At 63.6% G+C, this 113,485-nt stretch carries 107 protein-coding genes and 1 tRNA gene (1 of these 108 running past the window's edge); 36 read left to right on the top strand and 72 right to left on the bottom strand.

The features are described from left to right. Positions 1 to 109: 109 nt before the first annotated feature. Together ACSBOX_RS05660 and ACSBOX_RS05655 are read right to left on the bottom strand one after the other, a co-directional pair. Positions 110 to 1,024: an N-acetylglucosamine kinase gene (locus ACSBOX_RS05660; protein ID WP_442545163.1), complete on the bottom strand. Its 915-nt coding sequence runs from the start codon at positions 1,022 to 1,024 to the stop codon at positions 110 to 112. A gap of 33 nt (positions 1,025 to 1,057) precedes the next feature. Next, a complete protein-coding gene (locus ACSBOX_RS05655; protein ID WP_442545162.1) occupies positions 1,058 to 2,050 on the bottom strand; it encodes a LysR substrate-binding domain-containing protein in 993 nt (330 codons plus the stop codon). A gap of 109 nt (positions 2,051 to 2,159) precedes the next feature. On the opposite strand from ACSBOX_RS05655, the gene ACSBOX_RS05650 reads away from it, so the two are divergent. After that, on the top strand, positions 2,160 to 3,416 hold the full coding sequence (locus ACSBOX_RS05650; RefSeq protein ID WP_442545161.1) for an MFS transporter: 1,257 nt from the start codon (positions 2,160 to 2,162) through the stop codon (positions 3,414 to 3,416). Positions 3,417 to 3,462: 46 nt separating this feature from the next. Here ACSBOX_RS05650 and ACSBOX_RS05645 read toward each other — a convergent pair whose 3' ends face one another. Beyond that, on the bottom strand, positions 3,463 to 4,434 hold the full coding sequence (locus ACSBOX_RS05645) for an MIP/aquaporin family protein (protein WP_442545160.1): 972 nt from the start codon (positions 4,432 to 4,434) through the stop codon (positions 3,463 to 3,465). 135 nt (positions 4,435 to 4,569) lie between these two features. After that, a complete protein-coding gene (locus ACSBOX_RS05640; protein WP_442545159.1) occupies positions 4,570 to 5,733 on the bottom strand; it encodes a trans-sulfuration enzyme family protein in 1,164 nt (387 codons plus the stop codon). A 131-nt stretch (positions 5,734 to 5,864) separates the two neighbouring features. Here ACSBOX_RS05640 and ACSBOX_RS05635 point away from each other — a divergent pair, with 131 nt between their 5' ends. Next, positions 5,865 to 6,368 carry an Lrp/AsnC family transcriptional regulator gene (locus ACSBOX_RS05635; protein WP_078108298.1) on the top strand — a complete coding sequence of 168 codons (504 nt, stop codon included), beginning with the start codon at positions 5,865 to 5,867 and terminating at the stop codon, positions 6,366 to 6,368. Positions 6,369 to 6,397: 29 nt separating this feature from the next. Here ACSBOX_RS05635 and ACSBOX_RS05630 read toward each other — a convergent pair whose 3' ends face one another. The 3 genes from ACSBOX_RS05630 to ACSBOX_RS05620 all read right to left on the bottom strand — a co-directional run bounded on the left by ACSBOX_RS05630 (position 6,398) and on the right by ACSBOX_RS05620 (position 8,617). Beyond that, positions 6,398 to 6,625, bottom strand: coding sequence for a 2-nitropropane dioxygenase (locus ACSBOX_RS05630; RefSeq protein ID WP_442545158.1), 228 nt, complete (start codon positions 6,623 to 6,625; stop codon positions 6,398 to 6,400). After that, positions 6,622 to 7,287, bottom strand: coding sequence for an ArsR/SmtB family transcription factor (locus ACSBOX_RS05625; protein WP_442545157.1), 666 nt, complete (start codon positions 7,285 to 7,287; stop codon positions 6,622 to 6,624). The genes ACSBOX_RS05630 and ACSBOX_RS05625 overlap by 4 nt, the downstream gene beginning before the upstream one ends. A 91-nt stretch (positions 7,288 to 7,378) precedes the next feature. Then, positions 7,379 to 8,617 (bottom strand): MFS transporter, encoded by a 1,239-nt coding sequence (locus ACSBOX_RS05620; protein ID WP_442545156.1) that lies wholly within the window; start codon positions 8,615 to 8,617, stop codon positions 7,379 to 7,381. Positions 8,618 to 8,786: 169 nt separating this feature from the next. Here ACSBOX_RS05620 and ACSBOX_RS05615 point away from each other — a divergent pair, with 169 nt between their 5' ends. Genes ACSBOX_RS05615 through zapE form a run of 4 tightly spaced genes read left to right on the top strand, consistent with a single transcriptional unit; the run spans position 8,787 to position 11,466 of the window. Beyond that, complete coding sequence (locus tag ACSBOX_RS05615) at positions 8,787 to 9,347, top strand: Lrp/AsnC family transcriptional regulator (RefSeq protein WP_442545155.1); 561 nt, start codon at positions 8,787 to 8,789, stop codon at positions 9,345 to 9,347. Between the two features lie 9 nt (positions 9,348 to 9,356). Next, positions 9,357 to 9,782: a DUF1761 domain-containing protein gene (locus ACSBOX_RS05610; protein ID WP_442545154.1), complete on the top strand. Its 426-nt coding sequence runs from the start codon at positions 9,357 to 9,359 to the stop codon at positions 9,780 to 9,782. Positions 9,783 to 9,799: 17 nt separating this feature from the next. Continuing rightward, positions 9,800 to 10,795: a magnesium/cobalt transporter CorA gene (gene corA / locus ACSBOX_RS05605; protein ID WP_442545153.1), complete on the top strand. Its 996-nt coding sequence runs from the start codon at positions 9,800 to 9,802 to the stop codon at positions 10,793 to 10,795. After that, positions 10,795 to 11,466, top strand: coding sequence for an AFG1/ZapE family ATPase (gene zapE, locus ACSBOX_RS05600; protein ID WP_442545152.1), 672 nt, complete (start codon positions 10,795 to 10,797; stop codon positions 11,464 to 11,466). Before corA ends, zapE begins: the two co-directional genes overlap by 1 nt. 90 nt (positions 11,467 to 11,556) lie before the next feature. Here zapE and ACSBOX_RS05595 read toward each other — a convergent pair whose 3' ends face one another. Then, positions 11,557 to 11,703 (bottom strand): lmo0937 family membrane protein, encoded by a 147-nt coding sequence (locus tag ACSBOX_RS05595; protein ID WP_139359721.1) that lies wholly within the window; start codon positions 11,701 to 11,703, stop codon positions 11,557 to 11,559. A 308-nt stretch (positions 11,704 to 12,011) separates the two neighbouring features. Here ACSBOX_RS05595 and ACSBOX_RS05590 point away from each other — a divergent pair, with 308 nt between their 5' ends. Both ACSBOX_RS05590 and ACSBOX_RS05585 read left to right on the top strand, forming a co-directional pair. After that, positions 12,012 to 12,734, top strand: coding sequence for a TetR/AcrR family transcriptional regulator C-terminal domain-containing protein (locus ACSBOX_RS05590; protein ID WP_442545151.1), 723 nt, complete (start codon positions 12,012 to 12,014; stop codon positions 12,732 to 12,734). Beyond that, positions 12,731 to 13,546: an NAD-dependent epimerase/dehydratase family protein gene (locus tag ACSBOX_RS05585; protein WP_442545150.1), complete on the top strand. Its 816-nt coding sequence runs from the start codon at positions 12,731 to 12,733 to the stop codon at positions 13,544 to 13,546. Before ACSBOX_RS05590 ends, ACSBOX_RS05585 begins: the two co-directional genes overlap by 4 nt. A 27-nt stretch (positions 13,547 to 13,573) precedes the next feature. On the opposite strand, the gene ACSBOX_RS05580 is transcribed toward ACSBOX_RS05585, so the two are convergent. From ACSBOX_RS05580 to ACSBOX_RS05555, 6 genes are all read right to left on the bottom strand, one after another. After that, entirely contained in the window at positions 13,574 to 13,864 is a 291-nt protein-coding gene (locus tag ACSBOX_RS05580) for an antibiotic biosynthesis monooxygenase family protein (RefSeq protein WP_442545149.1), read from the bottom strand. A 64-nt stretch (positions 13,865 to 13,928) separates the two neighbouring features. Beyond that, entirely contained in the window at positions 13,929 to 14,324 is a 396-nt protein-coding gene (locus ACSBOX_RS05575) for a DUF7793 family protein (RefSeq protein ID WP_442545148.1), read from the bottom strand. Positions 14,325 to 14,735: 411 nt separating this feature from the next. Continuing rightward, a complete protein-coding gene (locus tag ACSBOX_RS05570) occupies positions 14,736 to 15,299 on the bottom strand; it encodes a GNAT family N-acetyltransferase (protein ID WP_442545147.1) in 564 nt (187 codons plus the stop codon). A gap of 80 nt (positions 15,300 to 15,379) precedes the next feature. Then, positions 15,380 to 15,748 carry a fluoride efflux transporter CrcB gene (gene crcB / locus ACSBOX_RS05565; RefSeq protein WP_078108229.1) on the bottom strand — a complete coding sequence of 123 codons (369 nt, stop codon included), beginning with the start codon at positions 15,746 to 15,748 and terminating at the stop codon, positions 15,380 to 15,382. After that, a complete protein-coding gene (locus ACSBOX_RS05560; protein WP_442545146.1) occupies positions 15,745 to 16,242 on the bottom strand; it encodes a fluoride efflux transporter FluC in 498 nt (165 codons plus the stop codon). Before ACSBOX_RS05560 ends, crcB begins: the two co-directional genes overlap by 4 nt. Next, entirely contained in the window at positions 16,239 to 16,775 is a 537-nt protein-coding gene (locus ACSBOX_RS05555; protein WP_442545145.1) for a universal stress protein, read from the bottom strand. Before ACSBOX_RS05555 ends, ACSBOX_RS05560 begins: the two co-directional genes overlap by 4 nt. 106 nt (positions 16,776 to 16,881) lie before the next feature. Here ACSBOX_RS05555 and ACSBOX_RS05550 point away from each other — a divergent pair, with 106 nt between their 5' ends. Next, positions 16,882 to 17,616 carry an SOS response-associated peptidase gene (locus ACSBOX_RS05550; protein ID WP_442545144.1) on the top strand — a complete coding sequence of 245 codons (735 nt, stop codon included), beginning with the start codon at positions 16,882 to 16,884 and terminating at the stop codon, positions 17,614 to 17,616. A gap of 17 nt (positions 17,617 to 17,633) precedes the next feature. On the opposite strand, the gene ACSBOX_RS05545 is transcribed toward ACSBOX_RS05550, so the two are convergent. From ACSBOX_RS05545 to uidB, 4 genes are all read right to left on the bottom strand, one after another. Then, positions 17,634 to 17,903 (bottom strand): hypothetical protein, encoded by a 270-nt coding sequence (locus ACSBOX_RS05545; protein ID WP_148667388.1) that lies wholly within the window; start codon positions 17,901 to 17,903, stop codon positions 17,634 to 17,636. A 126-nt stretch (positions 17,904 to 18,029) separates the two neighbouring features. Further along, entirely contained in the window at positions 18,030 to 20,378 is a 2,349-nt protein-coding gene (locus tag ACSBOX_RS05540) for a gluconokinase, GntK/IdnK-type (protein ID WP_442545143.1), read from the bottom strand. Beyond that, a complete protein-coding gene (gene manD / locus ACSBOX_RS05535) occupies positions 20,368 to 21,597 on the bottom strand; it encodes a D-mannonate dehydratase ManD (RefSeq protein WP_059387443.1) in 1,230 nt (409 codons plus the stop codon). Before manD ends, ACSBOX_RS05540 begins: the two co-directional genes overlap by 11 nt. A 118-nt stretch (positions 21,598 to 21,715) precedes the next feature. Beyond that, entirely contained in the window at positions 21,716 to 23,161 is a 1,446-nt protein-coding gene (uidB, locus tag ACSBOX_RS05530; RefSeq protein ID WP_442545142.1) for a glucuronide transporter, read from the bottom strand. Positions 23,162 to 23,549: 388 nt separating this feature from the next. Between uidB and ACSBOX_RS05525 the strand changes: the two genes are divergently transcribed. Then, a complete protein-coding gene (locus tag ACSBOX_RS05525) occupies positions 23,550 to 24,743 on the top strand; it encodes an IS30 family transposase (protein WP_442545141.1) in 1,194 nt (397 codons plus the stop codon). Positions 24,744 to 24,999: 256 nt separating this feature from the next. On the opposite strand, the gene ACSBOX_RS05520 is transcribed toward ACSBOX_RS05525, so the two are convergent. From ACSBOX_RS05520 to ACSBOX_RS05485, 8 genes are all read right to left on the bottom strand, one after another. Further along, complete coding sequence (locus ACSBOX_RS05520; RefSeq protein WP_442545966.1) at positions 25,000 to 26,322, bottom strand: mannitol dehydrogenase family protein; 1,323 nt, start codon at positions 26,320 to 26,322, stop codon at positions 25,000 to 25,002. 86 nt (positions 26,323 to 26,408) lie between these two features. Then, the gene (gene uxaC / locus ACSBOX_RS05515) at positions 26,409 to 27,815 is read right to left on the bottom strand and encodes a glucuronate isomerase (protein ID WP_442545140.1); all 1,407 of its coding nucleotides are present in this window, start codon (positions 27,813 to 27,815) and stop codon (positions 26,409 to 26,411) included. 89 nt (positions 27,816 to 27,904) lie between these two features. After that, on the bottom strand, positions 27,905 to 28,951 hold the full coding sequence (locus tag ACSBOX_RS05510) for a LacI family DNA-binding transcriptional regulator (protein WP_442545139.1): 1,047 nt from the start codon (positions 28,949 to 28,951) through the stop codon (positions 27,905 to 27,907). A 96-nt stretch (positions 28,952 to 29,047) separates the two neighbouring features. Then, positions 29,048 to 30,214 (bottom strand): Gfo/Idh/MocA family protein, encoded by a 1,167-nt coding sequence (locus tag ACSBOX_RS05505; RefSeq protein WP_442545138.1) that lies wholly within the window; start codon positions 30,212 to 30,214, stop codon positions 29,048 to 29,050. A gap of 24 nt (positions 30,215 to 30,238) precedes the next feature. After that, the gene (locus ACSBOX_RS05500; RefSeq protein WP_442545137.1) at positions 30,239 to 31,126 is read right to left on the bottom strand and encodes a sugar phosphate isomerase/epimerase family protein; all 888 of its coding nucleotides are present in this window, start codon (positions 31,124 to 31,126) and stop codon (positions 30,239 to 30,241) included. Positions 31,127 to 31,137: 11 nt separating this feature from the next. Next, positions 31,138 to 32,145, bottom strand: coding sequence for a Gfo/Idh/MocA family protein (locus tag ACSBOX_RS05495; RefSeq protein ID WP_442545136.1), 1,008 nt, complete (start codon positions 32,143 to 32,145; stop codon positions 31,138 to 31,140). Between the two features lie 42 nt (positions 32,146 to 32,187). Then, positions 32,188 to 33,033: a sugar phosphate isomerase/epimerase family protein gene (locus ACSBOX_RS05490; RefSeq protein ID WP_442545135.1), complete on the bottom strand. Its 846-nt coding sequence runs from the start codon at positions 33,031 to 33,033 to the stop codon at positions 32,188 to 32,190. Positions 33,034 to 33,178: 145 nt separating this feature from the next. Continuing rightward, positions 33,179 to 34,642, bottom strand: a complete 1,464-nt coding sequence (locus tag ACSBOX_RS05485; RefSeq protein ID WP_442545134.1) for an MFS transporter — start codon at positions 34,640 to 34,642, stop codon at positions 33,179 to 33,181. A gap of 66 nt (positions 34,643 to 34,708) precedes the next feature. Here ACSBOX_RS05485 and ACSBOX_RS05480 point away from each other — a divergent pair, with 66 nt between their 5' ends. Both ACSBOX_RS05480 and ACSBOX_RS05475 read left to right on the top strand, forming a co-directional pair. Next, positions 34,709 to 35,341, top strand: a complete 633-nt coding sequence (locus ACSBOX_RS05480) for a gluconokinase (RefSeq protein WP_442545133.1) — start codon at positions 34,709 to 34,711, stop codon at positions 35,339 to 35,341. Beyond that, positions 35,338 to 36,849: a GntT/GntP/DsdX family permease gene (locus ACSBOX_RS05475; protein ID WP_442545132.1), complete on the top strand. Its 1,512-nt coding sequence runs from the start codon at positions 35,338 to 35,340 to the stop codon at positions 36,847 to 36,849. Before ACSBOX_RS05480 ends, ACSBOX_RS05475 begins: the two co-directional genes overlap by 4 nt. Positions 36,850 to 36,934: 85 nt before the next feature. Here ACSBOX_RS05475 and ACSBOX_RS05470 read toward each other — a convergent pair whose 3' ends face one another. From ACSBOX_RS05470 to ACSBOX_RS05440, 7 genes are all read right to left on the bottom strand, one after another. Further along, entirely contained in the window at positions 36,935 to 37,579 is a 645-nt protein-coding gene (locus tag ACSBOX_RS05470) for an NADPH-dependent F420 reductase (RefSeq protein WP_442543539.1), read from the bottom strand. Positions 37,580 to 37,656: 77 nt separating this feature from the next. Continuing rightward, positions 37,657 to 38,154 (bottom strand): FMN-binding protein, encoded by a 498-nt coding sequence (locus tag ACSBOX_RS05465; protein ID WP_442545131.1) that lies wholly within the window; start codon positions 38,152 to 38,154, stop codon positions 37,657 to 37,659. Then, a complete protein-coding gene (locus ACSBOX_RS05460) occupies positions 38,151 to 39,566 on the bottom strand; it encodes a ferredoxin reductase family protein (RefSeq protein ID WP_442545130.1) in 1,416 nt (471 codons plus the stop codon). The genes ACSBOX_RS05465 and ACSBOX_RS05460 overlap by 4 nt, the downstream gene beginning before the upstream one ends. Positions 39,567 to 39,624: 58 nt before the next feature. Then, the gene (locus tag ACSBOX_RS05455) at positions 39,625 to 40,962 is read right to left on the bottom strand and encodes a sensor histidine kinase (protein ID WP_442545129.1); all 1,338 of its coding nucleotides are present in this window, start codon (positions 40,960 to 40,962) and stop codon (positions 39,625 to 39,627) included. Beyond that, positions 40,959 to 41,630 carry a response regulator transcription factor gene (locus ACSBOX_RS05450; RefSeq protein WP_442545128.1) on the bottom strand — a complete coding sequence of 224 codons (672 nt, stop codon included), beginning with the start codon at positions 41,628 to 41,630 and terminating at the stop codon, positions 40,959 to 40,961. Before ACSBOX_RS05450 ends, ACSBOX_RS05455 begins: the two co-directional genes overlap by 4 nt. 60 nt (positions 41,631 to 41,690) lie before the next feature. Next, positions 41,691 to 42,884, bottom strand: coding sequence for an App1 family protein (locus tag ACSBOX_RS05445; RefSeq protein ID WP_442545127.1), 1,194 nt, complete (start codon positions 42,882 to 42,884; stop codon positions 41,691 to 41,693). A 4-nt stretch (positions 42,885 to 42,888) separates the two neighbouring features. Beyond that, positions 42,889 to 43,827, bottom strand: a complete 939-nt coding sequence (locus ACSBOX_RS05440; protein ID WP_442545126.1) for a phosphotransferase — start codon at positions 43,825 to 43,827, stop codon at positions 42,889 to 42,891. Between the two features lie 186 nt (positions 43,828 to 44,013). Here ACSBOX_RS05440 and ACSBOX_RS05435 point away from each other — a divergent pair, with 186 nt between their 5' ends. Then, on the top strand, positions 44,014 to 44,454 hold the full coding sequence (locus tag ACSBOX_RS05435) for a VOC family protein (RefSeq protein ID WP_442545125.1): 441 nt from the start codon (positions 44,014 to 44,016) through the stop codon (positions 44,452 to 44,454). A 142-nt stretch (positions 44,455 to 44,596) separates the two neighbouring features. Here the strand turns inward: ACSBOX_RS05435 and ACSBOX_RS05430 are convergent. From ACSBOX_RS05430 to ACSBOX_RS05420, 3 genes are all read right to left on the bottom strand, one after another. Then, positions 44,597 to 44,669: transfer RNA gene (locus tag ACSBOX_RS05430), tRNA-Ala, on the bottom strand. Positions 44,670 to 44,700: 31 nt separating this feature from the next. Then, positions 44,701 to 45,501, bottom strand: coding sequence for an SDR family oxidoreductase (locus ACSBOX_RS05425; RefSeq protein ID WP_442545124.1), 801 nt, complete (start codon positions 45,499 to 45,501; stop codon positions 44,701 to 44,703). Between the two features lie 6 nt (positions 45,502 to 45,507). Continuing rightward, positions 45,508 to 46,233, bottom strand: a complete 726-nt coding sequence (locus ACSBOX_RS05420) for a hypothetical protein (RefSeq protein ID WP_442545123.1) — start codon at positions 46,231 to 46,233, stop codon at positions 45,508 to 45,510. A gap of 51 nt (positions 46,234 to 46,284) precedes the next feature. Between ACSBOX_RS05420 and ACSBOX_RS05415 the strand changes: the two genes are divergently transcribed. Then, a complete protein-coding gene (locus tag ACSBOX_RS05415) occupies positions 46,285 to 46,458 on the top strand; it encodes a hypothetical protein (RefSeq protein ID WP_442545122.1) in 174 nt (57 codons plus the stop codon). Positions 46,459 to 46,541: 83 nt separating this feature from the next. Here ACSBOX_RS05415 and ACSBOX_RS05410 read toward each other — a convergent pair whose 3' ends face one another. Together ACSBOX_RS05410 and galU are read right to left on the bottom strand one after the other, a co-directional pair. After that, positions 46,542 to 47,162: a GNAT family N-acetyltransferase gene (locus tag ACSBOX_RS05410; protein ID WP_442545121.1), complete on the bottom strand. Its 621-nt coding sequence runs from the start codon at positions 47,160 to 47,162 to the stop codon at positions 46,542 to 46,544. A gap of 6 nt (positions 47,163 to 47,168) precedes the next feature. Further along, complete coding sequence (gene galU / locus ACSBOX_RS05405; protein WP_078108149.1) at positions 47,169 to 48,074, bottom strand: UTP--glucose-1-phosphate uridylyltransferase GalU; 906 nt, start codon at positions 48,072 to 48,074, stop codon at positions 47,169 to 47,171. 117 nt (positions 48,075 to 48,191) lie between these two features. On the opposite strand from galU, the gene ACSBOX_RS05400 reads away from it, so the two are divergent. The 3 genes from ACSBOX_RS05400 (at position 48,192) to cpaB (ending at position 50,152) form a co-directional block, all read left to right on the top strand. Continuing rightward, positions 48,192 to 48,797, top strand: a complete 606-nt coding sequence (locus tag ACSBOX_RS05400) for a 5-formyltetrahydrofolate cyclo-ligase (protein WP_442545120.1) — start codon at positions 48,192 to 48,194, stop codon at positions 48,795 to 48,797. Positions 48,798 to 48,950: 153 nt separating this feature from the next. Further along, positions 48,951 to 49,214 (top strand): FmdB family zinc ribbon protein, encoded by a 264-nt coding sequence (locus ACSBOX_RS05395; protein ID WP_059387425.1) that lies wholly within the window; start codon positions 48,951 to 48,953, stop codon positions 49,212 to 49,214. Positions 49,215 to 49,315: 101 nt separating this feature from the next. Next, positions 49,316 to 50,152: a Flp pilus assembly protein CpaB gene (cpaB, locus tag ACSBOX_RS05390; protein ID WP_442545119.1), complete on the top strand. Its 837-nt coding sequence runs from the start codon at positions 49,316 to 49,318 to the stop codon at positions 50,150 to 50,152. A gap of 40 nt (positions 50,153 to 50,192) precedes the next feature. Here the strand turns inward: cpaB and ACSBOX_RS05385 are convergent, their stop codons facing one another. The 13 genes from ACSBOX_RS05385 to ACSBOX_RS05325 all read right to left on the bottom strand — a co-directional run bounded on the left by ACSBOX_RS05385 (position 50,193) and on the right by ACSBOX_RS05325 (position 68,034). Continuing rightward, positions 50,193 to 50,438 carry a hypothetical protein gene (locus ACSBOX_RS05385; RefSeq protein WP_442545118.1) on the bottom strand — a complete coding sequence of 82 codons (246 nt, stop codon included), beginning with the start codon at positions 50,436 to 50,438 and terminating at the stop codon, positions 50,193 to 50,195. A gap of 9 nt (positions 50,439 to 50,447) precedes the next feature. After that, positions 50,448 to 54,344, bottom strand: a complete 3,897-nt coding sequence (locus tag ACSBOX_RS05380; protein ID WP_442545117.1) for an AAA family ATPase — start codon at positions 54,342 to 54,344, stop codon at positions 50,448 to 50,450. Between the two features lie 128 nt (positions 54,345 to 54,472). Then, positions 54,473 to 56,077, bottom strand: a complete 1,605-nt coding sequence (gene guaA / locus ACSBOX_RS05375) for a glutamine-hydrolyzing GMP synthase (RefSeq protein ID WP_442545116.1) — start codon at positions 56,075 to 56,077, stop codon at positions 54,473 to 54,475. A gap of 109 nt (positions 56,078 to 56,186) precedes the next feature. Next, the gene (locus tag ACSBOX_RS05370) at positions 56,187 to 56,720 is read right to left on the bottom strand and encodes a DUF3817 domain-containing protein (RefSeq protein ID WP_442545115.1); all 534 of its coding nucleotides are present in this window, start codon (positions 56,718 to 56,720) and stop codon (positions 56,187 to 56,189) included. Next, positions 56,717 to 57,559, bottom strand: coding sequence for an SURF1 family protein (locus ACSBOX_RS05365; protein WP_442545114.1), 843 nt, complete (start codon positions 57,557 to 57,559; stop codon positions 56,717 to 56,719). Before ACSBOX_RS05365 ends, ACSBOX_RS05370 begins: the two co-directional genes overlap by 4 nt. A 67-nt stretch (positions 57,560 to 57,626) precedes the next feature. Then, positions 57,627 to 58,115 carry a PTS sugar transporter subunit IIA gene (locus ACSBOX_RS05360; RefSeq protein ID WP_442545113.1) on the bottom strand — a complete coding sequence of 163 codons (489 nt, stop codon included), beginning with the start codon at positions 58,113 to 58,115 and terminating at the stop codon, positions 57,627 to 57,629. A 39-nt stretch (positions 58,116 to 58,154) separates the two neighbouring features. Then, complete coding sequence (locus ACSBOX_RS05355; RefSeq protein WP_442545112.1) at positions 58,155 to 59,915, bottom strand: glycerol-3-phosphate dehydrogenase/oxidase; 1,761 nt, start codon at positions 59,913 to 59,915, stop codon at positions 58,155 to 58,157. Positions 59,916 to 60,017: 102 nt separating this feature from the next. After that, positions 60,018 to 61,154, bottom strand: a complete 1,137-nt coding sequence (locus ACSBOX_RS05350; protein WP_442545111.1) for a GuaB3 family IMP dehydrogenase-related protein — start codon at positions 61,152 to 61,154, stop codon at positions 60,018 to 60,020. Positions 61,155 to 61,301: 147 nt separating this feature from the next. Continuing rightward, on the bottom strand, positions 61,302 to 62,813 hold the full coding sequence (gene guaB, locus ACSBOX_RS05345; protein WP_442545110.1) for an IMP dehydrogenase: 1,512 nt from the start codon (positions 62,811 to 62,813) through the stop codon (positions 61,302 to 61,304). A gap of 231 nt (positions 62,814 to 63,044) precedes the next feature. Further along, on the bottom strand, positions 63,045 to 64,991 hold the full coding sequence (locus tag ACSBOX_RS05340) for an acyltransferase family protein (protein WP_442545109.1): 1,947 nt from the start codon (positions 64,989 to 64,991) through the stop codon (positions 63,045 to 63,047). 421 nt (positions 64,992 to 65,412) lie between these two features. Continuing rightward, entirely contained in the window at positions 65,413 to 67,023 is a 1,611-nt protein-coding gene (groL, locus tag ACSBOX_RS05335; RefSeq protein WP_442545108.1) for a chaperonin GroEL, read from the bottom strand. An 84-nt stretch (positions 67,024 to 67,107) separates the two neighbouring features. Next, the gene (gene groES, locus ACSBOX_RS05330) at positions 67,108 to 67,404 is read right to left on the bottom strand and encodes a co-chaperone GroES (RefSeq protein WP_028265041.1); all 297 of its coding nucleotides are present in this window, start codon (positions 67,402 to 67,404) and stop codon (positions 67,108 to 67,110) included. A gap of 219 nt (positions 67,405 to 67,623) precedes the next feature. Further along, a complete protein-coding gene (locus tag ACSBOX_RS05325) occupies positions 67,624 to 68,034 on the bottom strand; it encodes a hypothetical protein (RefSeq protein WP_415988150.1) in 411 nt (136 codons plus the stop codon). Between the two features lie 77 nt (positions 68,035 to 68,111). Here ACSBOX_RS05325 and ACSBOX_RS05320 point away from each other — a divergent pair, with 77 nt between their 5' ends. Next, on the top strand, positions 68,112 to 69,350 hold the full coding sequence (locus tag ACSBOX_RS05320) for a THUMP-like domain-containing protein (protein WP_442545107.1): 1,239 nt from the start codon (positions 68,112 to 68,114) through the stop codon (positions 69,348 to 69,350). Positions 69,351 to 69,377: 27 nt separating this feature from the next. Here the strand turns inward: ACSBOX_RS05320 and ACSBOX_RS05315 are convergent, their stop codons facing one another. Next, complete coding sequence (locus ACSBOX_RS05315; RefSeq protein WP_442545106.1) at positions 69,378 to 70,196, bottom strand: shikimate 5-dehydrogenase; 819 nt, start codon at positions 70,194 to 70,196, stop codon at positions 69,378 to 69,380. A 49-nt stretch (positions 70,197 to 70,245) separates the two neighbouring features. Continuing rightward, positions 70,246 to 70,368 (bottom strand): type B 50S ribosomal protein L36, encoded by a 123-nt coding sequence (gene ykgO, locus ACSBOX_RS05310; RefSeq protein ID WP_059387417.1) that lies wholly within the window; start codon positions 70,366 to 70,368, stop codon positions 70,246 to 70,248. 206 nt (positions 70,369 to 70,574) lie between these two features. On the opposite strand from ykgO, the gene ACSBOX_RS05305 reads away from it, so the two are divergent. Continuing rightward, positions 70,575 to 71,726 carry a glutamate--cysteine ligase gene (locus tag ACSBOX_RS05305; RefSeq protein WP_264636720.1) on the top strand — a complete coding sequence of 384 codons (1,152 nt, stop codon included), beginning with the start codon at positions 70,575 to 70,577 and terminating at the stop codon, positions 71,724 to 71,726. A 60-nt stretch (positions 71,727 to 71,786) separates the two neighbouring features. Here the strand turns inward: ACSBOX_RS05305 and tsaD are convergent, their stop codons facing one another. The 7 genes from tsaD to ACSBOX_RS05270 form a co-directional block, all read right to left on the bottom strand. Then, entirely contained in the window at positions 71,787 to 72,914 is a 1,128-nt protein-coding gene (gene tsaD / locus ACSBOX_RS05300; RefSeq protein WP_442545105.1) for a tRNA (adenosine(37)-N6)-threonylcarbamoyltransferase complex transferase subunit TsaD, read from the bottom strand. Continuing rightward, entirely contained in the window at positions 72,911 to 73,351 is a 441-nt protein-coding gene (gene rimI / locus ACSBOX_RS05295; protein ID WP_442545965.1) for a ribosomal protein S18-alanine N-acetyltransferase, read from the bottom strand. Before rimI ends, tsaD begins: the two co-directional genes overlap by 4 nt. Positions 73,352 to 73,395: 44 nt before the next feature. Continuing rightward, positions 73,396 to 74,067, bottom strand: coding sequence for a tRNA (adenosine(37)-N6)-threonylcarbamoyltransferase complex dimerization subunit type 1 TsaB (gene tsaB / locus ACSBOX_RS05290; RefSeq protein WP_442545104.1), 672 nt, complete (start codon positions 74,065 to 74,067; stop codon positions 73,396 to 73,398). Next, positions 74,067 to 74,642, bottom strand: a complete 576-nt coding sequence (gene tsaE / locus ACSBOX_RS05285) for a tRNA (adenosine(37)-N6)-threonylcarbamoyltransferase complex ATPase subunit type 1 TsaE (RefSeq protein ID WP_442545964.1) — start codon at positions 74,640 to 74,642, stop codon at positions 74,067 to 74,069. Before tsaE ends, tsaB begins: the two co-directional genes overlap by 1 nt. 26 nt (positions 74,643 to 74,668) lie before the next feature. Continuing rightward, the gene (alr, locus tag ACSBOX_RS05280) at positions 74,669 to 75,874 is read right to left on the bottom strand and encodes an alanine racemase (protein WP_442545103.1); all 1,206 of its coding nucleotides are present in this window, start codon (positions 75,872 to 75,874) and stop codon (positions 74,669 to 74,671) included. A gap of 71 nt (positions 75,875 to 75,945) precedes the next feature. Further along, positions 75,946 to 77,052 (bottom strand): carbohydrate kinase family protein, encoded by a 1,107-nt coding sequence (locus ACSBOX_RS05275; protein ID WP_442545102.1) that lies wholly within the window; start codon positions 77,050 to 77,052, stop codon positions 75,946 to 75,948. Positions 77,053 to 77,127: 75 nt separating this feature from the next. Beyond that, complete coding sequence (locus tag ACSBOX_RS05270; RefSeq protein ID WP_442545101.1) at positions 77,128 to 77,658, bottom strand: GNAT family N-acetyltransferase; 531 nt, start codon at positions 77,656 to 77,658, stop codon at positions 77,128 to 77,130. Between the two features lie 148 nt (positions 77,659 to 77,806). Here ACSBOX_RS05270 and mshA point away from each other — a divergent pair, with 148 nt between their 5' ends. The 3 genes from mshA (at position 77,807) to ACSBOX_RS05255 (ending at position 82,041) form a co-directional block, all read left to right on the top strand. Continuing rightward, entirely contained in the window at positions 77,807 to 79,051 is a 1,245-nt protein-coding gene (gene mshA, locus ACSBOX_RS05265; RefSeq protein WP_442545100.1) for a D-inositol-3-phosphate glycosyltransferase, read from the top strand. A 135-nt stretch (positions 79,052 to 79,186) separates the two neighbouring features. Then, positions 79,187 to 80,881, top strand: coding sequence for a formate--tetrahydrofolate ligase (locus tag ACSBOX_RS05260; RefSeq protein ID WP_442545099.1), 1,695 nt, complete (start codon positions 79,187 to 79,189; stop codon positions 80,879 to 80,881). A gap of 200 nt (positions 80,882 to 81,081) precedes the next feature. Then, positions 81,082 to 82,041, top strand: coding sequence for a DUF559 domain-containing protein (locus ACSBOX_RS05255; RefSeq protein ID WP_442545098.1), 960 nt, complete (start codon positions 81,082 to 81,084; stop codon positions 82,039 to 82,041). 142 nt (positions 82,042 to 82,183) lie between these two features. Here the strand turns inward: ACSBOX_RS05255 and ACSBOX_RS05250 are convergent, their stop codons facing one another. The 8 genes from ACSBOX_RS05250 to glmS form a co-directional block, all read right to left on the bottom strand. After that, entirely contained in the window at positions 82,184 to 83,269 is a 1,086-nt protein-coding gene (locus ACSBOX_RS05250) for an inositol-3-phosphate synthase (protein WP_442545097.1), read from the bottom strand. A gap of 165 nt (positions 83,270 to 83,434) precedes the next feature. Next, entirely contained in the window at positions 83,435 to 84,472 is a 1,038-nt protein-coding gene (gene mgrA / locus ACSBOX_RS05245) for an L-glyceraldehyde 3-phosphate reductase (RefSeq protein ID WP_442545096.1), read from the bottom strand. A 77-nt stretch (positions 84,473 to 84,549) separates the two neighbouring features. Beyond that, the gene (gene treZ, locus ACSBOX_RS05240) at positions 84,550 to 86,307 is read right to left on the bottom strand and encodes a malto-oligosyltrehalose trehalohydrolase (protein WP_442545095.1); all 1,758 of its coding nucleotides are present in this window, start codon (positions 86,305 to 86,307) and stop codon (positions 84,550 to 84,552) included. A 59-nt stretch (positions 86,308 to 86,366) separates the two neighbouring features. Further along, on the bottom strand, positions 86,367 to 88,700 hold the full coding sequence (gene treY, locus ACSBOX_RS05235; RefSeq protein ID WP_442545094.1) for a malto-oligosyltrehalose synthase: 2,334 nt from the start codon (positions 88,698 to 88,700) through the stop codon (positions 86,367 to 86,369). Beyond that, positions 88,697 to 91,057: a glycogen debranching protein GlgX gene (gene glgX / locus ACSBOX_RS05230; RefSeq protein ID WP_442545093.1), complete on the bottom strand. Its 2,361-nt coding sequence runs from the start codon at positions 91,055 to 91,057 to the stop codon at positions 88,697 to 88,699. The genes treY and glgX overlap by 4 nt, the downstream gene beginning before the upstream one ends. 74 nt (positions 91,058 to 91,131) lie before the next feature. After that, positions 91,132 to 92,673, bottom strand: coding sequence for an NAD(P)H-hydrate epimerase (locus tag ACSBOX_RS05225; protein WP_442545092.1), 1,542 nt, complete (start codon positions 92,671 to 92,673; stop codon positions 91,132 to 91,134). Between the two features lie 14 nt (positions 92,674 to 92,687). Then, on the bottom strand, positions 92,688 to 93,035 hold the full coding sequence (locus tag ACSBOX_RS05220; RefSeq protein WP_078108118.1) for a holo-ACP synthase: 348 nt from the start codon (positions 93,033 to 93,035) through the stop codon (positions 92,688 to 92,690). 4 nt (positions 93,036 to 93,039) lie between these two features. Further along, positions 93,040 to 94,932 carry a glutamine--fructose-6-phosphate transaminase (isomerizing) gene (gene glmS / locus ACSBOX_RS05215; RefSeq protein WP_442545091.1) on the bottom strand — a complete coding sequence of 631 codons (1,893 nt, stop codon included), beginning with the start codon at positions 94,930 to 94,932 and terminating at the stop codon, positions 93,040 to 93,042. Between the two features lie 133 nt (positions 94,933 to 95,065). Between glmS and coaA the strand changes: the two genes are divergently transcribed. Continuing rightward, positions 95,066 to 96,076: a type I pantothenate kinase gene (gene coaA / locus ACSBOX_RS05210; protein ID WP_241707142.1), complete on the top strand. Its 1,011-nt coding sequence runs from the start codon at positions 95,066 to 95,068 to the stop codon at positions 96,074 to 96,076. Between the two features lie 10 nt (positions 96,077 to 96,086). Here coaA and ACSBOX_RS05205 read toward each other — a convergent pair whose 3' ends face one another. Continuing rightward, positions 96,087 to 96,377, bottom strand: a complete 291-nt coding sequence (locus ACSBOX_RS05205) for a hypothetical protein (protein WP_442545090.1) — start codon at positions 96,375 to 96,377, stop codon at positions 96,087 to 96,089. Positions 96,378 to 96,432: 55 nt separating this feature from the next. Between ACSBOX_RS05205 and ACSBOX_RS05200 the strand changes: the two genes are divergently transcribed. Further along, a complete protein-coding gene (locus ACSBOX_RS05200) occupies positions 96,433 to 96,933 on the top strand; it encodes a M15 family metallopeptidase (RefSeq protein WP_442545089.1) in 501 nt (166 codons plus the stop codon). 68 nt (positions 96,934 to 97,001) lie between these two features. On the opposite strand, the gene ACSBOX_RS05195 is transcribed toward ACSBOX_RS05200, so the two are convergent. Together ACSBOX_RS05195 and ACSBOX_RS05190 are read right to left on the bottom strand one after the other, a co-directional pair. Further along, positions 97,002 to 97,832 (bottom strand): fumarylacetoacetate hydrolase family protein, encoded by an 831-nt coding sequence (locus ACSBOX_RS05195; protein ID WP_442545088.1) that lies wholly within the window; start codon positions 97,830 to 97,832, stop codon positions 97,002 to 97,004. Position 97,833: 1 nt separating this feature from the next. Next, complete coding sequence (locus ACSBOX_RS05190; RefSeq protein ID WP_442545087.1) at positions 97,834 to 98,715, bottom strand: IclR family transcriptional regulator; 882 nt, start codon at positions 98,713 to 98,715, stop codon at positions 97,834 to 97,836. A 134-nt stretch (positions 98,716 to 98,849) separates the two neighbouring features. On the opposite strand from ACSBOX_RS05190, the gene ACSBOX_RS05185 reads away from it, so the two are divergent. From ACSBOX_RS05185 to ACSBOX_RS05140, 10 genes are all read left to right on the top strand, one after another. Then, entirely contained in the window at positions 98,850 to 99,578 is a 729-nt protein-coding gene (locus ACSBOX_RS05185; RefSeq protein ID WP_442545086.1) for a ribonuclease activity regulator RraA, read from the top strand. After that, the gene (locus ACSBOX_RS05180; protein ID WP_442545085.1) at positions 99,575 to 100,069 is read left to right on the top strand and encodes a nuclear transport factor 2 family protein; all 495 of its coding nucleotides are present in this window, start codon (positions 99,575 to 99,577) and stop codon (positions 100,067 to 100,069) included. The genes ACSBOX_RS05185 and ACSBOX_RS05180 overlap by 4 nt, the downstream gene beginning before the upstream one ends. A gap of 49 nt (positions 100,070 to 100,118) precedes the next feature. Next, positions 100,119 to 101,330: an extracellular solute-binding protein gene (locus ACSBOX_RS05175; RefSeq protein ID WP_442545084.1), complete on the top strand. Its 1,212-nt coding sequence runs from the start codon at positions 100,119 to 100,121 to the stop codon at positions 101,328 to 101,330. Positions 101,331 to 101,365: 35 nt separating this feature from the next. Beyond that, a complete protein-coding gene (locus ACSBOX_RS05170) occupies positions 101,366 to 102,502 on the top strand; it encodes an ABC transporter ATP-binding protein (protein WP_442545083.1) in 1,137 nt (378 codons plus the stop codon). Beyond that, entirely contained in the window at positions 102,499 to 103,410 is a 912-nt protein-coding gene (locus tag ACSBOX_RS05165; protein ID WP_442545082.1) for an ABC transporter permease, read from the top strand. The genes ACSBOX_RS05170 and ACSBOX_RS05165 overlap by 4 nt, the downstream gene beginning before the upstream one ends. 2 nt (positions 103,411 to 103,412) lie before the next feature. Then, positions 103,413 to 104,309 (top strand): ABC transporter permease, encoded by an 897-nt coding sequence (locus ACSBOX_RS05160; protein WP_442545081.1) that lies wholly within the window; start codon positions 103,413 to 103,415, stop codon positions 104,307 to 104,309. Next, entirely contained in the window at positions 104,299 to 105,474 is a 1,176-nt protein-coding gene (locus ACSBOX_RS05155) for a mandelate racemase/muconate lactonizing enzyme family protein (protein ID WP_442545080.1), read from the top strand. Before ACSBOX_RS05160 ends, ACSBOX_RS05155 begins: the two co-directional genes overlap by 11 nt. A gap of 10 nt (positions 105,475 to 105,484) precedes the next feature. After that, entirely contained in the window at positions 105,485 to 106,378 is an 894-nt protein-coding gene (locus ACSBOX_RS05150; protein WP_442545079.1) for an SDR family NAD(P)-dependent oxidoreductase, read from the top strand. Between the two features lie 30 nt (positions 106,379 to 106,408). Further along, positions 106,409 to 107,926, top strand: coding sequence for an aldehyde dehydrogenase (NADP(+)) (locus ACSBOX_RS05145; RefSeq protein WP_442545078.1), 1,518 nt, complete (start codon positions 106,409 to 106,411; stop codon positions 107,924 to 107,926). 112 nt (positions 107,927 to 108,038) lie between these two features. Further along, complete coding sequence (locus ACSBOX_RS05140; protein ID WP_442545077.1) at positions 108,039 to 108,929, top strand: aldose 1-epimerase family protein; 891 nt, start codon at positions 108,039 to 108,041, stop codon at positions 108,927 to 108,929. Positions 108,930 to 109,040: 111 nt separating this feature from the next. On the opposite strand, the gene glmM is transcribed toward ACSBOX_RS05140, so the two are convergent. Beyond that, positions 109,041 to 110,405: a phosphoglucosamine mutase gene (gene glmM, locus ACSBOX_RS05135; protein ID WP_415987148.1), complete on the bottom strand. Its 1,365-nt coding sequence runs from the start codon at positions 110,403 to 110,405 to the stop codon at positions 109,041 to 109,043. Between the two features lie 158 nt (positions 110,406 to 110,563). Between glmM and ACSBOX_RS05130 the strand changes: the two genes are divergently transcribed. After that, positions 110,564 to 111,802, top strand: a complete 1,239-nt coding sequence (locus tag ACSBOX_RS05130; protein ID WP_442545076.1) for a glycosyltransferase — start codon at positions 110,564 to 110,566, stop codon at positions 111,800 to 111,802. 60 nt (positions 111,803 to 111,862) lie between these two features. Further along, on the top strand, positions 111,863 to 113,485 hold the 5' portion of the coding sequence (locus ACSBOX_RS05125) for an ArnT family glycosyltransferase (protein ID WP_442545963.1). 294 nt of this gene lie beyond the right edge of the window; only the first 1,623 of its 1,917 coding nucleotides appear in the window; the start codon lies at positions 111,863 to 111,865; the stop codon falls past the right edge of the window.

The raw sequence follows: 113,485 nt of genomic DNA, 5'->3' as shown, positions 1-113,485 counted from the left end.
AAATGGCTTGGGGACACAGAGCAGGGCTCGGGACACCGGTATCCGCGCGTCGCCAGTCTCTCTCGGGGTGCGCTGGCCGTTTGCGCGTCGCACATGGGTCTGTGTCCGGCTAAGGAAGCTCCGCGACAATCCGCGGCACACCGAAAACGGGTTCCTGGTCCAGGACGCGCACATCGGTGATTCCATGTGCGGCCAGCCCCGCCCGGAAAGCGGACTGCAAGGGCTCCACGTTCATGCCGAGCCCGCCGCCCAAAATCACTGGTCCGGGGAGGCCGAGTTGCCGGACGGCCTGCGCTGCGAGCTCCGCGAGATCCCGTCCTGCCTGGTCCAGGAGTTGCCGGCTGATCTCGAGCCCCTCGCGGGCAGTCTCGACCACGGCGCTTGCGCGCTGTGCCCAGTACCGCCGGTCCGTGTCCTCCGAATGGAAAAGCGCGATGAGTTTGTTGGGATCGTCCACCCCGCAGGATTCCAAAAGGGCCGCTGTGAGGCCATCCGGTTCCAGCCCCTTGTTCATCCGGCGGAGGCTGTGGCGCACCGCCTCCCTGCCCAGCCAGTAGCCGCTGCCTTCGTCGCCCAGGAGAAAGCCCCAGCCGCCGGCACGGGCTTCTTCCCCCTCGGCGTTCTTTCCCCAGGCCGCGGATCCGGTCCCGGCAATGACAGCCACTCCTGTGCTGGCCCGCCCTGCCGCCAGCAGCAAACGGGAATCGTGGACCACCGTGACCTGGGCGCCCGGAACATGGGGTTCGATCAGCTCGGCGAGGGCACGGGCATCGGCGTCGGTGTCGATTCCGCCGGCCCCGGCCAGGACGCGGTCAACGTCGCCGCCACCGATCATGGCGAAGAGCTCGGCGAGATTCCTGGCCGCCGTCTCCCGGCTCACGTTCTGGACGTTGGAGCTGCCGGTGCTTTCGTCACGGACCGGCTTGCCGTCCTCGAATCGGACACCGCGGGTCTTCGTACCACCGATGTCGAGCCCGATGACCGTTACATCGGGCAGGGGCGTCGTGTTCTCTGCAGTCTCCACGTCCAAAAGCCTAGCGCGGGCCGCTTGGTGCTCCTATTGACTTCCGGACCGCGGCTCGCTTCCGGACCGCGCCCTGACCAGCCCTGCGAGCAGCCCCGGCCCTTCGGACAGGACGAGTTCGCGGAAAAGCCTGACGGGGTCCGGTTCTTTGCGCCGTTCGCGCCAGGCTATCCCTATCTCCCGGTATGCGAGTTCCGAGTCGAGCGGTACCTCCACCCACCCCAGGTCGGTGGAATCCAGGACCCCTTGAGGTCCCGGACCCAGTCCCCCGGGCGGCAGGATGCTGTAGCCCAAGCCGGCGGACACCAGCCCGCGGATGGTGTGCGAGTCCTGGCTCTCGAAAGCGACCCTCGGGCGGAAGCCCGCATCCCGGAAGATCGCGTCGGTCAGCGAGCGCAGGCCGAAGCCTGGCCCCATGGAAACGAATGGCTCGTGCTTGAGTTCGGCGAGCCGCACGCTGGGCCGCCGGGCCACTGCATGGCGGTGATGGACCACGAGCCGCAGCGGCTCGCGGTACAGTGCCGCCGAGCCGAGGTTCCTGCCCGGAGCCGCCACGGGTGCCGTCAACGCGAAGTCGGCGTCACCGGCGAGGAGCGATTCAAGGCACGCAGCACGCGCTCCTTGGCTCAGCTCGAAAGCCGTAGTGGGGTGCCGGCTCCGGAACGCGCTCATGAGGAGCGGCAACGTGGCCTCGCCGAAAGTGTGCTGGAAGGTCACGGCGATTCGACCGCGGACAACGTCGGACTCGTGGCGGACCACGTCGAGTCCCGCCTGGAATTCCGCGAGCGCCGCCTCGATGTAGGGAATCAGCGTCTTCGCGGCAGGGGTCAGGCGGACGCCGCGCCCCTCACGGATCAGGAGCTCGGTTCCGACGACGGCGCTTGCCCGGGCCAGCGCCCGGCTCACCGTCGATTGGGGTACTCCGAGCAGTTCGGCTGTCTCGGTGACATGTTCGGTGCGGCCAAGCTCGGCCAGCAGTGGCAGCAACGGGAGTAATTGGACCAATTGCTTGTGTTCGATGTCCATAACTTGTCCACTCTCAGATCGACTGCCGTAAGAATCATCCAAATCTGCTATCAATTCTAAACAACTAATGCATTGGAGTCATCACTTAGGCTCGCCCTACTGTGGAAGGGTGAGTACAAGCGCAGCACCCAGGAACCCCGCCGAGTCCGAAGCGGAAGGCCACCTGAAAGGCTCCACCGCATACCGGCGGATCCTCGCCGGCCTGGCCCTCGCCGGGGTGGCCACCTTCGCGCAGCTGTACTCCACCCAGGCGGTCTTGCCGCTCATGGCGAACGAACTGCACATCACGGCCGCGGAGGCAGCACTCACCATCTCCTTGGCCACGGTAGGCCTCGCGGCTACGGTGCTGCCCTGGTCTTTCGTTGCCGACAAGATCGGCCGCGTGCGTGCGATGGCCATCGGAATCGCGGCGGCCACCGTCCTGGGCCTGCTTGTCCCCCTCGCTCCCACTTTCCCCCTTGTCCTGGCCTTGAGGGCACTGGAGGGCATGGCCCTGGGCGGTATTCCGGCGATCGCCATCGCCTACTTGAATGAAGAAGTCAACAAAGTGCACGCTGCGCTGGCCGCCGGCAGCTACGTCGCCGGCACCACCCTCGGCGGACTGGCCGGCCGCCTGCTCGCGGGACCCATCGGTGAATTGTGGGGTTGGCGGGCCGCAGCTTTCGCGGTCTCCGTCCTGGCGACAGTGTCGGCCGCCCTGTTCCTGCTGCTGGTGCCGAAGCCGCGACGCTTCACGCCACGTTCGGCGGGAGGGTTCCGCGGGGCCATGAAGACGCTGGCGGGCCATTCTTCCAATCCACGGCTGCTGGCCCTCTACGTTCAAGCATTCCTGTTGATGGGTGGATTCGTGGCTGTCTACAACTACCTCGGATTCCGCCTCCACGCCGCGCCCTTCGGACTTCCCGCCACGGTGGTCAGCCTGATTTTCCTGGCCTATTTGTCCGGAACCGTGAGCTCCCGCTGGGGAGCCGGCTTGTCCATGCGCTTCGGCCGCCGCACGGTCATGCTCGCCGGGATCGCGACCATGACGGCCGGCCTTGGACTCACCTTATGGGACAACATCGCCGCCGTTCTGGCAGGCTTGGTGGTCTTCACCGGCGGCTTCTTCGCCGCGCACAGCATTGGAGCAGGCTGGACCGGGACCATCGCGACGAGCGGCCGCGCGCAAGCAGCGTCCTTGTACAACCTCTCCTACTACCTGGGTTCCAGCATCATCGGCTGGGCCGGAGGACTCGCCTTCCAGGCTTTCGGCTGGACGGCGCTCGCCTTGACGGTCATGGCACTGGCGTGCACGACGGCGGTGATCACCGCCGTCGTGCACCGATCCCCGGCGCGCCGGGTCGCCGTCGTCGGCTCCTCCGCGTGACCGTGCGTGCGCCGCACGGTGGATGGGCCCCGGGATTGAGCAATCGCTAGGCTGCCCGCTTCGGTTCGGACGCCGGAGGGATCTCCGCGCCGGTCCGTCCCGGAAGCATGGGTTCTGCCAGCAGGGTGCGTGCATGGAGCACATCCCCGATGAACCAGTCGTAGATCAGCACACCGACCACTCCGCCCACGAGGGGGCCGACGATCGGGATCCAGAAGTACCAACTGAACGACCCGTCCACAGTGCCCGGTAGCGCCGTCTGGCCCCATCCGGCGAGCCACGCAAACAACCGCGGTCCGAAGTCACGGGCTGGGTTGATGGCGTAACCGGCGTTCGCGCCCACGGACATGCCGATCGCCGCCACGGCCAGCCCGATCATGAACGGACCCAGGTTCGCCTGTACGGCCGTGTTGCGCATGTCGATGATGGCCACGACGAACAAGACGAGGAAAGCCGTGCCAACAACCTGGTCCACCAGCGGCCCCACGGGATTCCCATTGAAGTACGGTGCCGGGAACGTGGCGAAAATGGAGTAGGTGGCCAGGCCCTTCGGATCCCCGCGCCCGGTGCCGACAGCCTTGTTATAGGCGTCGATGGCATCGTGGTAGAGCAGGTACACCAGCGCCGCGCCAGCGAAGGCTCCGACAACCTGGGCAAGGATGTATGGGCCTACCTTCTTCCACGGAAACTTCCGCCGCACCGCGAAAGCAAGCGTCACGGCCGGATTGATGTGGGCCCCGCTGACTCCGCCCCCGACGTAGATTGCCATCGTCACGGCGATGGCCCATCCCCACGTGATCAACAACCAATCGCCGGCGGCCATGAAGATCGTGGTGGACGTCGCGGCCCGTCCCGAGCCGGGCAACGCGGCAACTGCCATGGCCACGACGCCGTCGCCGAAAGCGATCAGGACAAACGTGCCGAGGAACTCGGCGAGGAGTTCACCCCAAGTACCACCCAGTTGCTTGAGGCCGCTTCCCTTGCGGACTGCATTCCTTAGTGGACTGACATCACTCATTCCGAGTGCCTCCTTGAGTCATCCGATTCACCTTTGGAAATTGACAACCCCAGCAATTTCATGGTAATGCGAACGACTCAAGGTAACCAGCCGATTGCCTTGGGTAACCAAGGCTCAAATCAGCTCCGGGACACGCTAACGGGTGGACTCGATCGCCTGGACCAGGTCCTCGATGATGTCGGCGGGGTCTTCCAAGCCGATGGAAAGCCTCAGCATGCGCGCCTGGGGCTTGGCCTCCGGGGCCACCGGGCGGTGGGTCAGTCCGGCGGGGTGCTGGATCAACGTGTCGATGCCGCCCAGCGACACCGCGTGCGTGATCAGGCGGACTGCGCCGGGAATGCGTTCCGCATGCTCGGCCGATTCGAGGTCGAAAGCCATCAATGAGCCCGGACCGCTCATCTGCGTGCCCACCAAGTGCAGGGGATCGCACTCGGGAAGCCCCGGGTAGTAAACCTTGGCGACCAATTCGTGGCTCGTGAGCGCAGCCGCGATCTTGTGGGCGTGGTCCTGCTGGGCGCGCACCCTGATGGGAAGGGTCGCCAGGCCCCGGTGCAACAGGTACGCGGGCCATGGAGTCAGAATGCCGCCGGTCACGGCACGGACCCGGCGCAGCCGCGTGGCCCACTCCGCGCTCGTTGCCACGACACCGCCCATGGCATCGCCGTGGCCGCCCAGGAATTTCGTGGCACTGTGGAGCACCATCGCGACGCCGTGCCTAAGCGGTTGCTGGAGAATCGGCGTGGCGAACGTATTGTCCACAAGTACGGGAACGTCTCCGGCGTCGAACACGAGGCGGTTCAGGTCCACGAGGTCCAAGCTCGGGTTCGCGGGGGTCTCCACCACCACCAGGCCGGTGTCCGGACGCAGGGCATCCCGCACGCCGTCGGCCTTGACGAAGGTGACTTGGTTGCCAAGCAGGCCACTGGCCAGCACGTGGTCCGTGCCGCCGTAGAGGGGCCGTACGGCAACCACGTGCGTCTTGCCTTCCGATTGGGCGGCGAGCAGCACCGCGCTGAACGCGGCCATGCCTGAGGCAAAACCGACGGATTGCGCTGCACCTTCGAGCGCCGCTACGCCGTCTTCGAACCTGGCTACCGTAGGATTCCAGAGACGCTGGTACACGGTGCTTTGACCGTCGAGGGGGACGCCTCCCGTGGCCATCTGCTCGTACGCGAGGCCGCCGTCGTGGACTGAAGGCAAAGGCGCAGTGGTTGAAAGGTCGATGGGAACGGCGTGCACGCCTTGTTCCGTGAGTCCGGCCCGGCCCGCGTGGACTGCGAGTGTGTCGATGGCTGTCACAGCTCTCCTTGAATTATTCACCGTTGAATTCGGTAAGTATCTGGCAATAATTCGGAGATTGACAGTGCAAATGAATGGATTGCGCGGAAATTGGCCCCTATGATGAACAGAAAGCACTTTCAGGAGGATCCGTGAGCACCACCCCGAAGAACGTTCGGCCCGTCGGCATCAGCGAGCCTTTGGATGCGATCGACGAACGCATCCTGGCGGCATTGGTTGACGATGCCCGGATCTCCAACAAGCAGCTCGCCGAACTGGTCGGAATCGCACCGTCGACGGCGCTCATGCGCACGCGGTCGCTTTCCGAACGAGGCATCATCGAGGGGTTCGAAGCTGTCCTCAGCCTTCCGGCAATCGGGCGTTCGGTCCAGGCCCTGATCGCCGTGCGCCTGCGCGCCCATGACCGCGACCAGATTGACCGCTTCACAGCCCGGGTTCCCGCGCTTCCCGCAGTGATCTCCACGTTCCACACCTCGGGCTCCGTGGACTACCTTCTGCATATCGCGGTTGCCAACACGGACGACCTTCGCGACTGGGTCCTGGACAACCTCGCGACGGACCCCGTGGTGGGCCACACCGAAACCACCTTGGTCTTTGCCCACATCCAAGGCAACCACGGTCCGCTGCCGGAATAGCGGCCGGCTTGGACGTGGATTAGACCGGCTCAGTGATGCGGCTCGAGTCCCGAGTGTGCGGCCCCCAGGGCGTCCCGGCGCAATTCACCGAGTTCCTGCCGGCGCGTGAGCGCCGCTCGCTGCATGGCCAGCTCGGCCGGAGGAATGTAGCGCCTGCGCTCGGCCCACGAGACCAGGCTCGTTCCGATTCCGGCGGCCGCCGACTCCAAGATGGAGGGCCGGCGATAGGTGCCGCATGATGCGGTGGCAGTGCTCATGATTCTTTCCCTTCGGTGTGTGCCGCGTGCGACTTCGCGTCGCGGGATTTCTTGTCCCCGGCCCATGCCGGGACGCCCAGGATCGGGAATGCGTTGAAGTGGATCTGCACGGGGCGGGCATCGGCCGCCTCGGGTTCGCTCCTGATTTCTTCCAGGAGCTTGCGGGCGAAGGCTTCCATGGAGCGGGAGTAACGGGCGAGCTGTTCGGCTGACATCCGGGCGTTGGCGGTGTTGACGATGGCTGCGTCGAGCCAATCTTCGTCCAGGGAGTCCATTCCGTGTGCCATGAAGTCGGCGAGGACTGCTTGCCTGCTGCGTTCAAATTCGCGGGTTACCAGCCGCGAGGCCTCCTGCGTTGCCGGTGAATGGGCCAACTCGGGCGAGGTGATCTGGATGGCTCCCCTGGGCCGCTCCCACCACCGCTCCCGCGCCGTCCCCTTGCCTTGGACCTCATGGACGAAGTCGAACTTGGCAAGTTGCCGCAGGTGGTAGCTCGTGGCGCCACTGGATTCATCGAGGAGCTCGGCCAGGCTGCACGCGGTCTGCGGCCCATAACGGGACAGCATCTCGAGGATTTGAACGCGCAGCGGGTGCGCGAGCGCTTTGAGGGACGCCGTGTCGACCTTGCGGACGGGGAATTCCTGCTCTTGGGCCGTATCCATGGTGGAAACGCTACTCTTGCAAAGAAACCTTTGCAAGCATTTCTTTGCAAATCAATCTTTGCGAACTCGGCTATGCCGGATGAACTGCGGCTCAGCCCTTCCGGAGCACCCTGCGGAGGGACAGGACGGTGAGCACCGCAGCTGCCAGCCCGCACACCACGGTGAAATAGCTGGCAGCTGCGCTCAAGCCGATGACCGAGGCGGCCAGGCCCAGCCCGATGACCGGCACGGCGCTGCCAAGGTAAGTGATGACATACACGGTGCTGATGATCTGCGCATGCCGGGACGCCTCTACCTTGCTGGCAACGTCATTGAACACGAGCCGGAAGGCGATCCCCTGCCCCACCCCGGCGGAGAGGCTTGCCGCCACCAGCAGCACCGGACTGGACAAAGAGGCCGCCGCGCCGACCAGCACAATGGAGACTCCCAGGACGGCCAATCCAGCGGGCACGGCGAACCGGCCGCGGACTTTCAGCAATTGGCTGAGCGCGGACGCCCCGAGGGTGAGTCCGGCCAGCAGCCCGGTCATGGGGCGGGAATCGGCATGCACGACGACGGCGAAGTAGCCGGGCGCGAGCGAAAGGCAGAATCCGAACACGGCAAAGCTGAGGAATCCCACACTGGAGGCGAGCCAGAACGCTCCCCTGGCTTCCCGCGAAACGGAGGGGCGCCGCGGAGCGAGCACGGTGTAGGGACGCGGGCCTTCGGCAGGCCGAATCGCCGGACGAGCCTTGAGGAGCCACAGCGGGACCAGCAAAAGAAGCAGGACGGCAGCGTGGATGAAGAACGGCGTTGAGGTAGCGCCCGGGAGCAGCGAAAGCAATCCGCCGATGGCGGGACCGGCGGCCACACCTCCGGAGGAAGACAGCAAGGTGAAGCGCGAAGCCCACTCGGGCCGGGACGGAAGCAATTCACGCAAAGCCGCCGAGCTCGCTCCGGTGGCAAGGCCAACGGCGACGCCTTGGAGCATCCGGCCGGCCGAGAGCATCAGGAGATTGTCCGCGTTGGCGAAAACCAGGCCGCCGGCCAAGCCCACGAGAACGGCCAGCACCAGTGCCGCACGCCTGCCGATGTGGTCGGACCAGTGGCCGGCGAGCATCAGCACAGCCACGAGAGCCAGGACGTAGCTTGCAAAGGCAATTGTCACGCCGAGTGAGGTGATCCCCAGTTCCGCCTGAAGCAACGGATAAAGCGGACTCGCCAAGTTGGCACCGACCAGGAGCGTGAACATGACGGCGCCGGCCAAAACCAGCCGCGCCGTGGTGGAAGCATCCCAGCCCCAGCGCCCGGCGGTGGCCTGGCGCATGCGGAGTTCGCTAAAGACAGTCATTTCCGTGCCTTTGCCTCAGCGGCCGTCACGGAACCGGGCTTTGTGGGCCGGGACTGTGCGGCCCAAAATAATTGATGGCAACAGGATGTCGCAAACCTGCCGGATAGATCAGATGTCCATGAAAGAATTGATCAGGACAGTCAAAATTGATGTTTGTCGATGACTAAAAATGATCCGGAGTGATGATTTGAACAGCCTCGATCCGACGGACCTGAAGATCCTGCTGGAGTTGATCCGCGATCCCCGGGTACAGATCGGCGAACTCAGCGAGTCCCTCGGGATTGCGCGCAACACCGCCCAATCGAGGATGCGCCGTCTGGTCCGCTCGGGCGTACTGAACGACGGCGGCCGCGAGGTCGACCTCGAAAAGGTGGGATACGACGTCGTCGGCTTCGTGACCCTGGAGGTGACCCACCGGGAACTCGACGGAGTGATCGGAGCCCTCCGCCGCATCCCCCAGGTCCTCGAGGTGCATGAAATCTCCGGGAGGGGCGATCTCCTGTGCCGGGTGGTGGCCACCGACACGCACAACCTGCAAACCGCGCTTCGCTCCATCCTCAGAACAAAAGGCGTCATCCGCACGGAAACGGTCCTTGCCCTGCACACCCATATCCCCTACCGGACAGAGCCGCTCATCGGCAGGCTCGTGGACGCGGCAGAGACCGCCGGCGCCACCAAACGGGCCAAAACGCAGCTTTCCCCTGATTCGCCGGTCAGCCAAGCCGACTAGGATTCCAGAATGGATTGGCTCTCTTCTCTTCCGCACATCAACTGGCTGGCCATACTCCTGGCATTCATCTCAAGCATGGTCATCGGATTTGTCTGGTACATGCCGGCGGTCCTCGGCCGACGATGGATGCGGGCCATCGGCAAGACCGAGGAAGACCTCAAGAAGATCGACGGCGGGGCTGGAATCTGGATCCCCATGATGGTTGCCGCAGCACTCACGAGCATTCTGCTGGCCGTCCTCATCGGAAAGCTGGGCGTGCATGGCAGCTTGGCCTGCGGCTTCTTCGCGCTCGTGATCGGGGTCGTCTTCCGCGTGGGCGGCCACGTCATCCACAACGGTTTCGCGGGCAGGCCGTCCGCCGTGACCCTCATCGACTCCGGCCACGACATCGTGGCCATGACCGCCGCCGGGTCAATCATCGGGGCGTTGCAGTAGCGGAGGAGAATAACCTCGTGACCATCATTGACAATGCCGTCTATGTGAACGGTATCCGGACCGCGACTCCGGGAAGCCTTGAGCAAAGCGTCGAAACACTGGCCGCGCACGGCGGAATGGTGTGGATTGGACTGTACCGGCCCGACGAGGCGGAAATGGCGGCCGTGGCTGCCGAGTTCGGCCTCCACCTGCTCGCCGTCGAGGACGCCGTCAATGCCCACCAGCGGCCCAAGCTGGAACGGTACGACAACAACCTCTTCACGGTCCTGCGTCCTGCGAGATACGTGGACGCTACGGAGACCGTGGAGTTCGGCGAACTTCATATCTTCACGGGGAAGAACTTCGTGGTCACGGTCCGGCACGCGGAAACGCCCGGGGTGGCGAAGGTCCGCCGCGATCTGGAACAACAACCGGAGCTCCTGTGCCACGGTCCCGAAGCCGTCCTGTACGCGCTGCTGGACCGGGTGGTGGACGACTACGGCCCCGTGATCTCCGGGCTGGAAAACGACATCGACGAGATCGAGGACCAGCTGTTCGGCGGCGATCCCCTGGTTTCGCGGCGCATCTATGAACTCGCCCGCGAGGTCATCCAGTTCCAGCGCGCCATCAACCCGCTCCCCGAAATGATGGCCTCCCTGAAGCGCGGGTTCGTGAAATACGGGGTCGACATCGAACTGCAGCGCAAGCTCCGCGATGTGGAAGACCATGTCGAGCAGGTAATTTCCCGGGCAAGCGGGTTCCGCGACCTGCTCCAAAACGCCCTGACCCTCGACGGGACCTTGACCGCGAACCGCCAGAACGAGGCGAGTGCGGCACAAAACGAACAAACCAAGAAGATCTCCTCGTGGGCCGCGATCTTCTTCGCACCCGCATTTGTCACCGGGCTCTACGGAATGAACTTCGACATCATGCCCGAGCTGCATTGGCCGTTCGGCTATCCCATGGCGCTCGGCATGATGGTTCTCGCGGGCTTTGTCATGTGGGTCATCTTCAAGCGGAAGAACTGGCTCTAGTGTTCCCAGTCGCTTTCGACCCGACCATCGGGGTGATCAAGGAGATGATGGACATCATGGAGATCGACGGAGACACTGATTTCCGGCGTTCGCCGGTTCCCGGTTCCGCTGCGGCAGGCCCGAGCGACTCCCCTGGCCTGGAGGCCTTCAGCAGGGGCAGGATCATTACCCCCGGAACGCCTAAGCAGTTGGGCGCTTTCGGTTTGTTCCCGCCGTCGAAATCGCAGGAGCGGATCCTCACGCCCACGACGCAACGACTCACCGTCAAAGCGGCCGACGACATGCTCTGGGTTGGTTTCGCGGAATTGTGCGAAGGCCTCATGTCGACGGCGGACTACCTCGCCTTGGCAGAGGACTACGACACCTGGGTGATCGACGGCGTACCGTCGCCCACAGTCGAGTCGGCTGCCGGGTCCGCATCGGCCTGGCAACGGTTCAGCAATGTGGTGGATGTCCTCTACGACAAGGACATCACGCTGTTCCTGGTCGGACACGGCCCCATGGGCTGGGACTTGGCCGGCGATCCGGCCCGGGATCTGGCGTATCTGGGTGGCTCGCGGCAGACAAGCGCCCAGACCGTTGACGTGGCCAGAATCGCGAGCCGCCTGTCGCTCCTGGGCCGGGTTGAATCCCCGGAGCCTTTTGAAGAAGTAGAGGCCGGGGGTAGCTGAAGGCCGTTCCCCCGGAGGAGTCCGGCCCTTAAATGCGGCCGCCCCTCCTGGACTTAAGCCCAGGAGGGGCGACAGCGTTGCAGCTGGAGGCTAGACGCGTGACCTGCCGCGGACAAAGTGGAAGATCAGAACGATCACGGCGACGACCAGAAGGATGTGAATGAGCCCTCCGCCGATGCCGCCGAGCAAGCCGAGAAGCCAGAGAACGGCGATAATGATGGCTATCCAAAGCAACATGTGAATCTCCCTTGTTTGTTTGCGTGCCCTGGCCGGCGGCCTAGGGCATTCATTAGTAAGCATACTTACTATTGAGTGTAAGTAAAGGTGAGTGGTGGGTAAATGCGGTTTTGGGGGTCTATGCGCGGTGCGCAGTGACGGGCTTCCGAAGCGGAGCGAACGGCCCGCTGCCATACGCTTGAGACCGCGTCCTTAAACCTCCGTAGGAACTCGTCTACAATGTAGACTTTACGCGTAGACTCTAAAGTAAGCAAGCTTATTTTCCCGGCAAGAGCCGCGATGGAACGATCAGATCAGGATGTAAACCCATGCCTCCCCCAGAGTCTCCGGCCAATCCTTCCGCCGAAGGTGCCGGCGACAAGCCCGCCGGGCAGAAACCCAGGCTGAGCCGGGACCTCGTCCTGTCCGCAGCCCTGGCACTGGTGGACGCAGAAGGACTGGACGCCCTCACGATGCGCCGTCTGGGACAGGAACTAGGCCGGGATCCGATGAGTCTCTACCGGTACGCGGCCAACCGCGCGGCGCTCCTGGACGGAGTGACAGAGCAGGTCCTGAAAGAGCTTTCCGCCTTCCCGGACCACCCCGACTGGCAGGCACAGTTGCGGCAGATAGCCCACGATCTGCGTCTGTTGGCGCTGCGGCACCCGAACGTTGTGCCATTGCTCGTCACCCGCCCACTGTCGACGCCCTTGGGCCTGCGCCCGCTGGGCACGCTACGCCCGCTTGAGCAGATCCTTTCGCTGCTGATCGACGCCGGCTTCGCCCCGGGCGACGCGCTGCACGTCTACCGGGCGTACTACGGCTTCCTGTACGGCCACATTCTCAATGAACTGCAGGAATTCATCGTGGACCCGGAGGAAAACGAAGCGCTGCTCCGCCTTGGTCTCCACCGCCTGCCCGCGAAGGAATTTCCCCGGCTCCGCGCCCTTGGCCCGGTGCTCGCCGACTACGACGGCGCCGCCGAACTGGACCAGGGCATCAGCATCCTGCTCGCGGGACTCGCAGCCCCCCTCGTCGGAGGGAAACCATGACAATTCTCGTCACCGGAGGAACCGGCTTGGTCGGCCCCCGCCTCCTCAAGAGACTCACCGAAGCGGGCATTGAATGCCGCGCCCTTGTCCGCCCCGGAAAGGAACTCCCCGGCGGCGTGGAACGCGCCGAAGGTGACATCCTCAGCCCAGAGTCCCTGCCGGCAGCCGTGGAAGGCGTCACCGCGGTCATCCACCTTGCCGCAGTCTTCCGCACTCGCGACGAGGACCGGATCTGGACAGTCAACCGTGAAGGCACCCGCAACTTGCTCGCCGCTGTTGAGCAGCACGCACCGGATGCCCGATTCCTTCTGGCCAGCACTTCCAACGTCTATGACGCCGACATCCCGCATCCCGCACGCGAGGACGACGCCACTGTCCCGACCCTCGCCTACCCGGCCAGCAAGATCGAAGCCGAAAACCTGCTCCGCTCCAGTCGGCTCACGTGGGCTATCCTCCGGCTCCCGTTCATCTACGGTGACCAGGACGGACATCTCGAGGCCCTCCCCGAACTCGCCGGCGGCATGGGATGGCACCCTGCACAGCGGCTCAGCGTCATACACCACGCCGACGTCGCCACGGCATTCACCCTGGCCCTTACGGGCGCTTTCGACGGCCGTACCGTCAACGTCGCCGACGAGTCAGCGCTCAGCATTTATGAGCTATCCCAGATTGTCGGCCACCCCTACGGCTCTTCCGCGGAACCGCTCACGCACCCTTGGAAGGGACAAATGGATGTGACCCTCGCCCGCAGCCTCGGGTTCACGCCGACCATCAGCACCATCTATGAAGCCGTCGGCAAAGGCCTGCTCTGACTCGCACGAGGATCCATTGCAGGCGGGTTACGGAACCGTCGTGAAGTGCTCGACGACGGGGAACGGGTCGTAGAAATGGTGCAGCAATTCCTTCCACCGCTCGTAGTCGGCGGATCCGCGGAAACCTTCCGTGTGGGCTTCTATCGAGTCCCACTCAACGAGGAGTAAGTAGAGGTTCGGGGACTCGATCGAGCGTGAAATCGACAGGTTGCGGAACCCGTGCTGCCTGCTGATCAGGGGTTGAGCCGCCCGGAAGGCCTCTTCGAAATCGGACTCGCGGCCGGGACGTACGGGGAGGATCGCGTGCTCCAGAATCATTCGCTCAGCATCTCACGGCCGCCGTTTTGAGGGTCCTGAGATCCCAACCCCAAATCGCGGTGAATCAGACGACCGCTTCTTCCAACGCCTGCGGATCTGGCAGCCCGCTCAGCCATTCCCTGGCGTCCTCGACGGACGTGAAGTATCCGTGTGGGCACTCTTGCTCACGCAGCAACGCCGCGGCCATCACCCGGTCGACCACCGTAGCCCCGACCAGTGCAACAGCGGACACAAACCGGGTCCCCAACAGCGTCGCTCTGGCCTCGAGACCCAAACATACGTCCACGACCTCGACGAGCATCGGCTGTAGCCGGCCTTCGGTCACGCCACGGACAGCAGCGACGACGGCGTCGGCATCGGCGCCCGATACCGATGAGCCTGGCGCCCAACGCAAATGGACGGTACCGCCTGCATCCACATTCAAGTCTGCGTTTGCGCAGGTCAACGCGATTTCCAACATAGGCCCCCTTAGTCCTCAGATGAGGTTAGTCGACCCTGACGGACAAATGTGACTTATCGAACAATTTCGTCACCGTGGCCTTGAGGGAGAGCCGCTACGGGGACAGCAGCTCCCGACGTCGAACGGCCTCGCTAGCGCTGTCAGCGCAGCTATTTGTTCTTCCGTCGCCCGAAGCCCCATCCAGCCGCCAAAGGTCCTCCGTCCGCGAACAGGTTCGCCAGCCCCTGCAGGATCCGCCGCCACAATCTGCCTTCTGAGGTCACGTTGCCCATACGGGAAGCGTACACATCGGGACGGTTTGTGGGGCCCGGGCGACGAACAGTTTCTCAGTAATGGCCCCTTCTAAGGACGGATTCGAAACTTCAAAAAGAGACGTGCCATTCAAGGCGGGTTATCGCAGCACGGCGCCTCTCACTGAGCGATATCAGGCCGTGTGCCCATCCATTCGGGACGAAGTATTGAAAATACCTCTTTGTCGTATCGCTTTCCGTCGTAGACCCAGCTACTGCGAAGGATTCCGTCCGAGCGCATACGCAGTCGCTGCGCGACAGCAACACTGCGGTCGTTGTCGGTGCGGCACCGCCATTCGATGCGGGACATCCCCCGCTCTACGAAAGCCCATTCCATGAGCAGTTCGACCGACCGGGTGATGAGACCCCCTCCGACAGCACCGGGTTCAAGCCAGCAGCCGATCTCGCAAATGCCCCGGGCGGAGTCAAACGTCACAAACATCACGCCTCCGACGATCCTGCCTTCGTTCCAGAGTCCATAGATGCGCGCCCCGTCGTTCGCGGTGGCTGTGGCGTAACGCTGAAGCGTGGCGCGGGCACCCTCTACGGTGTCGGTCACAAAAGTCGGTCCGACCCACGGCCGTATATGGTCTCTCGCCCTGTTCATGTGCTCGGCAAACTCGCCGGCGTGCCATGGCTCGAGAGGCTTCAGGACGACCCCGTCCTGCACGACTTTTTCAAACATAGTTTCTCCTGAGGGGTTATCCCAGAGTTTGGTTGCCACTGGGTGTAGGTGACTTTCTCGGACGTGTGCGGTGTACGGCTTCAGAACAACAAGACGAGCCCGACGCCGGCCGCCGCGGCCCCGACGCATGCCGCCATAGTGCCCACGCCATTAAGGAAGGCAAGGCCGGTCCGGCCGCTCTGGACAAGCCTGACAGTCTCCAAGCTCGCCGTGCTAAAGGTCGTGTATCCGCCGAGGAATCCAGTGCCGAGAATCAGCTGAAGGGATTCGGGAGCCTGATGTGCCATGACCAGACCCGCCAGGATCCCCATTAGCAGCGACCCGGAGAGGTTGATGAAGATGGTGCCCAGGGGCAGCGCAGTCCGGGCCCAGGAACGGACCACTCCATCCACCACGAAACGGGCAGCCGCCCCTGCACCGCCCGCGAGCGCGATCAGAAGGAGCGTCATGGCTGGGCCTTCCCCCGTTGGGAGGATTTGTGCCGAAGCGTCCCAAGCCAAATACCGAGGGTGGTGGCCGCGACACCGCCCAACAGGCTGGCTACCAAGTACCACATGGCATCCATTCCGCGTCCTGCTCCGAAGAGATGCACCGAGTCCAGCGCCAGGGTGCTGTAGGTGGTGTATGCCCCGAGGAAACCACTTCCAATGCCTAAGCGGGCGATCCGGCGGAGACCGGCGTCGGGCCCTCTCCGCGCGAGCGCTTCGAGTAGCCAGCCAAGCGCGAGCGCGCCGGACAGATTGATAAGCAGGGTGGGCAGGGGCCAGGCGTCCGGCGCGGGAAGCGCCATGCCAAACCCGTAGCGGCTCAAAGCCCCGAGGATTCCTCCGGCTGCGACAAGCAGAACGAACCGGCCGTGCAGATGGAGGGGTCGGTGCAGGGCCCGGTCCGTTGACGCCGTCCGGGTTTCGGCTCCGGGAGGGGCGGTGCTGCTTTCCTTCATTGATCCCTGCTTGGGTCGTGACGGCCCAAGGGAACCATGAGCACGGGGCAGTTTTGGCGATGTGCCAGATGCAACGCTACCGATCCGGTGACCAGTCCTTCAAACTTCGGTCCGAGGCCGTGTTCCTTAGTTCCGACCACGATCATGGAAGCGTTGATGCTCGCCGCGTACCGGCCTAGTGACCGGGCAGGCTCGCCGGCGAGCGTCACGAAGGTCCACTGCACGCCCGTTCCGTCGAGTTGATCCGCGATGCGGGACTGGAGCGACTCCGAGATGGCCGCGGCGTCGTCGTCGATTCCGTCGGGATCGATCGCTTGGGCCACCAGGTGCCCATCCCGGTCCCCCGCCGCCGGGAAGCTCGTGACGTCGGCGAAGGCCAGGACCAGCTCCAATCCGGCGCTGAGCGCAACTTCAGCGGCTTTCTCAACCACCGTGGGAGGCTGGTGCGGGAGTACCCCTGCCAGCACGGGTCCGGTCAAGCGGGCGGGGCCGCCATTGGCCAGCGGCATGTCCTCGCCGCGCGGGTTGCTCATGGGGCCCTCCAAATGTCCGGATTGTCAGGATGCGGATTCGTTCGTCTTGCTCCAGTATGGGCTTCGGCGGCTGGCGTTGTACCAAGCGCTAAGCGAGAATGTCGATATGTGCGGTCGGTTCAGTGTCGGTTTCGAGGCAGACTATCTCTCGAGGAAGCTCGGTGCCGTGCTGCGCGGTGATACCGACTACCCCTCCCCGACGCTCCAGATCAACCCGACCGATCCCGTGGTCTTTCTGCGGGGACGGGCAGGAGACGGGTCAGTCGGCCGCGAGCTCGCGGCCGGGCGATGGGGCTTGGTTCCAACATTCTCCAAGTCCTTCGATTCGAGGGTGCCCACTTGGAACGCGCGCTCGGAAACGGCTGGCGCAACACCGGCATTCAGGGCTTCCCTGCCCAAGTGGCGGGCGGTGGTTCCGGCCTCTGCCTACTATGAGTGGAAGAAATCAGGGCCCGGCCGCAAGGATCCCAAGCAGCGCTACATCGTCGAACCTCAAGATGAGCTGATTACCTTCGCCGGCTTGTTTGCGCCATGGCGCGACGAGAGCATCGAGGACAAGTCGGCGCCAGGCGCGTGGCGTTTGTCCTGCTCGATCCTGACCATGGACTCGCCCCCGGAAGGCGTCCAGGAGCGGCTGCACAATCTGCACGACCGGATCCCCGTTCCGATCTCTCCGGATTTGATCGACGATTGGATCGACCCCAAGGAAACCAGGGGCCAGGCCTTGTTGGACGCCGTGCTGGGCGAGGCGTATGGCTTGTCATCGGCGTGGACGATGAGGCCTGTGGAACTCGTGGACGACAACACCAAGCTGGTTGACGTCGCGAACCCGGCCGCCTGACTCAACGCTCTTAGCGCTCAACGTTCATAGCGCAGCTCGGCCCTCACGTCCGTATCCTTCAGCCACGTCATTCTCGTGGCCGATCCGAAGGGATTCGGCCACCACTGGACCAGGACCTTGCCTTCCGACGTCCGGGTGACCATGGCCGGAACATATTGAAGGTACTTCGGCCAAACGAGCTTGGCGATCACAGGCACCCTTGAGACGGTTGACAGCGGCTCCGTTTGGCGCGGAGGCGGGGCGCCGACTGAATTTAACGGCGCGGGATATTCGGGCTGGTCAGGCATGCCCGCATCCTACTGCGAGGCCCCGACAATATGGAGGTCAGGAGATTCGAACTCCCTAGCTCATAGGCGCGAGAGGCGGCCACTCCCCATGCCGCTGGGAAGTGGCCGCCGCCCGCTAGAGCCGGCCTAAAGCCGGGTGTCGAACGAATCGCAGAACACGTTCTCGTTGAACGTCCCCTGGAACTCGGACTTGCCCTGGATTTTCTGGATCGTAGCCCGGATCGCCTCGCGGGTCCCCGCATGGGCGTTGATGGCCGTCTTGACCATCGGCACATCGATCAAGTGGTTCGGCTGGTTCAGCGAGACGAACACCGTGGGGACTTCCGTGACGTACCAAGGGATCTCCGCCGCCATGGGGCTGGACCATTTGATGCGGATCGCCGCCTCCTGGGCGAAGCCCTTGACGTTGGCGAAGACGAACGCGGCATCGTACTTGTCCGCATAATCGCCGGTGGCTTCGTCGGAGATGACGCTCATGAAGTTCACGCCCGACTCCCCCGCGGCTTCACGTTGCTCCGCCGTCTTGAAGAGGTGGACCTCGAACCCGGCGGTTTCAAGTTCCTCCTTGACCGTATCCAAGTAGGCCAGCGGGTCCGCCCGGGTGAAATCGGATCCGCCGGAAATGCCATACAGGCGAATCCGCTTGTGGGTTTCCGGCGTGATGGGCAGGTTGCCGGCGGTGTCCTTGATCAACGTGACGGTCTTGTCGGCGATTTCGGCGGCGACGGCGAGGTGGGCCTCGCTGCCGATCAGCCGCAGCGCCTCGGCCGACGGCGTCAATTCTTCCGGCAGCTTCTTGTGCAGCCCCAGGCTGGCCTTCAGCCCCAGGATCCGGCGCAACGCGTCATGCAGGCGCTGATCAGAGATCACGCCGGATTTGTAACCGTCCAACATGTACTGGAAGTCTTCCGCCGGGTTGCGGAAGAACAGGAACATGTCGCAACCCGCGGCGATCGTGGCTGGAACGAGATCCTTGCGCTTCCTTGCCTGGGTGAGTCCGACCATTTGCGATGCGTCAGTGAGGATCAGTCCGTTGAAGCCGAGCTCGCCACGGAGCAGGTCCTGCAGAAGCTCCGGAGCAAGGGTGGCCGGCAGGATATCCCTGTCTTCTGTCCCCGGCCGGAAATGCCGCGTGAGCTCAGGAGCCCCGATGTGTCCGACCATGATGGATTGGACCCCGTGGCCGATCATCTCCCGGTAAACGTGTCCGTAGCTGGAATTCCACTCCGCGTACCCGAGCGTGTTGTACGACGTGACCACGTGCTGGTCGCGTTCGTCCACCCCGTCGCCCGGGAAATGCTTGATGGCGCAGACAGTGGGAGATTCGCTGATGCCGTCGAAGTACTCCTTGGCGCGCTCCACCACGATTTCCGGTGTGTTGCCGAATGCCCGGGTGGAGATGACCGTGTTGCGCCAGTTGTAGTGGATGTCCACAATCGGCGCGAACGCCCAGTTGCAGCCCAAAGCCGCAGCTTCCACGCCGGCCACCTGGCCCATTTTCCTCGCAATGGACTTGTCCGGGTGGGAACCGGCCTGCAGGTGGGTCGACACGAAAGTTCCGTCGTCGCAGCTTCCCGCTCCTCCCATTTCCGGGTTGGAGGCGACCAGCAGCGGGATGCGCGTCTTGGACTGGGCATAGCGGATATGTTGCTGGACAGCAGCAGATGGACCCGGCCGGTACCTCATCCCGCCGACGTGATAGTTCTCCAACACCCCGTCGAGATACTCCGGGGAGTAATCGTTGTTGTGGTTGATGAAGAGCTGCCCGATTTTCTCCTCGAGGCTCATGCCGCGGATGGTGGAGTCCACCCAGGCAACGGCGTCGTCGTCGAGGTTGAACGGCGCCGACTGGAGGTCGACGTCGAACTGCCGCGCCTGGGTGCCCACGGCGCCGACGCCGCTGTCACCCGCCGGAGCTTTGGAGCCTGCGACGGCGGCAATCCCGGCGAGCGCCTCGGCGACCACCTCGCTGACTGGGACGGCGATGTCGACGACGAACCCGGCTTCGTCGTCGTCGAGCGGTTCCAGGGTGGCGAGCTGTGAGTCCAGCAGCGCGGGCGGCATAAAGTGGCCGGAACGGCCCTCTGTCCGTTCCCTCAGAACCTCTTTGCTGCCATGAAGGTGGAGGAAAACGGTGTCGGGCGCCTTCTCGCGGATGGCATCCCGGTAGCTGCGCCGGAGGGCAGAGCACGCGAGGACCAGCCCGCCGTCGCCGGCGTTGGCTAGTTCGGTGCCCACGGTCGCGAGCCAGGGCCAGCGGTCTTCATCGGTCAGGGGCGTGCCTGCGGCCATCTTGGCAACGTTTTCCACCGGGTGGAGCGAATCGCCGTCGAGGAACGGAACTCCCAGCGCACGGGCGACGAGGTCCCCGATGGTGGTCTTGCCGCAACCGGAGACGCCCATCACAACAATGCGCCGCGGCTTGTTCGCTTCGGCGCTGGGGTCGCCGGCCGTGGCGACGTTCTTACCAGTCATGGACGGTGCCGTCCACGAGTCGGTTGTAGGGCAGGTAGGCCTGCTGGTACGGGAAGGAGTTGGCGGCTTCTTCGTTGAATTCGACGCCGAGGCCCGGCTTGTCGCCCGGGTGCAGGTAGCCGTCGGTGAAGGTCATGGACTGCTCGAAGACCGTGTTGGTCTTGTCCGAGTGCTGCATGTACTCCTGGATGCCGTAGTTGTGGATGGCCAGGCCCACGTGGAGCTGCGCGGCGAAACCGACGGGGGAAATGTCGGTAGGGCCGTGGAAGCCGGACTTGATCTGGTACTGGGCGGCGAAGTCCATCACCTTTTTCAGCGGCGAGATCCCGCCGAAGTGCGTGGACGCGGCGCGGACATAGTCGATGAGCTGTTCCTTGATGAGCGTCTGGAAGTCATAGACAGTGTTGAAGATTTCACCGATGGCCAATGGTGTGGTGGTGTGCTGGCGGACGAGGCGGAGCCCTTCCTGGTTCTCGGCCGGGGTGCAGTCTTCGAGCCAGAACAGGTCGTACGGTTCCAAGGCCTTGCCGAGCTTGGCGGCCTGGATGGGGGTCATGCGGTGGTGGCCATCGTGCAGCAGCGGGATTTCCGGGCCGAATTCGTTGCGCACTGCTTCGAAGACGGTGGGCAGGTGGCGAAGGTAGGCGCGGGTGTCCCAGTCCTCTTCCTGCGGGAACGCACCGCGGCCGGCGGGCTCGTAGTCGTAGCGCTCACCCGAGGCCTGCGCCTGCGCGGCCACGCCGTACACGGCTTTGATGCCCGGGATGGCGGTCTGGATACGGATGGACTTGTAACCCAGTTCCAGGTGCTCCCGGACGGAGTCGAACAGGGAAGGGATGTCTGCGCCCGAGGCGTGGCCGTACGCGCGCAGCCCGTTGCGGGAGGCACCGCCCAGGAGCTGGTACACCGGCAGCCCGGCCACCTTGCCCTTGATGTCCCACAGGGCCATGTCGACGGCGGCGATCGCGGCCATGGTGACCGGACCGCGGCGCCAGTACGAGGAACGGTAGAGGAACTGCCAGGTGTCTTCGATCCGGTGCGGGTCCTTGCCGATCAGCAGCTGCGCGACGTGTTCCTTCAGGTACGCGGCCACGGCGAGTTCACGGCCGTTCAGGGTCGCGTCGCCGATGCCGGTCACGCCGTCCTCGGTGGTGATCCGCAAGGTCACGAAGTTCCGGGTAGGGCTGGTCACGAACACTTCAGCGGCAATGATTTTCACAGCTGGTCCTTTCAGGGTTGCTGATCGAGGGCTGGCCTGGCCCGGATGCGACGTGCACCACAGGGCGGGTAAAGACGATCTTAGGATGGATGACAATTATTGGCAACCGGTTGCAGTATTATTTCGTCGAGATTTTTCCAGGTCCACCGGACACCGGGGAGGTTTCCGCGACGGCGCGCCCGCCAGGATTCCCGGCAGTGCGTTCCCCGCCGATTGGCTCGGCGCCGGAACTTTCGAGGGACCGGCGGGCTTTGATTTCGCCCAGGATCTGCGCATGGAACGCGTCGCTCAGCTTGTATTTGGCCATGACGACGATCGCGAGGATGGTCATGACGGCAGGCAGCGCACCTGCGGCAAATTGGATGGCCTGCAGGGATTCGGCACTGTGCGCAGTGCCCGACTTATAGCCGCCCGCCGCGAGTGCGTATGCGGCAAGGGCTCCGCCGACGGCCTGGCCAGTCTTGCGGGTGAAAGAGAACAGCGCATAGGTGATGCCTTCAGTCCGGACACCGGTCTTCCATTCGCCGTATTCGACCGTGTCAGCCTCCAAGGCCCACACCACGATGTTGACGGCCATGACGCCCAGCATGCTCAAGAGCAGCCCGGAGAACCCGACCCAGACCATGGCGGCCGGAGCGAAGAAGACGATTGCGCCACCGATGATCGCGAGGACTCCGGCAGCCACGTAAATGGTCTTCTTGCCGAAGTTTCGGACCAGCCGTGGCATGAGCGGGGCGAGGGCAAAGGTCACCACGAGCTGGACGATCGCGAGGGCGGCGTAGAGATCCAGCCGACCGAGTACGTCACGCAAGTAGTAGAGCTGCACCGAGGACAGCGCCATGTAGCCGGTCAGGAACAGGAAGGAACTCAGGCACAGCATAAGCAGCGGACGGTTGGTCTTGAGCGTCGCCATGCTTTGCTTGAAGGAAACCTTGGGGACTGCCCGGTGAACGCGCTCCTTGGCGGTGAGGAACGTGAAGAAGTACAGCGCTGCGCCGATCACGACGAAGACCAGGGTAATGATGGTGAACGTGGACTGCAGGTTGGCGCCGGGCTTGATCAGCGGAGCCACGAAGATACCCAACGCGGAACTAACCAAAAGGGCGCCGACCATGCGGGCGGATCCCAGTTTTGCCCGCTCCCCCGGATCTTGCGTCATCGCGCCGGCCAGCGAACCGTACGGGATGTTCACCAACGAGTAGGCCAGGCCGAGGGCAGCATATGTTACGTAGGCGTAGAGCAACATCCCCGTTTCGCCAATCTGCGGAATGGAGAAGGCTGCGACACTCAGGAGCAGCAGCGGGATGGAGCCGAACATGATGAATGGGCGGAATTTTCCGAAGCGTTTGCTGTACGCGCGGTCGACCCACCGTCCGGCAAAGACGTCAGCGAAGGCGTCGAAGATCCTGACGGTAAGCAACAGGGTCCCGGCGGCCGCCGCGGAAATGCCTGCGACGTCGGTGTAGTAGACGAGCAGGAACATGGTGGCAGTAGTGAAGGCAAGGTTGTTGGCGGCGTCGCCAGCCCCATAGCCTACGATGCTGAGTTTGCTGAGCTTGTTCATTGCGGGCTCCTTTACCCTTGCCGGGATCCCACGTTCCGGCTTGCGATGATGGAAAGGCTTCGGTCGAACCAGGCCTGAAATAGTTGAAGCTTGATGTAATTTTAGACATGCCGGCAATCATTGGGCAAGCGGTTGCCAAATGTTTCCATGAACATTTCCGCATCACCGCGGATCCAGCGTCCGTCCCACCAAACCCCCGCTCACATATGCCCCCTCGCTGCCAAACCCCCGCTCACATAAGGTGAGCGAGCGTGGCGGGAAAGTGCCACATACGTGAGCGAGCGTCAGGGGAAAACGCAACATACCTGAGCGCGCGTCAGGAGAAAACCCCACATATCTGAGCGAGCGTCGGGGGTGGGTTCAGGGGGTCGTTGCAACACCTGAGTGATTGGTGGGTGTTGTGGTGCGTGTTGGTCGGCCTGAGGTGTTGCGTGAGGTGGTGCGGGTGTTCTGGGCGGCCCGGTCCTCGGGGTTTTCTGATGAGGCCGCGGCAGGGGTTGCGGGGTTCTCGGAAGGGACTGCCAGCAGGATTGTCCGTCAGCATGGTGGGGTGGATCCTTCGATTGAGCCCGCGTGCGGGCGGTTCTTGTCCTTCGATGAGCGTGAGTTGATCGCCGTGTGGCGGGCGCAGGGGTGCGGGATACGGGAGATCGGCCGTCGTCTGGGCCGGAGCCCGTCCACGATCAGCCGGGAACTGGACCGGAACATCCGCAACGGGGGCCGGCGCCCCTATCTTGCCTCCACGGCGCAGAGCCGCGCGCAGAAGCAGGCCCGCCGCCCCAAGGCCCGGAAACTAGCGGTGAACACGGCCCTGGCCCTTTACGTCGCCGGGATGCTGAGCTGCCGGGAACGGTTGTCCCCGGAACAGATCAGTGCCCGGCTGCGGATCGATTTCCCCGATGATGAAAGCATGCGCATCAGCCCCGAGACCATTTACCAGTGCATCTACATCCAGGGACGCGGGGGCCTGCGGGCCGAACTCGCCGCAGCCCTGCGCACCGGGCGGGCGGTGCGGCAACCGAACAGACGCCCCGGGATGCGCCGGCCCCGGGTCCCGAAAGAGCTGCTGATCAGCGAACGCCCGGCCGAAGCCGATGACCGTGCGGTTCCCGGCCACTGGGAGGGAGACCTGATCATCGGTACCCCCGGCACCGGGGCGATCGGGACGCTCGTGGAACGCACCAGCCGATTCGTGATGCTCCTGCACCTGCCCCACGGACACACCGGGGAGCAGGTCCTGGCTGCCATCCAGGACACCCTGCCGACCCTGCCCGAGGTGCTGCGCCGGTCCCTGACCTGGGACCAGGGCGCGGAAATGGTCGGCATCCACGAACGCGTCAAGATCGCCACCGGGGCCGATGTCTACTTCTGCGACCCGCACTCACCCTGGCAACGCGGCACGAACGAGAACACCAACGGACTCCTGCGCCAGTACTTCCCCAAAGGCATGGACCTGACAGCCGTGACCCGCGAGGAGCTCGACTACGCAGCCGCCGGCCTCAACGGACGCCTGCGCAAAACCCTCGGCTGGAAAACCCCCGCACAAGCCCTCCAACACATTCTGGAAGAATCAGCAGCATAAGGACGTGTTGCAACGACCACTTGAATCCGCCGGGGGAAAACCCCACATACCTGAGCGGGCGTTGCGGAAAAGTGCCACATATATGAGCGCGCATCTGGAGAAAACCCCACATACCTGAGCGGGCGTCAGCCTTACCAAACGCTCGCTCATATATGACGTGCGTCCGGCAGACCCTCGCTCACTTATGCGGGCCTAAACGACGGCGCCCGCCGCCTTCACGGGGAAGGCAACGGGCGCCGTCGAGAGTGCCTGCGGACTAGCTAAGGTTGCCAGCGGCCGCGAAGGACTCGGCCAAACCCTCAACGAGGTCCACGATCGCGGTGTCGGCAACCAGGTCCGGATCCACGAGGCCGAGCAGGGCCTCGAGCCGGGCACGGCCGGGCAGGAGGTTCGCGGCTGCGATGTCTGCCGCCTGCGGATCCTGGAGCCCTGTTGCCGTGGCGGTGTAGGCAGTCCAGGCCGCGATCATTCGAGCAGCGGCCTGGCCCCTTCGGCCGGCGGCGCGCTCGGCACGGAGCACAGGCAGTGCCCTCATGCGCAGCTTGGTGCTGCCGTCCATGGCTATCTGGGCCAGGTGGTGGGCGATCCGGGAATTCCCGAAGCGTTCCAAGAGGGCCGCCCGGTACTCAGGGATGTGCAGGTCCTCACCCGGCAGGTTGGAGGCCGCCTCGTCCCAGAAGTCCTCCACTGCCCCTCGGCAGAAATCGTCCGCGAGGGCTTCTGCCACGGTCTTGTGTCCACGCAGCTGGCCTGCATAGGCGAGCAGCGAGTGGGCGCCGTTGAGGAGCCACAGCTTGCGGTTCTCGTACGGCTCGATCTCGTCCACGAAAACGGCGCCGGCGTCTTCCCAGTGCGGTCGCCCGGCGGGGAAGTCCCCGCTGAGCACCCAGTTGAGGAAAGGCTCGGCGACCACGGGTGATTCGTCGCGGTAGCCGCACGCGGCGGCGACGGCGTCGATGTCGGCGTCCGTCGTTCGCGGCGTGATGCGGTCAACAGAGGTACTGACAAAGCTGACGTTGGCGTCGATCCAGGCGGCGAGTCCGGCGTCGAACGCCTTGGCCATCCCCATCACGGCGCTTCTGGCAACGGTGCCGTTGCTGGAGAGGTTGTCACAGCAAACCACGGCGAGGGGACCGGCGTCGGCATCGCGGCGCGCGGCGAGGCCCAGCACGAGCCTGCCCAGCGGCGTCGTCGGCTTGCCGGAAGCAGAACCGCCGGCGAGGACGGCGAGGTCCGCGACGACGTCGGGCGCTTGGTTGTCGAGCTTGCCGTCGGCCCCGAGCCGGTAAGCAGCCTCGGTGATGGTGAGCGTGATGAGGGAGGTCAGGGGCGCGGCGACGAGGTCGACAAAGCGCTCGACGTCGGCACCGTCGACTGCCTCGACAATGCTGCCGATGACTTCGAAGGAATCACCTGCGTCCGAGCGCTCCACCACGGTGTACAGGCCGTCCTGGGCAGCCAGGACCTCGGCGGCATCCGGGCGACGGCCGGTGAAGGAGGCGATGCCCCATTCTGCCGCGTCGCCTGCATGCTGTGTGTACCAGGCCTGGTGGGAGCGGTGGAACGCCCCCAGTCCCATGTGCACGATGCGGACGGGGGCTTTGCCGATGGGCCTCACGGCACGGCTCAAGCGGGGAAGGTCCGGGGTTTGCCCGGGTTCGTTGGTCACAGCTTGAAGACCCTTCGGGGTGAGGCGTCGACGACGTCGACGATGATTTCATGGGCGCGGTCTTCGCTGACACGGTGCTCGGCCACGAGGCGGGCGAGGAAGGATGCTTCGATCCGGCGGGAGGCGTCGTGCCGCGCAGGGATGGAGCAGAATGCGCGGGTGTCGTCGATGAAGCCCGAGGACCGCGAAAAGCCGGTGGTTTCGGTGACGGCGGAGCGGAAGCGGAGCATGGCGTCCGGCGCGTCGAGGAACCACCACGGCGCGCCGAGGTACACGGAGGGGTAGAACCCTGCCAGCGGGGCCAGTTCGCGTGAGAACACCGTCTCGTCCAAGGTGAACAGGACCAAGTGGAAGTCCTTGGCCGTGCCGAAGTCCTGGAGCAGCGGCCGGATGGCTTCGGTGTAGTTCGTGGCGAACGGGATGTCGTGCCCGGTGTCCGCGCCGTAGGCCTCGAAGGTGGGCTGGTGATGGTTGCGGAAGGAGCCAGGGTGGATGGTCATGACCAGGCCGTCTTCGACCGACATCCTGGCCATCTGGTACATCATGTGGGCTTCGAAGGTGTTGCGGTCCTCGGCTGTGGCCTTGCCGGCACGGGCAAGCTCGAAGATCCGCTCGGCTTCGGTCCGGTCCAGCTTGAGCGTTGCCGGGGTTGCGACGCCGTGGTCCGCGGAGACCGCGCCATGCTCCACGAAATAACGACGGCGGTTTTCCAGGCCCTTGAGGTAACCGGCGTAGCCACTGGCGCCGTCGCCGGCGGAATCGACAAGCCGCTCGACGTTGGCGCTCCATGCCGGGTGCGCAATGTTCAGGTAGGCATCCGGACGGAAGGTCGGAAGCACGCGGCCGTTGAACGAAGGATCGTCGGCGATCGCCTTGTGACTCGCCAGGCTGTCCAGCGGGTCGTCCGTGGTGGCCAGAACCTCGATGTTGAAGTCCTTGAAGAGCTGGCGGGGCCGGAAGTCGGGCTCAACGAGCTTGGCCGCAATGGCGTCGTAGCTGGCGTCGGCAGACATCTCGCCGAGATCCGCACCCAGCTTGAACACGCTCTCGAACTGCGTGCGCAGCCAATATCCGGACGCCGTGCCCTCGAAGAGGGGCCAGGCTTGGACGAACGTCCGCCAGATCTCCCGCGATTCGGACGCGCTGGCGCTCCCCGAGAGCAGTTTGTCCATGGGGACTCCGCTGGCGTGGATCAGCCGGGTGACGTAGTGGTCCGGGCTGACGAGGAGCGCTGCCGGATCAGGGAACGGGGTGTTGTGCTCGATGACGGCGGCGTCAACGTGGCCGTGCGGAGAGATGATGGGCAGGTCCTGGACGCGCTCCAGCAGGGAGTGCGCAATGCTGCGCGTCCCGGGATCCGCGGGCAGGAGCCGGTCAGGATTGGCTGCGATCGACTGTGACATAGGTCAATTTTCGGTCGGAAGAACCGATCTGTCAACCGGTTGCCAACTATTGCCATCCCGTTGCAACCCGACCCACGGATCGCTTGAACCTACGCGATCAACCGTCCGCTGGAACCGCGCACCACGAGCTCCGTGTCCACGCGGACGGCTCCCGCGGGGCCATCCTGGCCCAGCAACATGTCCAGCAGGAGGGTGGCAGCGCGGGAACCGCACTCCCCCAAAGGCGACCTCACAGTGGTGAGCGGCGGCGTCGTGAAGTCTGCCCCGAAGATGTCGTCGAAGCCCACAATGCTGATTTGGTCGGGAACGTGCATCCCGGCGGCCTGGAGCTCCTGCATGAGGCCTATGGCGAGGAGATCGTTGTAGGTGATGACCGCCGTCGCGCCGCTCGCCAGGACGTCGCGCGCTACTTGGCGGCCGCCGTCGACGGTTGGCTTGGACGATTCCAAGCGGACCGCCCCCAACTTGTACCAATCGCAGGCTGCTTGGACGCCTTCCCAGCGGCGGCCCGACATCCACGACTGCGGTGGCCCGGCAACATAAGCGAGCTCCTGGTGGCCGTTGGCGGCGAGGCTCCGCACGGCCTGGCTAATGCCCTTGTTGACGTCGGGGACCACACAGGGGACTCCCTCGATTTCGCGGTTGATCACGGCCACCGGCTTGTCCGCGGCCAAGGCCAGGATCTTTTCGTCGTCCATGCGCGGACTCGCCAAAATGAGGCCATCCACTGTGCTCAACATCCTGCGGGCCGCAACGAGCTCGGTTTCAGGGGACTCTGCAGACTCGGCAAGCACCAGGGTGTAGTCCCGGGCAGACCCTGTGGTTTCCGCACCGCGGATGATATCGAAGAACGTCGGGTTGGTGATGTCCGCGACAATCAGTCCGATCGTCTGGGTGCGGCCGGTGGGAAGTGCCCTGGCGAAGGGGTTCACCCGGTAGTTCAGCTGTTCGGCGGCGTCCTCGATGATCTTCTGGGTCTTGGCACTGACCCTGCCCGGCTTGCTCAGCGCGCGGGAGACCGTCGACGGGTTGACTCCCGCGAGCCTCGCGATGTCGTAGATGGTGGGCGAGGATTTCTCCCCGCGTCCGCGCTTGGCGGGGGAAGTTACTGCCCCGGAGTTCGTCGCTTCAGTCACGGCTCCATCGTAATCTGGCATGGCAACAAAAGCAGGACGGTTGCCAACCATTCGGCCGGCGACCGTCCTGCTTAAGTGCCCCACTGGCCCCGCCGGCTAGGAACGTTCCGCGAACTTGCCTTCTTCGCTGATGCGCTTGTTGAGCTCGCGCATGTACTCGTCCTCGTCAAAGTCCAGGGAGACTTCCCTGCCGGTCCAACTCGAGAGGTGGATGGCGTTGGCCAAGCGGACGCCTTTGATGCCGTCCGAGCCCGGCGCCAACAACGGAGTGCCGTCCAGGATGTTGGCTGCGAAGTTCTCCAAGACGCCGGCGTGCTGTCCGCCCCAGGCCGATTCGAACTCGATGACCTCGGTGGTGTAGTAGTCCTGTGCTTTCAATTCGCCCATGAAGAGCTTGCGGACATCGTCCATGTCCATGCCGTCGCTGAGTTCGCGCTCCGGCTTGACCAGCCGGGTCACCGTGGCGGTCTTGCTGTTTTCCACCACGATCTTGCCCTGGTCGCCCAGGATCTCGAAACGGTCCGTGCCCACGAGGTCGTGCGTGGCCGTGACGAACACGCCGGTGGCGCCGTTGCCGTAGTCCACGACGGCGGTGACCTCGTCTTCGACGGCGATGTCCCGGCGGAATCCGTAAGCCACCTTGGAGTAGACGGACTTCGGCACGCCGCAGATCCACTGCCACAGGTCGAGCTGGTGGGGTGCCTGGTTGACCAGGACGCCGCCGCCTTCGCCGCCCCACGTGGCGCGCCATTCGCTGGAGTTGTAGTAGCCCTGCGGACGCCACCAGTTGGTGATGATCCAATTGGTGCGCCGGATGGCCCCGATCTCGCCGTTGTCGACGATCTCCTTGAGCTTCTTGTAAAGCTGGTTGTTGCGCTGGTTGAACATGATGCCGAAGGAAAGCTCGGGCTTGGAGGCCGCGAACTCGTTGAGCTCCTTGACCTGCTTCGTGTAGACGCCTGCAGGCTTTTCGACAAGCGCGTGGATGTTGCGCTTGAGGGATTCGATGCCCATTTCCGGGTGCAGGTAGTGGGGCACGCACGTGACAACCGCGTCGACGTCGCCGCTTTCAAGCATCGCAATGTAGTCGTCGTAGAAGGGCGCGTCGGGGTACAGCGAAGCTGTCAGTTCTTTCTTTGCAGGATCGGTGTCGCAGATGGCGCCGATCACCATGTTCGGGACCAGTCCGTCAGTGATGAACTTGGCGTACGTGCCGCCCTGCTGGCCCAGGCCGATGATGCCAAGACGTACTTTCTTGCTCATGAGTGGATCTCCGTTGTTGAGGGATTAGAAGAGGTCGGCGTGGCCCATGGCCACCAGGTTGTCGTAGGAAGTCTGCAGCGCTTCCCATACAGTGGGGCCGTAAAGCTCGTCCTGCTCCACGAGCAGGTACTCCGCGCCGGCAGCCTGGGCCGCGGGAATGATGGACGGGAAGTCAAGGTTGCCTTCCCCCACTTCGGCGAACTGGACCACGTTCTTGAACTCGGCCATGAAGCCCGCGACGTCTCCCGATTCCAGGAGCCCGAACGCCTGCTCCGGCAACCCACCGATCCGGTAGTCCTTCAGGTGGACCATGGCAGTGCGTCCGGCGTACTTTGCCAGGGTCCGGACGGGGTCCAGGCCGCCGCGCTGCACCCAGTGCACGTCGATCTCCATGCCCATGGCCGGGGAGTTTTCGGCAATGATGTCCAGCATGTATTTGCCGTCGAATTTTGCAAACTCGATGTGGTGGTTGTGGTAGTACATGCCGATGCCGTGTTCGCGCAGGCGTTCGGCGTATTCGTTGGCTTGCTTCGCGAAGTCCACTGCGGCGTCGATCGACTTCATGGCCGGGAACGGCATCATGCCAATCCGCAGGAGGCGGGTGTCGAGTCGCTTTGCGTCGTCCACGATCTTGTCGAAGTGGTCTTTGAGCGAGTCGCCCGGCATGCCCTTGGGTGTTTCCATGGCGACCGAAAGGGCCGCGATGTCCATGCCCAGTTCGCTGCGTGAGCGATCCAGATCGGCAACGTTTTCCTGTGTCATCGGGATCTGGGAGATCTCGACGGCGTTGTACCCGATCGCGCTGACCTTGCGGAGCGTTTCAAACGCTCCGGCTTCGGCAAAACTGCCCTTCAGCATCATTGCCTGTACGCCGATTTTGGCCACTTTGTCCTCCGATAGTCGGGCCCTCACGGGCCGCGTGGTTAGCCCACTTGCCCGGAGATTTCCGGGTAGCTCTGGGCATAGATGTCTTTGACGATCCTGAGCGACTTTTCGGCTTCGGCAGGGCTGATCCAGAACGGAGCAGGGTCCCCGAGCTTGGCGTAGAAGTCCTTGATCAGGAGTTCGTGGGATACGCCCCAATATGCGCGCCCACCCGATTCCAAGGCACGTTCCGGGACGGTCTCCACCCTGCCGTCGGCGTAGCTGACAACAAGGTCGCCACGGAGGCTGAGGGTGGCGTTTTCGGTCACGATGTCGAGCGTCACGGGTGCATTGGTGGCGTTGGCCAGGGTGGCATAGAAGACGCTGGTGGCACCATTGGCGTGCCCGGCGATGAATTCCGCCGTGTCCTCCACCTCGATCACGCCGCCGAGCGAGCGGGTGGAGGCGTGCCCCTCAACCTTGGTCACGTCGCCTACCAGCCACTGGAGGAGATCCACCGTGTGGATGGCCTGGTTCATCATGAGTCCTCCGCCCCCTTCAGCCCAGGTGCCGCGCCACGGCCTGTCCCGGTAGTACTCGGCCGTCCGGTGCCACATCACGGTTGCCGAAGCGCCGAGAACCCGACCCAGTCCGCCGTCGTCGAGCATTCTCCGCATGGCTTGCGACGTCGCGTTGTAGCGGTTCTGGAAACAGACGGCGATCTTCGCCGTGCTCCGTTCCGCCGCCTCGACCAGCCGGCGACCCTCTTCAAGGGTGTGGGCAAGTGGCTTCTCGACAATGACGTTGATTCCGCGCTCAAGGCAGTCGGCGGCCAGCGAGGCATGCAGGTGGTGCGGTGTGCAGATATGCACGACGTCGGGCCTCACCGCCTCGAGCATCTCCAGGTGGTCCGCGTACCCCACTACGCCGTAGGCGCCCGTTGCCGTCTCGAGGCGCCCGGCGTCGGTTTCGCAGACCGCCACGAGTTCAACGCCGTCCATCTTGGCGATTGCGCCGAAGTGCACGCTCGATACATCGCCGCAACCGATGACTGCTGCTGTAGGCATTCTTCTCCCTCGAAAGATGTTTTCCTTTGAACCTACAGGCCCTCAGGCGAGGGCAACACCGTTCTTGGCTGCGAGTGCCGCAAAGGCGCGCGCTGCCGCGCCGAAGGCCGCGGGTCCGGAGAATCCGCCGAGCTCGTGGGTGCTTGCCAGGTGAGGTTCGAGCGAAACGAATCCGGCAAAGCCATCGGCCTTGAGCGCGGCAATCGTGGCGTCCAATTCGCCGTCGCCTTCCCCGGCGGGTACTACTTCGCCCGTGCCGGCCACCGCATCCTTGACCTGGAAGTACTCCAGATACGGGCGCAGCAGGGCGTAACCCTCGGTGTAGGGCTTGACGCCCACCTGGACAAAGTTGGCGCTGTCCCAGGCAATCCGCAATGAAGGGGAATCGACGGTCTCCATGATGTCCAGGACGCGCTCCGGTGTGTCGCCGTAGATGCCCTTTTCGTTTTCATGCAGGAGCACGACGCCGGATGCGGCCGCCTCGTTCGTGAGTGCGGTCAGGCGCTCCATGACTGAGTCGCGGATGTCTTCCGCGCTCTGCCCGTCGGCCCGGTAGAAGGAGAAGATGCGGATGTATTTGGTGTCGAGGCCTTTGGCCACCGAAATAATCCGGCGTAGCCGGGTGAGCTCTTGTTCCACGGGAATACTGACGTCGATTTTGCCGATGGGGCTCGCAACCGCGGAAACCTTCAGTCCCTTCCCGTCCAGGATGGCCTTGAGCCGCTCAACCTCTTCCGGTTCCAGCGCGGAGACATTGGTGCCCCACGCGCTGCGCACTTCGATATGGCCGGCACCGAGGGCCTGCAGGACTGCGGCCTGGACCGCGGGATCTGGATCTATTTCGTCGCCGAAACCAGAAAGGCTCCACACGGCTTTGGCTTCGGTCACGGAAATCTCCTTTGGATCCGTTCGCCCGCGTGGCGGCAAGTGGCGCCAAGTCGTAGATTCACGGGCGTGCGTTCGCCCTTGAGTCTAGTCAGCAATGCGCCCACTTGACAACCGATTGCCAAATATTGGCAACTATTGGAAGTCGTCAGGCCGGCGTTTCATCCATCTGGGCGGTGATCGGTGCAGCGATGTCCTCCAACGACCGTCCGGCTGCCTCAACTCCGAACACGATCTCGACGACGCCGGCGGCGACCATCAGGACGGCGCCGATAAGGTACCCAAAGGCGACCGCTCCAATTCCCTGCTCGACGAATCGGCCGAACAGGATGGGGCCGATCATGCCACCCAGGCCGGTGCCCACGGCGTAGAAGAAGGCGATGGCCATGGCCCTTGTCTCCATCGGGAAGATTTCGCTCACGGTCAGATAGGCGGAGCTTGCACCGGCGGAAGCGAAGAAGAAAATCACCATCCAGCAGGCGGTGAGCCAAAAGGCGTCCAGCGCCCCTCCGGAGAAAATGAAAGCGGTGCCGGCAAGCAGGACACCGGATGCGATGTAGGTGCCGGAGATCATCGTGCGGCGCCCGACGCTGTCGAAGAAGCGGCCCAGGACGAGTGGTCCAAGGAAATTGCCGACCGCAATCGGAACCAGCGTCCATGGGGCGACGTCGCTGGGGACGTTCAGCAGTTTTGTCAGGACGAGCGCGTAGGTGAAGAACACCGCGTTGTAGAGGAACGCCTGGCCGATGAACAGCGACAGGCCCAGGACGACCCTCTTCGGGTAGCGCTGCACAGCCGTCTTGATGATGACGCCGAAGCCGATCGACTTGCGCTGGCGGACCTTGAGCGTCTCGTGGACTTCGGACAGCTTCTCCCCTGTGGCCTCCTCGACGTCGTCCTCGATGGCGCGCACGAGCCGATCCGCTTCTTTGTCCCGTCCGTGGATGAACATCCAACGGGGCGATTCAGGAACATTTCGCCGCACGAGCAGGATCAGCAGGCCGAGAAACGCTCCCAGGCCGAAGGCGAGACGCCAGCCGATGCCGGGCGCGAAGATGCTCGGGTTGAGCAACAGCACTGAAAGCGATGCGCCGAATGCCGTGCCGAGCCAGAAGGAGCCGTTGATGGCCAAATCCACGACGCCGCGACGAGCTGCCGGGATGAGCTCGTCTATCGCGGAATTGATCGCCGCATACTCCCCGCCAATGCCCGCACCGGTGAAGAAGCGGCAAATGAAGAACCACATCGGGTTGAGGGAGAACGCTGTGGCCACAGTGGCAAGCAGATACAGCCCGAGGGTGAGCAGAAAGAGCTTCTTCCGCCCGAACCTGTCCGTGAGATGGCCGAAAACAAGGGCCCCGACGCAGGCGCCTGCTACATAGACCGCGGCCGCGACGCCAATGTCCGCTGTGGACATGCCGAGGCCGCCATTCGGCTGCGTGAGGCTGTCCCCGATCGCCCCGACGATCGTGACCTCCAGTCCGTCCAGGATCCAGACGGTGCCGAGGCCGATGACGATCATCCAATGCCATCTGGACCACGGCAGCCGATCCATCCGCCCGGGGATGTTGGTTTCGATGATGTCGCTTGTTGCACCTTTCACTGCTGACATGACCCTCCTCATTGAGTAGATCATCAGTATGCTTCCTATATGCGTTTGACGGAAGCATTTCCGGCCTTGGCCGCCGGGAAATCAGCTGCGATTCGCTATGGCACAGAAGGGCAACGTGCTGCCAAGATGGGCTCCATGGACCCTCTGGACCTTGCGACGCGTACTCTGGCCGAACCGGTTGTGCTGGTTTTAATGGGTGTTTCCGGCTCCGGCAAGTCCACAGTTGCCGCCCTCCTTGCGGGGCGGCTTGGCTGGGCCTTCGAAGAAGGCGATGCCTTGCATCCCCAAACAAACATCGACAAGATGGCAGCGGGACATCCGCTCACGGATGAGGACAGATATCCCTGGCTGGAGAAGGTTGCCGAGTGGGTCGACCGGAGGCTGGATCATGGGGAAAACGGCGTCATTACTTGTTCGGCGCTCAAGCGGTCTTATCGAAACATCATCAATCGCCGAGGTTCAGGTGTCGTCTTCGTTTTTTTGTCCGGGACGCCCGAAACCATCAGCGCACGGCTGGCCGAACGCCACGGCCATTTCATGCCCGCCAGTATGTTGGGGAGTCAGTTCGCGGACCTTGAGGAACTGTCCCCGGATGAGCCAGGAATCCGGATCGACGTTGGTCCAGCTCCAGGGGTGATTGCCCAACAAATCATGGACAAGTTCGGCCTGCGGCCGAGCGGAACAGGACGAGAACCATGAACGGAATCTCCATCCTCAACAGACCCTTAGCCGGAGTCGCCACCGACGCCACGACGGACGCGATGCATCAACCGTGGACCGGCCATGACACCCAAGTACTTGTAATGGCAGCCATCGGCATCGCGATAGTCGTCTTGCTGATCGTCTGGGTCAAGATGCATGCTTTCCTGGCACTCAGCATCGGCGCCCTATTCGTGGGCATCGCCTCGGGCATCGCCTTGGACAAGGTGACCACGTCCTACGAAAACGGCGTTGGCGGGGTGCTGGGCTATGTCGGCGTGCTCATTGCATTGGGAGCCATGCTGGGCAAGCTCTTGGCCGATTCCGGCGGTGCGGACAAGATCGTGGACACGCTTCTCCATGGCCGTCCCGCAACGCTCCCGTGGAAGATGGCACTCATCGCGGGCATCATCGGCATCCCCATGTTTTTCGAGATCGGGCTCGTGCTGCTCATACCCGTCGTGATGCTCGCCGTGCACCGTTCCAAGGGCCCGGCGATGCGTCTTGGCATTCCGGCCTTGGCAGGCTTGTCCGTGCTCCACGGGTTCATCCCGCCGCACCCGGGCCCGTTGGCCGCGATCGGCATCCTGCACGCCAATGTTGGCGTGACTCTTGCCTTTGGCCTGCTCATAGCCATTCCCACCGTCATCATCGCGGGCCCCCTCTTTGGCCGGCTCGCCGCACGGATGGTGCCGATCGGAGCTGCGGGTGCCGGCTTGGCCGTCACCGTTGGGGCAGGCGCGAACGCCAAGCCTGACCGATCCCAAGGCCCCGGCGCGAAAGCCGCCAGTCCGCGCGGCGACGCACCCGCAGGTAAAGCACAGGATCCTCAAGCCACGCGCAGCCCGTCCTTTGCCTGGACCCTGGTGACCCTGCTGTCGCCGCTGGTGCTCATGCTGATCAAAGCCGCAGCAGACATTTGGATGGACAAGAACGCCGCCCTGCGGCCCTTGCTCGACTTCATCGGCGATCCGGTCTTTGCGCTGCTCGTGGCGGTCCTTCTGGCCATGGTGACTTTCGGTACCCGGGTGGGCTTCTCCGCCTCCACCCTGACCAAGAAAATCGGCGAGAGCCTGTTGCCGATAGTCGGGGTCATGCTTATCGTCGGTGCGGGCGGCGGTTTCAAGCAGGTGCTCGTCGACGGCGGCACCGGAACCGCGATCGCCAAGATCGCGGTAGCGGCCAGCCTCTCGGCCCTCGTGCTGGGATGGATCATCGCAGTGCTGATTCGCCTCGCCACCGGCTCGGCCACCGTTGCTACCGTGACGGCCGCCGGGATCATCGCACCCCTCGCGACCGGTCTGTCGCCTGCCCAGCTTGCGCTGGTTGTGCTTGCCATCGGTGCCGGATCGCTGTTCTTCTCCCATGTCAACGACGCCGGTTTCTGGCTGGTCAAGGAATACTTCGGGATGACAGTGGGGCAAACAATCAAAACCTGGTCGGTCATGGAAACCATCATTTCCGTCGTCGGATTCGCGTTCATACTTCTGCTATCCGTTTTCGTCTGACCCCTGGCTCGGCGAAGGCCCTCCGATCCTGCGTTTCCGCAGTTCGGAGGGCCTTCTCTGTGCAAGCTGCCGCGATCGGCCGGCCTTAGAGGGCGGCGCGCGCCTCGTCTGCGTTCAAAAGCCTTCCACCAAGGCCGCCATTCTGGTGAAGATCGCCTCGCATCAGCTCCAATCTGCCGGCCGCATCGATTCCCCCGGCCTTGACCGGATCAAAGCCAGCAGCACTGATGAGCCGCTCCGCGGTTTCGGCCCCCGCGTCGTCGTCGGTTGCGTAGAACAGGACAGCCCGCTCGTCCGGCCGGTTGGCTGCGGACCCCAGCGCGTCGGCACCCAACGTACCGAAGGCCTTCACGAAATGGGCGCCGTCAGGGAGCAGGCCTGCCACGATCGAGGCTGCTGATTGGCCCTCCGGCAGCGTAGTGGTATAGCCGCCCTGGCCATCAGGCCCGATCGGATTGGTCGGGTCGAACACGACTTTGCCGACCAAGGCCGCTGACAATTGGGAAACGAGTTCCTTCTCGGTGTCCAGCCACACGGCCATCACGACGGCGTCAGCCTGTGACACGGCGTCGGCGACGCTCGCCGAACTCGCCAGCGCACCCAGCTCAGCGGCCAACGCTTCCGCATGGGATTGATCCCGGGCTGCCAAAACAACTGGCTCGCCGCCTTGGACAAGGTTCCGGGCGACCCGGGACCCGATGTTACCGGTTCCAATGATTGCAGTTGTCACGTCAACCTCCAGATGACGATGATGGAAGGGTTGAGCTAATGGTACGGCCTGCAATTAGCAGGCAACATGGCTCGCTGCTAGCCCTTGAAATTTGCAGCGTCGAGTGCGGCCTGCAGCGAGCTAAGGTACCCCTCGCTCGTGTAAGTTGCCCCTCCCACGGTGTCCACTTTGGCTGATTGGCCCGATAGCACCTCGGATTTGAGCATCGGCACGGCCTGTTGGTCGATTTCGCCAGACAGGGACCCGACATCGGTCAACTGAAGCGGTACGACGTCGGCGATCTTGCCGCCGGAGATCACGGCCTGGACCTGCACCGTGCCATACCGGGTCTGGATCTGGCTGCCGTCGAAGGTTCCGTCTTTGCTTCCTGCGGCTGCGGGGCCGGAGGGACCCGCATTGGTGCCGGCCGCCGTCGGGCTGCCCGGCCCGGAAAGCGTTCCGGTGCCCGACGGCGGATTGGCCGCCTTCGTTGTGGTGCGGCCGGATGCGGAATCAGCCTGGTTTCCGGCATGCCACCCGATCAGGAGGACGGCGGCGGAAGCGAGGCCGGCCAGTACGGCGCTGCGGGCTCTCACCAGCTGAACCTTTCGTAGTGGATGCGGAACCGGGGTACGCCCGCGCGTCTTGCGTCCTCAACTACCAGGTCGGTCCAGTCGCTCGGCCCGCACACGAACACGTCGGCGTCCCGCACATGGGGGACGATCGTGGACAGGCTCATGCGGTGGCTGGCCTCGCGGGCAGGAAGCCAGCTGTCGTGGCCCCTTTTCGGCCGACGCCCCAACAGGACGTAGAGCGTTGCAGATTTCTTGACACACAGTTTCTGGAGCTCGCGGTAGAGGTAGAGGCCCTTCTCGTCCGGCGCCCTGACGATCACCGTCATCTCGCCGGGAGCAAAATCGCCCTGCTCAAGCAACGAGATGATGGGCGTAATTCCGATGCCTGCGGCGACGGCAACTGCCCGCCTGGTGGTCCGGGCCCGGTCTGTGAAGAGTCCGTAGGGTCCTTCGATGCTTACCCTGGTGCCGATCGGGAGTGCACTCAATTCGGCGGTTCCGCCTCCCAGCTCACGAACGGTGACTTTGAGGCGCAGGACTCCGGGGGCCGCCGAGAGCGAGAAGGGGTGGGCGTGCCACCAGAGTCCGCGTGACCAGAAGCGCCAGATGAAGAATTGGCCGCCGCGGACCCGAAGGTCCGCAAGCGATCGTCCGGTCATCTCAATGGAGTACACACCCGGCGCCTCAGTGACGATGTTGCTGACCCGAAGGTCGTGGCGCAGAGTCCGGAACACGGGAATGATGAACCGATAGACCAGCAGAGCTGCCGCGACCCCGAGGTAGAGCGTGAGCCAGTAGTAACGCGCCCAGGTTCCGTCCGCGAACAACTGCCCGGTGCTGAACTGGTGCGGGAGGGCGGCAAGAACGGCGCCATATGCAAGGAAGTGGACAACATGCCATGCCTCGTAGGAAAACTTCCGCCGGACAAATACCAGTGAGGTGATCACGACGACGGTCAACAGTGCGTACCCCAGGTATGCGACTTTCATGTCCGGCAGCGAGATGAACATGTCCCATATTTCCGCAAACACGTTCAATCGCGACGTCAGCGCGTAGCCGACCCAGAGCAACAGGACATGTGAGGAAATGAGGTAGAAGACGGGCTTGCCCAAGCGCTGGTGGACCAACAAGGCCCGGTCGTGGCCAAATGCCCGGTCAATGACCGGGAGCCGCGCCGCAAGGAGGAGCTGGATCAGCATCAGGTCGGTTCCTACGAGCCCCGCAATGATGCCGACGGCGGTAAAGGCGCCAGGGACGGTCTTGAACTCCACCAGTCCGCTGTCCGCCAGGAACAGTGCCAGCACGAGCGCGACCGACAACCAGACGATTGTTTCCAAGAAGTCCGCCAGCCGGGCCCGGCGCAGATAACGCGCCCGTTGCGGCACCCGCCGCCGACTGGCCGGCCGGTCGGTTGCTCCGGCCCGGGCGGTCATCTGGGACCTCCCTCGGTGGCACATCGTCTGCTCATGCCGCAATGCTAGGTTCGGGTTCTTAGAACATTCTTCGAAGCCTGGAAACAGTGGCGCGTAACCTGGAAGCGGCCGTTGGAGGGTTCCCGGGGTTTCGTCGGATCGGCAGGTGCACCACGATGACCGCTCCGGACGGTTGGGTGCCGATTTCCGCCCGGCCGCCGTGTTGCGCGGCCACTTCAGCCACGAGGGCGAGGCCGAGACCGTAGTGGCGCGGCGTGAAGGCGTCTTCCGGTCCGGCGTCGGCAGGCGCGGCGTCCTCCGGTGCGGCGTCCTCCGGTGCGGCGTTGGCGGGCGGCGCGGTTGCGAATCGCTCGAATGCCCGTGGCCGGACGTCGTCGGTAAATCCGGGCCCGTCATCGCGGACCGTGATGACCAGGGTCCTCGAGTCCGTCGTTACCCCCACGTCCACCCGTTCCCGGGCGAAACGGACGGCGTTGTCCAGCAACGCCACGAAAAGCCGGCGCAGCGCGGTCGGAGCGGCAAAGATTCCCAGAGGTCCGGCTGGTCCACTACGTTCAATCGTCACACCGCGACGCGCGGCGGAGACGGAAAACGACTCGGCGACGTCGTCCGCCAGGGCCGCGACGTCGACCTCCGTGAGCTCGACCCTCCGTGAATCCGCCGAGATGAGCAGGTCTTCGAGCAGACGGGTCAGTGAGCGCGAATCCTCAATCATGGCGTCCACGTCCGCCTCGATGCCTGCCGGCGGCCCCTGCAGAGGAGAAGATGCCACACGGCGCCGCAGCATTTGCGCCCGCATACTCAGCAGGGTCAGCGGAGTTCGCAATTCGTGGCTTGCGTCCGCGACGAATCGACGTTGCCGGTCGAGGGCCTCTGCCATCGGCCGCATGGTACGCCGCGCCAACCACACCGCCAGAAGGCTCGCCAACACCACGGCTCCCCCGCAGGTCAGCAGCAGGGCAAGGCCCAGCCGGTTCAGTTCCTCCAGGTTCTCGTGGCGATCGAACACCGCTTGGACTACCCGGCTTCCGGAATCTGCGGTCCGGACGGTGTACGGGCGGCCAGCTATGGAAACGTCCTCCTGGGCGGCGGCTCCGCTGGCGGCGACAGCCTCGATGGCCTGGAGATCCGGCAGTCCCGAGGGCATGCCGGGGGACACCGTCAAGACGCCCTGGTTGGAGATCGCCAGCCAGGTTCCGGCGGGGGCGTCAACGATCGAATCCACGTGTTCGGTGGCGGTGGTCAGGAGGCGTTGGGCTGCGCTGGCCTGGCTCGTGCTGACAATCAAAAGCACCGATCCGGCAATCGCCACCAAAAGCAGCACCAACAAGGCGCCGGTCTGCAGGGCCAGCCGCCAGGAGGAACGCTGCAATTCGTCCTCGGCTTGGCCCTTCATGCGAGCGTGCCGATCCTGTAGCCGACGCCATGAACCGTCCGCACGCTCCCCCGTCCCAACTTCCGCCGGAGGTAATGGACATACGTGTCCACCACACCTGCCTCCTCGGCGTTCGGGAAGACGTATTCAAGGATCTCAGCGCGACCGAATACCCGGTTCGGCCAGCGTGCAAACTCCTCCAGCAAGGCGCTCTCCCGCTCGGACAGCACAACGACGGAGCCATCAGAGCGGGTCACGCTACGCGATTCGAGGTCAAAGTGACCACCGGCGATCCGCAGGGTCGTCGCGGTGGCGATATGCCGCCGTCGTAAGGCACGCAACCGGGCCAGAAGTTCCTCGACGTCGAACGGCTTCGACAGGTAGTCCTCCGCACCGGCGTCGAGCCCCTCGACCCTGTCCGCAGGATTGCCCAATGCGGACAGAATGAGCGCAGCCGTCTCGACGCCCTCCCTGCGCAGTTTCGTCAACAAATTCAACCCGTCCATGACCGGAAGGCCCCGGTCTAGGACCATGACGTCGAACTCCCCGGTCAGCGCGAGGTGGAGGCCTTTCTGTCCATCCGAGGCGCTGGACACTTCGTAGCCCTCGCCAAGCAGCAACTCCTCCAACATTGCCCGAAGCTGCACGTCATCCTCGACCAAAAGAACGCGCGGCTTCATCTCATTCATAGTCGGAGTATAAGCGTCAGAGCTGGGGCGGATTCCGGACACAGCCCCATGGCACTGCCCTCAATCGTGTTCCCCAGGCACGTCAATGGACCGGAGGCTGCGCCGGATGATGCCCAGCTGCTCGAGCTGGGCGGACATCCCTGCACCGTCCGGGGAGTAGATCCAGGGGATCCCCGGGGTGGGCTGCCCCCCGGACTTCGACCGTCCGCCCGCGAGCACCGCCTCACCGACCGATAGCTGGCGGATCGCGATGGCCCTGACGTTCTGCGGATGGCGTTGGGCGAACTCGGCGTAGATGGCCTCGTCGTGCTGTCCGTCGTCACCAACCAGCAACCACTTGACGCCGGGGAACTCCGCCGCGAGACGTTCCAGGGAGGTCCGCTTGTGCTCCTGGCCACTGCGGAACCAGCGGTCCGGGGTTGGCCCCCAGTCGGTGAGGAGCTTGGGGCCGGCGGGATACAGATTGCGGGATAGGAAGCGCGACAGCGTCGGTGCGACGTTCCAGGCTCCAGTGGACAGGTACACCACGGGTGCCGAGGGGACCGTCCTGACGATCCGTTCGTACAGCACAGCCATGCCCGGCGTCGGGGTCCGCGCGTGTTCGTCGAGTACGAAAGTGTTCCACGCGGCCAGGAACGGGCGGGGAAGCGCCGTGACCATCACGGTGTCGTCGATGTCGGAGACGACGCCGAAGTCTGTATCGTCAGCGACAATCTGCACTGGCGCCTCCACGATCCTGGATTCCCCGGCTTGCAGCGTGATTGTGTGCCAACCGGCGTCGAGGGCTACCGGGATACGCGCGTCGACCACGCCTCCACGGTCCGCTTCAACGTCATGATCGGTGCCTGCGATGGTCACGCGCACGGCGGCGTGTGCCACGGGCGCACTCGTGAAATTGCGCCAGCCGCGCATTCCTTCCTGCAACGGGTTGAGCCCGCTCGCCTGAGCCCCGGCCCCGGTGTCCCGCGCGTCACTGCGGACAACACGCGCCAACACCCGGACCCAGGAAGTGGTGCCGTAACCGGTGTAGGGGATGACGGTCACCACCCGACCGCGCCGGATTGCGAGACGCGTCTGGAAACTAAGCCAGCCGTCGTCGAGTCTCAGGGCGAGGTGGCGGCGTACGCGGCTCGACGGCGTCGGGCCAGCACCGCTCGACGATTTCGGGTCGCCGCTAGCTACGCTGTCTGATTCTGCGCTCTCGGATTCAGCGCTGATGGACAGAGTGGGCGGCTTCACGGAACGGGGACACATGGGTTCAGTCTGACATGGCACAAGATGTCCGGCGGCATCCGTTCTGCAACGCCAGGATCGGATCCGTGAGCAGGCGATTCAGTGTGCTCCGCCCAAGTGCGCTCATTGTGGGATTCGATTCGGCGTAGTACCAGACGAGCCCGATTGCCTGCTGGTAGGCCCAAGCAGCGCCCCGCCTCCATTCCAGGTCCCCGATCGCGAGGCTGGTTCGAAGGGTTTCCCGTTGGGCGAAGTCAAGCATGTGCCAGGCGGCAACGAGGTCGAGCGCCGGGTCAGCAGGGCCGAAGCCACCAGTGTCGAGGATCCCCGCGATGCGGCCGTCCCTGAGGATCACATTTCCGGGAATGAGATCCTTATGGCACATCACATCGTCACTGTGACGAGGCAATGATCTGAGTGATCCCCAGGCGCGGCGGAGCCGATCCACCGGCAAGAGGCCTTGGCTTCGTTGCAGGCAATGCGCGATCCACTCATCGTGCGCGGTCAGTTCCCCACCGCGGCCCTCGCCGGAGAATGAGCGACCCTTTGTATCCGCTTGCCGAAGGCTCCCGACGAGCGCTGCGACCTCCAACGCGAACGATGTGGATGACGCGACCGAGGCCGGGGTCGCAACCTCGCCCTCGATCCAGGTTTGGACAGACCACGGCAATGGGTATCCCCTGCCGGGGTCACCAATCGCAACTGGCAACGGGGACGGCACGGTGCTCACTGCGGCGAACTCGAGCATTGCGGCGTGTTCCGCTAGGAGGACTGCACGGACTTCGCGAGCGTCGCCGCCTTGCATCGGGAACCTGGCGGCGGTGCGGGTTCCCACCCGATACAGGTAATTGACCGTCCCGGTACTCTCGACCGCTGTGACCTCTGATTTGGTGATCGAAGGAAAGAGGCCTCGCACCAACCGCACCGCTTCAGACCGGTCGAGACTGAGCTGACTTTTATGCATGGCCACTCCCCCAGCCTATGCACAGGCGCGTCCACTCACCGGTGACCTTGCCCAAACTCCGCCGGCCGTCGGCCGGAACCGGATCCCTACCCTGCATAGAGCTCTTTCTCTCCACGCGAATCCGCCGTAGAGTCCGCTGTGGGCTCCATCCGGGGCCGCGTAAACGAAGATCTGGGGGCTTTTCTCATGTCGCGCATCATGCGGTTCGACCACGTCGGTGTCACGGTTCGGGACCTCGACGCGGTGACGGCGTTCTTCGTCGGACTCGGGCTCGAAGTCGAAGGTCGGACATTCGTGGAGGGTGATTTCATCGACACGGTCACGGCCATCCCGGGTTCCTGTACGGAGATCGTCATGTTGAGAACACCTGACGGAGGAACAGGCGTGGAGCTTTCCAGCTTCGTCAGGCCGGACCCGCACCCGGGATCGCCCACTGCCATGGCCAACGAACTCGGGCTGCGCAGCTTGTCCTTCGAAGTCGACAATCTTCAGGCGCGGGTCGATCAGCTGGCCGCGGAGGGTTATGGGCTGGTCGGCGGCATCGGCCAGTACGAGGGCGCCTGGCGCATGGCGTACGTGCGGGGTCCCGAGGGAATCATCGTGTCCCTGGCGGAGCGGATCATCTGAGGATCGACACGGGCCGCGTCACACCGGGCAGGTTTTTGGCGCTCCCACGGGACGTCAAGCCCGGGATTCCGGGGTTTTGGAAGAGCCCGTGGCCCAAAAAGTTGCGTGGCGTGACATGGTGCCGATGTAGCGGCTAGGAGTGTGGAGCTAAGGAGATTCGAACTCCTGACCTCTTCGATGCGAACGAAGCGCTCTACCAACTGAGCTATAGCCCCTGGTCAACTGTGCATTGCCAGTGTCCCTAGGCTACAAACTATCTTCGCGCTTTGCCAACCACGACTCGAACGTGTCTGTCCCGGTCCGCTGGCTTGGGACCAGATTCAGCCCGTTCCGAAGATATCTACCCATCTCCCCCGGCAACGGCACCTCCACGAGACGCCCGGCACGTCCGGTAGTTTTGCGCCAGATCTCAGCGAGTTCGCGCATGGACCGGATGTCCGGGCCGCCGATGGTTCGCGTCCGGTGTCGCTCTCCTGATGGCTCCCCCACGGCCTCGGCAAGCAACTCCGACGCTACGTCCAAGGGCGAAATCGTCTGGAAGCGCGCGCCCTTGAAGACCGGGATGAGGCGGACTTTCGACCCCGCCTGGAAAACCGCCGTCACGAGGCTGTGGAATTGGGTGGCCCGCACAACAACTGTCTCCAGCGACGAGAGTGCGTAGACCCGCTCCTTGGCTGCTTTGGAGACATAAAACGCCGCGTTGCTCTGGTCGCAATTGATGATCGAGAGGAGAACGGCCTTGCGGACTCCGGCAACGGTCGCCGCGGCGAGCAGGCGGGCGCCGCCGTCGGCGAATGTCTTCCGCGCCTTCCCGAATTGCCCTTCCAAGCAATCGATCACCACATCGGCCCCCTGCAGGGCCTCAGCCAGCCCGGCACCTGTGGTGACGTCAGCCTGAAAGTAGCGCGCGCCGTCGTGATGGACTGGAGACGTGCCCGACGGCGGGTGGCGGCTCAGCACCGTCACGTCCAGTCCGGCGTCGAGCGCCAAACGGACAACTTCACGGCCCACCTGTCCCGTGCCACCTGCCACGCAGACGGTAGTCACTGGAGGCTAGGCCCGGCGGCGCTGCAAGACGTCGTCGAGGTTGCTGAGGGCACTCTGGGGCTTGCCGTGCTGCGCCTGGACCGACGCGCCCGCGGACGGTGCGCTGGCTGGCTTCAACGTCGGCTTGCCGAGGGGCTTGGGAGCTTCAGGCAGGTCGAGGGGCTCGGGGGCAGGCCGGGGCGCCTTGGCGGCATCGACGTATGTTGGTTTGGGGACATCCACGGGCTGCCATTCAGCTTCCTTCGATTCCGCGGTAAACCGGACCGTGTTGTCGCCGGCGGCGACTGCAACGTTGAGGGCAGCTTGACGAAGTTCGACGGCGGTCAGGCGCGTCGCTTCACGGGCATGGGCTTCGGCGTCGAAAATCTTGGTCGCCGGACGGTCCGTTGCAGGAGCGCTTACGCGGGGACTCTCGGCTGGAGGAGCCATCGCGTTCCGGAAGGCCTTGTTCATCTTCGCCCTGCGGTCCCGGATGGCCAGACGGCGAAGCAGGAAGACGGTCGCGACCACGCCGACTATGCATCCCAGCGGCAGCCAGGCGGATACGAGGCCAAGAATGCGGAGCACGCCGGAAACGGCAGCCCCGAGCAGCAGGAGAACGGCGGCAAGAGCGAGGGCACAGCGTCCGTATCTGACTTTGAAGACCGCTGTTTCCGATGCAGCATCGCGCCGTTCGCCGGCGCCGGCCGATACCTCGGGCAATGCGGTTGCGGTGCTCTGCATGGTTTCCATTGCTTTCTCCTGCCGAGGGGTGATTGACAGAACCACCCCGGCTTGCAGTTCATGAGCGTCTTCGTCAATAACATCTGCTGGGAAGTCACCGGCCATCTGGAGGTGCTGGCGACGATTCCGCAGTATGTATGGCGCAACCCAAACGATCCACAGCGCGACAGCAATGACCAATATCACCGAGCTGCTGAGAGGGAAGTCCACAATCAAAACCGTAGAAGCAAATAGCCGGAGGCCACCGCATTGCCAACGGTGTGTCGACGGAGAGTCGGCAAATCAATGGACTTATGACCCTTATCCGCCGAAACCGACTAGTTGGCTCCGTGCCGAAGCCAAGCGGCCAGCAAGCCTCCGGGGACCTCCTCCGAGGTCAACGCAAAGCTTCGATGGTCAGCCCATTCTCCGTTGATGTGAAGGAAACGCTCGCGGCGGCCTTCGTCGCGGAATCCCAACTTCTCGACAACCCGCAGGCTCGGCCCGTTTTCCGGCCTGATGTTGATCTCCATCCGGTGCAGGCCAAGTGCTTTGAAGCAATGGTCGGTGGCCATGGCAACCGCAGTGGGAGCTATTCCGCGACCGGCCCGGGCCTGGTCCACCCAGTAGCCAAGCGTGGCCGTCATCGCCGATCCCCACATGATCGAGGAGACCGTCAGCTGCCCTACGATCCTGGGCTCCTGGAATCCAGGAGCACGCTCCGTGATCACAAAGGGAAGCGCACTCGCTTGCCGGGCCTGGGCGTTGAGGGAAGCCACCATCTGCCGGTAGTTCGGCAAGCGGCCACCCGGGGCCGGGTTGGAGGCTTCCCAGGGCGCCAGCCAATCACTGTTGCGTGAGCGGACCTCGGTCCATTCCTTCTTGTCCCGGTAGTGAATGGGACGCAAAATGAGGTCGCCGCATTCGAGCGTCACCGGCCAAATGGCCGACCCCCACACAAGGACCTACTTGCTGAGGCCGGCGGCAAAGCCCGGCAGCCACTCCCGCAGTCCGGGCCCGAGGTCTTCGCTGTCGCATGCGAGCTGGACGCAGGCTTTGAGGTAGCTGAGCTTGTCTCCGGTGTCGTACCGACGGCCGCGGAAGACGACTCCGTAGACGCCGCTGCCTTCACCCTCGCCGGCAGCCAGGACCTGAAGGGCGTCCGTCAGTTGGATCTCTCCCCCACGGCCCGGTTCGGTCTTCTCGAGAACGTCGAACACCGAGGGGTGGAGTACGTAACGGCCGATCACGGCCAGGTTGGACGGAGCTTCATCGGCAGCAGGCTTTTCGACGAGTTGCTTGATGCGGACGTAGCCGTCCTCGCCGATATCCTCGATGTCGGCACAGCCATAGGCGCTGATCTGGGAGGGCTCGACTTCGATGAGGGCCACAACTGATCCACCGGTCTTGTGCTGGACTTCGATCATGTCGCTGAGGAGCGTGTCCCGGGCGTCAATGAGGTCGTCGCCGAGAAGAACCGCGAAAGGCTCGTACCCGACGTGCTGCTTTGCACGCAACACTGCGTGTCCCAGCCCCTTGGGGTCGCCCTGGCGGACGTAGTGAATGTCGCCGAGGTTGCTCGTGGCCTGCACCGAGTCCAGCTTGGTGATGTCTCCCTTGGCCTCAAGGGTCGCTTCCAAAGCCGGTACGCGGTCGAAGTGGTCCTCCAACGCACGCTTGTTGCGGCCTGTGATCATGAGGACGTCGTTGAGTCCCACGCTCACAGCTTCTTCGACTACATATTGGATGGCCGGCTTGTCGACTACCGGGAGCATCTCTTTAGGCATGGCTTTAGTGGCAGGCAGAAACCTGGTGCCGAGTCCGGCTACAGGGATAACGGCCTTGCGGACGGCGCAGTTATTGGAAGTCACCGGACTAATCTAACGGAAGTAGCTGGACAATGGGCAAAAAGGAACGTGCCGGACCCACGGGAACACACCGTTCCTCCCCCATCCCTGAGCCGCGCAGCAGCGGGAAATGGAGCAAAAGTGACTTTGAAAGACGACATCCGCCGGGACAACCGCAAGCGCCGGCTCTCGCTCACCGATAAAGAGCGCGCAGAGGCTGGAGCGGGGATTGCCCGACGGGGCCTTTCATGGGCGGATGACGTTGCCCACGGGAGACCCGCGACTTTCGCGGGCTATCTCGGAGTGGCTGCCGAACCGCCCACAATGCCCTTGCTCGCTGCGCTCCATGCGGCCGGGCACAGGATCCTCCTTCCCGTCTGCGAACCGGAACGGCGTCTGAGCTGGGTCTATTGGACACCGGAGACCGCTTTTGTCCGCTCAAGGTACGCGCCGATTGACGAGCCGGTGGGCGAACGTTTCGACAGTGACGTCATCAAGGATGCGACCGGGATCTTCCTCCCGGCCACCGCCGTCGATGAAGGTGGAAACCGGATCGGCCAAGGGGGCGGTTACTACGACCGGCTCCTCGACAAGCTCGACGCCGACGGGAAGCGTCCGCCGACTGTGGCCGTCGTCTACGACCACGAAGTGCTGCCCGCGGGGACGATCCCGGCCGAACCGTTCGACAAGCCGGTGGCGGAAGCACTCACCCCGCACCGGATCGTCCAGCTCGTTCGGCCCTCATGAGGCTCTACTGGTCTGTCTGCTTCGCCACATTCCGTGGTATCGGTCCCGACGCCGGATGATAGAATTGGCACTCAGGCCCTGGGACTGCTAGTGGACGGAACAATCCGCTTCGGCAGCACAGGACCTGCAGTTCGTCCCGGAGGAGGATCACCAGTGCCCACTTATGCCTATGCCTGCAAAGACTGCGGACATGCCTTTGACATCGTTCAGGCTTTCACGGACAGTTCCCTGTCCGACTGCCCTGAATGCCAAGGATCGTTGCGCAAGAAGTTCAACAGCGTGGGCGTTGTCTTCAAGGGATCGGGCTTCTACCGCACCGACTCCCGGGACTCCAAGGGAAGCACTGTTTCGGCTGCCCCCGCGGCACCGGCTGCATCTCCGGCCCCAGCGTCCGTACCCGCGGCTGCCGCGAGCTGATTCCGGGTTCCGGTTGCCCCCGGTTTTCCACATAGCTCGACGTTTCCACATAGCTAAGTAAGGCTCTGCCAAGGGCCTGCGTCACCGGTTAGCGTGGCAGCATGCCAGCAACCCCGAACGCTTCCCAAGGCCCCGGTTCAGCATCGCGTGGCTTCGGTCCGGCCAGGCCTTCATGGATTCCACGCAGTAGCCTGCTGGCGCCTATTGCAGCGTCCCGCACCCGCCGTCTTCAGGCTTTCCCCTCCAAGTCCGGCGGCCACATGGGTCTTCCTACGAGACAGTACAAGCATCGCACCTTCGCTAGCTGGCTGAACCGCAACCGTCGCCTCGTGGTGGCGCTCCTGCTATGCGTGGCGGCCGGGGTGGCAGTCCATCAATTAACTCCGGCTTCGGAGCAGCGAGCCATCGTCCTGGCCGCCATGCGGGATCTTCCCGCGGGGTCCAGTCTGACGGATTCCGACCTCGAGCCACTCGAAGTCCTTCCTGACGGAGTCCCGGCCGGAGCGCTCACCCCCGGGACTGCCTACAGGGGAAAGCAGCTCGCCTCGCCCCTGCAGAAGGGCCAGATTCCCACAGACGCGCAGTTCCTGGGACCCGGCTTGCTGACCGGCACCGCACCCGCGACGGCGGCCGTTCCGCTGCGCATGGCCGATCCCGCTTCTATTCAACTCATCTCGCCGGGCCAATTGGTCAACGTTGTGCTCACCGCGGCCGACGGGTTCGAAGGGCAAGGCAGGAAATCCGAGCTCCTGGCAGCTGCGGTCCCGGTTTTGTGGACGTCCGCGCAGGGAGGCAAGGCCAGCCAATGGTTGGGCACGAACGAGGCGGACGGCCTGGTGGTTGTCGCTGCCAATCCGCAACAGGCCGAAATCCTGGCCGGGGCTTCCACACGCGGGAAACTGTTCTTTGTCCTAGTCAGTCCCTCAGGTAACCCGTAATGCGAAACCCCGCCGGAGATTCACCATCATGATGGTCCATTCAGCCCCAGTGCGGAGGCCTTTGTTCCTTCAGCCAGGCGTCGTGGTCGTAGCTGGATTCATCGCCCCAACGGCGCGGATCGTCCTCGGAAGCTTTCTTGGGCAGAATGCCTTCTCCTGCCGGCTTCCGTTCCGGTGCGGGCTTCACTTCTGTCTTCTCCTGCGTGTCAAACTCGGTATCAGCGTCTACCGCATCGGCACTGGTGTCCGCAGAGGGCTTGGAATGAGTGCTTTTGCTTTCAGCCATTGCATTTCCTTAGGGGATAGCCGGACCCGAGCCAAGGCCTTGCGCGCCGCTGACCCTGGCCGCGGAGGGCTCCGCCTGGCTATTCATTTCCAATTGTTCAACATCGATGTCCAGGAATCCATCGTGGACATCACCATACGATGGCGCCACAGGCTTCTCGAGTCCCAGATAGGATCCAATGCGGTCGGCGCAGGACGAGGGATCCGTGAATACTTCGATGGTCCACAGAGACATATAACGCCAGCCAAGGCGTTCCAGGAGCTGCGGCCGGAGCCTGCTGCGCTCCCTGACGCTCATGCGGCGGTATCGTTCCGTGCCATCCGATTCAATGGCCACAGGAGTGGGCATTTCGCTGTCATCCCGGCCGATCGTGTGCACGGGATCGGCCGCCGCGGCGATGTCCAAGGCTCCGTCGTAGTGGTGCCACACGCGGGCACCCCTGGCACGGAGCCGCTCGCCCAGATCCGCCACCAACGGATCCTCACCGAGCGCTTGCTCACTGGCCGCTGCCCTGGTGGCCGGTGTCCCCAGGTTGGAGTTCCCCGACAGTTCACGGTCAAGGAGTTCATGGAAGTCAACGGCGCCGTGGGCCAGCCGGTCCAGGTCGAGGTCTTCCGGACGGAAGCAGCTCAGGACGTGCATGGACCTTCGGGAGCGGGTCATGGCGAGGGCAAATTTGTTTCGCCCGCCTTCGACGGACAGGGGGCCGAAACTGTGCAGCGCCCGGCCATGCGGGGTGCGCCCAAAGCCCAGGGAGAAGATGATGTGGTCACGGACCAGTCCCTGCGCGCGCTCCAGATCCACTACACGGAAGGACTCGGCGCCGGCGTTGAAGAAACCCGACAGCAGCGGATAGTTGGGAAGTTGGAGCCTGATGGCTTCGCCGATCCTTGCGGCGTGGCGCAGGCTTGCGGTGACGACGGCCAGCGAGGTCCGCGGCCGGAGACTGGCGTGTTGAAACACCAGGTCCACTACGCGGTTCACTTCGGCGGCGACAGATTCGACACCTTCGTGGTCGGCACCAGGCAGGCCAGTACCATCCGGGATGTATTCAACTACTACCGAGCGGTCCAGCCCAGTGACGGACTGGCCGTCCGGCAATCGACGCAGGCCGCCGTCGTAATAGTTCTTGCTCAACTGCAGCACGAGGTCTTCGTCAACCGCCCGATACACCCAGTTCAACTGCCACGTGGGCAGGACCCGAGCCAAGGCACTGAATGCACTGTCCACGGTGTCCTGGCTCGCGGCACCGGCCATGGGCGGCTCCACGGCAACGCTGAACGTGCGGGCGTTGGCGATCTTGGCGTCACCGAAGGCGATCACTTGGTGGGCTCGGGCGATGGCAGGCAGCACAGCCTGCAAGGACGTGCTCTCGGCATCGAGAATCACCACCGCGTCGAACTTCTGCTCTGCAGGCAGGAGGCTGGTCAGCAGGTAGGGACTGATGGACCACACGGGAACGAGCCGGGCGACGAGGGCAGGTGCCTGGGCGCTCAGCGCCGAGAGGGTAACGCGGCCATCTTTGATGAGGTTACGGAGGAGTTCCGATTGGCGGGGATGTTCAGCGATTCCGGCCCGCCACATTTCGGCGAGCCTCCACCGCAGCCGGGCAGCTCCACTGGCGATGTGCGCGTGGTCCGCCAGGCGGTACTCGGCTTCGAGCCGGCGAAGGGAATCGCCGTCGGACATGGCGAGGTAGTCGTCGCCGCTGATCATTGCTTCCAAAGCGGACTGCCACCAGGCAAGGTCCAGTTCTGCGGCAACGGATTCGGCAGGCACTTCGCGTTCGGCCAAGTCCGCAAGAAGCTCGGCGAGCCCATGCTCGCGCATGTTCTCGACCAGAAGCGTCCGCTCCGGAAGCGTCTCCAGGGTGCCGGTGTCGGCAACAAGGCGCTCAAGTCGCTCCACGAGTTCTTCGTACCGGCTCGCGTGCAAGTCGCCGCCGGCGGCCGTGTGTTTGAGGCAATCGCCCAGACGGCGGAGGTCGCGGTCCAGTTCGCGGTAGCTGGCGCCCAAATCCGCGAGGCCGGAGGGCACTGCCGGATGGCGCTGGGTGGTGGCGTACTGGGACCACAGGGCCCGCTGTTCCTGAACGAGTGCCAAGGAGCTGTGCAGATCGGCGATGTGGACACCGGGTCGGACATATTCCTTTGCCACGCGGCGCAGGCGGGAGCGCTGCATCGAGGGCATCTCGAGGCCACGCTCGCGGCGCCAGGCGGAGGTAGCCGTGGCCGAGATGAGATCGTGGACCGGCCGGTCGAAAATGTCCGGGGTGAATTTGTCCAGGCTTTCCCGCACCGCCATCAGGAGCTCAAGCTGAGCGCCCCATTCGGCGAAGTTCGCCCCAAGTCGGATTTCGGAGTGCTCCGCGAGCTGGTTCATGCGTTCCCGCAATTGGGGAAGTTGTTCCGCGGCGCTGCTGGCCAGTTGCTGCGCTTCCTCGGTCTCCTTGCGGGTGACCAGGCGCGCCCCATACCAGGGGCTCGACGTCGATGCGCGGCTGAAGCTGCCAAGCTCGGCGGCGCGGCGCAGTCTTTCAGCCAGCTCGGCCCGGTCTTTTATGTTGTCCAAGACACTGCGCTTCAAGCGCACGGTCGTCGCGGGGGCTGGTTGGATGGCGGTCAGTTCCGCGAGCGATTGCATTGCCTGGTAGGGCGAGCATCCCCAGCGTTGGCGTACGTTGTGCAAAGACGCGACATGGTCCATGAGGGCATGTCGGTGCTCGGTCAAGGTCTTGTGGAGGTTCGCAAGCTGGGGTTCCAGCGACTTTTCGTTGCGGATGATGGCACTGACCAGCTGGCCCTTGAGCTGCTGCGGAGTGGCACCGTTGCCCGGCCTGAAGACCATCGATTCGAGGCCCAGGGCTTCAAAATGGCCCGCCAGACCGTTGAGGCTCGCTCGCCGGTCGCCCACGACGAGCACTGATTTGCCCTCATTGACAAGGGCGCCGATGGCATTGATGGCCGTTTGGGTCTGGCCGCTGCCTGGCGGGGTGCTGACCACCAGCGAATCGCCTGCCCGTACGGCATCCACGACGTACTGCTGGTCTGAATCCGCATCCAGGAGGAGCGACTCCTCAGAAGGGTCCCGCTCGTCGAGGTTCGGGAATCTTCCGGACTTGATGGGCTCAGGTTCCACGTCCCCGCCGTTGGCGGCTTCGAACAGCGATGCAACGATGCTGCTGTTCTCGTTGATCCAGGGGTCTTCCAAATTCCCGGACAGATCGGCCAACGTCGTGATGAGGAGATTCGGGGTGACCTCTGCACCGTGGATCGGCTGAACCAGCGTGGCAAGACGGTCAAGGACCGGCAGGGGGTCAAGTCGTGCGGTGTTGTATGCCATGCGGCTCACGGCGTTGACGTCAAAGACGATGCCATGAACGGTCTTCAAATGCCGGACCAATGCGGGGTTGATACCCGCTTGCTCGGTGAGTTGCAGCTCGTAGTCGTCTTCGCCCGGCCGCGCCGTGAGTGAGATGGCGGCCAACATGACGGGGGCGGAGACGCGTTGGGGCTTTCCTCCCACGGCCGACGTCCACACGACAGTGCCGCAGGACAGGTACCCGGCGTCGATCCCCCGGTCGTTTCCCAGTTCGAAAATCTTCGAGCGCAGGTTCCTGGCGGCACGCGCGGCAACAAGATACTGCTGGCGGTCCCGGATCAGGGTGGAGAGCCGGGTTCGGCGCCCGGCGAGGAGCTGCGCCAGGCCTGATGGGTGGCCGTTGCTCAGGTCTATCGACCCTTCCGGCGTCTTGACGAAGCGCAGCATGGTGTCCGCGCCAGTCACGGGTTTGAGCCCGGACAGCCATTTCCGAAGCTCTACGGAGCCCTCTTCGTGGCTTTGACCTACTGACACCGCTGCCTTCTTTTCTGTTCTAGCTCGAGACGACTTGGACCAAATCGGCATACTTTCGAGGGTAGCGGGAATCCACCGGCAGTCCGCACCGCAACACTGATGGAAAGGCAAATTACCCCTGATTTCAGGGGAAAAACAAAGTGACCGGCCCCTGAAACAGGGACCGGCCACTCAGGATGCTATTCCCACTCGATGGTTCCCGGCGGCTTGCTGGTGACGTCCAGTACCACGCGGTTGACCCCGTCAACCTCGTTGGTGATCCTGTTCGAAATCCTCGCGAGGAGGTCATACGGGAGCCTCGACCAATCGGCAGTCATGGCGTCCTCGGAAGAAACCGGGCGCAGCACGATCGGGTGTCCGTAGGTGCGGCCATCGCCCTGCACGCCCACGCTGCGGACGTCGGCGAGAAGTACGACGGGCATCTGCCAGACGTCGTTGTCGAGTCCGGCCGCGGTGAGTTCGGCCCGTGCGATGGCGTCCGCCTTGCGAAGCAGCTCGAGCCGTTCCTTGTTCACTTCGCCGACAATACGGATACCCAGGCCGGGTCCGGGGAACGGCTGGCGTCCGACGATTTCCTGGGGCAAGCCGAGCTGTGCGCCCACGGCGCGGACCTCGTCCTTGAACAGGGCGCGGAGCGGTTCAACAAGTTCGAACTGCAGGTCCTCGGGAAGACCACCCACGTTGTGGTGGCTCTTGATGTTCGCGGCGCCTTCGCCGCCGCCGGATTCGACGACGTCCGGGTACAGGGTGCCCTGCACGAGGAACTTGATGCTCTCGCCTTCGGACGCGGCCTCGGCGATGATGGCCCGCTCGGCTTCCTCAAACGCGCGGATGAACTCGCGGCCGATGATCTTACGCTTGGTTTCGGGGTCGCTGACCCCGGCCAGCGCCGACAGGAATCGCTCCTGCTCGTTGGCGACATAGAGATTGACGCCGGTTGCGGCAACGAAGTCACGCTCGACCTGTTCGGCTTCACCTTCGCGCAGCAAGCCATGGTCCACGAAAACGCAGGTCAGCTGATCGCCCACGGCGCGCTGCACGAGGGCTGCAGCTACGGCCGAGTCGACGCCGCCGGAGAGGCCGCAGATGACTTTGGAATCGCCGACCTGCCGGCGGATCCGGTCCACTTGTTCTTCGAGGATGTTGCCCGTGGTCCAGTTGGGCTTCAAGCCGGCACCGTTGAACAGGAAGTTCTCCAGAACCTGCTGGCCGTGCGCCGAGTGCTTTACTTCCGGGTGCCATTGCACGCCGTAGAGATGCTTCGCTTCGTTCGCGAAAGCTGCCACAGGTGCGCCTGCGGTGGTCGCCAGGACCTCGAAGCCCTCAGGAGCTTCGTGAACGGAGTCTCCGTGGCTCATCCAGGTGTTCTGGGAGTCAGGAACGCCGGCAAGGATCGAGCGGGCTTCGCCGACAGTGGTGGCCTCGGTGGCGCCGTATTCGCGCAACCCGGTCTGCGCGACTTTGCCGCCGAGCGCGTTGGCCATGGCCTGGAAGCCGTAGCAAATGCCGAAGACCGGCACACCAGCCTCGAATAGGTCCGCGCCGACCCTCGGGGCACCCTCGGCATAAACGCTTGAAGGTCCGCCGGAGAGGATGATCGCTGCCGGGTTCTTGGCCAGAAGCTGCTCGGTGGTGAACGTGTGCGGAACAATTTCCGAGTACACATTCGCTTCACGGACGCGGCGGGCAATCAGCTGCGCGTACTGGGCACCGTAGTCAACAACCAGCACCGGCTTCTGGGAAGTCTGAGCTTCAGAACTGAAGGGTGCGGTGGGAGTAGTCACCGTAACAGCCTACTTTGCCGGGATGCCCCGGTGCACCTTGAAGCCGGTCGTGAAGCCGGGAAACCAGCCCGACGTTAGCGATCTCACAGTGCCCGCCGGGACGGGCCCGTCAGTAGCGCTTGGACGCCTGCGGATTCGCGGCGAGTTCCATCTCTACCTCCGAGTGGAACTTCTTCTCCACGATGAAGGACATGAGAGGGACAACGCCGCCCAAGGCGAGCAGGATGAGCTTCATGAACGGCCAGCGCATGAGCGACCACAAGCGGAAGTCCGAGATGAGGTACAGCACGTACATCCAGCCGTGGACGATCAGGACTCCCACGGAAACGTTGACGCCACCCAGGACTGCCTTCGACTCAGCATCCGCGAATCCAAAACCGAAGGGCTGACCGGTGATTGCGTTGGTTCCGCCGGCAAAGAGATACACGCCGAACACATAGCGCGCAACGAGTTCGGCGCAAAGGAGCAGCAACATGGTACCGGTGAGGTAGGCCATGACTTTGTAGAATTTCAGGGCCGAGCGGATCTGCGCAGTCGTTCCGCCAAATCGCCGTTTTTTGGCTGAACCGGTCTTGGCCGCGGTTGGCTTGGCGGCAGATTCTCCGGACTGTTCGGGCTGGATGGCCGGTTTGGGCTCAATCATGGCTTTACCTGTTCTGGCTTGGTACTTGCTGGCAAATCGTCTGACGGGAATTCGTCGTCGGGCTCGTCCTCGTCGTCTTCGAGGGTGCGCCGGTAGTCATCGGCCACCATGCGCCACCAGACGTAGAGGGCGAATCCTGCAAAGACCACCCATTCCACGGAGTAGAACAGGTTGAGCCAGTTGATTTGTTGGTTGGGGGGTTGGGCCGGGATGTTCAATGGCTTCAGCTGCGCCGGAAGGGCGAGGGTCTTGCCGGCCGACACTTCCGAGGTCGCGGCGACGAAGCCGGGGTAGCTTGAGACTTGCCACGTGTTGATGAGTTCCGCGACCGAAACCGCAGACGCGCGGCCCGCTCCGGCGTCGACGTTTGGCACCGGCGCCTCGGACGGCAGGAGCCGCCCGGTCAGTTCGATAGTGCCCGACGGCGGCGGCCCGGCTTGGGCGGGATCGGCCACCCAGCCGCGGGCCACGGGGATCCAGGTCTTCGCAGAGGCGGCGACGCCGTGCAGGACGGGGGCGCCGTCGACAGCGAACGCGTTCACTACCCAGTACCCTTTTTGCCCGGCCAGAAGCCGGCCCTCGACAAGGACCTGCTTGGCGGGATCGTAACTGCCCTTGGCGCTGACCATTTGGTCCGATGCGGTGCCCGGGAAGAACGTTCCAGGCTGCAATGCCCCGGTAAGCGGCTTGACTTGCTCCACCGCGGGGTTGTCAACCGGGGCGTCGCTCTGGGTGGATCTGCCGAACTGCCACTGGCTGAGCAGCACAAACACCCCGGAGAGCAGGAGCGCGAAGACAAGTCCTGCGATCCAGCGGGGCTTCAGAGCGGTTTTTAACACCCCTTAACCGTACTTCGTCAAGCTGTAGAACAGCTAAACGAGAGAGTCCTTCTCGCCGGGGCGCACGTCAGTGGTCGAAGAACACCAGACTCGAATTGATCAGTTCGGCGATGACTTCGGGATCGTGGGCGCGCCGGAGGGATTCCCGGAACGATTCCTTGGACAGCGAGCGGGCCAAGGTCGCGAGGACTTCCAGGTGGTCCGAGAAGGAGCTGGCCGGAGTAGCGATAAGCAGAACGAGGGTTGCCGGTCCGTCGCTGGCGCCGAAGTCCAACGAATGACCGAACTTTGTGACACCAACAGCGATGGAGACCCTGGAGACATACTCGCTGCGGGCATGCGGAAGGCCGATGCCGCCCGGCAGTCCGGTGGCAAGTTGGTGCTCGCGCGAATTGACGACTTCGAGGAAGCCCTCAAGGTCCGTGATGCGCCCGGCGGCGTACAGCCGTTGTGCGAGCTGGCCCGCAGCATCTGTCTTGTCGACCGCTTCCATTTCAAGGATGACGGTCTCCGGCGTTGTCAGTTCGGCATCATACGGGTCCAGTGGTTCCGCCAAGTCGTTTTCCCTCCAGTGTGCCCAGCCGACCCAGGCCGCTCAGCGGAGGGGAACGATGTCATCGACGCCCATGCGCGCAGCATCGGCAGATTCGTCGTCGGGCTGCTGTTGGCTGAGCCGTTCAGCTTCCACCCGGGCCAGGTAGTGCTTGATTTCGCTTTCCCGCTGGGTGTCGCTCCAGCCAAGAATCTCTCCCATCAGCTTAGCGACAACAGGGACCGCGGAAACACCTCTGTCCCACGACTCGATCGAGATGCGGGTGCGTCGGGTCAGGACATCATGGACATGCCGGGCACCCTCATGGGTCGCGGCATAGACGACCTCCGCCGCCAAATAGTCGTCGGCTCCAGGCAGCGGCTCGGCCATGGCGGGGTTGTCCTTGATGATGGCCAGGACGTCCGGGGTCATGGATCCGTAGCGGTTCAGGAGGTGTTCCACCCTGGCGACATGCACTCCGGCTTCATCCGCAGTTCTAGCGCGCCGGTTCCATGCAGCCTTGTAACCTTCGGCGCCCAGGAGCGGGATGGTGTCCGTGCAGCTCGCAGGCACGCGCTCGTCCATGGCCCGGGTCGCTTCGTCCACAGCGTCCTTCGCCATGACCCGGTACGTGGTGAACTTTCCACCTGCAACCACCACCAGGCCTGGAACGGGGTGCGCCACGACGTGTTCGCGTGAAAGTTTCGCCGTAGAGTCGCTCTCCCCCGCCAGCAGCGGGCGGAGGCCCGCGTACACACCCTCGACATCCTCACGGGTCAGGGGCCGCTTCAAGACACGGTTGACGTGTTCAAGGACATAGTCGATGTCCTTCGTGGACGCGGCGGGGTGCGCCTTGTCGAGCTTCCAGTCGGTGTCCGTGGTGCCGATGATCCAGTGACGCCCCCACGGGATGACGAACAACACGGATTTTTCGGTCCTCAGAATCAATCCCACCGTGGACTGGAAGCGGTCGCGCGGAACCACGAGGTGGATGCCTTTGGAGGCGCGGACCTTGAGTTGGCCGCGATCCGTCACCATGGCCTGGGTCTCGTCCGTCCAGACGCCCGTGGCGTTGACCACTTGCTTGGCGCGGACTTCGATGATGCTGCCGTCCTCCTGGTTTTCCACCTTCGCACCGACCACGCGTTCGCCCTCGCGCACGAACGACACCACGCGCATCCTGTTCACGGCATGCGCACCGTAATGTGCCGCGGTGCGGACGACATTGACGACCAGCCTGGCGTCGTCGACCTGTGCATCGTAATAGCGGATGGAGCCGACGAAGGCATCGTTCTTGAGGCTGGGTGCGGCCCTCAGGGTTCCGCGCCGGAAGAGGTGTTTGTGCATGGGCACACCGCGGCTGTGGCCGGAGGTGAGGCCGAGCGTGTCATAGAGGAAGATCCCGGCACCAACATACGGGCGTTCCCAAAAACGCCGGGTCAGCGGGTAGAGGAACGGGACCGGCCGGACGAGGTGCGGTGCGATCTGTTGGATCAGCAGTCCGCGTTCCTGGAGGGCCTCCTGGACCAGCGCGAAGTCCAGCATTTCCAGGTAGCGCAAGCCGCCGTGAATCAGCTTCGAGGACCTCGACGACGTGCCGGAAGCCCAGTCCCTGGCCTCGACGATGCCCACGGACAAGCCTCGGGTCACCGCGTCCAACGCTGCCCCGGCCCCGACCACGCCTCCCCCGACGATCAGGATGTCGAGTTCCTTGCCAGGCTCGGTGGTGCCTTTGAGAACTTCGATGGATCTGGCCCGCGTCTCTGGACTCAACGCACCGCTTGATGCATCATCCCTTTGCGAACCATCTGCAACACTGCTCATTGGACGCCTCCCATCGCACAAAGCCCGTAGTTCCCCACACTACTTCTTGTCCGCGGGCTTGGGCAGGGTTTTCGCGCGACTGCTCAAGCGGTCAAACGGGCCCTACTGGCCGGAGTAGGGCGAGACGACGACGTCGACCCGCTGGAACTCCTTGAGGTCCGAATAGCCGGTGGTGGCCATGGAGCGGCGAAGCGCTCCGATCAGGTTTGACGTTCCGTTGGTGTGGTGGCCCGGCCCGAAGAGTACTTCTTCGAGGGGACCGACAGTGCCGACGTTGACCCTGTCGCCGCGGGGCAGTTCAAGGTGGTGGGCTTCCTGGCCCCAGTGCCAGCCCTTGCCCGGGGCTTCTTCGGCACGGGCCAAAGCGCTGCCGAGCATGACGGCGTCGGCGCCCATGGCGATGGCTTTGACGATGTCACCCGAACTGCCCATGCCGCCGTCGGCGATCACGTGCACGTACCGTCCGCCGGATTCATCCATGTAGTCGCGGCGGGCTGCAGCGACGTCGGAAATGGCGGAAGCCATGGGCGAATGGATGCCGAGCGCACGGCGCGTGGTGGTGGTGGCACCGCCGCCGAAGCCCACCAGGACGCCGGCGGCACCGGTACGCATAAGGTGCAATGCCGGGGTGTACCCGGCGGCTCCGCCGACGATCACGGGGACGTCGAGTTCGTAGATGAACTGCTTGAGGTTCAGTGGCTCGTGGTTCTTGGAGACGTGTTCGGCGGAGACGGTGGTGCCCCGGATGACAAAAATGTCGACGCCGGCAGCAACCACGGTTTTGTAGTGTTCCTGGGTGCGCTGCGGCGTCAGCGAGCCGGCCACCGTCACGCCCGATGCCCGGATTTCCGCGAGCCTCGTGGTGATCAGTTCGGGCTGGATGGGCGCCTTGTAGAGCTCCTGCATGCGCCGCGTGACCGTCGGGCTGGCCGTTTCATCAGCAAGGGCAGAGATCTCGTCCAGCACGGACTGGGGATCCTCGTACCGCGTCCACAGGCCCTCGAGGTCCAGGACGCCCAGGCCGCCCAGCCGGCCAAGGGCGATGGCCGTTTCAGGCGACATCGCGGAGTCCATGGGTGCGGCGATCACCGGCATCTCGAATTTGTAGGCATCAATCTGCCATGAGACGGAGACGTCCTTGGGGTCGCGCGTCCGGCGGTTGGGGACGATCGCGATGTCATCCAGGGAGTAGGCACGACGCCCACGCTTGCCACGGCCAATCTCAATCTCATAAGTCACTGCTCTAGGTTATCCCAGTGGGGCGGGATGTTCCGGCAGGGTGACATGCAGCATGACAACAGGTGCTGCCGTGAAAACAAGCGAGCCCGCCACCTTCCTGGAGGGAGGTGACGGGCTCGCTTGAAGTGCCTGTGAGGAGAATGACGCCTAGCGAGAACCGTAGTTCGGGGCTTCGACGGTCATCTGAATGTCGTGCGGGTGGGACTCCTTGAGCCCGGCCGCAGTGATGCGCACAAACTTGCCGCGCGCCTTGAGCTCTGCGATGGTCGGAGCACCCGTGTAGAACATGGTCTGACGCAGGCCGCCCACCAGCTGGTACGCCACCGAGGAGAGCGGGCCGCGATATGCGACGCGGCCTTCGATGCCTTCCGGGATGAGCTTGTCATCGCCGGAAACATCAGCCTGGAAATAACGGTCCTTCGAGTAGGACGTGTTCTTGCCGCGGGACTGCATGGCCCCCAGCGACCCCATGCCACGGTAGCTCTTGAACTGCTTGCCGTTCACGAAGATCAACTCACCCGGCGACTCGTCGCAGCCGGCCAGCAGGGAGCCGAGCATGACGGTGTCGGCACCGGCCACGAGGGCCTTGCCGATGTCGCCCGAGTACTGCAGGCCGCCGTCGGCGATCAGCGGGACACCGGCAGGCATGGCCGCCTTCGAGGACTCATAGATGGCCGTGATCTGCGGGACGCCCACACCGGCAACAACGCGGGTGGTGCAAATCGAGCCCGGGCCCACGCCCACTTTGATGCCGTCGGCACCGGCGTCGATCAGTGCCTGGGCACCTTCACGGGTGGCGGCCTGGCCTCCGATGATGTCAACGTGCGCGGCAACGGGATCCGACTTCAGGCGGGTGATCAAGTCCAGGACACCCTGCGAGTGGCCGTTGGCGGTGTCCACGAACAATGCGTCGACGCCGGCGTCGATCAGCGTCATGGCGCGTTCCCAACCGTCGCCGAAGAACCCGATGGCGGCGCCGACCCGGAGGCGGCCTTCCTCGTCCTTCGTCGCGAGCGGGTACTGCTCGGCCTTGGTGAAGTCCTTCGTGGTGATGAGGCCCTTGAGGCGTCCCTGCTCATCAACGAGGGGCAGCTTCTCGATCTTGTTGGTGGCCAGCTTGTGCGAGGCCTCTTCGCGGCTGATGCCGACGTGCCCGGTGATGAGCGGCATCTTCGTCATGACGTCGCTGACCAGCCGCAGTGGGAAGTCGGACTCCGGAACGAAGCGGGTGTCGCGGTTGGTGACGATGCCCAGCAGCCGGCCATCGGGGTCGATGACGGGGAGACCGGAAACCCGGTAACGCGAACACAGCTCGTCCAGTTCCTGGAGGGTTGCTTCCGGGTGGATGGTCAGCGGGTTGGTGATCATCCCGGACTCGGAGCGCTTGACGCGATCGACGTGGTCGGCCTGGTCTTCGATGGACAGGTTGCGGTGGATCACGCCAAGGCCGCCCTGGCGGGCCATGGCGATGGCCATCCGGGACTCCGTGACGGTGTCCATGGCGGCGGACAGCAACGGCGTCTGGACGGAAATCCGCTTGGAGATCCGGGAGGAAGTATCAGCTTCAGAGGGAATGACGTTGGTGTGGCCCGGCAGCAGCAGGACGTCGTCGTAGGTCAGGCCGACAAAGCCAAAGGGATCGTGTTGGGGCTGGGTCATGAGTGCGCCTCTTACCTTAGTTCTTGGGGGTTGCTCTGGTAGGGGTTGCAGCTGATGACCAGCCCGTCATTACGGGACTGGCCTGTGCAGAAAGGTTCTGAATAAATAGTAGAACCTCGCCGCCGATCCCCATATTCCGCGAGGGCAATGTGAGCAACGGCACCCCGGGTGCTCCCGTCGGGCCCGGCGGGGCGTCCGGATGCCTGGCTCCGGACGCCTGGCTCCGAGAGCCTAGCTCCAGCCGGTGGCGGCCAGCCATCTTTCCTTGAGCATCGGCGCCATGCTCGCAACATAGGTCTTGGAGAGGTGGTTGTTGTCCAAGTAGACAAACGTGTTACCCACAACCCCGGGACATTCGGTGCCGTTGCAGATCAGATCGGTCATATCCAGGACGGACAAGCCCGGGTACTTCCCCTGAAGCGATGCGAGCGGGTTTTGGGCCGCGAGCAATTGCTCCTGGCTTGGATTGCAGTCGGGGCTGTGTTGACCTTTGACCGCGACGCAATCAGCCATGTTGAAATCGAATCGCGGGTTGTCCCGTACGGCGATGACGTTGATGCCCTTCCCCGTGAGCATCTTGACTGTGTCTTCAAGGCCGACTGTCAGCTTTTCATCGGGCGACGAGGGCGATGCCGCCGTCCCTACGAGGAACACGGCACTCGGTGGATGCTGGTCGATCTGCTGGACGACGGCGTCGTTGAAGGCCTTGCACGGTGCGTCCAATCCGGAGGTATCCACGGTGAACGGGCACGCGCCGAGCAGCAGCTGGTAGGCGCGCCATTGCTCCTGTTCGGCCACCGGAGCCACCGCGGCCAGCCATTGCTCCGCGTGGGAGTCGCCGAGCACCAGAATGGTCCGGCTGGATTCGGCCGGCTGATTGTTTTGAAGGCAAACCCCTTGGAGGACTTTGGATGAAGGCACCAGATCTCCCGAGCATTTGCTGGGTAGATTTGCCCAGTCCTGGGCCAGCTTTTCAGCGGTGGGAAGCAGGACAGCGCTCGGACTCACTTCGTTGACGTAGCCGGGCACCAGGGCAGCGGCTCCAGGGTTGTCCTTTTGGGCTTGGTCCATGGCGATTTTGGCGGTCACGTTCTGCTGGACAGTGAAACCGAGCAACGGCACTATCGCGATAGTGAGGCAGGCGACGATCGCGAGGGCGGCGCGTCGCCGGTTCACTTCGGGCCACTTCCATTCCCTGAACGGCTTCTCGACGAACTTGGTCGTCAGGAAGGCCAGAACCAAGGCGGTTGCGATGATGACGGTCCCGGAGAGCCAGCCTGCGTGGTCCTTCCCTGTCCAGATGAGGGAGATGACCAGCAACGGCCAGTGCCACAAGTACAGCGCGTAGGAGTTGTCGCCCAGGCGAACGAGGGGCCTCGAGCTGAGGATCCAGTCCACTCCGAATCGGCTGCCCGTCTGGCCCGCGGCAATGATGCAGGCAGCCGCCAAGGTTGGCCAGAGGGCCACGAAGCCAGGGAACGCAGTCTGGACCTGGAGCACGATCCCGCAGCTCAGCATGGCGATCACGCCGACCCAGCCCATCACCACACGGACGTTCTTCGAGATCTTCAACATCGGCAGGGCCAGGGCAGCCAGTGTTCCGAGGGCGAACTCCCACAGCCTGGCGAAAGTATCAAAGTAGGCGGTGGTCTGGTTCGACGCCGTGGCAATGATCGAGTAGGTGAGCGACACCAGGAAGATCAGCCCGAACACGTATGTCAGGGCGACCCTGTAGCGGAGGGCGTACTTTCTGCAGACCAAGGCGGCGATCGCGAAAATGACCGGCCAAAGGATGAAGACCTGGCCCTGGATCGAGAGGGACCAGAAATGCTGCAACGGACTCGCTTGGCTGCGGTCGGCAGCGTAGTAGTTGACCGCCTCTCGCTGGAGGAGCCAGTTCTGGACGTAGAACAGGGAGGCCCAGACCTGGTCGACCAACGCTGCCCACCGGGTTTTGGGGAGGACCACGAAGATGGCGGCCAAAGTACCCAGGAGAACCACGACGGTAGCCGGAAGCAGACGCCGGAACAAGTGAAGCCAATGCCTCAGCAGGTCCATGGGCCGGTGCTGCGCATAGCGGTTTGTGAACTGCAATGTCATCAAGAAGGCGGACACCAGAAGGAAGACGTCTACGCCACCGGAAACCCTGCCGAACCACACGTGGTACGTAACCACCATGAGCACTGCGAGGGAGCGCAGGCCTTGAATTTCAGGGCGAAAGTTCGACTTTCTCCCGGTGCCACTGGAACGACGTTGCTCCTTGGTAGTAGCCGTCGTTTGCGCAGTTGACACAACAATGCCCCTCAATGACCTAGATCGAACCATAAATCTTACTGATTCGTAATAACAAGTGCCAATCGAAAATCCATTCGAGAAGCATCCATCACTCAATTAGGTCATGCCTGGCTGGACGTTGACATGGCGAATGCCGAGTGCCAACTGTGGGCTCGCGCATGAGACGAACGTCGTCGGGAGCCAAACGCAGGAGGCCCGGCCCCCAAAAGGGGACCGGGCCTTCTTTCACGCAGGTGGGCGGTCTGGGCCCACGCCGCCCGGGTTCCCTGGCCGAAGCGAAGCGAGGCTAGGGAGGCGGTGGGGATTAGTGGCTGTGGCCTGCGTGTTCGTCTTCTTCGGCCGGCTTTTCGACAACCAGGGTCTCGGTGGTGAGAACCAGGGCTGCGATGGACGCGGCGTTCTGGAGCGCGGAGCGGGTGACCTTGACGGGGTCGATCACGCCGGCGGCGATCAGGTCCTCGTACACGGCGGTCTTCGCGTTGAAGCCGTGGTTGTCTTCGAGCTCGGCAACCTTGGCGACGACGACGTAGCCGTCGAAGCCGGCGTTCTGGGCGATCCAGCGAAGGGGCTGGGTCAGGGCGCGGCGGACGATGCCGACGGCGGCAGCCGCGTCGCCTTCCAGAGCCTTGACGGCAGCGTCCTCGTCCAGTGCCTTGAGGGCGTGGATGAGGGCGGAACCGCCGCCGGAGACGATGCCTTCTTCAAGGGCAGCACGCGTGGAGGACACTGCGTCCTCGATACGGTGCTTCTTTTCCTTGAGCTCGACCTCGGTGGCTGCGCCGACCTTGATGACGCCGATGCCGCCGGCCAGCTTTGCAAGCCTTTCCTGCAGCTTTTCCCGGTCCCAGTCGGAGTCGGTGCGGGTCAGCTCGGCACGGATCTGGGCGACGCGTGCTGCGACGTCCTCGGGCGTGCCGGCGCCGTCAACAATGGTGGTGTTGTCCTTGGTGACGGTGATGCGGCGGGCACTCCCGAGGACCTCGAGGCCAACCTGGTCCAGGGACAGGCCGAGCTCCGGGGAGACAACCTGTGCGCCGGTCAGCGTGGCGATGTCCTGCAGCATGGCCTTGCGGCGGTCGCCGAAGCCCGGTGCCTTGACGGCAACGACGTTCAGGGTGCCGCGGATACGGTTGACGATCAGCGTGGACAGCGCTTCGCCGTCGATGTCTTCAGCAATGATGAAGAGCGGCTTGGCGGCCTGCAGGGCCTTCTCGAGGAGCGGCAGGAATTCCTGCAGCGAGGAGATCTTGCCCTGGTTGATCAGGATGAGGGCGTCTTCCAGAACAGCTTCCTGGCGTTCCGCGTCAGTGACGAAGTACGGGGACAGGTAGCCCTTGTCGAACTGCATGCCCTCGGTGAGGACCAGTTCGGTCTGCGTGGTGGAGGACTCTTCGATGGTGATGACACCATCCTTGCCGACCTTGCCGAAAGCCTCGGCGAGGAGTTCGCCAACCTCATCGCTCTGGGCGGAGATCGCGGCGACGCTGGCAACCTGGGTGCCTTCTACCTCGCGGGCGTTCTCCAGGAGGCGGGCAGCCACGGCCTTGACGGAAACCTCGATGCCACGCTTGATTTCGCCCGGGGCGGCTCCAGCGGCAACGTTGCGCAGGCCTTCCTTGACGAGGGCCTGTGCGAGCACGGTGGCCGTGGTGGTGCCATCGCCCGCGACGTCATTGGTCTTGGTGGCGACTTCCTTGGCCAGCTGCGCGCCAAGGTTCTCATACGGGTCGTCGAGTTCGACTTCGCGGGCGATCGTCACGCCGTCGTTGGTGATGGTGGGAGCTCCCCACTTCTTGTCCAGAACGACGTTGCGGCCACGCGGGCCAAGGGTGACCTTGACGGTGTTGGCGAGCTTGTCAATGCCTGCTTCGAGCGAGCGACGGGCAGCGTCGTTAAACGCAAGCTGCTTTGCCATGGTTGTGTCCTTTCAAGACGGAAAACCCGCACCGCTGATTCGACCGGAAAGTCCGACGTGATCTGCGATGCGGGATCCAGGGAATTACTTAACGACGATCGCCAGAACGTCGCGGGCGGACAGAACGAGGTATTCGTTGCCGCCGGTCTTGACTTCAGTTCCGCCGTACTTGGAGTAGATGACGACGTCGCCAACGGTTACGTCGACCGGAACCCGGTTGCCGTTGTCATCGAAGCGGCCGGGGCCAACTGCAACAACTTCGCCTTCCTGCGGCTTTTCCTGTGCAGTGTCCGGGATGACCAGGCCGGAAGCCGTGGTCTGCTCTGCTTCGAGCGGGCGGACAACAATGCGATCCTCGAGAGGCTTAATGGAGACCGACACTCGGATCTCTCCTTTACGTGAGGTAGTACATGGACTATCAAACCAGGGGTGCCGTGGCGTGCCTACCGTCGTCGCGGTGCCGGTAAGTGCCTGGCGGCATTAGCACCCGCCTAGGGAGAGTGCTAATCAAGACTCTATGTAAGCATTAGCACTCGGTCAAGGCGAGTGCCAGAATTCCGTCACGGGTGAACGCCTGGAGCGCCTCTCCGGCTCAGAAGCTCATTGCCCGGCGAGGTCGTCGAAGTCGACATCCTCGCCGTCGTCGTACTCTTCCTCCGGCGCGGTTCCGCGGTTCAGGTACAGCACCACGCCGCTCGCAAGCGCCACGACGCCGAACACCACCAGCCCGACGATCGCACCGATGCGCGCACCGGAGTAGGTGTCCCGGATGTCCCGGGCCTCGTCGGTGGCGTCCTGGACGCTCTTTCCGGTCATCGAGTAGGTAGCGGCGTTGAAGGAATCGAGGAAGAAAATAATGATCAAGAGAGCGATGCAGACAACAGCAATCAAAGCACCGACGATGAGCGCCGGGCGGGCATACTTGGAAAGATTTCCGGCGAAGGGACGTCTATCGGGGACAGAGGGAGAACCATTGGCGTCGTCAGGCTGGCGTACTGGGTTGTCTTCCATGGCATCAACCCTATCCGCCCGAGTGCTCCCGGATCCCCCTCCACCCCGCAAGACGGGCGAGCACTAGGCTAGTTCCCATGGCTGACACACCCCAGGACCACATTGCCCCCCTGCTGACAACGGAGGGTTGGGAACTTCTGGCATCCTTGGGGCCGTACCGCGACGGCGAAGCGTTGGCCCTCAATGCCCGCTTGCGCAAGGACGGCCACTCCCCCGAGCTGGTGGCCGCCGTCCTCACCCAATCCAGGCTCCGCACCCGGGCCGAGGCCAAGTTCGGCGAATTCGCCCGGCAGATGCTTTTCACCCAAGCCGGCCTGGAGCAGGCCACCCGGCTCAATGTGGCAGCCAGGCACGCCGAGCGATTCGCCAAGGCGGGCACGCAGCACGTAGCGGACCTGGGCTGCGGGCTCGGAGCCGACTCCATGGCCATGGCCTCCATGGACATCAAGGTCACCGCCGTGGAACTGGATGAGACCACCGCAGCGTGCGCCACCATCAATCTCATGCCTTTCCCCCACGCGTCGGTGGTGCACTCTGACGCTACGTCCGTGCCCCTCGACGGGGTCGACGGCGTGTGGCTCGATCCGGCGCGCCGCACGACGTCGTCGTCGGGGACGAAGCGTATCTGGGATCCGGAGGCGTTCTCGCCGCCATTGTCCTTCGTTGAATCGCTGGCGGCTACTGGAAAGTCGGTCGGCGTCAAAATGGGTCCGGGGATGCCGCACGGATCGGTTCCGGCCGGCTGCGAGGCGCAGTGGGTCTCGGTGGGAGGGGACGTCACCGAAGTAACGCTGTGGTTCAACGACGTCGCCCGTCCCGGCATCCGCCGTGCGGCACTGGTGCTCGGGCCGCAGGGCGCAGCCGAGATCACCAGCGGCGAAGATTTCGACGGCGGCCCGGTGCCCGATGTCGGACCCGTGGAGGGGTACCTCTATGAACCGGACGGCGCGGTGATCCGCGCGGGACTGGTGGCCGACGTCGCGCTCCGGCTCGGCGGGCACCTGGTGGACCGACACATCGCCTACATTTGCGCGCCGGAGCTACTGGAGACCCCGTTCGCCCGTGCCTACAGAGTCCTGGAGGTCATGCCGTTGAACGTCAAGGCCCTCAAGGCCTGGGTGAAGGCCAACGGTGTCGGTGTCCTGGACATCAAGAAGCGCGGCACCTCCGTCACCCCCGAGGAACTGCGGAAACAATTGCTGCCGGCCGGAAAGGGCTCGGCAAAAGGCCGCGGCAACAAGACAGCCACCCTGGTCCTCACGAGGATCGGCGAGGAAAAGGTGGCTGTTGTGGTGGAGCCGGTAGCGGCCGACTAGGTTACGCCAAGCCCGGCCCGCGGCGCCCTACTGGGCTCGCGTGAACTCTTCGGCAGCGGCCACTTGCTCCGCAGTTGGCGTGATGCCGGTGTAGAGAACGAACTGTTCGAGCGCCTGGATCGTGGCTACCTCGGCGCCGGTGATCACGGTCTTTCCTGCCGCGCGACCGGCCTTGATGAGCGGCGTTTCGGCGGGGAGGGCGACGACGTCGAACACTACCTTCGCGGCCGCGACCGCTGCTTCGGGGAAAGACAGCGAGCCGGACTCGGGTCCGCCGGCCATGCCGATCGGCGTGACGTTGACGATCACGTCCGCGGTCGACTCCCCTACCTCGGCCTGCCAGCCGAAACCGTAGAGCGCCGCGAGGGATTGTCCGGGCTTCTCGTTCCGCGCAACCACCGTGACGCGAGAGAACCCGGCGTCGCGGAAGGCTGCCGCGGTGGCCTTGGCCATGCCGCCGGAACCGCGGAGCAGCACGGACGAGGCCGGGTCGATCGCGTTGCGCTCGATCAGCTGGGCGATCGCCGTGTAGTCGGTGTTGTAGGCCGTGAGTACGCCGTCGTCGTTCACGATCGTGTTGACCGAGTCGATAGCGGCCGCCGATGCGTCCATGCGGTCGACGAGGGCGATGACGTCTTCCTTGTACGGCATCGAGACGGCGCAGCCGCGGATGCCCAGGCCGCGCACGCCGGCGATCGCGTTCGGGAGGTCCGCGGGAGCGAAGGCTTTGTAGATCCAGTTCAGGCCGAGCGCCTCGTAGAGGAAGTTGTGGAAACGCGTTCCGTTGTTGCTCGGCCGGGCAGAGAGTGAAATGCAGAGCGTCATGTCTTTGTTGAGGATCGGCATAACGGGGCTTCCTTCGCGTAGCGGGTTCTCTGCCCAGCCTAGACGGAAGCTAGCCTTGGCGCGCCTTGAAGCGCGGGTTCAGCTTGTTGATGACAAAGGTGCGGCCTCGCCGGCGCACCACTTGCGCGCCGGGGACCTTCTTGAGGGCACGCAGCGAATTCCTGACTTTCATGGGGTTCTCCTTCTCGGGTTGTGACGTGAAAGATGCATGTTCACCATCTTAGATGCAAATCATTCTCATTAGCAACATGTTGTTTTCCTTCCATGAAATCCGTCCATGCGGTACCGTACCGCCCCTGCATTAGACTTGAGCCAACCGCTGACGGCCCCACGGCGGGCATTGCTCAGGGCGTTTTGGCAAATACCGAGGGGACCCACGTGCAGATTGATTTCGCTTCATCCAGGCAGTCGACCCTGGGGGTGGAATGGGAGCTCGCTCTCGTCAACGCACGCACCGGCGAACTGGTCTCTGTCGCAAACGAGGTCCTGCGCGGCGTGGCATCGCGGCACCCGGACCTCAACGAAGACGACGAGCATCCGCACATCAAGCGGGAATTGCTCCTGAACACCGTGGAACTTGTCACGGGCGTGTGCAACACCGTCAAGGAAGCCAAGGAAGACCTGGCCCGCTCGCTGCAGGCCGTCAGGGAAGTCACCGACCCCATGGGCGTGGAACTTTTCTGCGCAGGAAGCCATCCCTTCAGCCCGCCGCAGCTTCAGCCTGTCTCGGACAAAGAACGCTATGCAAAGCTGATCGACCGGACCCAATGGTGGGGACGGCAAATGGTCATCTACGGAGTCCACGTCCACGTCGGCCTCGACCGGAGGGACAAGGCGCTCCCCATCCTCGACGGGCTGGTCAACTACTTCCCCCATTTCCAGGCATTGTCCGCTTCCAGCCCGTTCTGGGGTGGCGAAGACACCGGCTATGCGTCACAGCGCGCCCTGATGTTCCAGCAACTGCCCACGGCCGGATTGCCATTCCAGTTCCCCAGTTGGGCCGAATACGAGTCCTATGTCCAGGACATGTTCACTACCGGAGTGATCGACACCCTGTCTGAAATCCGCTGGGACATCCGGCCTGTGCCGAACCTGGGCACCATCGAGATGCGCATTTGCGACGGCCTCGCCACCCTTGAGGAAGTCGGCGCCGTTGCGGCCCTGACCCAATGCCTGGTGGACGAGTTCTCCACGATCCTGGACAACGGCGGGAGCATTCCGACCATGCCGCCGTGGCATATCCAGGAAAACAAGTGGCGTGCGGCCCGTTACGGCATGGAGGCGATCATCATCCTCGACGCCGAAGGCAATGAGCAGCTCGTCACTGAGCACCTGAAGGAAACACTGCTGCGCCTGGCGCCCATCGCCGAGAAGCTGGGTTGCTCGGCGGAACTGGCCGACGTCGAGAAGATCATCGCCCGCGGAGCCGGCTACCAGCGCCAGCGCCGAGTCGCTGCCCAGCACGACGGCGATCTTCACGCGGTTGTCCAGGATCTCGTGGAGCAAATGCGGTCCGTTCCGACCGCCTAGCGCTGCCAACCGCCTAGCGCTGCCGTCCGGCCATCGGCCGGGTCCGGCCGGGTCCCGCGCCTACACCGAAACCGTGGTGACCGGCAGGGAGGAATCCGGAGCGAATGCGACGCCGCTGGGACCGATTCCCGCCATGATGAGCTGCGAGCCCAAGGCAGCAACCATGGCGCCGTTGTCGGTACACAGTGACAGCGGCGGCACATGCAGGGTGATCCCCGCCGCGGCGCACCGTTGTCCTGTCAGCTCACGGAGCCGGGAGTTGGCCGCAACACCGCCCCCCAGCAGGAGATCCTCGATGCCGTTCTCCTTGCAGGCCAGCACAGCCTTGGACGTGATGACGTCCACCACCGCCTCCTGGAATGCTGCGGCGATATCGGCAACGGGAACGTCCTCACCGCGCGCTTCGAACTGTTCAACACAGCGTGCGACGGCGGTCTTGAGCCCGCTGAAAGACCAATCGTAGCGGTGGGGTCCCGGTTCCTCCGCGGTCCCCATGTACTTCGGCTGGGTCAGGCCGCGCGGGAAACGGATGGCCTTGGCGTTGCCCTGCTTGGCGAGTTTGTCGATGGCGGGTCCGCCCGGGTAGCCAAGGCCCAGGAGCCTGGCGACTTTGTCGTAGGCCTCGCCTGCGGCGTCGTCGATGGTGGAGCCGAGCATCTCGACGTCGTCGGTGATGCTGCGGATGCGCAGGATTTCCGTGTGTCCGCCCGAAACGAGCAACGCTCCGAGATTTTCCGGCAGCGGAGCACCCGAACCGGGTCCCCCCGTGCCGCCACCGGCCCCGTCAAGAAGCGCGACGCCGACGTGCGCCACCAAGTGGTTGATCGCGTAAAGCGGTTTGCCCGTGGCAACGGAGAGCGCCTTGGCCGCGCAAACGCCCACCATGAGCGCGCCTGCCAAGCCGGGTCCGGAGGTCACGGCAATGGCGTCAATATCGTCAAGCGCCACCCCAGCCTCGTGCAGGGCCTCCTGCAGCGTGGGAACGAAAGCGTCCAGGTGCGCGCGTGAAGCGATCTCGGGAATAACGCCGCCGAAACGGACATGCTCGTCCATCGACGAAGACACCGTGTTGGTGAGCAGGGTGGTGCCCCTGACAATCCCGACGCCCGTTTCGTCGCAGGAGGATTCGATCCCCAACACGAGCGGCTGGACGGTGCCGGGCTGATTCACGTGGCCGGGGTGGTTCATGCCGGTATTCCTTCAGTCAATGTCAGCCTCATGATGAGGGCGTCCGTGCCGTCGCGGTAGTACCGCCGGCGGACGTGGATCTGCTCGAAGCCGAACCGCACGTACAGTGCCTGCGCTCGTGGATTGTCCGCGCGGACCTCCAAGAGCACTTCCACCGCGCCCCGCCGTCGGGCTTCTTCGATCAGTTCCGTAAGGATGGCGGAGCCGATTCCCCTGCCTTCGAATTCGGGCACGACGGCGATCGTCTGGACGTCTGCGATCGGCTCGATGCACATGAGCCCGGCGTAGGCCACGATTTGTCCGTCGGCTTCGGCCACGACGTAACGGCGGGTATCTATCTGGGCAAGTTCGTCGAAGAACATCTGCATCGGCCACGCGTCCACCGGGAAGAGCCGGCGCTCGAGGACTTCGACGGCGGTGACGTCGTCAGGGGTCATGTCACGCAAGGTCACGCCGTCGAGCTTGAATTGGTACGAGGGGTTCACAAGGCACGCTTCCTGGGGCCGGGCACTTGCGCGTCGGATTCCCGCAAATACAAGGGTGTGGAGTCCGGCAGCTTTTCGCCCGCAGTGAGCAAGGCCATGGCGAACTGGCCCAACGAGGCTGCATCGGGCTGGGTGGTGCTGAATTCCTCGTTCGCGTTGACGACGTCCGCGTAGATGCCGGCGCCGGCGCCGAAGACCGGAAGATCGGGCAACTCCGAGGCGAACCCGACGTGCGGACCATCCACGAGTAGGGGCAGCTGGCCTTCCGTGAGCGTGTAGCGCGCCCAGTAGACCTCCTTGCGACGGGCGTCCGTGGCCACCAGGAACTCTGCCTGCGCCTCTGTTGACTCTGCCACTTCCAAGGCGATCGCATCCAGGCTCATGAGCCCGAAAAGAGGCTTGTTCCACGCAAACGCCAAAGTGCGTGCGGTCGCAATCCCCGAGCGAAGCCCTGTGAACGGCCCGGGGCCGACGCCGGTGACGATGAGATCCAGGTCTGCACCGCTTACACCGGCGTCGCCCAGGAGTTTCTCGATGCCGGGCGCCAGGACCTCAGCGTGGCTGCGGGTGTCCTCCGTGGCGAAGGATTCCACCACGCCCTCCATGGCATCGTCCGAGATGAGTGCCGCACTCGCCACGGCGGAAGTGTCAATGGCCAGGATCAGCATCAGGCGTTCTCCTCCAGTATTTCGGGCACGGCGCTCCAACGAGGGCCAAAGCCGCGGAAAACGATGGTGCGCGGTTCGTCGTCGTCTTCGGGGTCGAAATCCAGCACGGCATCCTGGCCCGCTTCCGGACGGGTCACGGCACTATCCGCGCCGCCCACCGTCCGGTGCATCTCGATGTCCAGGCGGCTATCCGAAAGGTGTTCCACGCGCTCGCGGCCCCACTCGACCACTGTCACGGAGTTGTCCATGGTGTTTTCGAGGTCGATGTCGTCGATTTCCGCGGCGGACGCCAGCCGGTACGCATCGACGTGGACCAGGTCCGGACCGCCGGGGCGCGGCCCGTCCGGCAGGTTCGGGTGGATGCGCACCAGGACGAACGTCGGTGAAATGACGCCGGCCCGGACGCCCAGTCCTTCGCCGAGTCCCTGCGTGAAGGTGGTCTTGCCCGCACCGAGTTCGCCCGTCAGGACGAGCAGGTCACCGGGCTCAAGAACCCCGGCCAACGCCGAGCCCAAAGCATGGGTCTGCTCCGCCGTCGCGACCTTGACGGTCCGTTCCCACAAGGCCCCGGTCAACCGGGCGTTATCAATCGAAGGACCGCTCACCGGGCATCCGTTCCGGGGATCTCGTTGATGTAGATGCGAGGCACGCGGGGGCTGATGCGGGTGACAATCTCATAGTTGTTGGTTCCGGCGGCGGCGGCCCAGTCGTCCGCCGTCGGGCCGCCGTCGGCGCCGTCACCAAACATGACGGCTTCGGCACCCAGCCAGCCGGCTTCGTCTGTGACGGGCTCCCCAAGGTCGATGACCATCTGGTCCATCGCGATCCGGCCCACAACGGGGTAGTTGACTCCGTTGACCCGCACCGGTCCGCCGGTGGCGACGCGCGGCACGCCGTCGGCGTAGCCGAGCGGGATCAAGCCCAAGGAACTCTCGCTGGACGTCCGGTAGTTGAGTCCGTAGGACACTCCTTGGCCTTCGGGAACCCGCTTGCAGTTGGAAACGAGGGTGCGCACGGTCATGGCGGGGCGGAGGCCGAGTTCCGCCGAGTTTTGTCCTTCGAAAGGTGACAGCCCGTAGAGCCCGAGCCCGACGCGGACAAGGTCGAAGTGGGCATCCGGGCGCGAAAGGGTAGCGGGTGTGTTGGCCAGGTGCCGGACTTCGGTGTCCACTCCGGCGTCCTCGGCCACGGCAATCGCTTCCCGGAAGGCTGCCAACTGTTCATCGGTCTCGGGACGGTGGGGCTCGTCGGCCACAGCCAAGTGCGAGAAGATGCCCACCACGCGCAGGAGGCCCTCGTCCTGGTACTCCATGGCCTGGCCCACCACTTGGTCCCATTGGGCGATCGTTGAGCCGTTGCGGCCCAGGCCGGTGTCGACCTTGAGGTGAATGCGGGCCGGGCGTTCCTGCTCGCGGGCCGCGGCGACCACCGCGTCCAGCTCCCAGCCGGAAATCCCGACGTCGACGCCGGCGGCAACCGCCGTCTGGAAGTTGCTTTGGCTGGTGTGCAGCCAGGCCAGCATCGGGGCGTCTATTCCAGCAGCGCGAAGCGCCAATGCCTCCGAAATGTGGGCAACGCCGAGCCAGCGGGCGCCGGCTTCGAGGGCTGCACGGGCCACCTGCACCGCTCCGTGCCCGTAGGCGTCGGCCTTGACCACGGCCATGACGCTTGCGGGCGAGGCGATGGCCACGAACTGGCGTACGTTGTGCCGGATGGCGTCCAAGTCAATGACGGCTGATCGTTCGAGGACCGTTGCCGAACCCGATCTCTTCAAGGGCTCGAAACTGGCAGCTGCTTCGTAAGTCACCCTCACGATTCTAGTGCCGCGCCGGCATGCGGGTTGCCCGGGGCGGGCGGGTTGACTGGGGTGAGTGCCGCTCAAGCATCCGAGTTGTGGGCGATCGTGGCCGTTGCACGACGTTGGGCCCCGGGCGGGACATCCCCCACAATGTCCTCGAGGAAGGCGAACCGTTTGAGCCACTGGCTGGACTGCCGCTCCCGCCGGGCGTTGGCCCGCTGCCACCAATCGGCGATGTCTCCCCAACCAGGTGCAGCCAGCGAGCCGCCCACTTCCTGGACCGCCAGCGAAGCACAAAGATTGGCAAAACGGAGACGGTCCCCCAAAGGCCATCCGGCCAGGCAGCCCACAACAAATGCCGCACCGAAGCAGTCGCCCGCACCCGTGGGGTCGTACGCCGTCACAGGAAGGGACGGCACCCACTCCTCCTCACCGGTTTCGGAATCCACGGCCATGGCTCCCTGCGCACCCAGCGTCACCACGGCCACGGGAACGCGGTCGGCGAGCGCGTAGAGCGCAGACCATGGGTTGTCCTTGCCGGTGAAGGCCATCGCCTCCCGCTGGTTCGGCATGAACGCGTGGAAATTGCTGAGCTGGTCCAGCCGCCTCGACGACCACTCTCCCGTTGGATCCCAGCCGGCGTCGCCGAAGAGCTTGACGCCGGCTTTCCTCGCCGCGAGCATCCAAGGCTCGGGCTCTTCGCCCAGATCCGCGACGGCGGCGAGCGCCTGGGGCGGTTCGCCGATCAGTTCCGAAGCACTCATGGGCGAGGGATGTCCGTGGGTGACCATGGAACGATCCTGATCGACGCACAACGAAACGGTGACAGGTGAATGCCAGCCCTCGAACCGCTTGGACAGGGAAAGGTCCACATGTTCCTGGCTTTCAAGGATCCGCCAGTTGAAGTCCCCGTACCCGTCATCGCCGAAGGCTGCAGCGAGGCTGGTCCGCAGTCCGAGACGGGCAGCCGCGATCGCTTGGTTGGCCACGCCGCCGGGACAGGTCCCCATGCCTTGGCTCCACACTTCAGTGCCCGGTTCAGGGCTGCGGTCCAGTCCGGTAAAGATAATGTCCTGGAACACGGTGCCTGTCAGAAGAAGGTCGCAACCTGGGTCGGCCCCCTCCCCCGGCGCATCGTCACGGATAGCGGCGAGGGGGTCGAATCGGGCCCTGGGCGTTGCGTCCATGCACGGCAGACTACGCCGCGGCCGCGATGGTGCATAGCTTTCCGTCCGGGGGGACTGCGCGAATCACTGACGGGGCTAAAGCTCCTGGTACATGACGTGCAGGCCCACGTATCCGAGGTTTGGGTGCTGGAAAGCCCCGGGGATGGTCGCCAGGATACGGAAGCCCATGGACTGCCACAGGCCCACTGCGCGGACATTGCTCTCGACGACGGCGTTGAACTGCATGGCCTTGAACCCGGCGTCCCGGGCGGCAACCAAGGAATAGGCACACAGTGCTCGCGCGATTCCCTGGCCGCCTTGATCGGCACGGACCATGTAGCCTGCGTTGGCCACGTGGCTTCCGCCGCCGCCCTGGTTGGCGTGCAGTTCACCGGTACCCAGCACGTCGCCGTCGCGCACTGCTACAAAGGTCAGGCCGGGCGCTTCCTTGAACCATTTGCTCCGTGCGGCTTCTTCGCTGGTGTCGCGGTCCCAGGTGAAGGTCTCCCCTGCCCGGATCACGGGTTCCAGGACCGCCCAGATCGCGGGCCAGTCGCTTGCCCCGGCGGGCCGGATCTCGTAGCTAACGGCCGCCGGCGTTCCTGCTTCGCTGTTTGAGTGGCTCACGTCCGTTACGGTATCAGCCCGCCATGCACGGCCTGCCCTGCAGGCTGGCTGCAATGCCCTGGAGGTCAGGAGTAGTGTTTTCGCTGGGACGCAGAGGATCTCTCACTTTGCGGGGCCCGTTTAGTTGCTTTGGATACAGGAGGTAGCGGTGTCGTTGATCCGTCGCGTGGCCTTCCTGTCACTCCACACTTCGCCCATGGAGCAGCCCGGCTCGGGCGATGCCGGCGGGATGAATGTGTACGTCCGGGCGCTGGCCATGGCTTTGGCGGATCTTGGAGTGGAGGTGGAGATCTTCACGCGTTCGACGTCTGCCGGCCAGCCCGCCGTCGAACATCCCGGCCCCGGCGTCTGCGTCCATAACGTCCTGGCAGGCCCGCCCCGGAAGCTGCCCAAGGAGGAACTTCCCGAGCTCATCCACACCATGGTCGCCGAAGTCGAGAGGATCCGGCAGCGGCAACCGCACGGCCGTTACGACGCCATCCATTCGCACTATTGGGTATCCGGCGTGGCCGGCCTTGAGCTGTCGGCATTGTGGAACGTGCCGCTGATCCATACGATGCACACGATGGCGAAGGTCAAGAACCTGGTGCTCGAATCCGGCGAGCGGCCCGAACCGCGCCTGCGTGAAGACGGCGAACAGCGGATCGTGGATGGAGCCACCCGGCTCGTGGCCAACACTCCCGCGGAAGCCCAGGAGCTCGTCTCGCACTACAACGCCGACTTCGACCACATCGATATCGCTCCCCCCGGCGTCGACCTCACCGTGTTCACGCCCGCATTCCGGGCCCGCTCCCGCGCCGAGCTTGGCGTGCGGCCGGGCAGTTTCCACCTGCTCTTCGCCGGACGCATCCAGCGGCTCAAGGGCCCGCAGGTCTTCATCGAGGCTGCCGGAATCCTCCGCAAGAGGCGGCCCGACATCGACCTCGAACTGACCATCCTGGGCGCCTTGAGCGGCGCCAAGGACTTCAACCTGCAGTCCTTCATCACGGCCGCGGGGCTCGACGACGTCGTCACCCACCGTGCGCCGGTCAAGGCGCCCAAGCTGGCGGGCTGGTTCCGTTCAGCCGACGTGGTGGTGATGCCATCCTTCAGCGAATCGTTCGGCCTTGTTGCCCTCGAGGCACAGGCCTGCGGCACCCCGGTGGTGGCCACCAACGTGGGTGGCCTGTCCCGCGCCGTTGCCGACGGTCGCACGGGCATTTTGGTTGACGGCCACGATCCCTCGCGCTGGGCCGACGTCATCGAAGCCTTGTACGACGATCCCCGCACCCGCGAAGACCTGGGTCGTGCCGCTGCTGTCCATGCGGAGGCCTTCGGCTGGCAAAGGACTGCAGCCATCACGCTCGAGAGCTACCACGCCGCCATCGGCGCCGTCCTCGTCCGCCCCAGCTAACGCCCGCTCACCTATGGGCCCCCTTTCGACGACGCCCGCTCACCTATCACCCCAATTTCCCCAACCCTCGCTCACCTACGAGGACTCGACTGATAGATTGTCGCGGACAGTGTTCCCGACGAGTTGAGGACAAAGATGTCTGAAGACAAGATCTTGAGCGACCTCGAAATTGCCCGGAGTGCGGCGATACGTCCCATCGAGGAAATCGCGGAGCGTGCCGGGATCAACGTCGATGCCCTGGAACTGTATGGCCGGTTCAAGGCGAAGATCGATCCTGCCAAACTGCGTCTCCCGGATGCCAAACGCGCCGGCAAGATCGTCCTCGTCTCAGCGATGTCCCCGACGCCGGCGGGCGAGGGAAAGTCCACAACCACGGTGGGCCTTGCCGATTCCTTGGCACGGGCTGGTCATCGCGTGATGATCGCGCTGCGCGAACCCTCCCTTGGACCGATCCTGGGCATGAAGGGAGGAGCAACCGGTGGCGGCTACTCCCAGGTTCTTCCCATGGACGAGATCAACCTGCATTTCACCGGCGACTTCCACGCGATCACGTCTGCCAACAACGCCCTCATGGCCCTCGTGGACAACCACATCTTCCAAGGCAACGAGCTCAACATCGACCCCCGCCGCATGACGTTCAAACGGGTCCTCGATATGAACGACCGCTCGCTGCGCGAAGTCATCATCGGCCTGGGCGGGCCCGCTCAAGGAGTCCCGCGGCAGGACGGCTTCGACATCACCGTGGCGTCCGAAATCATGGCCGTCTTCTGCCTCGCGACGGACTTGGATGATCTCCGCGAGCGCCTCGGCCGCATCACTTTCGGATACAGCTATGACCGGCGTCCGATCACCGTGGCCGATCTCGGTGTCCAGGGCGCACTGACCATGCTGTTGAGGGACGCCATCAAACCGAACCTTGTTCAAACCATCGCAGGAACGCCGGCCCTGGTGCATGGCGGGCCGTTCGCCAACATCGCGCACGGCTGCAACTCGCTCATCGCCACACAAACGGCCCGGGAACTCGCCGACATCGTGGTCACGGAAGCGGGATTCGGCGCCGACCTTGGGGCCGAAAAGTACATGGATATCAAGTCGCGCATCGCGGACGTGGCCCCGTCCGCCGTCGTCGTGGTCGCGACTATCCGGGCGCTGAAGATGCAGGGCGGCATCCCGAAGGAGCTTCTCAAGGAGCCGAACGTCGAGGCGCTCGCTGCCGGCGTCGAGAACTTGAAACGGCATGTGCACAACGTCGAGAAGTTTGGCGTCACCCCAGTCGTTGCCATCAACAAGTTCGCGACGGACACAACCGAAGAGCTCGACTGGCTGCTGGCTTGGTGCGCCCGGGAGGGAGTTCAGGCGGCGGTGGCGGATGTCTGGGGCAGAGGTGGAGGGGGCGACGGCGGCGACGAGCTCGCGGCGAAGGTCGCCGCAGTGGTGGCGGCAGCAACGCCGTCGGACTTCCGTCATTTGTATCCCCTGAGCCTGTCAGTGGAGGACAAGATCCGCACGATAGTCCAGGAAATCTACGGCGCCGACGGTGTGGAGTTTTCCGTCCCCGCGCTCAGGCGTCTCGCGGACATCCGGAAAAATGGCTGGAGCGGGATGCCCGTTTGCATGGCAAAGACGCAGTATTCCTTCACCGACGACGCATCCCAGTTGGGCGCCCCCAAGGGATTCACGGTGCATGTGCGCGAGCTGATTCCCAAGACCGGAGCGGGTTTCATCGTCGCGCTGACCGGTGCGGTCATGACGATGCCCGGCTTGCCCAAGGAGCCTGCCGCGATGCGAATGGACGTCGATGAGCACGGCAACCCTGTGGGCCTCTTCTGACCCTCGCTCACCTATGTGACATTTTTACGAAACCCTCGCTCACATATCTGGCACTTTCGCGGGACGCTCGCTCACCTATATGGCACTCTCGCGGGACGCTCGCTCACCTGTTGCACCGGAAGGCGGCCGAATCGCGGGCCGAATCGCGCGCCTGTGGATAACTTCTGCAGGCACCCGCCCGTTTGCGCAACAATGCGGGTATGCGAAACGAGTTTGCCCTTCCCACTGAACTGCTTTCAGGTCCGTTCACGCTCGCCGAGGCCCAAGCTAGGGGCGTCCCGCGCGGCCTCCTGCTTCGCGCCGACGTCGAACGCGTCAGCCGTAACCTCTACCGTCCGAGCGGCTGGGACTTCGATCTGGAGGCCGCCGCCCGTGCGCTGACGGCCGCCACCCCGGGGGCCTGGATCTCGCACGTGACGGCGGCGCGCCTTCGCTGCTCGAGCCTTCCGCCCTGGCTTGCCGATTCGACCGAGCTGCACCTCAGCAAGACGCGATCGTTGCCTGGAGCCCGCCGCAAGGGCGTGATCGGGCACAGGGTGATCGCGGCCGAGGACGAGGTCGAATCCGTTGATGGAATACGGATCAGCACACGCCCCCGTACTTGGCTGGATATGGCCCGGCTGCTGCCTTTGAACTACCTCGTTTGTATGGGCGACGAGCTGATTCGCGTACCCCGCCAGGCGCTGGAAGGGCGGGACACACCCTTCGCTACCCTCGAGGAACTGCGTGCCCTGGTGGAGCGGCATCCAAATTTGCAGGGCGTCGTGCGTGCCCGGGAGGCGCTCGAACTGATGCGCGTGGGCGCGGATTCCGCGCCGGAATCCCTGCTTCGTTTGGCCATGCTGGATGCTGGAATCCCCGAACCCGAACTCCAGCTCAGCCTGCGAAATGACGATCCGTTCTCGCCGTCGGCGGATTTGGGGTTCCGCCAAAGGCGGATCGCCATTCAGTACGACGGCGGCCATCACCTCGCGGAGGCCCAGGCACTCAGTGATCGACGCCGGAACAAAGCCTTCGAAGCAGCCGGATGGACCGTCCTCGTGTTCCGTAAGGACGATTTGGCAAATGGTTTCGAGTCGGCCACCAAGGAGATCAAGAAGGCGCTCCGATCAGCGTGGGTCGATCCCGCCGTCGCATCCGGCTTTGCAAGTGCTGTGTAGTGAGCTTAAACGACAGACGCCCGCTCACCTGAAGGTGAGCGAGCGTCCGACCAAAACCCGATATACGCGAGCGAGCGTCCGGCGAAAACCCCACATAGGTGAGCGAGCGTCCGGCCAAAACCCGATATACGTGAGCGAGCGTTTAGCGCTCCACGTCGCCGCGGATGAAGGCTTCGACCTTTTCGCGGGCGATGTCGTCGTTGAACTGCTCCGGCGGGGACTTCATGAAGTAGCTCGAAGCCGAGAGCAGCGGGCCGCCGATACCGCGGTCCAGGCCGATCTTGGCGGCGCGGATGGCGTCGATGATCACGCCGGCGGAGTTCGGGGAGTCCCAGACCTCAAGCTTGTATTCCAGGGACACCGGGGCATCGCCGAAGTTGCGGCCTTCGAGGCGGACGAACGCCCACTTGCGGTCATCGAGCCAGGCGACGTAGTCGGACGGGCCGATGTGGACGTCGTCGGCGTGCAGGACGGCCTCGACGTTGGAGGTCACGGCCTGGGTCTTGGAGATCTTCTTGGATTCCAGGCGGTCGCGCTCCAGCATGTTCTTGAAGTCCATGTTGCCGCCGACGTTCAGTTGGTACGTGCGGTCCAGGGTGACACCGCGGTCTTCGAAGAGCTTGGCCATGACGCGGTGCGTGATGGTGGCGCCGATCTGGCTCTTGATGTCATCGCCGACGATAGGCACACCAGCGGCGGTGAACTTGTCCGCCCATTCCTTGGTGCCCGCGATGAAGACCGGCAGGGCGTTGACGAAGGCAACACCGGCGTCGATTGCGCACTGCGCGTAGAAGTGCGCAGCATCCTCGGAACCGACGGGCAGGTAGCAGACCATGACGTCGGCCTTGGCTTCGCGCAGTGCGGCGACGATGTCCACTGCTTCTTCCGGAGCCTCGACGATGGTCTCGCGGTAGTACTTGCCCAAGCCGTCCAGGGTGTGGCCGCGCTGCACGGTCACGCCAGTCGGGGGGACATCGGCAATCTTGATGGTGTTGTTTTCGCTGGCGCCGATGGCGTCAGCGAGATCGAGGCCGACCTTCTTGCTGTCGACGTCGAAGGCAGCGACGAACTGGACGTCGTTGACGTGGTACTTGCCGAACTCGACATGCATCAGACCCGGAATCGTGGCCTGGGGGTCGGCATCGCGATAGTAGTGGACACCTTGGACCAGCGAAGCGGCGCAGTTACCTACGCCGACAATGGCGACACGAATCGGATGTGAAGACACGGAACTCCTTTGAGAACTAACCTCAGGTGCCTAGCGCGTCGGTACCTGAGTGTACGACGGCGTCTTAAAGGCACAGCGCCATTCGGCGCTCTTTGCATTGTAACTAACCCGAACGGAGCCGGCTTTGTTCCCAGCCGGCCCCGCTCGTGAATTAAGTTTCCGAATCTACTTCTGCGCCCACAGATTGATGTCGGATTCGACGGCGAACTCGTCAATTGCCGTCAGTTCTTCCGGCGTGAAGCCGAGGTTGTTGATTGCAGACACGGTGTCCTCCAGCTGCGCGACGCTTGACGCGCCTACCAAGGCCGAGGTCACTGGCGAACCCTTGGGCTGCTCGCGCAGGATCCAGGCGATGGCCATCTGGGCGAGGGTCTGGCCGCGTCCTTCGGCGATGGCGTTCAAGCCACGCACCCGGCTCAGCTTTTCCTCGCTCAGCGCTGATTGGGACAAGAACCGCTCTTTGGCGGCGCGCGAGTCCGCGGGGATGCCGTTCAGGTAGCGGTTGGTGAGCATTCCCTGAGCCAGCGGGGAGAATGCGATGGATCCCGCACCAACCTGGTCGAGCGTTTCGTAGAGGTTGGGCGAACCGTTCTCGGTCCAGCGGTTGAGCATGGAATAGCTGGGCTGGTGGATGAGCAACGGCGTGCCCATTTCCTTGAGGATCCGGGCCGCCTCAAGGGTCTGCTCCGGGGTGTACGAAGAGATCCCGGCATACAGCGCCTTGCCGGAACGGACTGCGTGGTCCAGAGCGCCCATGGTTTCTTCCAGCGGGGTTTCGGGATCCGGACGGTGGCTGTAGAAAATGTCCACGTAGTCCAGTCCCATGCGCTGCAGCGACTGGTCCAGGCTGGAGAGAAGGTACTTGCGGGAGCCCCATTCTCCGTAGGGGCCCGGCCACATGTAGTAGCCGGCCTTGGTGGAGATGACGAGTTCGTCGCGGTACGGCTTGAAGTCGTCCTTCAGGTGGCGGCCGAAGTTCGTTTCAGCCGAACCGTCCGGCGGGCCGTAGTTGTTGGCGAGGTCGAAATGGTTGATCCCCAGATCGAAGGCGCGGCGGAGGATGGCGCGCTGTTCCTCGAAACGCTTGTCGTCGCCGAAGTTGTGCCAGAGTCCCAGCGAGATCGCGGGAAGTTTGAGGCCGCTGCGTCCAACGCGGCGGTAGGGCATGGTTTCATAGCGGTTTTCCGCAGCCGAATAAGTCATACCTACCATCCTGCCACCGCGCTCAGGGCTCGAAGTGCGATGTCCGTCATATGGGCAAGGTCACTTCAGGCGCACGGTCACTTCAGGCGCACGACGGCGGCGCTCTCCCCCGGGAGCGTCAGCTTTCCGTTCCCGACGGCGGCCGAGGAGTCCGTGGCAAGCAAGACTTCGCCGTCCATAGCCTTCGTTAGGGCCTGGTCCCCGAAGTTGCAGGCGACCCGCACGGCGCCCCGGCTAAGAACCAGCCATTTGTCCTCTTCGCTGAAGTCGACGTGGGTGTCGGTGAACCCGCCCCCGGCGAGCTCCGGCGTCGAGCGCCTGAGGTCCGCCAGCGCGCGGTAAAGATCCAGCAACCGAGCGTGATCGCCGTCGAGCGCTTCCTCCCACTTGAGCTTGGAGCGTTCAAACGTCTCCGGATCCTGGGGGTTGGGCACCAACGCGGGGTCCCAACCCATCCGTTCGAATTCCTTGAGCCGGCCTTTTGCCGTGGCCTCTGCGAGCCATTCCTCGGGATGCGATGTGAAAAACTGCCATGGCGTGGACGCGCCGAATTCTTCGCCCATGAAGAGCATGGGGGTGAACGGCGACGTCATGGTCAGCACGGCGGCGAGTGCCAGCCTGCCGTAAGACAGGCTGGAACTCAGGCGGTCACCGGCGGCGCGGTTTCCGATTTGATCGTGGTTCTGGTTGCAGACCACCAAAGCTGCGGGATGAACCAGTCCCGGGCGAATGGGCCGGCCATGATGCCTGCCGCGGAAGCTCGAGTAGCTCCCGTCGTGGAAGAAACCGTGTTCAAGCACCTTTGCCAATGCGCCCAAGGAGTCGAAATCCGCGTAGTAGCCGGCTGTCTCACCGGTGAGGTTCACGTGGACGGCGTGGTGGAAATCGTCACTCCACTGCCCTTCCAGACCGTAGCCGTTGGTGTCCCGGCGGTAGATGAGACGCGGGTTGTTGAGGTCCGATTCCGCGATCAAGGTCTTGGGGACACCGGTTTCGGCTTCGATGCCATCCGCGAGGCTGGCGAGGTCTTCCAGGATATGCACGGCACGCTCATCGCGGAGGGCGTGGACGGCGTCGAGGCGCAGCCCGTCAACGTGGAAGTCGCTCAACCACATGGCGGCGTTGTCCAGGATGTATTGCCGGACGTCGTCGGAGCCGGGGCCGTCGAGGTTCACTGAGTCGCCCCACGTGTTGCCTTCGCCGGACTTGAGGTAGGGGCCGAATTTCGGCAAGTAGTTCCCGCTGGGCCCCAGATGGTTGTAAACCACATCCTGGATCACGCCGAGTCCGGCAGCATGCGCCGCATCCACAAATCGCTGATAGGCCTCCGGTCCCCCGTAGCCTTCGTGGACGGCGAACCACAGCACGCCGTCGTACCCCCAGTTGTGGGGGCCGTTGAAGGCATTGACCGGCAGGAGTTCCACGAAGTCGATTCCCAGTTCAACCAGGTAATCCAGCTTTTCCGCGGCTGAGTCGAGGGTGCCTTCCGGAGTGAAGGTCCCGAGGTGGAGCTCATAGATGACCGCGCCGCCCAGCCCGCGTCCTGCCCAATCCGAATCATTCCAGGCATAGGACGAGGGGTCGAAGGTGCGGGAAAGAGCGTGGACTCCGTCGGGCTGGCGCTGCGACCTGGGATCGGGAAAGGGTCCCTCCCCGTTCACCAGATAGCCGTAATCAGTCCCGGCCAGCCGGGGTACGTCGGCCGTCCACCAGCCCGCGGCGCCGTCGTCGTGCGATCGCATTTCGTGGTGCCGACCGTCCGCGAGCAGAGTCACGGACTCCGCGGACGGGGCCCATACATCGAACCGTTTCCCGGCGTTGGTCTTCTCGGCCATCGCTCCCCCTCAATCGTCTCGTCCGGGCGTCGTTGGCCCGCCGTTTGTCGGTGCTCTGGCTAGCCAATGGGTACGAGCAAAGCCACCGGGTATCTCTGCAGCAGCCTTGCGACGTGCACCTCGCCCGGAGCGTAACTGTTGCCTGTGAGCTCATCCTGGACCGCGCTCCCGAGGCGAATGAAAGTTTCCTGCCACCCGCCGTTTCGCTCAAGTTTCCGGGGCAGCCTGGTGGCCAAAGTGATGGCGCCGCCACCGTCGGCAGCGGTTCCGCGGTCGAAGGCGATCAGGTGTTCGGCCGCGGGGCCCTCGGCCATGACAGGACTGTAACCACCGAAAAGCTCCGGCCGGTCCCGTCGCAGGCGCAGTGCCCGGGACGTCAGTAGAAGCTTGGCCAACTCGTCCCGCGCTTCAGTCTGGACACCGGCGTCGAGGGCCGCGAGTGCTGCCCTCCGGCGTTCGAAGTCGACCGCGCGCCGGTTGTCGGGGTCGGTGAGCGATCGATCCCAAAACTCTGTGCCTTGGTAGACATCGGGTACGCCCGGCATGGTCAGCTGGACAATCTTCGCCGACAGTGAGTTGGACGTCCCATACGGGTCCAGAAGGGCAACGAACGCTTCGAGGGCGGCCGTCACCTCCGGCACGTCGAAGACGGCGTCGACGGCGGAGGCCAGCTTCGCTTCGAAGCCTTCGTTCGGCTCCGTCCAGTTGGTGGAGTTGCCGGCTTCGCGTGCCGCCTTGGCGACGTAACCCTGGAGGCGTTCCCGGCTGGCCGGCCACGCACCCGCGATGGCTTGCCATACGAGGGCGGCAAGTGGTCCGTCGGGAATCGGCGCCAGTTCCTGCATGCGGTCCACGAAGGCTTCCCATTCCGGGGCTGCCTCGGAAATGGCGGAGATCCTGGCCCGGGTGTCCTCACTGCGCTTGGTGTCGTGCGTGGTCAGGGTGGTCATGGACAAAGGCAGCAGCGCTTGGCGGCGGGCCATGCGCTCGTGGAATCCGGCCGTGGACAACGCGAATTCCGTGGGATCCGCTCCCACCTCCGTCAGCGTTCCTAGGCGCGTGTAACGGAAGAACGCAGTGTCTTCCACTCCCTTGGCCATCACCATCCCGGAGGTCTGCTGGAACCGCCGGCCCAGTTCACGGCTGGGGTCGAGCAACATCGGAAGCAGCGCTTTGAGGACGTTGTCCAACTCAGGCCTGGCCCGGGCTGCCCGCTCAACGGCCTCCAGCAGGGTGTCTTTGCCGTAAGGGAGGTAACTCCGGTAGACGTGGAACGAGGCGATGATCTCGGCCAGGGCATCGGCCACGTCTTCGCTGTCCAACCCTGAACCGGGCAACTCCGGAGACTCGGGGACGAGCCTCGCGAGCCGCAGGATTTCCGAATGCAGGATGCCGTCCGTGATACGGCGCTTGGTGCCGTGGATCATGGCTTGGTAATCGGCGGGCGAGCCGGTGCCCCGGAGCTTGGCGTCCAAGGCGTCAAGCTGCACTTCGGCGTCGGGATCCACGAAAAGGCGGTCGACGTCGGCGAGGGCGTCGTAACCTGTAGTCCCCTCGCAGTCGAAGTTCTCCGGAAGGTTTTCCCCGGGCTCCAGGATCTTCTCGACGAGCAGATAGGAGCCGGCCGTGGTTTCCTTGAGGCGCTCCAGGTACCCGGCGGGGTCCGCGAGCCCGTCCGGATGGTCGATCCTCAGCCCGTCCACAAGCCCGTCACGGAACCATCGGGCGATCTCGTAGTGGGCTTCCTCGAAGACCCAGGGGATTTCGACGCGGATCCCTGCCAGCGTGTTGACCGCGAAGAACCGGCGGTAATTCAGTTCGTCGTCGGCCCTGCGCCAGCCGACCAGCTCGTAGTGTTGCCGCGCATGGACGTCCTTGGCGTCATCACCCGCGGCGTAGCTGCCTTCGGCCAACGGGAAGCGGTGGTCGAAGTAGCGCAATTCGCCGTCGACCACTTCCAGCTTGTCGAGGTCGTCATCGCTGCCAAGGACCGGGAGCCGGAGCTTTCCGCCACCGAAGTCCCAGTCGACGTCGAACGCCTCCGCGTAGCGGGAGGCCTTGCCCTCCTTGAGGAGGGACCACCACCAGGCATTTTGCGGCGGCGAGGCAACACCCATGTGATTCGGGACGATATCCACGAGGACTCCGAGGCCGGCTTCCCGTGCCGCTTTGGAGAGTGCCGCGAGCCCTTCGGCGCCGCCGCGCGAAGCATCAATCGTGGAGGGGTCCGTGACGTCGTAACCGTGGTCCGAGCCCTCCTCCGCCGTCAGGATGGGCGACAGATAGACCCAATCCACCCCAAGCTCGCGCAGATATCCGGTGAGGGCCGCCGCGTCCTGGAGCGTGAACGAGGGCCTGATCTGGAGCCTGTACGTTGAGACGGGTGTCCTCATGATCCCCCGTTCTTGTGGGCGCGGGGCTTTCTCGGCTTTTTCGGCGCAGCGGCAGGCTTGGTTTCAGGGTCAGCCTTCGGCTCCGCGGCATGGTGCTTTTTCGGTTCGGGCGCGTCTTCCTGCACAGCCTTGAGCTTCCCGGTGGAAGGTGCCGGCGTGGCTGGCGCAGTCAAGGAAGCCGTTTCGGTGGTAGCTGTCTGCGACAACGCCGCGAGGGACGCGGCGACGGAATGGTCCGGGTCCGTGTCCGGGACGCTGTGTGCCCTCAACACCACGAGTGATTTGGCCCCGACGCCCAGGACTGATTCCGCGGGCACGGGTTCGGTGTCCGCCCCGCCGCCTGCGGTGTCGATGATGATGTCCCAGGCAGGCGCGTATTCGTCCGAGGGCACCTTGAAGCCCACTTCGTCGTCGTGGGCGTTGAAGTAGAGCAGGAAGTTGACGTCCGTGATGCGCCGGCCCTGGTTGTCACGGCCGCGGATCCCGTCACCGTTGAGGAACACGCCCACCGAGCGTCCGAAGCCGCTGTCCCAGTCCGACGGCGTCATGGTGGTTCCGTCGACATCAAGCCATACGATGTCCGGAAGCCGCTCGCCTTCGCCTCGCAGCACGGGGCGCCCGTCGAAGAAGCGGCTGCGCCGGAAGGTGGGATGCTTGGCGCGCAATGCGCTGACAGCAGCCGTGAATTCCACCAGCGGCTGGTCCACGCTGTCCCAGTTGATCCAGGTCAGCTCGGAGTCCTGGCAGTAGCCGTTGTTGTTGCCGCGTTGGGTGCGGCCGAGCTCGTCGCCGTGCAGCAGCATCGGGACACCCTGGGACAGGAGCATCGAGGCGATGAAGTTCCGCTGCTGGCGGGCGCGAAGGCCCAGGACCTTCGGATCCTCGGTGGGCCCTTCGACTCCGCAGTTCCAGGAACGGTTGTGCGATTCGCCGTCGTTGTTGCCTTCGCCGTTCGCCTCGTTGTGCTTCTCGTTGTAGGACACCAGGTCGGCCAAGGTGAAGCCGTCGTGGGCCGTGACGAAGTTGATGGACGCCACCGGGCGGCGGCCGGAATGCTCGTAAAGGTCCGCCGAGCCCGTCAACCGCGAGGCGAATTCGCCCAGGGTGGATGGCTCGCCGCGCCAGAAGTCACGCACGGTGTCCCGGTACTTGCCGTTCCATTCCGTCCACTGCGGCGGGAAGTTGCCCACCTGGTAGCCACCCGGACCGACGTCCCACGGCTCCGCGATCAGCTTGACCTGGGAGACCACGGGATCCTGCTGGATGAGTTCGAAGAAGGTGGACAGCTTGTCCACGTCATAGAACTCGCGGGCCAGCGTGGACGCCAGATCGAAGCGGAAACCGTCCACATGCATTTCGGTGACCCAGTAACGCAGGGAATCCATCAGCAACTGCAACGAATGCGGACTGCGCACGTTCAGCGAGTTGCCGGTACCCGTGTAGTCCATGTAGTGCTTCTCGTCACCGTCCATCAGACGGTAGTACGCGGAGTTGTCGATGCCCTTGAAGGACAGCGTGGGGCCCAAATGGTTGCCCTCGGCCGTGTGGTTGTACACGACGTCGAGAATGACCTCGATGCCGGCCCGGTGGAGGGAACGGACCATGGCCTTGAAGTCCTGGACCTGCTGGCCGGTATCACCCTTTGAGCTGTAGCTGTTGTGCGGGGCGAAGAACCCGATGGTGTTGTAGCCCCAATAGTTGTTCAGCCCCTTGTCCTGCAGGATGCCGTCGTTCGTGAACTGGTGCACGGGCATGAGCTCGATCGCCGTGACCCCGAGCTTCTGCAGGTGGGAAATCACCGCCGGATGGGCGACGCCGGCATAGGTGCCGCGCTGTTCTTCCGGAACCTCGGGGTGGAGCTGGGTCAGGCCCTTGACGTGCGCCTCGTAAATCACGGAACGGTGGTACGGGATCCGCGGGAGGTGGTCGCCGTCCCAATCGAAGAACGGGTTGATGACCACGCCCATCATCATGTGGGGCGCGGAGTCCTTGTCGTTGCGGGAGTCCGGATCGCCCATGTTGTAGGAGAAAAGCGCCGGGTCCCAGTCGATCTGCCGGTGGATGGCCTTGGCGTAAGGGTCCAGGAGAAGCTTGTTGGGGTTGAAGCGCTGCCCGGCGGCGGGGTCATACGGACCGTGCACGCGGTAGCCGTACTTCTGTCCGGGCTGGACATGCGGAAGGTAGCAATGCCAAACATAGCCGTCCACCTCGCTGACGGTGTAGGAAATTTCTTCCCCGTCGTCGTCGAAGAGACACAACTCCACCTTTTCCGCCTTCTCGCTGAACAGCGCGAAGTTGGTTCCCGTGCCATCGAAAGTGGCCCCCAACGGGTATGCGGATCCTGGCCAAATGTCCATGTGTTCTCCTTCATGTGCCGGATAACTTTCTGCCAGCCTAGCCAGACTATGTGACATTCACGGAACATCCGTGGTCATCCGGCGCGATGTTCCTTGAGAAATCGGAAGACGCCGGGGACCGCCCGGGCAATATCGGAAGCCGTCAACGGGCCGCCCGCCGAGGCCGCGCTACCCGCCATTCCGTGGATGCTTGCGCCGACGGCGGCTACCGCGGCCCAGCGCTCATCAGGGGCGATCTCCAAGGCTGCGAAGGGTCCGTCGTCGTCCAGCCCGGATTCCGCGTACGCCGCCGCGAGCGCGCCGAGGATCCCGCCAAGGACGTCCCCGCTGCCTGCCGTTGACATCCACGGGCATCCATCCGACTGGCTGAAGACCGCTCCGGAAGGGGAAGCAATCACCGTTGTGGCACCTTTGAGCAGGACCACCGCACCGGTGTGCCCGGCCGCGAGCCGGGCGAAGTGCACGGTCCGCGACTCGACATCCTCCCGCGTCACGCGCACTTCGCCCCCGCCAAGAAGTGCCGCGAGTTCCCCGGCGTGCGGGGTCAGGATCCAGTTGGGCGGGCAGCGTTCCGGCAGGAGTTTCAAGGCCCCGGCGTCGACGACGGCGGGCTGGCCGGAGCCGGACGCCGACGCCAGGACGTCACGGGCTCGCTGGAGTTGTTCGGCCCCGTCCAGGCCAGGACCGAGCAGCCACGCCTGGACCCGTCCGGGCTCTGCCGGCTCCCAGATGGCTTCGGGGGTTCGCGCCAGGACCTGCCGCGCCACGGCTTCCGGGCCGAGGTAGCGCACCATTCCCGTGCCGGCCGCGGAGGCGGCCTCGACGCAGAGAGCCGCAGCCCCGGTGTAGCGTTCGGAACCGGCCACGATGCCCAGGACTCCTCGGGTGTACTTCTGGGCCCGGCGCCCCGGGTCCGGGAGCACGCCTGCCAGGTCAGCGGCAGAGAATCGCCGCAGGGCAGGTGCCGGAAGATCTTCCTCGATGCCGATGGGCACGAGGATCACGCGGCCGGCACAGCCCTCCCCCGGATCAGCCATGAGTCCCGCTTTGACTCCCCCGAACGCCACGGTCAGCCGCGCCGTCAATACCGGCCAGTGGACCTCGCCTGTGTCAGCGTCCACGCCGCTAGGAACATCGCAGGCCACCACCAGAGCGGGCTTTAGCTCCTCCAAGGCGGCAATCAATTCCGCAGCCGAACCACGGAGGCCACCCCTGGCTCCAGTACCCAGGATGGCATCAATGACCACATCGCCGGCAATCAGCACGGCCAGTTCTTCGGCATTGTCCTCGTCCAGGACATGGACGCGTCCGCCGGCTGTGCGGAAGGCCGCGAGGGCGTCAGGATGGGCAGAACCGGTGGTGAGCACCGCCGTCGTGCGCATGCCTCGTCCCGCGAGCATTGCCGCAGCGTAGAGGCCGTCCCCGCCGTTGTTGCCCTTGCCCGCCAGCACGGTGACGCTCGAGCCGTACAGGCGGCGGCCTTCCGCGCGGAGTTCGCGCACGACGGCGTTGGCCAGTCCGTAGGCCGCGCGCTGCATGAGAACAGCGCCCTCGCCGGCATCAAGAAGCGGTTCTTCCGCTGCCCTGATCTGAGTTCCGGTGAAGGCGCTGATCATGGTTGTTTGCGCTGCTAGGATTCGGCGATGACCATGGCAGTGGCGATTCCGCCATCGTGGCTCATGGACACGTGCCATCGCTTTACGCCCATGGACTCGGCGACTGCCAGCACGGTGCCCTTCACTTTGATGGTGGGCCCGTTCTGGTCCAGGCCGATCCAGCAGTCCTGCCAGTTCATGCCCGCGGGAGCTCCCAAGACCTTTGCCACCGCTTCCTTGGCCGCGAAACGCGCGGCCAAGGACCGCGTGTTCAATTCGCGTTCCGCAGGAACGAACAAACGGTCACGGAGGCCCGGTGTCCGCTCAAGTTGGCGCCCGAAGCGCTCAATGTCTACGACGTCTACGCCTATGCCAACAATCATGCGGCTATTCTACGGTCACGCTCTTGGCGAGGTTGCGCGGCTGGTCCACGTCGTACCCCTTGGCCTTGGCCAGCTCTGCCGCAAAAATCTGCAGCGGAACAGTCGTGAGGAGCGGCATCAAGAGCGTCGGCGTCTGCGGGACGTAGAAAACGTGCTCGGCGTAGGCCCGCACGGCTTCGTCGCCTTCCTCGGCGATCACCAGGGTGCGCGCACCGCGGGCGCGGATTTCCTGGATGTTGCTGACAACCTTCGCGTGGAGGGAATCGCGGCCGCGCGGCGAGGGGACCACGACAAAGACGGGCTGCCCTTCGTCGATCAGGGCAATCGGACCGTGCTTGAGCTCGCCGGCGGCGAAGCCCTCGGCGTGGATGTACGCGATTTCCTTGAGCTTCAACGCGCCCTCAAGCGCCACTGGGAAGCCCACGTGGCGGCCCAGGAAGAGCACCGACTTCTCGTCCTTCATGCTGCGGGCGAGTTCGCGGAGCGGACCCGCGTTGTCGAGGATCTTTTGGATGTGGGCGGGGATCTTGCCAAGGTCCGCCAAGACGTCCTTGATCTGCCCGGAGAAGATGTTTCCACGCAGCTGGGCGAGGTAGAGACCGAGCAAGTACGCGGCCGTGATCTGGGCCAGGAACGCCTTGGTGGAGGCGACGGCGATCTCCGGACCGGCGTGGGTGTAGAGAACGGCGTCGGATTCGCGCGGGATGGTGGATCCGTTGGTGTTGCAGATGGAGATGGTCTTGGCGCCCTGCTCACGGGCGTAGCGGACAGCCATCAGCGTGTCCATGGTTTCGCCGGACTGGCTGATGGACACCACCAGGGTTTTGGCGTCAACGATCGGGTCGCGGTAGCGGAATTCATGCGCGAGTTCCACTTCGGTGGGGATACGGCACCAGTTCTCGATAGCGTACTTGGCGACCATCCCGGCATATGCGGCCGTGCCACAAGCCAGGACGATGATTTTGTTGACCTGCTTGAGCAGTTCGGGGTCGATCCGGAGCTCACTCAGGGTCAGCTGGCCGTTGATGTCCGAGCGGCCGAGGAGCGTCTGGGTGACGGCGTCGGGCTGGTCGTGGATTTCCTTCTCCATGAAGGAGCTGAAGCCACCCTTTTCGGCGGAAGCCGGGTCCCAGTCAACGTGGTATTCCTTGCCCTCGGCGGGGGCGCCGAAGAAGTCCGTGATCTCAACGGTGTCGGCCGTGATCGTGACGATCTGGTCCTGGCCAAGCTCGACGGCGCGGCGCGTGTGATCGATGAAACCGGAAACGTCCGAGCCAAGGAAGTTCTCGCCTTCTCCCAGCCCTACGACAAGGGGTGAGTTCCGGCGGGCGGCCACGACGACGTCCGGCCGCTCGGCGTGCACGGCGAGGAGCGTGAACGCGCCTTCGAGCCGCTGGCAGGCAAGCTGCATCGCTTTGGTGAGCCTGCCGTTGGACGAGTCCCCGTTGAGCTGGTTACGGAAAATATCGCCCAGTAGGGCTGCGGCAACTTCGGTGTCCGTCTCCGACTCGAAAGTGACGCCCTTGGCGATGAGTTCCTGCTTGAGTTCTGCGAAGTTTTCGATGATTCCGTTGTGGATCATGGCCAGGCGTCCGCCATCGGCAAGATGCGGGTGGGCGTTCTGGTCGGTGGGTCCGCCGTGGGTGGCCCAACGCGTGTGGCCGATGCCGGTCAACGAGTCCGGGAGCGGATTTCCGTCGAGCTCGCTCAACAGATTGCTCAGTTTTCCGGACTTCTTCCGGGCTGTGATGGTTCCATCAGCCACCACTGCAACTCCGGCTGAATCATAGCCCCGGTATTCAAGCCGCCGGAGTCCTTCAAGCACGACGTCGAGAGCCGAGTGCCCGGCATCTGCCCGGCGGGATGAATTGCCAACGTAACCTACGATTCCACACATGCCTACAAGACTAGCGGTTGCCCCGCGAAATGGACGTAGGATATCCGGGCCCGGGCGCGGGCCATGCTGCGGAATATGCCGGATCGCGTACCTTTTCCGTAGAGCATGCTCACACAAAATCTTCCCGCCGTTCATGCTGTATTTCCGGATCAGCCAGCGGAGGGGCAGAATCTCTAAGGTGACTTTGCAACGCAATGAAGCGAACGGCGACAGCTCCTCTCCGTTCGTGGAGCTGGACAGGCAGACGTGGTCCCGGCTGGGTGCGCAGATGGAGCAGCCGCTTAACGAAGAGGACATCATCCGGCTTCGCGGCCTCGGCGATCCCCTGGACATGAAGGAAATCCGCGAGGTCTACCTTCCGCTCTCCCGCCTCTTGCACCTCTACGTCCAGGCGTCGCAGCAGCTTCACGCAGCCACAACCACCTTCCTTGGCGAGCAGACCCAGCGCACACCCTTCGTGATCGGCGTCGCAGGTTCGGTGGCGGTCGGCAAGTCCACCATTGCCCGCGTGCTGCGCGAAATGCTCCGCCGTTGGCCCGGCACTCCGAACGTCGAACTCATCACCACCGACGGGTTCTTGTATCCCCTCGCCGAGTTGAAGCGCAGGCATTTGCTCGAGCGCAAAGGCTTCCCGGAATCCTACGACCGCCGGGCCTTGCTTCGCTTCGTGAGTGCCATCAAGGGTGGCGCCGAAGAGGTCCGCGCTCCTTGGTATTCGCACGTCACCTACGACATCGTCCCGGACAAGGAAGTGGTGGTCCGGCGTCCCGACGTCCTCATCGTCGAGGGCCTCAATGTGTTGGCGCCGGCCCGTCCCCGCCAGGACGGCCGGCAGGGCTTGGCGCTGAGCGACTTCTTTGACTTCTCCATTTATGTTGATGCCAAGACGTCGTACATCGAAGACTGGTACGTGGACCGTTTCCGCAAGCTTCGAAACACCGCGTTCGCCCAGCCAGAATCCTACTTCCACCGTTACGCGACGCTCTCCGACGCCGAGGCGGAAGCGACGGCACGAGGCATTTGGAAGCGCATCAACGAACCCAACCTTGAGGAAAACGTGCTCCCTACCCGCGGCCGGGCTCAACTTGTCCTCACCAAGGATGCCGACCATTCGATCCGCCGCATGCTGCTCCGAAAGGTCTAGCACGGATGTGCTACAACTGCGGCCCGAGCCGAAGGTCCTTCGCGACGCTCCTCACGGCAGGCGTGGGGTTGGCCGCGTTGGCGGCCTGCACTCCGGATAACCGGGTCACCTCGCCCACATCCGCACCGTCACCCTTAGGTCCCGCGGCGACGCCGAGCGCGGCGACCACGACGGCGGTTCCCTCCGCAGCGCCGAGCGTGCAGCCGCCGTCGGGCGCACCGCCGTCGAAGGCTCCGTCCGCGGCTCTGTCCCAAAAGTTTTCCCTCAGCGACCCCGCGAGCCAGTGGGTCATCGTCAACAAGCACCGACCGCTGACTCCCTTGCAGTTTGTCCCTGCCGACTTGGTGCAGCCCCGCGTGCAACTCGCAGTCAGCGGGGAGGCGTCCCTGCTCAACAGCACCACCGCTGGAGCGGCTGAGAAGCTCTTTGCGGCTGCCGCCTCGGCCGGCGTGACCCTGACCTTGGCGTCCGGCTACCGTTCCTTTCAGACCCAAACCGCCACGTACAACGGCTACGCAAGCACCCGCGGACAGGCCTCCGCGGACACGGCCTCGGCACGTCCCGGCTTCTCGGAGCACCAGACGGGCTGGGCGTTCGATATCGGCGACGGCGGAGGGGCGTGCAGCTTCGAGCCCTGCTTCGCTGATCAACCTGCCGCTGTTTGGGCCAAGGCCAACGCATACAAGTTCGGATTTGTTGTCAGGTACCCCTGGATGCTCAATGAAGTCACCGGCTACTACTACGAGCCGTGGCATTTGCGCTTTATCGGGATCGAAGCTGCGACGGATATGAGCAAGCGGGGCATCGGCACCCTCGAGGAGTACTTCGGGCTCGACGCGGCGCCCGGCTACCTGTAGCGGTTGATTTTCGTTCTGAAGGACTTCTCTGCACTTTGCAAAGCAGGTGCTTCCCGCCCCGCGCCGTCTTAGGAACTGAAACTTCGGCGGACCGTTGCTGCCACTGGATTGATGAGGCTTCCTATACCTTGAACTTCGACCTTTGTTTCGTCGCCCGGGGAGAGGAACCTGGGTGGCGTCATAAACCCGCCGCACCCTGATGGGGTACCTGTAAGAATCACGTCCCCGGGGTGCAAAGTGAAGTGCCGGCTAAGGTAAGAGATCAACGTCTTTACGCCAAAGACCATGTCGGCTGTATTCCCGTCCTGAACGATTTCGCCGTTTACCCAAGTCCTGATCCGGACGTCTTGGGGATCCGGAATCTCGTCCGCTGTGGTGATGATCGGGCCGAGCGGACAGAATGTGTCCAGGCCCTTGCCTCGGACCCATTGCGGGTCCGCCCGCTGCACGTCCCGGGCGGATATGTCGTTTGCCGCGGTGTATCCGAAGACGAAGTCGAGCGCGTTTTCTTCCGGGACGTTCCGGGCTGTTTTGCCGATGATGACCGCGAGTTCGCCTTCCCAGTCCGCCTCTGCGGTCACGCCTGCGTCAACAATAATGGGCTGGTAGGGGCCTACCACGCTGGATGAGAGCTTCGGGAAGAGGTAGGGCGTCTGGGGAGTCGGGAATCCCATATCCCTAATCGTGTCTTTGTAATTGAGGCCGATACCGAAGATTGTTCCTCCCGGATACGGAGCCAGCAGGTCGGGGTGGGCCTGAGGCTCCTCCGCAGAATCGATTTGCTGCTCTCCGCCAGCTACCACTGCAGCAAGGTCCGTCTGGATCAGGAGTCTCCAGACGCCTGCATCTTCTACCGCGAGACGGCTGCGTCCCTCATGTGCAAGTCGTGCGATCTTCAAACTATCCTCGTTTTCCCGCTGCGGCAGCGGAGTAGTTGATTGCCGGGTCATAACCGAGGCGACGGGAGATGGCTTCGGCGGTGCTGGCTACTACGGCGCCGATCCGTGGCAGCTCGGGGGTGATGCGGTCGGTTACGCCAGCGACGCTGATGGCGGCCACCGGCCGTCCCATGTTGTCGCGGATCGCAGCACCGCAGCAGGTGCTTGAAGGGTCAATCTCGCCGTGGTCCTCGGACCATCCGCGTTCGATGGTGCGCTGGATTTCATCCTCCAGCTCCTTGCGCGACGTGATCGTCTTCGGTGTGAAGGCGTGATAAACCATTTTCGACATGATTTGATCCCTTTCCTCCGGCGGCAACGCTGCCAGGTACGCCTTGCCGACAGATGTGCAGTGCATCGGGCGCCTTGCACCCACATCGCCGTGGACGGCTACCGTCTGTGGACCTTTGTCCCTGTAGATGAACACCATCTCGGTGCCCCGGGGGATACCGAGATTTACTGATTCCCGTGTCTGCTGGACTAGCATCCGCAAGTACTCGGGCGCTACTTGCGCAACATCGCTGGACTGAACGGCGGCAAGGGCCAAGCGGGCGGCGGCAGGGCCAAGATGCCATACCCCTGCGTGCCCGATATCGTCAACGTACCCGCGCTGCCGCAAGCGCTCCACCAATCTGTAGGTTGTGCTGCGGCTTACCCGCACAGCTGCCGCAATCTCCCCGGTGGTGGCCCCGCCGCGGGTGGTCGCCAGGAAATCCAGAATCGACAGGCTCCGGTCCAGAGCTGAAGCGGCAACAACTTCCTTCAGCAGATGACCCGGCACCCCCGTCCCACTCGCTGAGACTCCGTTAGCGGTCCCGTCCCGCTCGTCGATAACTTCAGTCATTTCAGTGCTTCACCTCACAATCCGCTAGGTAATTTTCGATCGCCTGACCTAGCATCGAGCGTATCAGAAGTCCCAATCAGCGGGACGGCTTCCTAAAGAATGAAACTTTTGCACAAGCTAATGAGGAGCAGGAATTGGGTACAAATCCCCAGCAGGTCGAGTTGGACCCTCAGGTCCTGGAGACCCTGAAAAAGGCAAGCACCGCAACTCTGGCCACCCAGTTGTTCAAGCACGGGTTGCGCCAGCAATTCCTGGTGGGGGTATCGCCGGTCGGGCAGGTTAAAGAAACCTTCGCGGGCGAAGCATTCACCATGCGGTTCATCCCCGCCCGTGAGGACCTGGACACCCTTGAGGGCCTGGCCGATGCGGACAACCTCCAATGGGCAGGTGTAGAACGACTTCAGCCCGGACAGGTCATGATCATCGACAGCCGCAGTGATATCAGCGCCGCCTCGGCCGGTGACATGCTGGTGACCCGCGCGATGCACCGTGGAGCAAGGGCGTTCATCACTGACGGCGCCTTCCGGGACGGCTCAATCCTGGAGACCTTGGATATTCCAACTTATGCCAGGGCCATAACGGCGACGACGCGTCTGACCAGTTTCCATGTGGCGGATCTTCAGGTACCCGTCGGTTGCGCGGGTGTGGCTGTTTACCCCGGGGACATTGTTGTAGGCGATGCCGACGGTGTGATTATCGTTCCACGATCACTCGCTTCGGTGATCTCCGAGGACGCGCTGGAACAGGAAACCCGTGAAGCTTACCTTCATACGCGCGTCCACAACGGAGAGTCACTTTTGGGTATATACCCGCCTAATGAGAAGACCATGGCTGAATATCAGGAATGGAAGGCCTCCCGGTGACTTCGAACGAATCCCGGACTGCTACCGGATATGAGGCCCTCATCCGTGCTTACTTTGATGGCTGCAATGAGGCTGACGTGGAAAAGATCACCGCGTGTTTCACGGAGGATGCCGTCCATTACTTTCCTCCCAGCATGTACGGCGGGGCATGGCACGGCGGCCGCTTCATCGCTGAGCGGTGGGCCCACTTTGTTGCCACGAAAGGCTCGGCCTGGACCATTGATCGACTCGTCGTAGCACCGGACTCCCACCAGGCAGTCATCGAGTGGACCCACTACAAGACCCTGGAGGGAACCGTCCTCCGTGGGGATGAATGGTACGTGTTCGATGAGGAAACCGGCCTGATCAAAGAAATACGTGCGTACTACGCAGCAGCCCAGCACCCCGGGGTGATCGTCACAGAGCTCGAAGGGTTCGACTATTCCGGCCGGGGATATCACCTCGAATGCCCCATCCCACGACCCAAAGCCAGCGAAACCGCTGACGCCTGAACCCCACTTCAGCCGCCCGCATGGCGGGCACGAGACAACGGAGACTCCCTTGAAGTACTTGAAGACCCTTGCCGCCATCTCGCTGGCCGGCTCGCTGCTGCTCACCGGATGCGGAGCGCCCAAGCCCCCGGGTGCTGCGGACGCCCCCGCTGGGGACGTAAAGCTCCCTACGGAACCGCTGACCATCAACGTCGTTGACGTCGCCGGAAACCTTCAGCTCAGCCAGAAGATTTTCGATAATTACCAGAAGACACACCCCCAACTCGTCAAGGAGTTCACCTTCCAGAAGGTCAACGCTCCTGAACTGGTGGGCAAACTGCAAGCCCAGCAGAAAGCAGGGCGCCTCGATATCGATCTCGTCCTCACCGGGTCTGACGGTATGGCCTCCGGCTTGAAGCAGGACGTATGGTACGACCTTCTTGGGCAACAGAAGGCCAACCTCCCGGATCCCGCTAAGATCTACGACAAAAACGTGAGCAAGTTCCAGGAACTAGCCCAAGGCAAGGGCCTATCGTTCGTGTTTTACCCGAGTGGCCCACTCTTGGAATACGATCCGGCCAAGGTTCCCAACCCGCCCAAGACGCCCCAGGAACTCCTCGACTGGGCAAAGGCCAACCCCAACAAGTTCTTCTACGCACGTCCCGCGAACTCCGGCATCGGCCGGGCATTCCTCATGGGTCTGCCGTACATGTTGGGCGACAAGGATCCTAAGGACCCGGTCAATGGCTGGGATAAAACGTGGGCCTACCTGAAAGAGCTCAACCAGTACATTGACTACTACCCAACGGGCACCGCGCAGACCATGACGGAACTGGCACAGGGAAACCGCTGGATGGTTCCCACCACCACCGGCTGGGACATCAATCCCCGTGCGATCGGCCAGGTTCCAGCAGGAATGCAGGTCAGTGCGTTCAACAACTTCACCTGGGTGGGTGACGGCCACTTCATGGCAGCGCCCAAGGGCATTGCGGGAGAACGCCTTGCCGTGGTCATGGATTTCATGAAGTTCGCGCTGCAGCCTGAGCAGCAGGCTTACACCTACGATTCCGGCTACCTCTACCCGGGGCCGGCTGTCAAGGACGTTCCGCTGTCCATGGCCCCGCAGGAAAGCCAGGATCTGATCAAGAAATTCGGCCGCCCCATGTACGACGAACTCATCAAGAGCCAGCCGCTGGAGATCCCCCTCAAGGCCGACGCCATGGTTTCCGCTTTCGACCTCTGGGATCGGAACATCGGCGGAGCCAAAGTACAGAAAAAGTGACTGTTTCAACCACTCGGTCAAAGGAGACAACGAACGTGAACAGTATCAACGCAAAACCAGAGCTGGGCCGGCTCCGGCTCCAGGGCGTCACCCGAAAATTTGGTCCGATCACTGCCCTCGACCACCTGGACCTGACCATCGAGGGCGGGGAGTTCATTGCCCTCCTGGGTCCATCCGGATGCGGCAAGTCCACAGCCCTGAGCTGCCTCGCCGGGCTGCTGCCGCTCAGCGAAGGTGCGATCTGGGCCGATGACGTCCGGATCGACACCCTCCCGTCCGAAAAGCGTGAGTTCGGCATGGTCTTCCAGAATTACGCGCTCTTCCCCCACCTGAGCATCCGCGACAATGTTGGCTTCGGTCTAAAGGTCCGGGGCGTCAATAAGCAAGAAATGCGCGCCAGGGTGGACGACGCCCTTGCCATGGTCGACCTTCAGGAACATGGGTCCAAGCTCCCCGGACAGCTTTCAGGTGGCCAGCAGCAGCGCGTGGCCATTGCCCGCGCCGTAGTTCTGCGGCCTCGCCTCGTCCTCATGGACGAGCCCCTGTCCAATCTGGACGCCAAGCTCAGGCTGCAGATGCGCACGGAGATCCGCCGGCTGCACCAGAGCCTGAAGCTCACCACCATCTACGTGACCCACGACCAGGAGGAAGCCCTCGCCCTTGCCGACCGTGTTGTGGTCCTTCGCCGGTCGAAGGTGGACCAAGTTGGATCCCCTGAGGAGGTCTACAACCGGCCAATCAACACCTACGTCGCTTCCTTCATGGGGTTCCGTAACCTGTTCTCGGTCGAGGCCACGTCGCCCGAGGGCGAACAGGGCATCGTCGGAGCCCGCTCGCACGGCAATTCGTATCAGGTTACCGCTCAACGCCCCATCCAGAACGGTAGGGCCATCATGGCCGTTCGGCCGGAGGATTTCGAACTCGGCCCTGTGGACGGAAACTCGCTCCGGGTGCGTGCAGTCGTCGTCGAATTCTCCGGCCACTCGTTCATCGTGGAAGGCGTCACCGAAGCCGGTGAGGTCATCCATCTCAGGCTCAAGGACAGGGTCCGCGCCGGGGACGTCTTCGAGGTTGGATTCTCGCACCACAGTGCGCTGCTGTTCACCGGCGATGAATGCTCTGACGACGTTGTCCAAGCCGCAGCGTCCGTCCAGGTAGAGGTCTTCTCATGACTTCGCTAACCCAACATACCGATACGCCGAAGCTCAACTTCCGCCATAAGCTGGCAGACCGCGGCATCGACCCCTTACTGGTGCTGCTGCTGCCGGCCGTCCTGCTCCTCGGCGCCCTGTTCTTATACCCGATGTTTTACGGCGTCAGCATCTCCATGGATCCTTTGAACGGCGGTGGACCGTTCGCCAACTACGTGAACTTTTTCACGGACCCATTCCAGTCATCCACCATTTGGAAGACCTTGGGCTTGGCTCTCCCCGCCGCGCTGATCAACGTGGGCGCATCCGTTCCCATCGCCATGCAGATGCGCCGCAAGTTCAGAGGAAAGCGGATGCTGACGGCCATCCTGGTCCTGCCTGTGAGTCTCGGGACCGTCCTGGTCGCTGACGGCCTGTTGCGCTACTTCTCCCCCACCGGCTGGTTCAACCAGGTCCTCCTTGGACTGGGACTCGTGGATGAACCCGTCCGGCTCATCTACAACTACGCGGGCGTCCTGTTCTCCCTGATCATTACCGGCTTCCCGTTCGCCTTCCTACTGACCCTGTCCTACCTCTCGGGCATCGATCCCACACTGGAGCGGGCAGCTGCGACGCTCGGGGCCACGAAGTGGCAGCGGACAAAGTACATCGTCATGCCCTTGCTCGCACCCGGCCTGGCCATGACCTTCTGCCTAACGTTCGTCCTGGCATTCGGCGTATTCCCCTCAGCAAACCTTGTGGGCGAGCCCACTGGCTCCACGCGGGTCCTGTCCATCGCCGCCTATCAAGCAGCATTTGAGCAATATGACTTCTCCCTGGCTTCCGCTATCGCGGTCATCATGGGCGTCGTAGAAATGATTATCATCGGCGCGGTCCTGTTGCTGCGCAGCCGCTTTTACGAAGGATCCACAGCAGGAGGTAAGGGCTGATCATGACAACGACAACTGCTTCCCCAACCAAGCCGCGGCGCTCAACGGACCCGCAGACGGCGCCGCCGAAAAAGAAACGCTCTATCCTTCAGATCATTGTCTGGGTCGCCGTCGGATTCTTCCTGCTCAACCTGGCAGGAATCATCCTCTCCGTCATCGTTAACGCCCTCGGCACCACCTGGTTCCGAGGACCCCTACCTGAGGCCTTCACGTTCGAATGGTTCGGCCAGGCGTGGCAGGAATTCAAACTAGCAGATGTGCTGTGGACCACTCTGCAGGTGACCTTCAGCGTCCTGGCACTGTCGCTTGCCCTCGGCGTACCGGCAGCCTATGCGCTCGCCCGGCGGGACTTCCCGGGCAAGAAATTGGTCATGCTGCTCATGCTGCTGCCTGTGATGCTGCCTCCAATCACCTACGGCGTCCCGCTCGCCACCTTGATGTATCAGCTCCAGCTCGCTGGGTCACTCACCGGCGTGATCCTGGTGAACCTCGTTCCCGCACTGCCGTTCGTCATCCTTGTCATGACGCCCTTCATCGGACAGCTGGACCGGAACCTCGAATCGGCGGCGCGGATGTGCGGCGCCAACACTTGGAAGATGTTCCGTATGGTTCTCGTGCCGCTCCTCACCCCCGGCATCCTTGCCGCCGGTGTACTGATTCTGGTCCGCACCGTTGCCATGTTCGAACTTACCTTCCTGGTTGCGGGGCCGAAGAGCGAAACCCTGATCGTGGCACTGTACTCCGCGGCCTTCTCCACGGGCATCCGCAGCGCACAAACCATAGATGCCATGGCCGTGATCTACACCGTGATGACGTCAGTGCTGCTGATGATCGCGCTCCGCTTCGTCAACCCCACCCAAATCGTCGGACAAGTGAAGGGTGCCGCAGATGATGAATAGCCCGACCACTATCCAGCGCATCGAAGTGTTTCCGCTGGAGCACAAACTGCAGGACGGCGGGTTTGGCGCTTCAAAGGTGCGGGTGGCCGCGCGAACAGCGACCCTCGTGAAGGTAACTACCTCGGACGGAATCGTCGGATGGGGCGAATCCTTCGGCCCACCCCGCCTCATGGCAGCCCACCTGGAAGACCTCGCCCGGGCCGTCATCGGACAGCCCCTTGAACTTCGGGAAGGCGCATGGCTGGACCGGCTCAGCACCAGCTATCACCTGACCAAAGGAGGGCTGCATGTCGCCGCCATCAGCGGGTTGGACACCGCCATGTGGGACGCCTCCGCAAGGACCTACGGAGTTCCGGTTTCCTCCCTTCTCGGCGGCCGTCTACGCACTCACGTAACCGCCTATGCATCCACCGGTTACTACCACGAAAAAGGTGACAGCGGACCCCTCCGCGCGTACATCGAGGAAGCCGTGGACGAAGGCTTCACGGCTGCGAAGATCAAGATCGGTTCCGGTGTCGCAGGTGACGTGGAACGCACCGGCATCACAAGGGACCTCTTGGGCCCTGACGGGCTCGTCATGGTGGACTATAACGCCAACGCCACAGTCGACACCGTCCTCGCTTCGCTCAGGGAGGTTTCAAACTTCAATCCCTATTGGGTGGAGGAGCCGTTGCCGCCGGACGAAACTAACGGCTGGGCTATGCTGCGGAACCAGACTGGGCTGCCGCTGGCTGCAGGAGAAGCGCTCTACACCCGGTTCGGTTTCCGTGACTACATCGCTGAGAAACGGATAGACATCGTCCAGCCCAACCTTTCGGTCTGCGGCGGATTCACCGAAGCCAAGGTCATCGCCCAGATGGCCACCGCGTGGAACCTCCGCGTCGCGCCCCATGTCTGGGGAACGGGAGTTCTCATTGCCGCCACTTTGCAACTGCTGTCCACGCTACCGGCCTCCCCCTTCGGGGAAAGGAACCCGTACCCCCCTTTGCTTGAATACGACCGGGGCGAGAATCCCTTCCGCGAGGGGGTTCTCATGGAACCGATCCTGGCTCGTCGTGGCGAGGTCCAGATCCCGACCGGGAACGGTCTGGGCGTCGAAATCAACGAGGATGCCGTGCGGATGTGGGCCCTGCCCACCCATACGCTCGACATCACCTCCCCGTGAAAGAGAAGGCATGAACAACCAGCCAGCCAACACCACCTGGACATCCCCGGAAATCACTATTGGCCATGGCGCCCTCAGGGGCCGGACAGCGTTCATTACCGGTGCAGGGCGGAACATCGGCCGAGCCATCGCGATCCGCTGCGGGGCCGAAGGAGCGCGCGTTGCCGTAAACGATGTTGACGCGGCTGCCGCTACGACCGTCGTGGACGAGCTACTCGACGCCGGCGTGGAAGCCTATGCCGCTGTCGGTGACATGTCCGACTTCGCCCAAGTCGACCGGGTATTCGCGGAAACTGAGGAAGCGCTGGGCACGGTCGACATCCTGGTCAACAACGCCTACGTCCGTTGCGGCGACACCGCCTGGGGCAACTTCCTCGCCGTCGAGCCCTCCGACTGGGAACTGTTCGTCAGCAAGAACATGAACATGCTCTACGGCTGCACCCAGCGCACATCGCGCGCCCTGGCCACCCAGGGGAAGAAGGGGGCGATCATCAACATCAGCTCACATGGAGCTGAACGTGCACACCGCAACCACATCCCCTACGACTCCGTTAAAGGCGCAATGGAGTCCTTCACCCGCGCCGTCGCCGTCGACCTCGCCCCGTGGGGCATCCGCGTCAACGCCCTACGCCCTGGCGCAATAGCTGTCGAGGGAGAACCACCCATGTGGGACGGCAAGAAGGATCTTCGCGCCGCCCAGATCCCCCTGGGCCGCGCCGGAACCCCAGAGGACATCGCAGCTGGAGTCATCTTCCTGGCCTCAGCCGAATCAGCGTTCGTCACCGGACAAACCTTCAACATCGACGGCGGCATGCTGGCCCAGGGGCGGGCACCCCAGGTCGAAGGCGTGCCCGTCATACACCCGGGAAACGCCCCGACCGTTGCCCCGACACTCTTCCACTGACCCCTCCCCCAGAGCCAAGGACCCAGCACTATGACCACCATTGCAGGCACCAACCCCTACACCGGAGCCCGTCTGGACCCGGTAGCAGAAGAAAGCACCCCAGCCGATGTTGACCGCATCGTCGAGAGCGCAGGGAAGGCCATCGCCTACCTCGAGAGTATCGGCAGGACAGGACGTGCCGCGCTGCTTCACGTCCTCGCGGACAGCATCGACCTGAACGCGGAAGAACTCATCAAGGCCGCTGACGAAGAGACCGGAATCGGCCCGGCCCGCCTGACCGGGGAACTGAAAAGGGCAAGCTACCAGATGCGGTTCTTCGCCGAAGTCCTGCTCGAGGGCAGTTACGTGGAAGCGACCATCGACACCGCCGGAGACACCCCCATGGGGCCGCGCCCGGACCTGCGCCGGATGCTCCAGCCGATCGGCCCCGTGGCCGTCTTCGGATCCAGCAACTTCCCCTTCGCCTTCTCCGTCATCGGCGGCGATACCGCGTCAGCCATCGCCACAGGATGCCCTGTCGTGCTCAAGGCCCACAGTTCCCACCCCCGAACCTCCAAAATCTCGTACGACATCATGGCCGCAGCAGTAACTAATTTCGGAGCACCCGAAGGAATCCTGGGAATAGTTTTCGGTCAGAAGGCGGGAACCGCCCTTGTCAGCCACCCCCTCATCCAGGCTGTCGGATTCACGGGCTCCTTGGGGGGCGGCGCCGCACTCATGGGAGCTATCAGCCGCCGGCCACAGCCCATCCCCTTCTATGGCGAGCTCAGCAGCCTCAACCCCCTCATTGTCACCCATAGCGCCGCCGCCGAACGGGGCGTGGATATCGGTGCTGGCCTCGCGGCATCCGTCACGACCTCGGCAGGACAGCTGTGCACCAAGCCCGGCGTCGTATTCGTCCCCCAAGGACCAGAAGGCGACAGCCTCGTTGAAAGGCTCGCCGACGATCTGTCTTCCAGCAGCGTTTCTCCCTTGCTGAACCGCAGGATTTTCGAGAGCTACGCCGCCATTACCGACGCTTTGGACGGCGAGGCGGACGTGGAGAGGGTCGCCACCGGGAAGGCCCCGGACGAGGGGGGATTCCGCGTTACTCCCACCGTTTACAGCATCCACGCCTCCCGGCTGCGCCGGGAAACCGTCGAGGAATGCTTCGGCCCCTCCGCTCTCATCGTCCGCTACGCGACGTTGCCCGAGCTCGAACAGGCACTGTCCATGATCGATGACTCCCTAACCATGACCATCCACCTGGGAACGGACGATGACGACCTTGCGCACCGGCTCACAGAACTCGGAAGGGCACGAGCCGGCCGGATCATCTACAACGGTTACCCAACTGGCGTCAGCGTGGCATGGGCCCAAACCCACGGAGGGCCCTGGCCATCGACGAACTCCCTGCACACCTCGGTTGGAGCAACGGCCGTCCGCCGCTTCCTCCGCCCGGTAACCTACCAGGACGCTCCAACGACCGTCCTCCCCGAGGAGCTCAAGACCGGCGAAATCATTGTTCCTACCCGGATCAACGGCCGTCTAAGCCTTCCAAAGAAATGAGCACGACTGTGAGCGCCGAAGGCCCATCCGCGTCTCAGGGGAATTCGGCCGACCCCTCGCAGATGCATTGCCCGGAAGACTGCGACTTCTGCGCCAGCCCGGAGACTGACTGATGCAGGTTCAGCTTCAGACCGACCGGCTCCGCGCCGTACTGGACTCCCAAGGCGCGGAGTTGGTTTCCCTCCAAGACAATACGGGCAGGGAACTGCTCTGGACAGCAGGACCGGAATGGCCCCGCCACGCCCCCATACTGTTTCCAGTTATCGGACGACTCGTCTCCGACGTGCTGCGCCACCGCGGTACCGAATACCCGATGACCCAGCACGGATTCGCGCGAGACTGCGGTTTCGCTGTCCTTGAAGCCACCGATCAAACGGTCAGGTTCCTGCTAAGCAACAGCCCTGCCACCGAAGCAATGTTTCCCTATCCCTTTTCCCTGGAAATCGACTGGTCCCTCGATGGGCCCTCACTCGACCTCGCCATCACCCTCACCAACACGGGCAAAGAACACCTGCCTGCATCTTTGGGATGGCACCCGGCCTTCCGCTGGGATCCCACCCCCGGCTGGCACCTTCTGTTTGACGCACAGGAAACAGACAAAATCCGGCGCGTGAATGCCAACGTTCAACTCAAGGAAGCAGCGGATCCAACACCGGTCCGTGACAAAATCCTCCCGCTCACCGAAGATGAATTCGCACATGGAGCGATCATTTTCGAGTCACTGCAAAGCCGCACCATCCGATACATATCTCCCACGGGACCTGTCTTCGACCTGGCCTTTGCCGGCTTTACACATTTCACGGTCTGGAAGCAGACGGGTGCAAACTTCATTTGCCTGGAGCCATGGGCAGGCCTGCCGGTTCTGGCATCGTACCGAGGGGAAGCACTTACCAGCCCCGGGCAGATGCTGCTCCAACCCGGGGCAAGACGCCAGTTCAATTGCCGCCTCACCGCCGATGGCTGGACGAATAAGACAGAGACAACCCTTGGAGTGTCTGTATAGCGGTGGACACTCCGTTTGAAGACCAGGACTCCGGGATCAAGGAGCAGACTAACCGAGCTCTTCGAGTTGCTGCATGGCCCTCGCCCGGGAACGGTCTTGCAGCCTTGGGGCTTAGAGCGCCAGTTCGTGCGGAATCGCGAGACGGTCTTCGACGACGCCGGCGAGTTCGGTGCATATGCGGGTGGCGGTTTCCATGTCCGCTGCCTCCACCATCACGCGCACGAGCGCTTCGGTGCCCGAGGGCCGCAGGAGCACCCGGCCAGTATCACCCAGCTCGAGTTCGGCGGCAGCCACGGCAGCGGCCACGCCTTCGTCGGTAGCGGCGCGTGATTTGTCCACGCCCTTCACGTTGATCATGAGCTGTGGCAGCTTGGTCATGGCGCGCGCAAGGTCCTTGAGGGTTCGGCCAGTTCCGGCCACCTGGGCGGCAATCTGCAGGCCGGTCAGGACGCCGTCGCCCGTGGTGGCGTAATCCGAGAAGATCACGTGGCCGGACTGTTCTCCACCAAGGCTGAAGCCGCCGTCGCGCATTGCCTCCAGGACGTAGCGGTCCCCCACTGCGGTCTCGCGGAGGGTGATTCCAGCGTCACGCAAAGCGATCTTGAGTCCGAGGTTGCTCATCACGGTGGCAACCAGGACGTCGTCCTTCAGTTTTCCGGACTTCTTCAACGCCAGGGCCAGGATCGCCATGATCTGGTCACCGTCAACCTCGTTGCCTTCGTGGTCCACGGCAAGGCAACGGTCGGCGTCGCCGTCGTGGGCAATGCCGAAGTCGGCACCGTGCTTGACCACCGCTTCCTTGAGCTGGCCAAGGTGGGTGGACCCGACGCCGTCGTTGATGTTCAGGCCGTCGGGTTCCGCGCCGATCACCACAACTTCGGCGCCGGCACTGGCGAAGACCTGCGGGGAACAGCCGCTGGCCGCGCCGTGGGCGCAGTCCAGTACAACTTTGAGACCCTCGAGGCGGTGCGGCAGGGTGCCGAGCAAGTGGACGATGTAACGGTCCTCGGCGTCCGAGAAACGCTGGATGCGGCCGACGTCGCCGGCCACGGGACGCGAGGGTTCCTTGCCGAGTTGGGCCTCGATCGCATCCTCGACTTCGTCCGGGAGCTTCTGGCCGCCGCGGGCGAAGAACTTGATGCCGTTGTCCGGTGCCGGGTTGTGCGAGGCCGAGATCATGACCCCGAAATCGGCGTCGAGGTCGGCGATGAGGTAGGCCGCTGCGGGCGTGGGCAGTACACCGGCGTCGTACACGTCGATGCCGGAACTCGAAAGTCCGGCTTCCACAGCTGCGGCGATGAACTCCCCGCTTGCGCGCGGATCCCGGGCGACCACGGCGCGGGGCCGCGTTCCGTTGGCCGCACGCTCGTGGCCAAGGACCACCGCTGCTGCTTGGGCCAACTGAAGAGCAAGCTCCGCGGTGAGCAATCCATTGGCGAGACCACGCACGCCATCTGTTCCAAATAATCTAGCCATCGCGTCCCAGTCTAGACGACGGCCGTCGGGGCCGAGGGAAGCAGTGACGGAGAACGCTTTTACCCCTTAAACTGCGCAATCGCAAGAGTGGAACTACTCGACTTGCGCTTTTTCCTCCACTCTAGTAAAGGCCCTTAACAAGTATCTACGATTACCGCATGACACCTAGCTCTGGGGGCTTGGCGCTCGAAATAATCGTCCCCGTTTTCAACGAGTCCGCCATACTCGAAAGAAGCATTTACCGGCTCACCGATTACCTTTCCCGGGAATTGTTGTACAGCTGGAAAATCACCATTGCGGATAACGCGAGCACGGACGCGACCGGTCTGATTGCGCGGAAGCTCGCTGAAGAGGTTCCCAATGTCAGTTATCGGCGCCTTGAGACAAAAGGACGGGGTTTCGCGCTCAGAGACGCCTGGACATCGTCTGAAGCCAAAGTACTGGCATATGTCGACGTAGACCTCTCAACCGATTTGGCGGCGTTGCCCCCGCTTATTGCCCCCCTGCTTTCCGGCCATTCGGATGTCAGCATCGGCACCCGGCTTGGCCGGACTTCCAGAGTGGTCAGGGGTCCCAAACGGGAGTTCATCTCGCGGAGCTACAACCTGCTTCTCAAACGGACAATGCAGGTACGGTTTTCCGATGCCCAGTGTGGTTTCAAGGCCGTCCGGGCGGAAGTGGCGCATCGGCTGCTTCCTTATGTGGAGGACAACTGCTGGTTCTTCGATACCGAGCTGTTGATTTTGGCGGAGCGGGCAGGTCTTCGTATCCACGAGATTCCAGTCGACTGGATCGACGATCCTGACAGCAGGGTGGATATCCGCCAAACCGCCGTCGACGATATCAGGGGCCTCGTGCGCGTCGCAGGTTCCATGATGAAGGGAAATATCCCTTTGCAAGCGATATACGCGGAGCTGGGGCGAGGGCCTATTGCCGCGCCAACGCGTCCGAGTTTCTTCGGCCAGGTGGTGCGTTTCGGAATCGTCGGTGCGTTCTCCACTCTCGCGTTTGCTTTGCTATATCTGCTGTTCCAAGGCCCGTTTGGCCCCCAGCAAGGAAATTTCCTGGCCTTGTTACTCACGGCGATTGCGAACACGGCAGCAAACCGCCGTTTCACGTTCAGGATCCATGGACCCGAGCGGCAGTTCACCCAACAGTTTCAAGGCCTTGTAGTGTTCCTGGTCGCTTGGGGGATCACTTCTTCTTCCCTGCTACTACTACATGCCATCCATCCGGACGCGTCGCCCAGCACTGAGTTGTTGGTCCTGACCAGTGCAAATATTTTCGCCACTTTAGTCCGCTTCGCCTTGCTCCGGATCTGGGTTTTCCGGGTACGGCGCTCGGAGGAACGGCGCAGCGTGATCGTCATTAAACAGCCGACGGCATCCGCCCTTTGATCCTGGTGTCCCACACTTGAACAACGTCTGGGGAATTTTTCAAGGAGGAATCTTTTGACGGTGTCCGAATCTACTGCCTCTCGTACTCGGCTCCAGGCGGCCGGCTTCGCAGTGCGGAGCCAAACCCCGGTTGCGCGCTGGGAGAAGGTCAGCATCGGTGTCCTCCTGCTCTCCACGGCATTTATTTACTTGTGGAAACTGGATCAAAATGGTTGGGCCAACGCATTTTACGCAGCTGCTGTGCAGTCCGGTGAACATAACTTCACGGCATTTTTCTTCGGTTCATCGGACTGGGGCAACTCCATCACCGTGGATAAACCCCCACTCAGTCTGTGGGTCATGGGGCTTTCGGTCCGACTATTCGGACTCAATTCTTGGAGCCTTCTGGTCCCACAAGTCATCATCACGTTGACTAGCACGCTGCTGATCTTCATGCTCGCACGCAGATACTTACCAGCCGCCGCCGCTCTCATCTCGGCAGCGGTATTCGCATACACCCCAATCACAGTTCTGCTAGCTCGCTACAACAATCCGGATCCTCTTATGGTCCTGCTGATGATCGCCGCGCTCTACAGCGGTATCCGGGCCACGGAGACTGGCAAATTCAAGCCACTGATTCTCGCGGCCGGATTGTTGGCTCTCGGATTTCTGACGAAACAGCTTCCGGCATTTCTGGTTCTCCCGGCAATCGCGATCGTCTTTCTCCTTTTCGCCCAGCTGTCCTGGCGCAAAAGATTCCTCGGACTTGCCCTGGCTGGATGCGTCATGGCCATTGGTTCTCTGGCTTGGCCGCTCGCCGTCGACCTCACACCTGCCCAATCGCGGCCCTATGTTGGAGGCTCAACGAGCAACAGCATGATCGAGCTGACGCTCGGGTACAACGGAATCGACCGCGTAGTCCAGCACGCAGATGACCCTTCGATGGCCTTGATTCCGCCGGAGTTCAGGGGCGCTGGCTCGGACGCAGGCTTGTTTAGGCTATTCAACATCAATTATGGCCAGGAAGCAGGTTGGCTGCTGATGGCTGGGCTACTGAGCTGCGTAGCAATCACCTGGACCGTCGCCAAACGGCGACTCGGGCGAAGTGAAACGATTCTCTCCGCCGCCGCCGTCCTCTGGTTCTCAACTACATACCTAACGCTGAGCTTCATGAGCCAAGGCTTTCATTCCTACTACACCGCGTCCTTGGCGCCGCCGTTGGCTCTCTGTATTGGCATTGGGGCAAGGCTCTTGCTATCTGGGGCCAAATCGGCGACTGGGCGTATTTGGATCTCAGTTGCTTTGTCCACGAGCTTCATTTTCGCGAACGCTATGTGGCGTATTAGCGGGGTGTTTCCGGAATGGTTCGGAAATACCCTATTGTTTGCAGGCTTGCTGGCTTCGGCAGCCTATGCGATTCGATCGCCCTGGGCATGGCTCGACCGGGGCATCTCTGTCCTGGCCATCGGAGCACTTTTAGTTGGTCCGGTGTACTGCTCATTACTGACTATCGGTTCGCCGCAAGCAGGGTCCAACCCCCTCTCTGGCGGCATATCAAGAAACCCGAACACACTTAGTCGTTTCCTTGACGGTGTCAAGCAACAAGATCCCGCGTGGGCCTTTGGGCTTGCACTTGGCAATAGCCCAAGCAGGTCAGTCCTCGACCGCCTGCAATTGGCTCCAACAAGATGCACATGGGCCGCA

The organism is Arthrobacter sp. KN11-1C (assembly GCF_052180225.1).
Classification (GTDB): domain Bacteria; phylum Actinomycetota; class Actinomycetes; order Actinomycetales; family Micrococcaceae; genus Arthrobacter.
This window is presented reverse-complemented; position numbering and strand designations above follow the sequence as displayed.

Coding starts and splice junctions, on each gene's coding strand:
- ACSBOX_RS05655 (WP_442545162.1), bottom strand. CDS start 2,050: ATGGACATCGAACACAAGCAATTGGTCCAATTACTCCCGTTGCTGCCA.
- ACSBOX_RS05645 (WP_442545160.1), bottom strand. CDS start 4,434: ATGAGTGATGTCAGTCCACTAAGGAATGCAGTCCGCAAGGGAAGCGGC.
- ACSBOX_RS05630 (WP_442545158.1), bottom strand. CDS start 6,625: ATGAGCACTGCCACCGCATCATGCGGCACCTATCGCCGGCCCTCCATC.
- ACSBOX_RS05625 (WP_442545157.1), bottom strand. CDS start 7,287: ATGGATACGGCCCAAGAGCAGGAATTCCCCGTCCGCAAGGTCGACACG.
- ACSBOX_RS05620 (WP_442545156.1), bottom strand. CDS start 8,617: ATGACTGTCTTTAGCGAACTCCGCATGCGCCAGGCCACCGCCGGGCGC.
- ACSBOX_RS05615 (WP_442545155.1), top strand. CDS start 8,787: ATGATCCGGAGTGATGATTTGAACAGCCTCGATCCGACGGACCTGAAG.
- ACSBOX_RS05610 (WP_442545154.1), top strand. CDS start 9,357: ATGGATTGGCTCTCTTCTCTTCCGCACATCAACTGGCTGGCCATACTC.
- ACSBOX_RS05595 (WP_139359721.1), bottom strand. CDS start 11,703: ATGTTGCTTTGGATAGCCATCATTATCGCCGTTCTCTGGCTTCTCGGC.
- ACSBOX_RS05590 (WP_442545151.1), top strand. CDS start 12,012: ATGCCTCCCCCAGAGTCTCCGGCCAATCCTTCCGCCGAAGGTGCCGGC.
- ACSBOX_RS05585 (WP_442545150.1), top strand. CDS start 12,731: ATGACAATTCTCGTCACCGGAGGAACCGGCTTGGTCGGCCCCCGCCTC.
- ACSBOX_RS05580 (WP_442545149.1), bottom strand. CDS start 13,864: ATGATTCTGGAGCACGCGATCCTCCCCGTACGTCCCGGCCGCGAGTCC.
- ACSBOX_RS05575 (WP_442545148.1), bottom strand. CDS start 14,324: ATGTTGGAAATCGCGTTGACCTGCGCAAACGCAGACTTGAATGTGGAT.
- ACSBOX_RS05570 (WP_442545147.1), bottom strand. CDS start 15,299: ATGTTTGAAAAAGTCGTGCAGGACGGGGTCGTCCTGAAGCCTCTCGAG.
- crcB (WP_078108229.1), bottom strand. CDS start 15,748: ATGACGCTCCTTCTGATCGCGCTCGCGGGCGGTGCAGGGGCGGCTGCC.
- ACSBOX_RS05560 (WP_442545146.1), bottom strand. CDS start 16,242: ATGAAGGAAAGCAGCACCGCCCCTCCCGGAGCCGAAACCCGGACGGCG.
- ACSBOX_RS05555 (WP_442545145.1), bottom strand. CDS start 16,775: ATGAGCAACCCGCGCGGCGAGGACATGCCGCTGGCCAATGGCGGCCCC.
- ACSBOX_RS05550 (WP_442545144.1), top strand. CDS start 16,882: ATGTGCGGTCGGTTCAGTGTCGGTTTCGAGGCAGACTATCTCTCGAGG.
- ACSBOX_RS05545 (WP_148667388.1), bottom strand. CDS start 17,903: ATGCCTGACCAGCCCGAATATCCCGCGCCGTTAAATTCAGTCGGCGCC.
- ACSBOX_RS05540 (WP_442545143.1), bottom strand. CDS start 20,378: ATGACTGGTAAGAACGTCGCCACGGCCGGCGACCCCAGCGCCGAAGCG.
- uidB (WP_442545142.1), bottom strand. CDS start 23,161: ATGAACAAGCTCAGCAAACTCAGCATCGTAGGCTATGGGGCTGGCGAC.
- ACSBOX_RS05520 (WP_442545966.1), bottom strand. CDS start 26,322: ATGGGACTGGGGGCGTTCCACCGCTCCCACCAGGCCTGGTACACACAG.
- uxaC (WP_442545140.1), bottom strand. CDS start 27,815: ATGTCACAGTCGATCGCAGCCAATCCTGACCGGCTCCTGCCCGCGGAT.
- ACSBOX_RS05505 (WP_442545138.1), bottom strand. CDS start 30,214: ATGAGCAAGAAAGTACGTCTTGGCATCATCGGCCTGGGCCAGCAGGGC.
- ACSBOX_RS05495 (WP_442545136.1), bottom strand. CDS start 32,145: ATGCCTACAGCAGCAGTCATCGGTTGCGGCGATGTATCGAGCGTGCAC.
- ACSBOX_RS05485 (WP_442545134.1), bottom strand. CDS start 34,642: ATGTCAGCAGTGAAAGGTGCAACAAGCGACATCATCGAAACCAACATC.
- ACSBOX_RS05475 (WP_442545132.1), top strand. CDS start 35,338: ATGAACGGAATCTCCATCCTCAACAGACCCTTAGCCGGAGTCGCCACC.
- ACSBOX_RS05460 (WP_442545130.1), bottom strand. CDS start 39,566: ATGACCGCCCGGGCCGGAGCAACCGACCGGCCGGCCAGTCGGCGGCGG.
- ACSBOX_RS05455 (WP_442545129.1), bottom strand. CDS start 40,962: ATGAAGGGCCAAGCCGAGGACGAATTGCAGCGTTCCTCCTGGCGGCTG.
- ACSBOX_RS05450 (WP_442545128.1), bottom strand. CDS start 41,630: ATGAATGAGATGAAGCCGCGCGTTCTTTTGGTCGAGGATGACGTGCAG.
- ACSBOX_RS05445 (WP_442545127.1), bottom strand. CDS start 42,884: ATGTGTCCCCGTTCCGTGAAGCCGCCCACTCTGTCCATCAGCGCTGAA.
- ACSBOX_RS05440 (WP_442545126.1), bottom strand. CDS start 43,827: ATGCATAAAAGTCAGCTCAGTCTCGACCGGTCTGAAGCGGTGCGGTTG.
- ACSBOX_RS05435 (WP_442545125.1), top strand. CDS start 44,014: ATGTCGCGCATCATGCGGTTCGACCACGTCGGTGTCACGGTTCGGGAC.
- ACSBOX_RS05420 (WP_442545123.1), bottom strand. CDS start 46,233: ATGGAAACCATGCAGAGCACCGCAACCGCATTGCCCGAGGTATCGGCC.
- ACSBOX_RS05415 (WP_442545122.1), top strand. CDS start 46,285: ATGAGCGTCTTCGTCAATAACATCTGCTGGGAAGTCACCGGCCATCTG.
- cpaB (WP_442545119.1), top strand. CDS start 49,316: ATGCCAGCAACCCCGAACGCTTCCCAAGGCCCCGGTTCAGCATCGCGT.
- ACSBOX_RS05385 (WP_442545118.1), bottom strand. CDS start 50,438: ATGGCTGAAAGCAAAAGCACTCATTCCAAGCCCTCTGCGGACACCAGT.
- ACSBOX_RS05380 (WP_442545117.1), bottom strand. CDS start 54,344: ATGCCGATTTGGTCCAAGTCGTCTCGAGCTAGAACAGAAAAGAAGGCA.
- ACSBOX_RS05370 (WP_442545115.1), bottom strand. CDS start 56,720: ATGATTGAGCCCAAACCGGCCATCCAGCCCGAACAGTCCGGAGAATCT.
- ACSBOX_RS05355 (WP_442545112.1), bottom strand. CDS start 59,915: ATGAGCAGTGTTGCAGATGGTTCGCAAAGGGATGATGCATCAAGCGGT.
- guaB (WP_442545110.1), bottom strand. CDS start 62,813: ATGACCCAGCCCCAACACGATCCCTTTGGCTTTGTCGGCCTGACCTAC.
- ACSBOX_RS05340 (WP_442545109.1), bottom strand. CDS start 64,991: ATGGTGGTTACGTACCACGTGTGGTTCGGCAGGGTTTCCGGTGGCGTA.
- groL (WP_442545108.1), bottom strand. CDS start 67,023: ATGGCAAAGCAGCTTGCGTTTAACGACGCTGCCCGTCGCTCGCTCGAA.
- ACSBOX_RS05325 (WP_415988150.1), bottom strand. CDS start 68,034: ATGGAAGACAACCCAGTACGCCAGCCTGACGACGCCAATGGTTCTCCC.
- ACSBOX_RS05320 (WP_442545107.1), top strand. CDS start 68,112: ATGGCTGACACACCCCAGGACCACATTGCCCCCCTGCTGACAACGGAG.
- ACSBOX_RS05315 (WP_442545106.1), bottom strand. CDS start 70,196: ATGCCGATCCTCAACAAAGACATGACGCTCTGCATTTCACTCTCTGCC.
- ykgO (WP_059387417.1), bottom strand. CDS start 70,368: ATGAAAGTCAGGAATTCGCTGCGTGCCCTCAAGAAGGTCCCCGGCGCG.
- tsaD (WP_442545105.1), bottom strand. CDS start 72,914: ATGAACCACCCCGGCCACGTGAATCAGCCCGGCACCGTCCAGCCGCTC.
- rimI (WP_442545965.1), bottom strand. CDS start 73,351: ATGACCCCTGACGACGTCACCGCCGTCGAAGTCCTCGAGCGCCGGCTC.
- tsaB (WP_442545104.1), bottom strand. CDS start 74,067: ATGCTGATCCTGGCCATTGACACTTCCGCCGTGGCGAGTGCGGCACTC.
- ACSBOX_RS05275 (WP_442545102.1), bottom strand. CDS start 77,052: ATGGACGCAACGCCCAGGGCCCGATTCGACCCCCTCGCCGCTATCCGT.
- ACSBOX_RS05260 (WP_442545099.1), top strand. CDS start 79,187: ATGTCTGAAGACAAGATCTTGAGCGACCTCGAAATTGCCCGGAGTGCG.
- ACSBOX_RS05255 (WP_442545098.1), top strand. CDS start 81,082: ATGCGAAACGAGTTTGCCCTTCCCACTGAACTGCTTTCAGGTCCGTTC.
- mgrA (WP_442545096.1), bottom strand. CDS start 84,472: ATGACTTATTCGGCTGCGGAAAACCGCTATGAAACCATGCCCTACCGC.
- treZ (WP_442545095.1), bottom strand. CDS start 86,307: ATGGCCGAGAAGACCAACGCCGGGAAACGGTTCGATGTATGGGCCCCG.
- treY (WP_442545094.1), bottom strand. CDS start 88,700: ATGAGGACACCCGTCTCAACGTACAGGCTCCAGATCAGGCCCTCGTTC.
- glgX (WP_442545093.1), bottom strand. CDS start 91,057: ATGGACATTTGGCCAGGATCCGCATACCCGTTGGGGGCCACTTTCGAT.
- ACSBOX_RS05225 (WP_442545092.1), bottom strand. CDS start 92,673: ATGATCAGCGCCTTCACCGGAACTCAGATCAGGGCAGCGGAAGAACCG.
- ACSBOX_RS05220 (WP_078108118.1), bottom strand. CDS start 93,035: ATGATTGTTGGCATAGGCGTAGACGTCGTAGACATTGAGCGCTTCGGG.
- glmS (WP_442545091.1), bottom strand. CDS start 94,932: ATGTGTGGAATCGTAGGTTACGTTGGCAATTCATCCCGCCGGGCAGAT.
- coaA (WP_241707142.1), top strand. CDS start 95,066: ATGCTGTATTTCCGGATCAGCCAGCGGAGGGGCAGAATCTCTAAGGTG.
- ACSBOX_RS05190 (WP_442545087.1), bottom strand. CDS start 98,715: ATGACTGAAGTTATCGACGAGCGGGACGGGACCGCTAACGGAGTCTCA.
- ACSBOX_RS05165 (WP_442545082.1), top strand. CDS start 102,499: ATGACTTCGCTAACCCAACATACCGATACGCCGAAGCTCAACTTCCGC.
- ACSBOX_RS05160 (WP_442545081.1), top strand. CDS start 103,413: ATGACAACGACAACTGCTTCCCCAACCAAGCCGCGGCGCTCAACGGAC.
- ACSBOX_RS05155 (WP_442545080.1), top strand. CDS start 104,299: ATGATGAATAGCCCGACCACTATCCAGCGCATCGAAGTGTTTCCGCTG.
- ACSBOX_RS05150 (WP_442545079.1), top strand. CDS start 105,485: ATGAACAACCAGCCAGCCAACACCACCTGGACATCCCCGGAAATCACT.
- ACSBOX_RS05145 (WP_442545078.1), top strand. CDS start 106,409: ATGACCACCATTGCAGGCACCAACCCCTACACCGGAGCCCGTCTGGAC.
- ACSBOX_RS05140 (WP_442545077.1), top strand. CDS start 108,039: ATGCAGGTTCAGCTTCAGACCGACCGGCTCCGCGCCGTACTGGACTCC.
- glmM (WP_415987148.1), bottom strand. CDS start 110,405: ATGGCTAGATTATTTGGAACAGATGGCGTGCGTGGTCTCGCCAATGGA.
- ACSBOX_RS05130 (WP_442545076.1), top strand. CDS start 110,564: ATGACACCTAGCTCTGGGGGCTTGGCGCTCGAAATAATCGTCCCCGTT.